The organism is Streptomyces sp. NPDC093071 (assembly GCF_044754545.1).
Lineage (GTDB): Bacteria > Actinomycetota > Actinomycetes > Streptomycetales > Streptomycetaceae > Streptomyces.
This window is the reverse complement of the sequence record NZ_JBIVPH010000004.1, coordinates 225404-339828: the sequence shown is the minus strand read 5'-3', so window position 1 is coordinate 339828 and position 114425 is coordinate 225404. Positions and strand designations below refer to the sequence as shown.

At 73.7% G+C, this 114425-nt stretch carries 97 protein-coding genes and 2 pseudogenes (2 of these 99 running past the window's edge); 62 read left to right on the top strand and 37 right to left on the bottom strand.

What is annotated here, in order from left to right; translation table 11 throughout:
* Positions 1–317, bottom strand: partial view of an SDR family NAD(P)-dependent oxidoreductase gene (locus tag ACIQD7_RS18405; protein WP_402442750.1) — the beginning only. The gene continues 457 nt to the left of window position 1, outside the view; only the first 317 of its 774 coding nucleotides appear in the window; the start codon lies at positions 315–317; the stop codon falls past the left edge of the window.
* Positions 318–357: 40 nt separating this feature from the next.
* A complete protein-coding gene (locus ACIQD7_RS18400) occupies positions 358–1032 on the bottom strand; it encodes an MOSC domain-containing protein (RefSeq protein WP_402442749.1) in 675 nt (224 codons plus the stop codon).
* Between the two features lie 80 nt (positions 1033–1112).
* Between ACIQD7_RS18400 and ACIQD7_RS18395 the strand changes: the two genes are divergently transcribed.
* A complete protein-coding gene (locus ACIQD7_RS18395; protein WP_121831468.1) occupies positions 1113–2006 on the top strand; it encodes a LysR family transcriptional regulator in 894 nt (297 codons plus the stop codon).
* Positions 2007–2306: 300 nt separating this feature from the next.
* Here the strand turns inward: ACIQD7_RS18395 and ACIQD7_RS18390 are convergent, their stop codons facing one another.
* Positions 2307–2639 (bottom strand): WhiB family transcriptional regulator, encoded by a 333-nt coding sequence (locus ACIQD7_RS18390; RefSeq protein ID WP_402442747.1) that lies wholly within the window; start codon positions 2637–2639, stop codon positions 2307–2309.
* 433 nt (positions 2640–3072) lie between these two features.
* Between ACIQD7_RS18390 and ACIQD7_RS18385 the strand changes: the two genes are divergently transcribed.
* The 4 genes from ACIQD7_RS18385 (at position 3073) to ACIQD7_RS18370 (ending at position 7461) form a co-directional block, all read left to right on the top strand.
* Positions 3073–3684, top strand: coding sequence for a response regulator transcription factor (locus ACIQD7_RS18385; RefSeq protein ID WP_003948568.1), 612 nt, complete (start codon positions 3073–3075; stop codon positions 3682–3684).
* A gap of 244 nt (positions 3685–3928) precedes the next feature.
* Positions 3929–4531, top strand: coding sequence for a sigma-70 family RNA polymerase sigma factor (locus ACIQD7_RS18380; RefSeq protein ID WP_030209129.1), 603 nt, complete (start codon positions 3929–3931; stop codon positions 4529–4531).
* A 197-nt stretch (positions 4532–4728) separates the two neighbouring features.
* Positions 4729–6231 carry an IMP dehydrogenase gene (guaB, locus tag ACIQD7_RS18375; protein WP_402442744.1) on the top strand — a complete coding sequence of 501 codons (1503 nt, stop codon included), beginning with the start codon at positions 4729–4731 and terminating at the stop codon, positions 6229–6231.
* 105 nt (positions 6232–6336) lie between these two features.
* Positions 6337–7461, top strand: coding sequence for a GuaB3 family IMP dehydrogenase-related protein (locus ACIQD7_RS18370; protein ID WP_402442742.1), 1125 nt, complete (start codon positions 6337–6339; stop codon positions 7459–7461).
* A 62-nt stretch (positions 7462–7523) separates the two neighbouring features.
* Here the strand turns inward: ACIQD7_RS18370 and ACIQD7_RS18365 are convergent, their stop codons facing one another.
* Positions 7524–8765 (bottom strand): nucleotide sugar dehydrogenase, encoded by a 1242-nt coding sequence (locus ACIQD7_RS18365; RefSeq protein ID WP_121831472.1) that lies wholly within the window; start codon positions 8763–8765, stop codon positions 7524–7526.
* 521 nt (positions 8766–9286) lie between these two features.
* Here ACIQD7_RS18365 and ACIQD7_RS18360 point away from each other — a divergent pair.
* The 6 genes from ACIQD7_RS18360 to ACIQD7_RS18335 all read left to right on the top strand — a co-directional run bounded on the left by ACIQD7_RS18360 (position 9287) and on the right by ACIQD7_RS18335 (position 23170).
* Positions 9287–10993 carry a glycerol-3-phosphate dehydrogenase/oxidase gene (locus ACIQD7_RS18360; protein WP_402442741.1) on the top strand — a complete coding sequence of 569 codons (1707 nt, stop codon included), beginning with the start codon at positions 9287–9289 and terminating at the stop codon, positions 10991–10993.
* A gap of 797 nt (positions 10994–11790) precedes the next feature.
* On the top strand, positions 11791–13866 hold the full coding sequence (locus tag ACIQD7_RS18355; RefSeq protein WP_402442739.1) for a protein kinase: 2076 nt from the start codon (positions 11791–11793) through the stop codon (positions 13864–13866).
* 174 nt (positions 13867–14040) lie between these two features.
* Positions 14041–17280: a serine/threonine protein kinase gene (locus tag ACIQD7_RS18350; protein WP_402442738.1), complete on the top strand. Its 3240-nt coding sequence runs from the start codon at positions 14041–14043 to the stop codon at positions 17278–17280.
* A gap of 114 nt (positions 17281–17394) precedes the next feature.
* Entirely contained in the window at positions 17395–19233 is a 1839-nt protein-coding gene (locus tag ACIQD7_RS18345) for a protein kinase (RefSeq protein WP_402442736.1), read from the top strand.
* A gap of 152 nt (positions 19234–19385) precedes the next feature.
* Positions 19386–21170 carry a succinic semialdehyde dehydrogenase gene (locus tag ACIQD7_RS18340; protein ID WP_402442734.1) on the top strand — a complete coding sequence of 595 codons (1785 nt, stop codon included), beginning with the start codon at positions 19386–19388 and terminating at the stop codon, positions 21168–21170.
* An 80-nt stretch (positions 21171–21250) separates the two neighbouring features.
* The gene (locus ACIQD7_RS18335; protein ID WP_402442732.1) at positions 21251–23170 is read left to right on the top strand and encodes a GMC oxidoreductase; all 1920 of its coding nucleotides are present in this window, start codon (positions 21251–21253) and stop codon (positions 23168–23170) included.
* A 663-nt stretch (positions 23171–23833) separates the two neighbouring features.
* Here ACIQD7_RS18335 and ACIQD7_RS18330 read toward each other — a convergent pair.
* Positions 23834–24163: a chorismate mutase gene (locus tag ACIQD7_RS18330; RefSeq protein ID WP_402442730.1), complete on the bottom strand. Its 330-nt coding sequence runs from the start codon at positions 24161–24163 to the stop codon at positions 23834–23836.
* A gap of 322 nt (positions 24164–24485) precedes the next feature.
* Between ACIQD7_RS18330 and guaA the strand changes: the two genes are divergently transcribed.
* The 4 genes and pseudogenes from guaA to ACIQD7_RS18310 form a co-directional block, all read left to right on the top strand.
* Positions 24486–26078, top strand: a complete 1593-nt coding sequence (gene guaA / locus ACIQD7_RS18325) for a glutamine-hydrolyzing GMP synthase (protein ID WP_402442728.1) — start codon at positions 24486–24488, stop codon at positions 26076–26078.
* Positions 26079–26243: 165 nt separating this feature from the next.
* Entirely contained in the window at positions 26244–27032 is a 789-nt protein-coding gene (locus tag ACIQD7_RS18320) for a class II aldolase/adducin family protein (RefSeq protein ID WP_402442726.1), read from the top strand.
* A gap of 199 nt (positions 27033–27231) precedes the next feature.
* Entirely contained in the window at positions 27232–28491 is a 1260-nt protein-coding gene (locus ACIQD7_RS18315; protein WP_402443278.1) for a hypothetical protein, read from the top strand.
* 351 nt (positions 28492–28842) lie between these two features.
* Positions 28843–29316, top strand: a pseudogene (locus ACIQD7_RS18310) (DoxX family protein); the annotation flags it as partial.
* A gap of 156 nt (positions 29317–29472) precedes the next feature.
* Here the strand turns inward: ACIQD7_RS18310 and ACIQD7_RS18305 are convergent.
* The gene (locus ACIQD7_RS18305; protein WP_402442725.1) at positions 29473–30816 is read right to left on the bottom strand and encodes a PspC domain-containing protein; all 1344 of its coding nucleotides are present in this window, start codon (positions 30814–30816) and stop codon (positions 29473–29475) included.
* 156 nt (positions 30817–30972) lie between these two features.
* Between ACIQD7_RS18305 and ACIQD7_RS18300 the strand changes: the two genes are divergently transcribed.
* Positions 30973–32235: a PspC domain-containing protein gene (locus ACIQD7_RS18300; RefSeq protein ID WP_402442723.1), complete on the top strand. Its 1263-nt coding sequence runs from the start codon at positions 30973–30975 to the stop codon at positions 32233–32235.
* Positions 32232–32978: a LuxR C-terminal-related transcriptional regulator gene (locus ACIQD7_RS18295; protein ID WP_402442721.1), complete on the top strand. Its 747-nt coding sequence runs from the start codon at positions 32232–32234 to the stop codon at positions 32976–32978. Before ACIQD7_RS18300 ends, ACIQD7_RS18295 begins: the two co-directional genes overlap by 4 nt.
* Positions 32979–33014: 36 nt before the next feature.
* Here ACIQD7_RS18295 and ACIQD7_RS18290 read toward each other — a convergent pair whose 3' ends face one another.
* A complete protein-coding gene (locus tag ACIQD7_RS18290) occupies positions 33015–34121 on the bottom strand; it encodes a C40 family peptidase (RefSeq protein ID WP_161374854.1) in 1107 nt (368 codons plus the stop codon).
* 528 nt (positions 34122–34649) lie between these two features.
* Here ACIQD7_RS18290 and ACIQD7_RS18285 point away from each other — a divergent pair.
* Complete coding sequence (locus tag ACIQD7_RS18285) at positions 34650–35003, top strand: hypothetical protein (protein ID WP_121832912.1); 354 nt, start codon at positions 34650–34652, stop codon at positions 35001–35003.
* A gap of 112 nt (positions 35004–35115) precedes the next feature.
* Complete coding sequence (pcrA, locus tag ACIQD7_RS18280; protein WP_121832911.1) at positions 35116–37560, top strand: DNA helicase PcrA; 2445 nt, start codon at positions 35116–35118, stop codon at positions 37558–37560.
* A 70-nt stretch (positions 37561–37630) separates the two neighbouring features.
* On the opposite strand, the gene ACIQD7_RS18275 is transcribed toward pcrA, so the two are convergent.
* Complete coding sequence (locus ACIQD7_RS18275) at positions 37631–39214, bottom strand: M23 family metallopeptidase (RefSeq protein WP_402442719.1); 1584 nt, start codon at positions 39212–39214, stop codon at positions 37631–37633.
* Between the two features lie 298 nt (positions 39215–39512).
* Entirely contained in the window at positions 39513–40349 is an 837-nt protein-coding gene (locus tag ACIQD7_RS18270) for an alpha/beta fold hydrolase (protein WP_391052170.1), read from the bottom strand.
* A 303-nt stretch (positions 40350–40652) separates the two neighbouring features.
* On the opposite strand from ACIQD7_RS18270, the gene ACIQD7_RS18265 reads away from it, so the two are divergent.
* Complete coding sequence (locus ACIQD7_RS18265) at positions 40653–41060, top strand: cobalamin B12-binding domain-containing protein (RefSeq protein WP_030209190.1); 408 nt, start codon at positions 40653–40655, stop codon at positions 41058–41060.
* A 337-nt stretch (positions 41061–41397) separates the two neighbouring features.
* Here the strand turns inward: ACIQD7_RS18265 and ACIQD7_RS18260 are convergent, their stop codons facing one another.
* Together ACIQD7_RS18260 and ACIQD7_RS18255 are read right to left on the bottom strand one after the other, a co-directional pair.
* Entirely contained in the window at positions 41398–43041 is a 1644-nt protein-coding gene (locus ACIQD7_RS18260) for a DUF5691 domain-containing protein (RefSeq protein ID WP_402442717.1), read from the bottom strand.
* Positions 43042–43144: 103 nt separating this feature from the next.
* Positions 43145–44632 (bottom strand): SWIM zinc finger family protein, encoded by a 1488-nt coding sequence (locus ACIQD7_RS18255; RefSeq protein WP_402442715.1) that lies wholly within the window; start codon positions 44630–44632, stop codon positions 43145–43147.
* Between the two features lie 204 nt (positions 44633–44836).
* On the opposite strand from ACIQD7_RS18255, the gene ACIQD7_RS18250 reads away from it, so the two are divergent.
* The 6 genes from ACIQD7_RS18250 (at position 44837) to sucD (ending at position 52821) form a co-directional block, all read left to right on the top strand.
* Entirely contained in the window at positions 44837–45259 is a 423-nt protein-coding gene (locus tag ACIQD7_RS18250) for an MmpS family transport accessory protein (protein WP_402442713.1), read from the top strand.
* Positions 45260–45384: 125 nt separating this feature from the next.
* A complete protein-coding gene (locus ACIQD7_RS18245) occupies positions 45385–46542 on the top strand; it encodes an AAA family ATPase (RefSeq protein ID WP_402442711.1) in 1158 nt (385 codons plus the stop codon).
* A gap of 368 nt (positions 46543–46910) precedes the next feature.
* The gene (locus tag ACIQD7_RS18240) at positions 46911–49112 is read left to right on the top strand and encodes a DUF5682 family protein (protein WP_402442709.1); all 2202 of its coding nucleotides are present in this window, start codon (positions 46911–46913) and stop codon (positions 49110–49112) included.
* A complete protein-coding gene (locus tag ACIQD7_RS18235) occupies positions 49109–50329 on the top strand; it encodes a VWA domain-containing protein (RefSeq protein WP_402442707.1) in 1221 nt (406 codons plus the stop codon). The genes ACIQD7_RS18240 and ACIQD7_RS18235 overlap by 4 nt, the downstream gene beginning before the upstream one ends.
* A 408-nt stretch (positions 50330–50737) precedes the next feature.
* Entirely contained in the window at positions 50738–51916 is a 1179-nt protein-coding gene (gene sucC / locus ACIQD7_RS18230; protein WP_402442705.1) for an ADP-forming succinate--CoA ligase subunit beta, read from the top strand.
* A gap of 20 nt (positions 51917–51936) precedes the next feature.
* Entirely contained in the window at positions 51937–52821 is an 885-nt protein-coding gene (sucD, locus tag ACIQD7_RS18225; RefSeq protein ID WP_121833822.1) for a succinate--CoA ligase subunit alpha, read from the top strand.
* 77 nt (positions 52822–52898) lie between these two features.
* On the opposite strand, the gene ACIQD7_RS18220 is transcribed toward sucD, so the two are convergent.
* Positions 52899–54239 carry a sigma factor-like helix-turn-helix DNA-binding protein gene (locus tag ACIQD7_RS18220; protein ID WP_402442703.1) on the bottom strand — a complete coding sequence of 447 codons (1341 nt, stop codon included), beginning with the start codon at positions 54237–54239 and terminating at the stop codon, positions 52899–52901.
* Between the two features lie 119 nt (positions 54240–54358).
* On the opposite strand from ACIQD7_RS18220, the gene ACIQD7_RS18215 reads away from it, so the two are divergent.
* On the top strand, positions 54359–55996 hold the full coding sequence (locus ACIQD7_RS18215) for a DUF6350 family protein (RefSeq protein ID WP_402442701.1): 1638 nt from the start codon (positions 54359–54361) through the stop codon (positions 55994–55996).
* A gap of 7 nt (positions 55997–56003) precedes the next feature.
* On the opposite strand, the gene ACIQD7_RS18210 is transcribed toward ACIQD7_RS18215, so the two are convergent.
* A complete protein-coding gene (locus ACIQD7_RS18210; protein WP_402442699.1) occupies positions 56004–56762 on the bottom strand; it encodes a hypothetical protein in 759 nt (252 codons plus the stop codon).
* Positions 56763–57037: 275 nt separating this feature from the next.
* Here ACIQD7_RS18210 and purN point away from each other — a divergent pair, with 275 nt between their 5' ends.
* The 3 genes from purN to ACIQD7_RS18195 all read left to right on the top strand — a co-directional run bounded on the left by purN (position 57038) and on the right by ACIQD7_RS18195 (position 60864).
* A complete protein-coding gene (gene purN / locus ACIQD7_RS18205; RefSeq protein WP_401292265.1) occupies positions 57038–57667 on the top strand; it encodes a phosphoribosylglycinamide formyltransferase in 630 nt (209 codons plus the stop codon).
* The gene (gene purH, locus ACIQD7_RS18200; RefSeq protein ID WP_402442698.1) at positions 57642–59207 is read left to right on the top strand and encodes a bifunctional phosphoribosylaminoimidazolecarboxamide formyltransferase/IMP cyclohydrolase; all 1566 of its coding nucleotides are present in this window, start codon (positions 57642–57644) and stop codon (positions 59205–59207) included. Before purN ends, purH begins: the two co-directional genes overlap by 26 nt.
* Positions 59208–59346: 139 nt before the next feature.
* Positions 59347–60864 carry a DUF2079 domain-containing protein gene (locus ACIQD7_RS18195; RefSeq protein ID WP_402442696.1) on the top strand — a complete coding sequence of 506 codons (1518 nt, stop codon included), beginning with the start codon at positions 59347–59349 and terminating at the stop codon, positions 60862–60864.
* A 75-nt stretch (positions 60865–60939) separates the two neighbouring features.
* Here ACIQD7_RS18195 and ACIQD7_RS18190 read toward each other — a convergent pair whose 3' ends face one another.
* A complete protein-coding gene (locus tag ACIQD7_RS18190) occupies positions 60940–61590 on the bottom strand; it encodes an RDD family protein (protein WP_402442694.1) in 651 nt (216 codons plus the stop codon).
* Between the two features lie 250 nt (positions 61591–61840).
* Between ACIQD7_RS18190 and ACIQD7_RS18185 the strand changes: the two genes are divergently transcribed.
* From ACIQD7_RS18185 to ACIQD7_RS18155, 7 genes and pseudogenes are all read left to right on the top strand, one after another.
* Positions 61841–62701: a bifunctional methylenetetrahydrofolate dehydrogenase/methenyltetrahydrofolate cyclohydrolase gene (locus tag ACIQD7_RS18185; protein ID WP_402442693.1), complete on the top strand. Its 861-nt coding sequence runs from the start codon at positions 61841–61843 to the stop codon at positions 62699–62701.
* Positions 62702–62759: 58 nt separating this feature from the next.
* Positions 62760–63131 (top strand): annotated as a pseudogene (locus ACIQD7_RS18180) (DUF3017 domain-containing protein); the annotation flags it as partial.
* A gap of 268 nt (positions 63132–63399) precedes the next feature.
* Positions 63400–64422 carry a DUF2690 domain-containing protein gene (locus tag ACIQD7_RS18175; RefSeq protein WP_402442691.1) on the top strand — a complete coding sequence of 341 codons (1023 nt, stop codon included), beginning with the start codon at positions 63400–63402 and terminating at the stop codon, positions 64420–64422.
* A 180-nt stretch (positions 64423–64602) separates the two neighbouring features.
* Positions 64603–65592, top strand: a complete 990-nt coding sequence (locus ACIQD7_RS18170) for a malate dehydrogenase (RefSeq protein WP_121832465.1) — start codon at positions 64603–64605, stop codon at positions 65590–65592.
* 168 nt (positions 65593–65760) lie between these two features.
* Complete coding sequence (locus tag ACIQD7_RS18165; protein WP_402442689.1) at positions 65761–67548, top strand: hypothetical protein; 1788 nt, start codon at positions 65761–65763, stop codon at positions 67546–67548.
* Positions 67541–67921: a hypothetical protein gene (locus ACIQD7_RS18160; RefSeq protein ID WP_161375001.1), complete on the top strand. Its 381-nt coding sequence runs from the start codon at positions 67541–67543 to the stop codon at positions 67919–67921. Before ACIQD7_RS18165 ends, ACIQD7_RS18160 begins: the two co-directional genes overlap by 8 nt.
* A gap of 1 nt (position 67922) precedes the next feature.
* The gene (locus tag ACIQD7_RS18155; RefSeq protein ID WP_402442687.1) at positions 67923–68906 is read left to right on the top strand and encodes a serine/arginine repetitive matrix protein 2; all 984 of its coding nucleotides are present in this window, start codon (positions 67923–67925) and stop codon (positions 68904–68906) included.
* 10 nt (positions 68907–68916) lie between these two features.
* Here the strand turns inward: ACIQD7_RS18155 and ACIQD7_RS18150 are convergent, their stop codons facing one another.
* Complete coding sequence (locus ACIQD7_RS18150) at positions 68917–69435, bottom strand: carboxymuconolactone decarboxylase family protein (RefSeq protein WP_402442686.1); 519 nt, start codon at positions 69433–69435, stop codon at positions 68917–68919.
* Between the two features lie 89 nt (positions 69436–69524).
* On the bottom strand, positions 69525–70193 hold the full coding sequence (catA, locus tag ACIQD7_RS18145) for a type A chloramphenicol O-acetyltransferase (protein WP_402442684.1): 669 nt from the start codon (positions 70191–70193) through the stop codon (positions 69525–69527).
* 69 nt (positions 70194–70262) lie between these two features.
* On the opposite strand from catA, the gene ACIQD7_RS18140 reads away from it, so the two are divergent.
* Together ACIQD7_RS18140 and ACIQD7_RS18135 are read left to right on the top strand one after the other, a co-directional pair.
* The gene (locus ACIQD7_RS18140) at positions 70263–71666 is read left to right on the top strand and encodes a PLP-dependent aminotransferase family protein (protein WP_402442682.1); all 1404 of its coding nucleotides are present in this window, start codon (positions 70263–70265) and stop codon (positions 71664–71666) included.
* Between the two features lie 139 nt (positions 71667–71805).
* The gene (locus ACIQD7_RS18135; protein ID WP_402442680.1) at positions 71806–72177 is read left to right on the top strand and encodes a ClpX C4-type zinc finger protein; all 372 of its coding nucleotides are present in this window, start codon (positions 71806–71808) and stop codon (positions 72175–72177) included.
* On the opposite strand, the gene ACIQD7_RS18130 is transcribed toward ACIQD7_RS18135, so the two are convergent.
* Together ACIQD7_RS18130 and ACIQD7_RS18125 are read right to left on the bottom strand one after the other, a co-directional pair.
* Positions 72134–72460: a hypothetical protein gene (locus ACIQD7_RS18130; protein WP_402442679.1), complete on the bottom strand. Its 327-nt coding sequence runs from the start codon at positions 72458–72460 to the stop codon at positions 72134–72136. The genes ACIQD7_RS18135 and ACIQD7_RS18130 overlap by 44 nt on opposite strands.
* Positions 72461–72489: 29 nt before the next feature.
* Positions 72490–73326 (bottom strand): hypothetical protein, encoded by an 837-nt coding sequence (locus ACIQD7_RS18125; protein WP_402442677.1) that lies wholly within the window; start codon positions 73324–73326, stop codon positions 72490–72492.
* 130 nt (positions 73327–73456) lie between these two features.
* Between ACIQD7_RS18125 and ACIQD7_RS18120 the strand changes: the two genes are divergently transcribed.
* Both ACIQD7_RS18120 and ACIQD7_RS18115 read left to right on the top strand, forming a co-directional pair.
* The gene (locus ACIQD7_RS18120) at positions 73457–73765 is read left to right on the top strand and encodes a hypothetical protein (RefSeq protein WP_121832457.1); all 309 of its coding nucleotides are present in this window, start codon (positions 73457–73459) and stop codon (positions 73763–73765) included.
* 14 nt (positions 73766–73779) lie between these two features.
* Positions 73780–74964, top strand: a complete 1185-nt coding sequence (locus tag ACIQD7_RS18115) for a glutathionylspermidine synthase family protein (protein ID WP_402442676.1) — start codon at positions 73780–73782, stop codon at positions 74962–74964.
* 78 nt (positions 74965–75042) lie between these two features.
* Here the strand turns inward: ACIQD7_RS18115 and ACIQD7_RS18110 are convergent, their stop codons facing one another.
* Positions 75043–75738 carry a polysaccharide deacetylase family protein gene (locus ACIQD7_RS18110; RefSeq protein ID WP_402442675.1) on the bottom strand — a complete coding sequence of 232 codons (696 nt, stop codon included), beginning with the start codon at positions 75736–75738 and terminating at the stop codon, positions 75043–75045.
* A 128-nt stretch (positions 75739–75866) separates the two neighbouring features.
* On the bottom strand, positions 75867–77072 hold the full coding sequence (rocD, locus tag ACIQD7_RS18105) for an ornithine--oxo-acid transaminase (protein WP_402442674.1): 1206 nt from the start codon (positions 77070–77072) through the stop codon (positions 75867–75869).
* A gap of 274 nt (positions 77073–77346) precedes the next feature.
* Between rocD and glyA the strand changes: the two genes are divergently transcribed.
* The 3 genes from glyA (at position 77347) to ACIQD7_RS18090 (ending at position 80596) form a co-directional block, all read left to right on the top strand.
* Entirely contained in the window at positions 77347–78639 is a 1293-nt protein-coding gene (gene glyA / locus ACIQD7_RS18100) for a serine hydroxymethyltransferase (RefSeq protein WP_402442673.1), read from the top strand.
* A gap of 225 nt (positions 78640–78864) precedes the next feature.
* Complete coding sequence (trpS, locus tag ACIQD7_RS18095; RefSeq protein WP_121832452.1) at positions 78865–79878, top strand: tryptophan--tRNA ligase; 1014 nt, start codon at positions 78865–78867, stop codon at positions 79876–79878.
* Positions 79879–80005: 127 nt separating this feature from the next.
* Positions 80006–80596, top strand: coding sequence for a 2'-5' RNA ligase family protein (locus ACIQD7_RS18090; RefSeq protein WP_121832451.1), 591 nt, complete (start codon positions 80006–80008; stop codon positions 80594–80596).
* Positions 80597–80612: 16 nt separating this feature from the next.
* Here the strand turns inward: ACIQD7_RS18090 and ACIQD7_RS18085 are convergent, their stop codons facing one another.
* Both ACIQD7_RS18085 and ACIQD7_RS18080 read right to left on the bottom strand, forming a co-directional pair.
* Positions 80613–81368, bottom strand: a complete 756-nt coding sequence (locus ACIQD7_RS18085) for a decaprenylphospho-beta-D-erythro-pentofuranosid-2-ulose 2-reductase (protein WP_402442671.1) — start codon at positions 81366–81368, stop codon at positions 80613–80615.
* Positions 81369–81387: 19 nt separating this feature from the next.
* Positions 81388–82773: an FAD-dependent oxidoreductase gene (locus tag ACIQD7_RS18080; RefSeq protein ID WP_402442670.1), complete on the bottom strand. Its 1386-nt coding sequence runs from the start codon at positions 82771–82773 to the stop codon at positions 81388–81390.
* Positions 82774–82986: 213 nt separating this feature from the next.
* Here ACIQD7_RS18080 and ACIQD7_RS18075 point away from each other — a divergent pair, with 213 nt between their 5' ends.
* Positions 82987–83943 carry a YihY/virulence factor BrkB family protein gene (locus ACIQD7_RS18075; protein WP_402442669.1) on the top strand — a complete coding sequence of 319 codons (957 nt, stop codon included), beginning with the start codon at positions 82987–82989 and terminating at the stop codon, positions 83941–83943.
* On the opposite strand, the gene ACIQD7_RS18070 is transcribed toward ACIQD7_RS18075, so the two are convergent.
* Positions 83876–85135 (bottom strand): D-alanyl-D-alanine carboxypeptidase family protein, encoded by a 1260-nt coding sequence (locus tag ACIQD7_RS18070; RefSeq protein WP_402442668.1) that lies wholly within the window; start codon positions 85133–85135, stop codon positions 83876–83878. The two genes, ACIQD7_RS18075 and ACIQD7_RS18070, sit on opposite strands and share 68 nt — an antisense overlap.
* Positions 85136–85244: 109 nt before the next feature.
* On the opposite strand from ACIQD7_RS18070, the gene ACIQD7_RS18065 reads away from it, so the two are divergent.
* The 3 genes from ACIQD7_RS18065 (at position 85245) to ACIQD7_RS18055 (ending at position 88621) form a co-directional block, all read left to right on the top strand.
* Positions 85245–85490 carry an SCO4848 family membrane protein gene (locus ACIQD7_RS18065; RefSeq protein WP_402442666.1) on the top strand — a complete coding sequence of 82 codons (246 nt, stop codon included), beginning with the start codon at positions 85245–85247 and terminating at the stop codon, positions 85488–85490.
* 21 nt (positions 85491–85511) lie between these two features.
* A complete protein-coding gene (locus ACIQD7_RS18060) occupies positions 85512–86873 on the top strand; it encodes a metallophosphoesterase (RefSeq protein WP_402442664.1) in 1362 nt (453 codons plus the stop codon).
* Positions 86874–87067: 194 nt separating this feature from the next.
* Positions 87068–88621, top strand: a complete 1554-nt coding sequence (locus ACIQD7_RS18055) for an ABC transporter substrate-binding protein (protein WP_402442662.1) — start codon at positions 87068–87070, stop codon at positions 88619–88621.
* A gap of 76 nt (positions 88622–88697) precedes the next feature.
* On the opposite strand, the gene ACIQD7_RS18050 is transcribed toward ACIQD7_RS18055, so the two are convergent.
* The 3 genes from ACIQD7_RS18050 to ACIQD7_RS18040 form a co-directional block, all read right to left on the bottom strand.
* Positions 88698–89435, bottom strand: coding sequence for a TetR/AcrR family transcriptional regulator (locus ACIQD7_RS18050; RefSeq protein WP_402442660.1), 738 nt, complete (start codon positions 89433–89435; stop codon positions 88698–88700).
* Between the two features lie 10 nt (positions 89436–89445).
* Entirely contained in the window at positions 89446–89859 is a 414-nt protein-coding gene (locus tag ACIQD7_RS18045; protein ID WP_402442659.1) for a thiol-disulfide oxidoreductase DCC family protein, read from the bottom strand.
* 135 nt (positions 89860–89994) lie between these two features.
* Positions 89995–90432 (bottom strand): hypothetical protein, encoded by a 438-nt coding sequence (locus tag ACIQD7_RS18040; RefSeq protein WP_121832346.1) that lies wholly within the window; start codon positions 90430–90432, stop codon positions 89995–89997.
* Positions 90433–90555: 123 nt separating this feature from the next.
* Here ACIQD7_RS18040 and ACIQD7_RS18035 point away from each other — a divergent pair, with 123 nt between their 5' ends.
* Positions 90556–91335 (top strand): alpha/beta fold hydrolase, encoded by a 780-nt coding sequence (locus tag ACIQD7_RS18035; RefSeq protein WP_402442656.1) that lies wholly within the window; start codon positions 90556–90558, stop codon positions 91333–91335.
* 72 nt (positions 91336–91407) lie between these two features.
* Here ACIQD7_RS18035 and ACIQD7_RS18030 read toward each other — a convergent pair whose 3' ends face one another.
* A complete protein-coding gene (locus ACIQD7_RS18030; RefSeq protein ID WP_402442654.1) occupies positions 91408–92628 on the bottom strand; it encodes an MFS transporter in 1221 nt (406 codons plus the stop codon).
* A 102-nt stretch (positions 92629–92730) separates the two neighbouring features.
* On the opposite strand from ACIQD7_RS18030, the gene ACIQD7_RS18025 reads away from it, so the two are divergent.
* The gene (locus ACIQD7_RS18025) at positions 92731–93276 is read left to right on the top strand and encodes a MarR family winged helix-turn-helix transcriptional regulator (protein WP_402442653.1); all 546 of its coding nucleotides are present in this window, start codon (positions 92731–92733) and stop codon (positions 93274–93276) included.
* Between the two features lie 18 nt (positions 93277–93294).
* Here the strand turns inward: ACIQD7_RS18025 and ACIQD7_RS18020 are convergent, their stop codons facing one another.
* The 6 genes from ACIQD7_RS18020 to ACIQD7_RS17995 all read right to left on the bottom strand — a co-directional run bounded on the left by ACIQD7_RS18020 (position 93295) and on the right by ACIQD7_RS17995 (position 98055).
* Positions 93295–93885, bottom strand: coding sequence for a hypothetical protein (locus tag ACIQD7_RS18020; protein WP_121832350.1), 591 nt, complete (start codon positions 93883–93885; stop codon positions 93295–93297).
* 101 nt (positions 93886–93986) lie between these two features.
* A complete protein-coding gene (locus tag ACIQD7_RS18015; RefSeq protein WP_015035718.1) occupies positions 93987–94745 on the bottom strand; it encodes a succinate dehydrogenase iron-sulfur subunit in 759 nt (252 codons plus the stop codon).
* Positions 94745–96499 carry a succinate dehydrogenase flavoprotein subunit gene (sdhA, locus tag ACIQD7_RS18010; RefSeq protein WP_121832351.1) on the bottom strand — a complete coding sequence of 585 codons (1755 nt, stop codon included), beginning with the start codon at positions 96497–96499 and terminating at the stop codon, positions 94745–94747. Before sdhA ends, ACIQD7_RS18015 begins: the two co-directional genes overlap by 1 nt.
* Before the next feature lie 24 nt (positions 96500–96523).
* Positions 96524–97000 carry a succinate dehydrogenase hydrophobic membrane anchor subunit gene (locus tag ACIQD7_RS18005; RefSeq protein ID WP_121832352.1) on the bottom strand — a complete coding sequence of 159 codons (477 nt, stop codon included), beginning with the start codon at positions 96998–97000 and terminating at the stop codon, positions 96524–96526.
* Positions 97001–97008: 8 nt separating this feature from the next.
* Positions 97009–97389 (bottom strand): succinate dehydrogenase, cytochrome b556 subunit, encoded by a 381-nt coding sequence (gene sdhC, locus ACIQD7_RS18000; protein WP_073809812.1) that lies wholly within the window; start codon positions 97387–97389, stop codon positions 97009–97011.
* A gap of 192 nt (positions 97390–97581) precedes the next feature.
* The gene (locus tag ACIQD7_RS17995; protein ID WP_121832353.1) at positions 97582–98055 is read right to left on the bottom strand and encodes a 2-oxo-4-hydroxy-4-carboxy-5-ureidoimidazoline decarboxylase; all 474 of its coding nucleotides are present in this window, start codon (positions 98053–98055) and stop codon (positions 97582–97584) included.
* A 431-nt stretch (positions 98056–98486) separates the two neighbouring features.
* Here ACIQD7_RS17995 and ACIQD7_RS17990 point away from each other — a divergent pair, with 431 nt between their 5' ends.
* From ACIQD7_RS17990 to ACIQD7_RS17975, 4 genes are all read left to right on the top strand, one after another.
* Positions 98487–100106 carry a glycoside hydrolase family 20 protein gene (locus ACIQD7_RS17990; RefSeq protein ID WP_402442649.1) on the top strand — a complete coding sequence of 540 codons (1620 nt, stop codon included), beginning with the start codon at positions 98487–98489 and terminating at the stop codon, positions 100104–100106.
* Positions 100107–100149: 43 nt separating this feature from the next.
* Positions 100150–100380, top strand: a complete 231-nt coding sequence (locus ACIQD7_RS17985) for a FitA-like ribbon-helix-helix domain-containing protein (RefSeq protein WP_402442648.1) — start codon at positions 100150–100152, stop codon at positions 100378–100380.
* A complete protein-coding gene (locus ACIQD7_RS17980; RefSeq protein ID WP_383316851.1) occupies positions 100377–100796 on the top strand; it encodes a type II toxin-antitoxin system VapC family toxin in 420 nt (139 codons plus the stop codon). Before ACIQD7_RS17985 ends, ACIQD7_RS17980 begins: the two co-directional genes overlap by 4 nt.
* Before the next feature lie 127 nt (positions 100797–100923).
* Complete coding sequence (locus tag ACIQD7_RS17975; protein ID WP_402442646.1) at positions 100924–101499, top strand: hypothetical protein; 576 nt, start codon at positions 100924–100926, stop codon at positions 101497–101499.
* 8 nt (positions 101500–101507) lie between these two features.
* On the opposite strand, the gene ACIQD7_RS17970 is transcribed toward ACIQD7_RS17975, so the two are convergent.
* Complete coding sequence (locus ACIQD7_RS17970; protein WP_402442644.1) at positions 101508–102257, bottom strand: Clp protease N-terminal domain-containing protein; 750 nt, start codon at positions 102255–102257, stop codon at positions 101508–101510.
* A gap of 382 nt (positions 102258–102639) precedes the next feature.
* On the opposite strand from ACIQD7_RS17970, the gene ACIQD7_RS17965 reads away from it, so the two are divergent.
* Both ACIQD7_RS17965 and ACIQD7_RS17960 read left to right on the top strand, forming a co-directional pair.
* A complete protein-coding gene (locus ACIQD7_RS17965) occupies positions 102640–103320 on the top strand; it encodes an RNA polymerase sigma factor (RefSeq protein ID WP_402442642.1) in 681 nt (226 codons plus the stop codon).
* Positions 103320–104480, top strand: a complete 1161-nt coding sequence (locus ACIQD7_RS17960) for a hypothetical protein (RefSeq protein ID WP_402442640.1) — start codon at positions 103320–103322, stop codon at positions 104478–104480. The genes ACIQD7_RS17965 and ACIQD7_RS17960 overlap by 1 nt, the downstream gene beginning before the upstream one ends.
* Positions 104481–104687: 207 nt before the next feature.
* On the opposite strand, the gene ACIQD7_RS17955 is transcribed toward ACIQD7_RS17960, so the two are convergent.
* Positions 104688–105572: a L,D-transpeptidase family protein gene (locus ACIQD7_RS17955; RefSeq protein WP_402443276.1), complete on the bottom strand. Its 885-nt coding sequence runs from the start codon at positions 105570–105572 to the stop codon at positions 104688–104690.
* A gap of 242 nt (positions 105573–105814) precedes the next feature.
* Here ACIQD7_RS17955 and leuE point away from each other — a divergent pair, with 242 nt between their 5' ends.
* Positions 105815–106471, top strand: coding sequence for a leucine efflux protein LeuE (leuE, locus tag ACIQD7_RS17950; protein WP_402442638.1), 657 nt, complete (start codon positions 105815–105817; stop codon positions 106469–106471).
* Positions 106472–106533: 62 nt separating this feature from the next.
* A complete protein-coding gene (locus ACIQD7_RS17945) occupies positions 106534–107355 on the top strand; it encodes a MerR family transcriptional regulator (RefSeq protein ID WP_121829491.1) in 822 nt (273 codons plus the stop codon).
* Between the two features lie 132 nt (positions 107356–107487).
* Here ACIQD7_RS17945 and ACIQD7_RS17940 read toward each other — a convergent pair whose 3' ends face one another.
* Together ACIQD7_RS17940 and ACIQD7_RS17935 are read right to left on the bottom strand one after the other, a co-directional pair.
* Positions 107488–108822 carry a polysialyltransferase family glycosyltransferase gene (locus tag ACIQD7_RS17940; RefSeq protein WP_402442636.1) on the bottom strand — a complete coding sequence of 445 codons (1335 nt, stop codon included), beginning with the start codon at positions 108820–108822 and terminating at the stop codon, positions 107488–107490.
* Positions 108819–109850, bottom strand: coding sequence for a glycosyltransferase family 2 protein (locus ACIQD7_RS17935; RefSeq protein ID WP_402442634.1), 1032 nt, complete (start codon positions 109848–109850; stop codon positions 108819–108821). Before ACIQD7_RS17935 ends, ACIQD7_RS17940 begins: the two co-directional genes overlap by 4 nt.
* Positions 109851–110069: 219 nt before the next feature.
* Here ACIQD7_RS17935 and ACIQD7_RS17930 point away from each other — a divergent pair, with 219 nt between their 5' ends.
* The 4 genes from ACIQD7_RS17930 to ACIQD7_RS17915 form a co-directional block, all read left to right on the top strand.
* On the top strand, positions 110070–111359 hold the full coding sequence (locus ACIQD7_RS17930) for a DUF6716 putative glycosyltransferase (protein ID WP_402442632.1): 1290 nt from the start codon (positions 110070–110072) through the stop codon (positions 111357–111359).
* Positions 111360–111484: 125 nt separating this feature from the next.
* Complete coding sequence (locus ACIQD7_RS17925) at positions 111485–112678, top strand: cytidylyltransferase domain-containing protein (RefSeq protein WP_402443274.1); 1194 nt, start codon at positions 111485–111487, stop codon at positions 112676–112678.
* Positions 112679–112689: 11 nt separating this feature from the next.
* Positions 112690–113583: an N-acetylneuraminate synthase family protein gene (locus ACIQD7_RS17920; protein ID WP_389663299.1), complete on the top strand. Its 894-nt coding sequence runs from the start codon at positions 112690–112692 to the stop codon at positions 113581–113583.
* Positions 113580–114425: the 5' portion of a hypothetical protein gene (locus ACIQD7_RS17915; protein ID WP_402442631.1), read on the top strand. Its footprint extends 285 nt past the window's final position; the window shows 846 of its 1131 coding nt (coding positions 1–846); its start codon is at positions 113580–113582; its stop codon lies beyond the right edge, outside the window. Before ACIQD7_RS17920 ends, ACIQD7_RS17915 begins: the two co-directional genes overlap by 4 nt.

Below are 114425 nucleotides of genomic sequence, written 5' to 3'. Positions count from 1 at the left end.
ATCTTCAGCTCGTCGGCCATGGAGACCTCCAGGAACCGGCCCTTGTTGCCGAAACCGGCGTTGTTCACCAGCAGGTCCACCGGCCGCCTCGGGTCCGAGAGCCGCGCCTCGACGGCGGCGATCCCCTTCTCCTCGGCGAGGTCCGCCGCGAGCACCTCGGCCTCCACCCCGTGCCGGTCGTGCAGCTCGGTCGCCTGCTCCCGGAGCCGCTTCACGTCCCGGGCCACGAGCACGACGTCATGGCCGTCGGCCGCGAGTCTCCGGGCGAAGGCGGCGCCGATGCCCGCGGTGGCCCCCGTAATCAGTGCAGTCGTCATACGGGCACGGTAACGCCACGGCCGGACCGGGGAACCGGCCCTATGCCCCGGCGTACTTCTCGGCGTACTGGCGGGCGAGGCCGAGCAGGCCCGACTCCATCCACTCGGCGGCGGCCAGGGTGCCGGGCAGCAGCTCCCGTTCGACGGTCGCGGCCCGGTGGAGCAGCGCGACGGTGACGTCGTGGTCGGGCCGGTGCACGACGGCGACCGGATCGCCCGCCCGCACCTCGCCCGGCACGATCACCCGCAGCAGCGCCCCGGGGCCCGCCTCCGCGCGCGTGAACCGCTTGACCCAGCCCTTCTCGCCCAGGAACCCGGCGAACGTACGGCACGGGATGCGGCCGCCGGTCACCTCCAGGACCACCTCGTCGCCGATCCGCCACCGCTCCCCGATCAGGGCGTTGTTGACGTCGACGCCCCGGGTGGTGAGGTTCTCGCCGAAGGAGCCGTTGGCGAGCTCGCGGCCCAGCTCCCGCTCCCACAGGTCCAGGTCCTCGCGGGCGAAGGCGTACGCGGCCCGGTCGGCGCCGCCGTGGAAGCGCAGGTCGCAGACGTCGTCCCCGGCGAGCCCGCTCGCCCCGACGCCGAGCGGCCCGGGCGCGTCGATCCGCACGGCCCCCTCGACGGGACGCTTGTCGATGCCCGTACGGCCGGCGGGGGAGTCGGTGTAGTCCACGGCCCTGGCCCGGCCCACGTTCACACTCAGCAAGGTCATGCGGGAACCTTACGGGCACCGGACTCAAAGCTTCTCGGTGATATTCGCGCTCTCTCCCAAGACTCGCTTATGCTGGTTCCATGATCGAGGCACGCCATCTCCGCGTCCTGCGGGCCGTCGCCGCCACCGGCTCCTTCTCGGCCGCCGCGCGCGAACTCGGCTGCACCCAGCCCGCCGTCAGCCAGCAGATGAAGGCGCTCGAAGCCTCCGCCGGCACGCCGCTGCTGATCCGCACGGGCCGCGAGATGCGCCTCACCCAGGCGGGCGAGGTCCTGGTGCGGCACGCCTCCGGCATCCTCGCCGGGCTCACCGCCGCCGAGGAGGAGGTCGCCGCCATCGCCGGGCTCCGCGCGGGCCGGGTCCGCCTGGTGTCCTTCCCCAGCGGCAGCTCCACCCTCGTCCCCACCGCCCTGGCCGCACTGCGGGCCGCGCACCCCGGCACCCGGGTCTCCCTCGTCGAGGCCGAGCCGCCCCGCTCGATCGAGATGCTCCGCGAGGGCGACTGCGACATCGCCCTCGCCTTCCGCTACGGGGCCGGGCGGGCCGAGTGGGACGACCTGGTGGTCCGCCCGCTGCTCGCCGACCGGCTCGTGGGCCTGGTCCCCGAGGGGCACCGGCTCGCCGGGGCCGGTGCGGTCGGCATCGCGGAGCTGGCGGACGAGTCCTGGATCGCGGGCTGCCCGCGCTGCCGCCGCCAGCTCGTGGACGTCTGCGAGGAGGCGGGCTTCACGCCCCGCATCGACTTCGCGACCGACGACTACCCGGCCGTGGTGGGCCTGGTGGGGGCGGGCCTGGGCGTGGCCGTCCTGCCGGCCCTCGCCATCGAGTCCGTACGGCCCAAGGGGGCGCGGACCGTGACCGTGGAGCCCGCCGTGGAGCGGGAGATCGTGGCCCTGACCCTGCCGGACCTCGCGCAGGTCCCGGCGGTCGCCGCCACGCTGGACGAGCTGACGCGCGCCGCCACGCGCGCGTAGGCACCTGTCCGGTGTCCTCACGCGCGTGGGCGCGGTGGGCGTCGCCGCTCTCGGCGGGTGGTGCTTGTGATGCTCGGAGTGCTCGGAGTGCTCGGAGTGCTTGTGATGCTCGGAGCGCTTGTGGTGCTCGGGGTGCTGGGAGTGCTTGTGGTGCTCGGGGTACTCGTGGTGCTGGGAGTGCTTGTGGTGCTCGGGGTACTCGTGGTGCCCATGGTGTTCGTCGGGCCTCGGGCCTCGGGACCGCTCGGGGCCGTCCTCAGTCGAAGAAACGTTCCTTCACACGCTCCTCCGCACGTTCCCTCACATGGGCGCCGACGCGGCCGTCGGCGGCGTGGGGGCCGTCGTGATCAGACGGTTGCGGGCGCGTCCCATGAGCTCTTCGCGTTCGTCCTCGGTGAGGCCGCCCCAGACGCCGTAGGGCTCCCGCACGGCGAGTGCGTGGGCCGCGCACTCCGCGCGCACCGGGCACCTCATGCAGACCTCTTTCGCCGAGTTCTCACGCGCACTCCGTGCCGCGCCGCGCTCTCCCTCGGGGTGGAAGAACAAGGAGCTGTCGACCCCGCGGCAGGCCGCGAGCAGTTGCCAGTCCCACAGATCGGCGTTGGGTCCGGGAAGGCGGGAGAAATCTGCCATTGCGCTTGTCCCCTTGAAACCGTGTCGAACGGATAGGTCGGCGGGTGGATGGCTGATGGCCGGGGCTCCTCCGGTCCCCGACAGCTCGGGTTGTTACACCTACTGTCTAAGTAGATGTAAATATGACTCATTGCGAATCTAGGCACAGACACCGCGAAAAGGGAAGAAATCCCGCTAAATGGGGCATACCTTTTGATCTCGGGACGGAAGGGCCGCGTCGCTCTTCTCCGCGCACGGTCCCTCACGTAGAGTGCCGAAGCCTGCCGTCCGACCCGTAACTCTTTCGGGTGACCGTCGTTGAGAGTGCGGAGGCGGTTGGAGGAACAAGCGATCGGGCAGGTGTCCGAGAGCGTCAACCGCACAGGTGACGATACGTACAGCCCTGGAGGCTCAAGGTGACGCGCAACAGCTGCGAGAGCCGCGGAGGTCAGGCATGACATCCGTCCTCGTCTGCGACGACTCCCCGCTTGCCCGAGAGGCGCTCCGCCGCGCGGTCGCGACCGTGCCCGGCGTCGAGCGCGTGACCACCGCGGCCAACGGCGAGGAAGTCCTCCGCCGCTGGGGCGCGGACCGCTCGGACCTGATTCTGATGGACGTGCGGATGCCCGGCCTGGGCGGTGTGGAAACCGTCCGCCGGCTGCTCTCCGCGGATCCCGGCGCCCGCATCATCATGCTCACGGTCGCCGAGGACCTCGACGGCGTCGCGCTCGCGGTCGCCGCGGGTGCCCGTGGCTATCTGCACAAGGACGCCTCGCGCGCCGAGCTGCGGGCCACGGTCACCCAGGCGCTCGCCGACCCGACCTGGCGGCTCGCCCCGCGCCGCCTCCGCTCGGCCGAGATGGGCGCCGCGCCCACCCTCACCGCGCGCGAGATCCAGGTCCTCGAAGGCATGAGCCACGGCCGGTCCAACGCGGAGATCGGGCGCGAGCTCTTCCTCTCCGAGGACACGGTCAAGACCCACGCCCGGCGCCTCTTCAAGAAGCTGGGCGCCTCGGACCGCGCCCACGCCGTTGCGCTCGGCTTCCGCTGGGGCCTGGTCCGCTGACGTCGCAGGTCACCTGCCGCACCCCCGTCCCCGTCCGCGTCCTTCGCGGAGCGGACGGGGTGGGCTTGTGTCACTTCCCCGCCGGATGACGCATCCTTGAGATGTGGAGTTCCTCGGGGACGAGTCGATCGAGCGGGAGGGGAGGGCGCGGGAGATGAGTTCCGGCGCACCTGCTCATAACGCTTCGGTGCACAACTACGGACGCGGTGCCACGAACGCGGAAGCGTCGGGGCACCATGGAGCGATGCGCGACGACGAGACCGCAGGGTCCCCCATGCCCGCCGGGCAGGGGGAGATCGGCGCGCTCGTCCACCGCGCGGTCGACGGCGACGCGCAGGCCACGCACGACCTCCTCGCGCGCGTGCACCCGCTCGCCCTGCGGTACTGCCGCACCCGCCTCAACCGGCTGCCCGGCGACGCCCGGCACTTCGTCGAGGACCTGGCCCAGGAGGTCTGCGTCGCCGTCCTGATGGCGCTGCCGCGCTACAAGGACACGGGCAGGCCCTTCGAGGCCTTCGTCTTCGCCATCGCCGGACACAAGGTCGCCGACCTCCAGCGGGCCGCCATGCGGCACCCCGGGTCCACGGCCGTGCCCTCCGACGAGATGCCGGAGCGGCCCGACGACTCCCTCGGCCCCGAGGAGCGGGCGCTGCTCAGCGACGACGCCGAGTGGGCCAAGAAGCTGCTCGCCAACCTCCCGGAGAACCAGCGCGAGCTGCTCGTGCTCCGGGTCGCCGTCGGGCTCACCGCCGAGGAGACCGGGCAGATGCTCGGCATGTCCCCCGGCGCCGTCCGGGTCGCCCAGCACCGCGCCCTCAGCCGGCTGCGCGCGCTGGCGGAGCAGTAACACCTCTCCGGCATCCGCTTCCGGCGCCTCCTTCCGGCGGTTCCGGTCGGACGGTAAGTCCCGACGGCTCCCGTCGTCCCTTTCGTCCACGTGGGAACGTCCAAAGCTGCCCGCTGATCTTGCTCGTGGAATGAGACACCGCTCCGGCCCGTTAGCATGGACATCCCGCACCGATCAAGGCCATTTGGGAAGGTGTCATGACTGCCAACGTCGACGGAGTGCCCGACAAATTCGCGACACTCGGGCTGACCTACGACGACGTGCTGCTGCTGCCGGGCGCGTCCGACATGGCGCCCGACCAGATCGATACCGCCTCGCACGTCTCGAAGAACGTGCGGGTGAACATCCCGCTCCTCTCCGCCGCGATGGACAAGGTCACCGAGTCCCGCATGGCGATCGCCATGGCGCGGCAGGGCGGCGTCGGTGTCCTGCACCGCAACCTCTCCATCGCCGACCAGGCCAACCAGGTCGACCTGGTGAAGCGGTCCGAGTCCGGCATGGTCTCCGACCCGATCACGGTCCACCCGGACGCGACGCTCGGCGAGGCCGACGCGATCTGTGCCAAGTTCCGCATCAGCGGCGTCCCCGTCACCACCCCCGACGGCAAGCTCCTCGGCATCGTCACCAACCGCGACATGGCCTTCGAGACGGACCGCAGCCGCCAGGTGCGCGAGGTCATGACCCCGATGCCGCTCGTCACCGGCAAGGTCGGCATCTCCGGCGTCGACGCCATGGAGCTGCTGCGCCGCCACAAGATCGAGAAGCTGCCGCTGGTCGACGACGCGGGCGTCCTCAAGGGCCTCATCACGGTCAAGGACTTCGTCAAAGCCGAGAAGTACCCGAACGCCGCCAAGGACAAGGAGGGCCGCCTGCTCGTCGGCGCGGCCGTCGGCGTCGCCGGCGACGCGTACGAGCGCGCCCAGGCCCTGGTCGAGGCGGGCGTCGACTTCATCGTCGTCGACACCGCCCACGGCCACTCCCGGCTGGTCGGGGACATGGTCGCCAAGATCAAGTCGAACGCCTCCGTCGACGTCATCGGCGGCAACATCGCCACCCGCGACGGCGCCCAGGCGCTGATCGACGCCGGTGTCGACGGCATCAAGGTCGGCGTCGGTCCGGGCTCCATCTGCACCACCCGCGTCGTCGCCGGCATCGGCGTCCCGCAGGTCACCGCGATCTACGAGGCCTCGCTCGCCGCCAAGGCGGCCGGCGTCCCGGTCATCGGCGACGGCGGCCTCCAGTACTCCGGCGACATCGCCAAGGCGCTCGTCGCCGGCGCCGACACGGTGATGCTCGGCTCGCTGCTCGCGGGCTGCGAGGAGTCCCCGGGCGAGCTGCTCTTCATCAACGGCAAGCAGTTCAAGTCGTACCGCGGCATGGGCTCGCTCGGCGCCATGCAGTCCCGTGGCGAGCAGCGCTCCTTCTCCAAGGACCGCTACTTCCAGGAGGGCGTCGCCTCCGACGAGAAGCTGGTGCCCGAGGGCATCGAGGGCCAGGTGCCCTACCGCGGCCCGCTCTCGGCCGTCGTCCACCAGTTGGTGGGCGGCCTGCGCCAGTCGATGTTCTACGTCGGCGGGCGCACGGTGCCGGAGCTCCAGGCGAACGGCCGCTTCGTCCGCATCACCGCGGCCGGCCTCAAGGAGAGCCACCCGCACGACATCCAGATGACGGTCGAGGCGCCGAACTACAGCAGGAAGTAACGGAGCGCGACGCGTGGGGCGGTTCCGGCATGTGGCCGGAGCCGCCCCACGCGCGCGTGTCGGGGATACTGGTAGGCGCAGACGTAGAGGGAAAGGCCACACATCGTGACTGAGATCGAGATCGGGCGCGGCAAGCGCGGCCGCAGGGCGTACGCGTTCGACGACATCGCCGTCGTGCCCAGCCGGCGCACCCGGGACCCGAAGGAGGTCTCGATCGCCTGGCAGATCGACGCCTACCGGTTCGAGCTGCCGTTCCTGGCCGCTCCGATGGACTCGGTCGTCTCGCCGCAGACCGCCATCCGCATCGGCGAGCTGGGCGGCCTGGGCGTCCTGAACCTCGAAGGCCTGTGGACCCGCTACGAGGACCCGCAGCCGCTCCTGGACGAGATCGCGGAGCTGGACGAGGCCACCGCGACCCGCCGCCTCCAGGAGATCTACTCCGCCCCCATCCAGGAGGAGCTGATCGGCAAGCGCATCAAGGAGGTGCGCGACTCCGGCGTCGTCACCGCCGCCGCGCTCTCCCCGCAGCGCACCGCGCAGTTCTCCAAGGCCGTCGTCGACGCCGGGGTGGACCTCTTCGTCATCCGCGGCACCACGGTCTCCGCCGAGCACGTCTCGGGCGCGGCCGAGCCGCTGAACCTGAAGCAGTTCATCTACGAGCTGGACGTCCCGGTCATCGTCGGCGGCTGCGCCACGTACACCGCGGCCCTGCACCTAATGCGCACCGGCGCGGCGGGCGTCCTGGTCGGCTTCGGCGGCGGCGCCGCGCACACCACGCGCAACGTCCTGGGCATCCAAGTCCCGATGGCGACCGCCGTCGCGGACGTGGCCGCCGCGCGCCGCGACTACATGGACGAGTCCGGCGGCCGGTACGTGCACGTCATCGCCGACGGCGGCGTGGGCTGGTCCGGCGACCTGCCGAAGGCGATCGCCTGCGGCGCCGACGCCGTGATGATCGGCTCCCCGCTGGCCCGTGCCACGGACGCACCCGGCAAGGGCCACCACTGGGGCATGGAGGCCGTCCACGAGGACGTGCCGCGCGGCAAGCTGGTCGACCTGGGCATCGTCGGCACCACCGAGGAGATCCTCGCGGGCCCGTCGCACATCCCGGACGGCTCGATGAACTTCTTCGGCGCCCTGCGCCGCGCGATGGCCACCACGGGCTACAGCGAGCTCAAGGAGTTCCAGCGGGTCGAGGTCACGGTCGCGGACGCGCAGCACAAGCGCTGACCTTCCGTACGCGCGCGAGGGGCCCCGCACCGGGTGGTGCGGGGCCCCTTCCGTACGTCCGGTCAGAGGCGGTGGGCCGCGCCCGCCGGGGTCGCGCCGCGCGTGTCGAGGAGGAGCTGGGCCTTCACCGACAGGCCCTGGAGGTCGTAGGTGCGGTGGTGCTGGAGGAGGACCGTCAGGTCGGCGTGGGCGGCGGCCTCGTAGAGGGAGTCCGCGCGGGGGACGGGCAGTTCGCGGACGCGCCAGTCGGGCACGTACGGGTCGTGGTAGCTGACGGCCGCGCCCAGGTCCATCAGGCGGCGGGCGATCTCGTCGGCGGGGGAGCCCTGCCGGTCGGGCAGGTCGGGCTTGTACGTGATGCCGAGCAGCAGGATCCTGGCTCCGCGCGCCGACTTCCCGTGGTCGTTGAGGAGGGCGGCGGCGCGCCGCACCACGTACGCGGGCATCCGTTCGTTGACCTGGCCCGCGAGTTCGACGAGGCGGAGCGGGCGGTGGGCGCCGACGGTGTCGACGGGGGCGCCGTGGCCGCCGACGCCGGGGCCGGGGCGGAAGGCCTGGAAGCCGAAGGGCTTGGTCTCGGCGCAGCGGATGACGTCCCACAGGTCGACGCCCAGTTCGTGGCAGAGGACCGCCATCTCGTTGACGAGGGCGATGTTGACGTGCCGGAAGTTGGTCTCCAGGAGCTTGACCGTCTCCGCCTCGCGGGGTCCACGCGCGCGTACCACCTTGTCGGTGAGGCGTCCGTAGAAGGCGGCGGCGGACTCGGTGCAGGCGGGGGTGAGGCCGCCGATGACCTTGGGGGTGCCGGCGTAGCCGTGGGTGCGGCTGCCGGGGTCGAGCCGGCCGGGCGAGTACGCGAGGTGGAAGTCGCGGCCCGCGCGCAGTCCGGAGCCCGTTTCGAGGACGTCGCGGAGCAGGCCCTCGGTGGTGCCCGGCGGGACGGGGGACTCCAGGACGACGGTGGTGTGGGGGCGCAGCCGGGCGGCGAGCGCGCGGGCGGCGTCGGTGACGGCGGTGAGGTCGAGGGCCCGGTCGGGGCCGAGGGGGGCCGGGGGGCAGAGGACGGCGGTGCGGACCCGGCCGAGTTCGGCGGGGTCGTGGGTCGGGCGGAAGCCCCCCGCGAGCATCCGGCGGACCTCCGGGACGGTGAGCGGGCCGTCGGCCGGGGAGCGGCCGGCGGCGAGTTCGGCGGCGGGCCGCGGGTCGGTGTCGTAGCCGACGGTGTCGATGCCCGCGGCGGTGGCGGCCTGTGCGAGGGGGAGTCCGTGGTGGCCGAGGCCGATGACGGCGAGATCAGCGGGCATGGGGGGTGGGCCGTCCTTCCCAGTAGCCGGAGGGGGCGCGACGCGCAAGCCCGGTGGGCGGAACGGGTCGCACGCAATGTCAGACTAGGCGTAAATATGACCGACATGTCGCATTGCGGGGCTCGGGTCGCCGAGTGTTGTCCACAGAGAGTTGTCCACAGGTCGGGTGCGAGGCGGTGGCTGAAGTCGCCGCGGCGGGACAGAATCGATCTGTGAGCCGGACCACACGGTCCCGGCTCGCTCGCGGGAAGGGCGCGCACCCGCCGGTGACCGGGGTTCGTGCCCGCCGCCGGGAAGGACCGCACCCGCCCCGCGGAAGCGGCCCGCACCCGCTCGCGGGAAAGGTCGTGTACGGGAGCCGGGCGCGGGAAGCCGTGTGCGGGAAGGCCCGTGCGCGGAAGGACGCGGACGGGAGGTCCCGTGCGCGGGAAGGTCGCGGACGGGAGGCCCCGTGCGCGGGAAGGTCGCGGACGGGACGGCCCGTGCGCGGGAAGGACCGGGGACGACGGGAGGCGGCAGACGTGAGGACAGCGACACTGGGACCGGCCGAGCGCACCGAGGCGCTCGCCGCCATGGCCGAGCGCGAGCTGGACGTGCTGGTCGTCGGCGCCGGAGTGGTCGGCGCGGGCACGGCCCTCGACGCCGTCACGAGAGGACTCTCCACCGGCATCGTCGAGGCCCGCGACTGGGCCTCGGGCACCTCCAGCCGCTCCAGCAAGCTCATCCACGGCGGCCTGCGCTACCTGGAGATGCTGGACTTCGCCCTGGTGCGGGAGGCGCTCAAGGAGCGCGGACTCCTCCTGGAGCGGCTCGCCCCCCACCTGGTGAAGCCGGTCCCCTTCCTGTACCCCCTCCAGCACAAGGGCTGGGAGCGGTTCTACGCGGGCTCGGGCGTCGCCCTGTACGACGCGATGTCGCTCTCCTCCGGGCACGGCCGGGGCCTCCCCGTCCACCGGCACCTCTCCCGGCAGGGCGCCCTGCGCGTCGCCCCCTGCCTCAAGAAGGACGCCCTCGTCGGCGCCCTCCAGTACTACGACGCCCAGATGGACGACGCCCGCTTCGTCACCACCCTCGTCCGTACGGCCGCCTCCTACGGCGCGCTCGCCGCGAGCCGGGCCCGGGTCGTCGGCTTCCTGCGCGAGGGCGAGCGGGTCGTCGGCGCGCGCGTCCAGGACGTCGAGGCCGGAGCGGAGTACGAGATCCGGGCCAAGCAGGTCGTCAACGCCACCGGGGTGTGGACCGACGACACCCAGGCCCTCATCGGGGAGCGCGGCCAGTTCCACGTCCGCGCCTCCAAGGGCATCCACCTCGTCGTGCCCAAGGACCGCATCCACTCCACCACCGGCCTGATCCTGCGCACTGAGAAGTCCGTCCTCTTCGTGATCCCCTGGGGACGCCACTGGATCGTCGGCACCACCGACACCGACTGGGACCTCGACAAGGCGCACCCGGCCGCCTCCAGCGCCGACATCGACTACCTCCTGGAGCACGTGAACACCGTGCTCGCCACCCCACTCACCCGCGACGACGTCGAGGGCGTCTACGCCGGCCTGCGCCCCCTGCTCGCCGGCGAGTCGGACGCCACCAGCAAGCTCTCGCGCGAGCACACCGTCGCCCACCCGGTCCCCGGCCTGGTCGTGGTGGCCGGCGGCAAGTACACGACGTACCGGGTGATGGCGAAGGACGCCGTCGACGAGGCGGTCCACGGCCTCGACCAGCGCGTCGCCCCCTGCGTCACCGAGGACACCCCGCTCCTCGGCGCCGAGGGCTACCGGGCCCTGTGGAACGCGCGGGCCGGGATCGCCGCCCGGCACGGGCTGCACGTCGTGCGGGTCGAGCACCTCCTCAACCGGTACGGCTCCCTGACGCAGCAGATCCTCGACCTGATCGCCGAGGACCCGGGACTCGGCGAACCCCTCCCGGCGGCCGACGACTACCTGCGCGCCGAGATCGTCTACGCCGCCTCCCACGAGGGCGCCCGCCACCTCGACGACGTCCTCACCCGGCGGACCCGGATCTCCATCGAGACCTTCGACCGGGGCACGCGCAGCGCCCGCGAGTGCGCGGAGCTGATGGCCCCGGTCCTCGGCTGGGACGCCCGCCAGATCGACAAGGAGGTCGAGCACTACGAGAAGCGGGTGGAGGCCGAGCGCGAGTCGCAGCGCCAGCCCGACGACCTGACGGCGGACGCCGCGCGGCTGGGGGCGCCGGACATCGTGCCCATCTGACCGCTCCGGCCGCCGGTCTCCGTACGGCCGTGGACAACTGACGGGACGTCCGGTCCGGCGGACGTCCGGGTCGTCCGCATACCGGCGGGAACCTCGGAGGCGCCCGGCGGCGTCGTCATCCCGGAGTACGGACCCGGGGGCGCCGCCGGTCCCGAGGTGAGGGACAATGGGCTCTCTTCCAGGGCGGGTTAACGCATCACGCGGGAAGCGGCAGACGCGGCGAAGACCAGGGATCGCAGAGGGGACGCATGTCGGAGGCGGAGCAGTCGCGGGACACGGCGAAGGACCCCGGGCGGGACGCCGCCGCGGGGGCCGCGACCGACAGCGACCGAGGAACGGTCCCGGCCGCGCGCGAGCCGGAGCGGGACGAGAAGGACGCGCAGGTCGGGCGGGGCGCGCAGACCCCGCAGGGCGACGCGGAACCGGAGCGGGGCGACGCGGCCGCCGGGCCCGGCGGGCCCAATGAGCCCGCCGGGGCGGTCGGTCCGGTCGGGGCGGTCTCGGACGCGGAGCCTTCGCCGGAGGGCGGGGCCGCTTCCGGCTCGGGCGCCGGGTCGGTTGCGGAGGCCGGGTCCGGTTCGGGCACGGGGGCGGTTGCGGAGGCGGGGCCCGCTTCGGGCACGAGCGCCGTTCCGGAGGCCGGGACCGCTGCGGGCTCCGGGGGCACTTCGGGCTCCGGGTCCGGTTCGAGGGACGGGGCCGCTGCCGGCTCCGGGTCCGTTTCGGGTGGTGCGGGCGGGAAGTCCGGTTCGGGCGTCTCGGTCGTGAAGGGCGCCGGGGATCCGCGGACTGACGGCGTGACGGGTTCCGGCGCGGCCGACGCCGCCGCCGGTGCCGCCGGGCGGCTGCGGGGGACCGAGCCGTCGACCGGCCGGGCCGGGTTCGGCGCCGGGGACGGCGACGGCGGCAGCGGCCGGGGACCGGCCACGACCGGCACGGCGCGCGGCGGCGACAGGTTCCGCAAGGCGCCCGCCGGTGAGGGACGGCTGCTCGCGGGCCGCTACCGGCTCGGCGCGGTCCTCGGACGCGGCGGCATGGGCACCGTGTGGCGCGCCGTCGACGAGACCCTCGGCCGTACCGTCGCCGTCAAGGAGCTCCGCTTCCCCACCAGCATCGACGAGGAAGAGAAGCGACGCCTCATCACCCGGACCCTGCGCGAGGCGAAGGCCATCGCCCGGATCCGCAACAACGGCGCCGTCACCGTGTACGACGTCGTCGACGAGGACGACCGCCCGTGGATCGTCATGGAGCTCATCGAGGGCAAGTCCCTCGCGGACGCCGTGCGCGAGGACGGCACCCTCACGCCCCGGCGCGCCGCCGAGGTCGGCCTCGCCATCCTCGACGTGCTGCGTTCGGCGCACCGCGAGGGCATCCTGCACCGCGACGTGAAGCCGTCCAACGTGCTGATCGCCGAGGACGGCCGGGTCGTCCTCACCGACTTCGGCATCGCCCAGGTGGAGGGCGACCCCTCGATCACCTCCACCGGAATGCTCGTCGGCGCCCCCTCGTACATCTCGCCGGAGCGCGCCCGCGGCCACAAGCCCGGCCCCGCCGCCGACATGTGGTCGCTGGGCGGCCTCATCTACGCGGCGGTCGAGGGCAGTCCGCCGTACGACAAGGGCTCCGCCATCGCCACCCTCACGGCGGTGATGACCGAGCCCGTCGACCCGCCGAAGAACGCGGGTCCCGACCTGGAGAAGGTCATCTACGGCCTCCTCGCCAAGGACCCGGCGCAGCGGCTCGACGACGCCGGCGCCCGGGTCCTGCTGCGGGCCGTGCTCGACGCCCCCGAGGTGCCGCCCGCGCCCTCCCCCGAGGTCACCAGGGTCGTACCGCTGCCGCCGCACCCCGAGCGGGCACCGGCCGCCCCGGCGGCCGACCGGGGCGCGGCCCCCGACGCGGCCGCCGACCGGGTGCGGGGTGCCCTGAAGTCCGTGCGCAACGCCGCGGCCTCCGCGAAGGCCGAGCCGAGGCCGAGGACTGCGCCGAAGCCGAGGACCGCCCCGGTCCAGGGCGGCGGCAGGCAGGCGTCGTCCCGCGCGTCGCTGACCGACGTCGTGCCGCGCCGCACCCTGGTCATCATCGCCGCCGTCGTGGTCGTCGCCCTGCTCGGGACGATCCTGGCGGTCTCCCTCGGTGGCGGGGGCGACGAGGGCAACCAGGGCAAGGGCAAGGAGGGCACCACGGCCTCGGCCGGTGCCTCCGCGGGCGGCGAGGGAACCGGCGGTTCGGGCGGGTCCGGCGGCAAGGGCGAGACCCCGGCCGACCCCGGCCAGCAGGGCGGCGCGCAGCCCGGCGGCGACGGCGCCGACGGCTCGACGGGCACGGACGGCGCGACGGGTTCGACCGGGACGACCGACGGCGGGACCGGCGCCACGCCGTCCGGCAAGCCCGGCGGCGGCACCGGCGGCCGACTGCCCGCCGGATACGCCCTCGTCACCAGCGACCGGTTCCACTTCTCCATGGCGATGCCCTCGGACTTCAGGCTGAGCACCATCCCGGGGTACTCCCTCGGCGGGATCTTCAGCGCGAACGGCGGCTTCCCGCGCGTCCAGGTCGACTACAACAACAGCCCGAAGGACAACGCCGCGAGCGCCTGGGAGCTGGCGAAGATCGGCGTGGCCGCCACTAGCAAGGACTACAAGCACCTCGGCATACGGCCCGTCTCCTACAAGGGCTACCCGACCGTCGCCGACTGGGAGTTCGAGCGCACCCAGAAGGGCGTCCGCGTCCACGTGCTCAACCGCGGCTTCAAGGTGGACTCCCGGCGCGGCTACTCCATCATGGTCAGCTGCGCGGCGGACGAGTGGAACGGCGAGGAGTGCCGGACGCTGCGGGAGACGGCGTTCGCCACGTTCAGCCCCAAGGACTGACCGGTGCCCCGTATCGTGGGGATCCGGGGGTCGTACGCAATCGAACAGAGCCGTTGACCGCACGGCCCCGGACCGGACCGACCGGACCGACCGGACCCGACGGACTCGCGTGATCCCGCACGATCCGGGGTACCCGCGGGTCCACGGGGGACAGCGCGGGCGTGGGGAGGCGTCGTGGACGACTACGCGGGAAGGGTGCTCGCGGACCGCTACCGCCTGCCGCTGCCGCCGGAGGACGGGTCCGGGGACGGGCACGACCTGACGGAGACGCGGGCCTTCGACACCTACAGCGGCCAGGAGGTCCTGGTCCGTCAGGTCCCGCTGCCGGAGTTCGTCGACGCCGAGGTGGTCGACGCCGCCGGACCCGGCGGGCCCGCCGGTCTCCACGGCGGCGCGGGCCGGGCCGTCCGCCGCCCCGCCGAACCCGTCGTGCGCCGGGCGATCGAGGCGGCCCAGGCCGCCGCGCAGATCCCCGACCACCCCTTACTGGACCAGGTCTTCGACGTCTTCGCGGAGGCCGGTTCGCTGTGGATAGTCAGCGAACGCGTGGTGGCGGCCCGGCCGCTGGCCGCCCTCCTCGCCGAGCGGCCGCTCAACCCGTACCGGGCGGCCGAGATCGGCGCCGACGTCCTCACCGCCCTGCGCGCGCTCCACGCCCACGGCTGGGTGCACCGGAACATCACCTCCCGGACCGTCCTCGTCTGCGACGACGGCCGGGTGGTCCTCTCCGGCCTCGCGGTCGGCGCCGCCGAGGAGGCCCTCTGCGGCTACGCGCCGGTACCGGAACAGGACCTTCCCGACGAGTTCGCGTATCCGGCGCCGGTGCCGGAGCAGGCCGCCGGGGAGCCGTACGCGTCGGAGCCGTACGGGCCCGAGACATACGGATCTGAGCCGTACGGGCCCGAGGGGTACGACCCCGACTCCCCCGAGCAGGAGACGTACGAGCCCGGGGTGTACGAGGCGGAGACGTACGAGCCGGAGGCGTACGAACCCGGGACGCACGAGCCGGACGCGTACCGGCCGGAGGCGTACGCGCCCGAGCGGTACGAGGCCGAAGGGCTCGCGCCCGCCGAGGAGTACGGGGTCGTCCCGTACGGGACCGGGGAGTACGGACCCGGAGCGTACGAGACCCGGGAGTACGGCTCGGAGACGTACCACCCCGAGATCCACAGCCCCGAGACCCACAACCCCGAGGCGTACCACCCCGAGACCCACCGTCCCGAGACCCACCGTCCCGAGATCCACCGTCCCGGCCCCTACCGCCCCGAAGACCGGGAGTCCGATCCGTACGCGTCCGAGGCTCCGGAGACCCCCGAGGTCCCGGCAGCCTCCGAGCGGGCCGGGCTCGACGCCGGAGCGGGGGACGGGCCGTCGGACGAGGGCTCCGGCGGCGGTTCCGCTCCGGGGGCCCGGCCCGTCCCCGATGCCTACGGTGCCGACCCCTACGGGAAGTCGACGCCGGCCCCCGCCGAGGCACGGCCCCCGGTCACGCCGCCGACCGCCGACGTGCGGGCCGCGCGGGCCGGGGCCATCGCCGCCTACCGGGCCGGTGCGCGGGCCGCCGCCCGGCTCGGCGAGACGGGGGCGCTGCCCGACCGGCGCCCCGTGCCCCCGGAGTCGCCGGGACCGCCCCCGCCGACGGCCCAGGCGGAGGGATCGCCCGAGCCGCAGTGGTGGGCGCGGGTGGCGGACGACGACGAGGACGACGAGGACGACGGCGACGAGCCGTACGGCGGCGGACCCCGGAACGGCCCGCCGCCGCGCGCGATGCTGACCGGCAGCTGGAGCGACGGCCCGCACGCCGCGCGGGACGGCTCCGGGCCGGTACCCGCGGGGGGCGGTTCGGTGCTGCCCGGTTCGGGGCGCCCGGCGCTGCCCGCCGGATACCGGGCGGCGGGCCCGGACCCCGAGCGCCTCCCGGTCCCCGCGGGCGTCCCGGAGCCCCGGCGGGAGGAGCCGGCGACGGTCCCGGCCGAGCCGTACCGGGGCCCGACCACGCGCCTCGCGGCGGAGCGGGCCCGGCAGACCCGGATCGCGGTCGTCGGCGCCGTCACCGAGCGCTGGGCGCCCGAACAGGCCGGCCCCGTCCACGAGAACTGGCGCCTCGCGGCACCCATCGGTCCCGCCACCGACCTGTGGGCGCTCGGCGCGCTCCTCTACCGCGCCGTCCAGGGCCACGCCCCCTACCCGGAGGACAGCGCGGCCGAACTCGTCCAGCTGGTCTGCGCCGAACCGCCCGCCTTCGCCGAGGAGAGCGGACCCCTGCGCCCAGTCGTGGAGTCGCTGCTCCGTCAGGACCCGACCGAGCGGCCCGACTTCGAGGAGCTGCGCGGCTGGCTGCGCTCCCTCGTCCGCTCGGCGCCCGAGCCGGACGCCGGGGTCGGCGTCGTACCGCTGCCGTCCTTCGACGAGACGCGGCTGCCGATCGTGCGCCGGCGCGGCGAGCTGGTGCGTCGGCGGCGCAAGGGGGAGGGCGCGGGCCGCCGCCGTCACAAGCGCGGCAAGGACCCGCGCGCCGAGACCCGGCACGAGCCCCTCCGCGCGTCCGTCCGCGAGCCGGTCCGCGAGCACGCGCGCGTACGGGACGATTTCCGGGACGAGTCCGACGGCGGGTACCACGAGCAACTCCCGCAGCGCGCCCCGCGCGCGCCCCGGTCCCCGCGCGCCCCGCGCACCTCCTCCGGGACCGCGGGCTCTCCGCGCGCCCTGGGCTGCCTGCTCCTGACCCTGGTCCTCCTCCTGCTCGTGGGGGCCGTCGGGTACGCCGTCCTCTTCATGCCCCGCGAGGGGGAGGAGCCCGCCGGGTCGGGCACGCCCACGGCCGGCGGCACCCCGGCCCCGACCGCGAGCGGCCCCGCCACGGGCGGGCCTTCCACCGGCGGCCCTTCCGCGAGCGGTTCGCCGAAGGCCACCCGGCCGGCCACGACCAAGCCCCCGGCGACCCCGTCGGGCCCCGCGCTCGCCGCCGGATATGCCCTGCGCCAGGACCCGGAGGGGTTCCGGATCGGGGTGCCGAACGGCTGGCGGCGCAGCCCGGTCAACGGCTCCGGGCAAGTGCGGTACACCGGCGGCGGCTTCACGATGATCGTGGTCCCCGGCCGGGACAGCGTGCGGGACAACGGCTCCGACCCGCTGGCGTACCAGAACGACAGGGAGCGCGAGCTGGAGCCGTGGCGTGCGTCCAGCTGGTCGGGCGCGGAGCGCACGCTCCGGGTCGACATCGGCAGCACGGCGACGGCCACGGGAAGTTACTGGTGGCTGGACGGCACGGGACGCGAGGTGTTCGTCCGCAACCTCGCCCTGATCGACGGCGGCCGCTACCACGTCGTCCAGGTCATCGGCCCGTACACCGAGCGGGACAAGGTCTCCGAGATCTACGACGAGGCCACGAAGGCGTTCCGGCCGGGCCGCTGAGCCCGTGCCGGTCCACCGGCCCCCGGTCACAGTGCTGTTCCTATGACCGCCCCGAGGTTTCGCGGTCCGTGCCCCCCTCCGTAACCTGGCGTCAGAAGGAACGGGCGGGGGCAAATGGAACATTCACAGGGCACAGGGGCGGGGCTGCTGCTCGCCGGTCGCTATCGGCTGGGCGAGTCCATCGGACGCGGCGGCATGGGCAAGGTCTGGCGCGCGCACGACGAGGTGCTGCACCGCGTGGTGGCGGTCAAGGAGCTGACGGCGGGCCGGTTCGTGGCCGAGGCCGACCGGCTCGTGCTGCACGCCCGTACGCAGAAGGAGGCGCGGGCGGCCGCGCGGATCACGCACCCGGGCGTGGTCACCGTCCACGACGTCCTCGAACACGACGCCCGCCCGTGGATCGTCATGCAGTACGTCGACGGGCCCTCGCTCGCCGACGCCGCCAAGGAGGCGGGCACCATCGAGCCCCGCGAGGCGGCCAGGATCGGGCTGCACGTCCTCGGCGCGCTGCGCGCCGCGCACGCGGCCGGGGTGCTGCACCGGGACGTCAAGCCGGGCAACATCCTGCTCGCGCGCGACGGACGCGTCCTCATCACCGACTTCGGGATCGCGGCGATCGAGGGGGACTCGACGATCACCCGGACCGGTGAAATCGTCGGCTCCATCGACTATCTGGCACCCGAGCGGGTGAAGGGCGGCGATCCCGGGCCCGCCTCCGACCTCTGGTCGCTCGGGGCCACGCTCTACACGGCGGTGGAGGGCACCTCGCCGTTCCGCCGCACCTCCCCGATCAGCACCATGCAGGCCGTGGTGACCGAGGAGCCGCCGCACCCGGAGAAGGCGGGGGCGCTGGCCTCCGTCATCGTGGCCCTGCTGCGCAAGGACCCGGCGCAGCGGCCGCGCGCGGACGAGGCCGAGCGGATGCTGATCGAGGCGATGGAGGGGCGCGCGCCGGCGGCGGCACAGGCGTACGTACCGACCCAGCGGGTGGCCCGGGAGGACATGGAGCCGACGGAGGGCACGGAGGGCACGGGCGGCCGGAACGCACCGGGTGGCGGGGCGGGTACGGCGGACCGGTCGGGCCGTACCGACCAGGAGGGGCAGGCCGATCAGGCGGGCCGGGCGAATCAGGCGGGCCAGGCGGGCCAGGCGGGCCGGTCCGCGTCGGGGACCGCGAGCCCCGCCCCACGCGGCTCCACCGCGCAGTGGCCCCAGCCGCCCCGGGAGCTCCCGCAGCCCCGGAAGCCCCAGCCGCCCCAGGGCTCCCCGCCCACCCTGGTGCCGGGCTCCGCCCACGCCCCGTCCGGCCGGGGCCGCTGGCGCACCGTCGTCCTGGCGGCCCTGCTCGCCGGACTCGTCGCGGGCGGCGCCGTCTTTGCCGCCATGAACTACGCGGGCGGCGACCGCGTCGCCGGCGGCACCGGGGGAACGGGCACGGTCACGGCCCCGGCCCCGCCCCCCTCCGCCGAGAACGAGGGGAAGGACGGAATCCCGGAGGGCTGGCACCGCGTCGACGACCCGGAGGGCTTCAGCCTCCTCGTCCCGGACGGCTGGAAGCGCCAGACGGAGGGCGACCAGATCGACTACACCCCGGACAACGGCAACCACCGCATCCGGATCAGCATCGACCGCAGCCCCGACTTCGAGAACCCGTACATGCACGCGCTCGACCTGGAGCGACTCCTGACGAAGCGGATGGACTACGCCCGGATCAAGCTCCTCCCGACCACCTACCGGGACCAGACCCTCTCCTGCCTGTGGGAGTTCACCTGGACCGAGAAGAAGAACTTCCCGGGACCCCGGCGCGCGATCGACCAGATGTACTACTCCGACGACGGCACCGAGTACGCCATCTACATGTCCTCGCCGGAGTCGAGCTGGGAGACCACCCGGGAGCAGTTCGACATCGTCCTCCGGCACTGGCGGGAATCGGGCGAGCAGGCGGGCGGGTAAAGGCCGGAAAAATCTGCGCGGGCGGCCTCCGGTGGCCGTAAGCCGCTGATCAGGGCTTATGTGCCAGTGATCGCTGGCGTGGTGTGCGCCCCTGGTGAAAACGCGTTACCGACGGGTACCCAAAGGGCGTGGGGCGCCTTACGCTCGCCCTCATGACGGACTCGCAGGCCCCCGCCGCCCCTTCGGCTCCCGACGCCCCCGCCACCGAGACGGAGGGCACCGCCCCCGCGCCCGCAGCCGCGACCGGAGCCGCCGCCCCCGCAGCGCAGACCGAGACCGCGCAGACCGAGACCACGCCGGCCGAGACCGCGCCGACTGGAACCGCGCAGACCGGAACCGCCGCCCCCGCCGGTGCCACCAACCCGGTCGCGCCCGCGCCCGCCGGCGCCCGGACCGCCGCCGACGTCGTGACGCCCGAGGTGGTCGCCCGGCTCGTCCGCGGCGTGGTCGGCTCCGGCCGGACCGCCAACCACACCCCCTTCACCGGGGAGAAGCTGGCGGACCTGCCCGAGTCCACCCCCGAGGACGTCGCCGAGGCCTTCGCCCGCGCCCGCGCCGCCCAGCCGGTCTGGGCCGCCACCCCGGTCCGGACCCGCGCCGCCGTGCTCCTGCGCTTCCACGACCTGGTCCTCCAGCGGCAGGCCGAGGTCCTCGACCTCATCCAGCTGGAGACGGGCAAGGCGCGCCTGCACGCCCACGAGGAGGTCCTGGCGGTCGCCGTCGCCGCCCGCCACTACGGCCGCAAGGCCCCCTCGTACCTGCGCCCCCGCCACCACACCGGCGTCGTGCCGACCCTCACCAAGGTCACCGAACTGCGCCAGCCGCGCGGAGTCGTCGGCCAGATCGCCCCCTGGAACTACCCGCTCGAACTCTCCGTCGGCGACGCGCTGCCCGCCTTCGTCTCGGGCAACGCCGTCGTCATGAAGCCCGACACCGAGACCGCGCTCACCGCCCTGTGGGCCCGTGACCTGCTGATCGAGGCCGGTCTGCCCGCCGAGGTCTTCCAGGTCGTCCTCGGCGAGGGCCCGGTCGTCGGCCCCGAGGTCGTCCGGCACGCCGACTACGTCTCCTTCACCGGCTCCACCCGCACCGGCCGCGAGGTCGCGCAGGGCGCCGCCGCCCGCCTGGTCGGTGTCTCCCTCGAACTCGGCGGCAAGAACGCCATGCTCGTCCTCGCGGACGCCGACGTCGAGAAGGCCGCCGCCGGCGCCGTCCGCGCCTGCTTCTCCTCCGCCGGACAGCTCTGCATCTCCATCGAGCGCCTGTACGTGCACGAGTCCGTCGCCGACGACTTCGTCGCCCGGTTCGCCGCCCGAACGAAGGCGATGCGGCTCGGCACCTCCCTCGCGTACGGGGCCGACATGGGCTCCCTCGTCGGCGAGCGGCAGCTGGAGACCGTCAAGCAGCACGTCGAGGAGGCCGTCGCCAAGGGCGCCAAGCTGGTCGCGGGCGGCGTCGCCCGCCCCGACGTCGGCCCCCTCTTCTACGAGCCGACCATCCTCGACGGCGTCGAGGCCCCGATGGCCGTCTGCCACGAGGAGACCTTCGGCCCGGTCGTCTCGATCTACCGCTTCACGGACGAGGACGAGGTCGTCGAGCTCGCCAACGCCACCCCGTACGGCCTCAACTCCTCGGTCTGGACGAAGGACTCGCGGCGCGGCCACGCCGTCGCGGCCCGGCTGCGCACCGGCACCGTCAACATCAACGAGGGGTACGCGCCCGCGTACGGCAGCGTGCAGTCCCCGATGGGCGGCATGAAGGACTCCGGGCTCGGCCGGCGCCACGGCTCCGAGGGCATCCTCAAGTACACCGAGGCCCAGACCGTCGCCCAGCAGCGGCTGATCCCGCTCGCGCCCTCCTTCGGGATGGACGACGAGAAGTACGCGGCGTTCATGAGCCTGTCCCTGAAGGCGATGAAGGCCCTGCGCCTGCGCTGAGGCCCCGGGCCCCCGTCGGTGGCGGGGGCCCGTCCCTTCCCTCTTCCACCCCTTTTTCCGTACTTCGTACGAGGAGAGCCATGACCGCGGTACCCCCTACCCAAAATCAGGAGCAGGTGGAGGACGGCGCGTACGACTACGACGTCCTCGTCGTCGGCTCCGGCTTCGGCGGTTCGGTCACGGCCCTCCGCCTCACCGAGAAGGGCTACCGGGTCGGCGTCCTGGAGGCCGGGCGCCGCTTCACCCGCGAGACCCTGCCGAAGAACTCCTGGGACCTGAAGAACTTCCTGTGGGCCCCCGCCCTCGGCCTCTACGGCCTCCAGCGCATCCACCTGCTCGGCAACGTCATGGTGCTCGCGGGCGCCGGCGTGGGCGGCGGCTCCCTCAACTACGCGAACACCCTCTACGTACCGCTCAAGGCGTTCTTCGACGACCCGCAGTGGAAGGACATCACGGACTGGGAGGACGAGCTGCGGCCGTACTACGACCAGGCCAAGCGGATGCTGGGCGTCCGGCTCAACCCGACGATGACCCCCTCCGACGTGCACCTGAAGTCGGCCGCCGAGGCGATGGGCATCGGCGACACCTTCCACATGGCACCGGTCGGCGTCTTCTTCGGGGACGGCGAGGACGCCGACGGGAAGGCCAGGGCGAAGCCCGGCGGCGAGGTCCCCGACCCGTACTTCGGCGGCGCGGGTCCCTCCCGGCGCGCCTGTGCCGAGTGCGGCGAGTGCATGACCGGCTGCCGCCACGGCGCCAAGAACACCCTCAACGAGAACTACCTCCACCTCGCCGAGAAGGCGGGCGCGACCGTCCACCCCATGACGACCGTCGTCACCGTCACCGAGGACTCGCGCGGCGGCTTCGCCGTGAAGACCCTGCCCACCGACAACCGCAAGAAGGGCAGGGGGCGGACGTTCACCGCCCGTCGGGTCGTGATCGCGGCCGGCACGTACGGCACGCAGACCCTGCTCCACCGGATGAAGGACACCGGGCTGCTGCCCCGGATCTCCGACCGGCTCGGCGAGCTGACCCGCACCAATTCCGAGGGCCTGGTCGGCGCGCAGACCACCGACCGCCGCTACCGGAAGAAGCACGGCGGGGGGAAGGCCGACTTCACCCGGGGCGTCGCCATCACCTCCTCGGTCCACCCGGACGAGAACACCCACATCGAGCCGGTCCGGTACGGCCGGGGCTCCAACTCGATGGGCAGCCTCACCGTCCTCCAGGTGCCCTACGGCGCCCACCGGGTGCGCAACTGGGTCCTCAACATGCTCCGGCACCCCGCGCTCGCCGCCCGCTCGCTCTCCAACCGGAAGTGGTCGGAGCGGACCATCATCGGCCTGGTCATGCAGTCCCTCGACAACTCCCTGACGACCTACCGCAAGCCCGGCGGCATCGGAAAGGGCCTGCTCACGGCCCGCCAGGGGCACGGGGCGCCGAACCCGGTCCAGATCCCGGCGGCCACCCGGGCCGCCAGCCTCCTCGCGGAGGAGATCAACGGCTTCGCCGGCTCGAACGTCGGCGAGCTGATGGGCACCCCGCTCACCGCCCACTTCCTGGGCGGCTGCCCGATCGGCGCGGACGCCGCGTCCGGCGTCATCGACCCGTACCACCGGCTCTACGGCCACCCGGGGATCTCCGTCGTCGACGGGGCGGCCGTCTCCGCCAACCTCGGCGTGAACCCGTCCCTGACGATCACCGCCCAGGCGGAGCGGGCCATGTCCTTCTGGCCGAACAAGGGCGAGGAGGACACGCGCCCGGCGCAGGGCGAGCGGTACGTACGGCTCGCGGCGATCGAGCCGAAGGCCCCCGCGGTCCCGGCCGAGGCCTTCGGCGCGCTGCGGCTGCCGTTCCTGGGGATGCCGAGGATGCCGGCCCCGGACCTGTCCGAGGTCTCGCCCGAGGCCATGGCCGACTCCTCGCCCGAGGCCCCGGCGAAAGCCCCGGCGAAGGCGTCGTCGAAGGGGTCATCGAAGGCGTCGTCGAAGCGGGAGTGACGCCCGTCCGGGCCGGAACGGCGGCCTCCGGGCCGGAACGACAGAAAGGGCGCTGCATCCCCCTCCGAATGCAGCGCCCTTCCGGCTTTTGGTGTTGCTGCATGGTTGACCCGCCACCCCCGCGATTGGTTGTAGCGGTTGCACAAGATCTTGATGTGACGCGCGTCACGTCGTGGGGGCGGGCGTACGCGCGAGGGCCCCGTGGCGCGATTCCGGTCGCGCGACGGGGCCCTCGGGGCCGACACCGGTGTCAGGGCAGCCACGGTGCCGAACGGAGCGGCGCCGGGGGGTCGCGCCGCTGGGGGAGGGGATGCGGTGTGTGGGGGGACGGGGGACGGGGTCTTCGCGGAGAGGCGGGGAGTACGGGATGGGGCCGCGGGAGCACGGCCGGAGGAGCCGGTTGCGGTCGGCCCCGGGCGTCCCCGGGACCGACCGCCCCTTCTGGGTGACCGGACCGCTGTCCCCTGCTGCCCGGTCACGAGCGCTGGTGCGAGGTCCCACGGCGCACCGGAGAGGTGCGCCACACGCCCCAGCGAAGCCACGCGTGGTTTCCTTCTGGCCCGCCCCTGGCTGGCACGGACAACCGGACCAACGAAGCCGGAGCGGGGCCGGTCACGCGCCGTACGGGTGAGAGCGGGTCCGAACTCGGGTGCGGGCACCCACTCAGATGCGTCCCCGGCACAGCTCCAGCATCGTCATCGCGAGCGCCGTGCCCGGCTTGCCGAGGGCGTCCCTGTAGTGGCCGAGGACCTCCATCTCGCGGTTCAGGTTCACCCGGCGGCCGCCGGAGGAGATCCGCGCCTCCTGGATGACGGCCGAGACGGCCATCCGTTCCTGGATGAGACCGATGATCCGGTCGTCGAGGGCGTCGATGCGCTCACGGGCGTCGCCGATCAGCGCCGCCGCCTCGTCGGTGCGGGCGCCGGTCTTCTCGGTGGTCTTTCCGGCAGTCTTCTCGGCGGTCTTCTCGGCGGTGGCGGTCTGCGTCGTCATGGTGGGGCTCCTGGGGTGTCGGATGCCCCGGGGCGGTCCGGCCCGGAAACGACAGAGCGCCCCGGGCCTTGTCGGCCCGGGGCGCCTGGGAAGTCGCTTGTCAGTTGCTCAAGCAGCACGACCATGGCAGCCGGTGGGCCGGTTGCCATAGGTAAAGACGAAGGTCGGGTGCTTGCGCATGGCGACAGTATGGACCCCGGCCCGGACCCGGGGCCAAACCGGGTTCGGATGGTGAGACGAAAAGTCCGACCGGCGCGCCGGTAGAATCGACAAATAGCACCCCTTTCGAGGGACCCTCTCCTACCGCCGGAAGGCCGCCGTAGTGTCATCAGCGACCCCCGCTGCCGCGCCCGACGTCTCCAACCCGGACGTAGTCCTCGTTGTCGACTTCGGCGCCCAGTACGCCCAGCTCATCGCCCGCCGCGTCCGTGAGGCCCGGGTCTACAGCGAGATCGTCCCGTCCACCATGCCGGTGGCCGAGATGCTGGCCAAGAACCCGAAGGCGATCATCCTCTCCGGCGGCCCGTCCTCCGTGTACGCGGAGAACGCCCCCCGTCTCGACCGCGCGCTCTTCGAGGCGGGCGTCCCCGTCTTCGGCATGTGCTACGGCTTCCAGCTGATGGCGACGACCCTCGGCGGCACCGTCGACAACACCGGCGCCCGCGAGTACGGCCGCACCCCGCTGCACGTCTCCAAGGCCGGCTCCACCCTCTTCGAGGGCACCCCGGTCGAGCAGTCGGTGTGGATGTCGCACGGCGACGCCTGCTCCGCCGCCCCCGAGGGCTTCTCCGTCACCGCCTCCACGGACGTCGTGCCGGTCGCCGCCTTCGAGAACGACGAGAAGAAGCTGTACGGCGTCCAGTACCACCCCGAGGTGCTGCACTCCACGCACGGCCAGCAGATCCTGGAGCACTTCCTCTACCGGGGCGCCGGCATCGAGCCGAGCTGGACCACCGGCAACGTGATCGAGGAGCAGGTCGCGGCCATCCGCGCCCAGGTCGGCACCAAGCGCGCGATCTGCGGCCTCTCCGGCGGCGTCGACTCCGCCGTGGCCGCCGCCCTCGTGCAGAAGGCCATCGGCTCGCAGCTCACCTGCGTGTACGTCGACCACGGCCTGATGCGCAAGAACGAGACCGAGCAGGTGGAGAAGGACTTCGTCGCCTCCACCGGCGTCAACCTCAAGGTCGTCGACGCGCAGGAGCGCTTCCTCACCGCCCTCGCCGGCGTCTCCGACCCGGAGACCAAGCGGAAGATCATCGGCCGCGAGTTCATCCGCGTCTTCGAGCAGGCGCAGCTGGAGATCCTCCAGGAGGACGGCCCCGAGGTCGCCTTCCTCGTCCAGGGCACGCTCTACCCGGACATCGTCGAGTCCGGCGGCGGCACCGGCACCGCCAACATCAAGTCCCACCACAACGTCGGCGGCCTGCCCGACGACATCGAGTTCGAGCTCGTCGAGCCGCTGCGCCAGCTCTTCAAGGACGAGGTCCGCATGGTCGGCCAGGAGCTCGGCCTGCCCGACGAGATCGTCCAGCGCCAGCCCTTCCCCGGCCCCGGCCTCGGCATCCGCATCGTCGGCGAGGTCACCAAGGAGCGCCTGGACCTGCTGCGCGAGGCCGACGCCATCGCCCGCGAGGAGCTGACGGCCGCCGGTCTCGACCGCGACATCTGGCAGTGCCCGGTCGTGCTGCTCGCCGACGTGCGCTCCGTGGGCGTCCAGGGCGACGGCCGCACCTACGGCCACCCGATCGTGCTGCGTCCCGTCTCCTCCGAGGACGCCATGACGGCCGACTGGTCGCGCCTGCCCTACGAGGTGCTCGCCAAGATCTCGACCCGCATCACCAACGAGGTCGCCGACGTGAACCGCGTCGTCCTCGACGTCACCAGCAAGCCGCCGGGCACCATCGAGTGGGAGTGACCGCTCCCGCACGCGCCTGAAACCGCCGCCCCGCACGACCGGGGCGGCGGTTTCGTCGCGTCGGGACGCCGGCCGGGCGGTTTCGTCGCGCCGGGGCGCCCGTTCGGCGGTTTCGTCGTGTCCGGGCTCTGGTGACCCGACCGGCCGGGCACTACCTTCCGGCGCATGAGCGTGATACCGGACCCCGTCCCCCTCGACCGGCTCCACTTCGCCATGCCGCCCGTCCACGCGACGGCCGAGGAGGAACGCGTCCACCGCAAACAGCGGCTCGCGGGCGCCCTCCGGCTCTTCGGACGGTTCGGGTACGAGGAGGGCGTCTCGGGCCACATCACCGCCCGCGACCCGGAGCTCCCCGACTGCTTCTGGGTGAACCCCTTCGGGGCGCCGTTCGCCGAGACGACCGCGAGCGACCTCATCCTGGTCAACGGCGACGGGCAGGTCCTCCACGGCGGCCGGCACGTCAACCAGGCCGCCTTCACCGTCCACGCCCAGGTCCACCGGGCCCGGCCCGACGCCGTCGCCGTCGTCCACACCCACTCCCTCCACGGCCGGGCGCTCGCCGCTCTCGGCGAACTCCTCGACCCGCTCACCCAGGAGGCCTGCGCCTTCTACCAGGACCACGTCCTCTACGACGCCTACACCGGCGTCACCGTGAACCCGGAGGAGGGACGCCGGATCGCCGTCGCCCTCGGCACCTCCAAGGCGATCGTGCTCCGCAACCACGGCCCGCTCACCGTCGGCACCTCCGTCGACGCGGCCGCCTGGTGGTTCATCGCCCTGGAACGCTGCGCCCGCATCCAGCTGACCGCCCGCGCGGCCGGAAAACCGGTCCTGATCGACCACCACGACGCCGTCGCCACCCGCGAACAGCTCGGCAACGACCTCGTCGCCTGGATCAACTACCAGCCCCTCTGGCGCAGGATCAGCCGAGCGGAGCCCGAACTCCTGTCGTAACACCATCGCTTCACCCTTCTGTACGTCAATCCGACGACACGGCAATCACTCCTGAGCGGGGCGCACGCGGCCTTCACGAGAACCCCCGGTACGGCACAATTCCGTGGAACCAACGGCACGTTGGCCCTCCACGGCACCCCGGGACGCACCCGAACGCACCGGCACACGCGTCGTGGAGCGAGCGCGGGAAGTGAGCACCGTGGCGGTTCAAGAGGCGAGACAGTACGGCGAGCACGCGACGGCACGCGCCGACTGCGCCCACTGCGGGCGGACCGGCCACCGGCGCGCGGTCGCCGCCTTCCTCGCCCGGCGCGACGAACTCGCCGCCGGACACGGCGTCCCCGCCGCCGTCGCCCACTCCCCGGTCGCCGCCCGCCAGTGGGTCTCCGACGAACTCGCCCAGTCCGCCCGCGCGGTCACCGCACACGGTCGGGAGGCCGGTCCCGCCCGGCTCGACCGGGTCCGGCGCGGCGCCCTCCGCGCCGTCTGGGGCGCCGTCCTCGCCCTCCTCCTCGGCCAGGCCCTCACCGCCGTCGGGGCCGGCTGGACCGCCGCCCGCACGGCCGGCCTCTGCACCGCCCTGGTCCTCGCCGCCCTCCTCAGCGCCGCCGCCCACACCCACCGGGAGCGCGGCGGCCTCCTCGCGCCCCTGACCGGCGAGGACAACCGGCTCTCCACCACCCGCGCCGTCGCCGCCGCCTGGCTCCTGCTCCTCTCCTTCTCCCTCCTCTTCCTGACCGTCCGGCTCCTCGTCCTCCGCCCACCCGCCACGGCCGGCCCCACGACCGCCTTCGGCCTGCCCCGGGCCGCCGGCCTGCTCACCGCCCTGGCCCTGGTGGCGGCCGTCACCGTCGTCGCCCGCCTCGTCGTCACCACCGGGATCGCGGCGGGCCGCCTCCAGAAGGTGCTCGCCGACCGCCCCCGCGCCGCCGACCTCCTCTGCGACGACGACGGCCGCGCCTGCCTCGCCGACGTCCAGTACCTCCTGGTCTCCGGCGCCGTCCTCGCCCTCGCGGCCGCCGGACTCGCCCACGACCCCGCCCGGCTCCCCGAGGTCCCCTGGTCCCTCGTGCTCCTCCTCGCCGTCTCGGCGGCCTGGCACCTCGCCGCGAAGCGCGCCGAGGGCGTCCGCCCCACGATCCACTCCGTGGTCCGGTCCCGGGAGGCGGGCGACCTCGACGCCCCGATCCGCACGGGCGACGACATCGAGATCCGCGGCCGCGGCTTCGTCCCGCCGGGCGCGGGCGCCCCCGACCCGCTGACCCGCCTCGTCGTCCGCATCGGCCCCGTCCACGCCCATGTCCCCCTGGTCCCGGTCCCGGGCGGCTTCGCCAACCCCACCGACACCGCCCTGACCGTCCCCCTCCCGGCCGACGTGGAACCGGGCCGGGCCGAGGTCTCGGTCGTGACGGCGGCGGGCGTGGAGACCAACCGGGTCACGATCGACGTCGTGGACTGACCGTCCGGCCCTCTCCTCGCGCCCCCGGGGCCCCACTCGGAGGAGAATCGTTCAGCGAGCAGCCGTACGGGGCGTGAGAGGTGACCGGCGATGACGGGACAGACGGACCGGGGCGACGACAGGGCCCCCGACGACGGCACCGGCAGCACGAGGAGCGGCCCCGGCGGCTCCGGGGGGTCCGGTGCTTCTGGTGGCCCCGGTAGCTACACAGACTCCGGCGGCTACACAGGCCCCGGGGGTCCCGGGGGCCCTGGTGGCAATGCGGGCTCCAGCGGCCCCGCAGACCCCGGTGGCTACGCGGCATCCAGCGGCTCCGGGCGCCCCGCCGGTTCCGGGGGCCCCGGCAGTGGTGACGGATCCGGTGCCTGGAAGGCCCTCGCCTCCCGTTACGCCCTCCTTCCTCTGCGGATCTTCCTCGGGGTCACGTTCGTCTACGCCGGGCTCGACAAGCTCACCGACTCCGCCTTCTTCGCCGACACCGGCAGCGGATCCATCGGCGAGACGATGCGTGGCGTCCGGGACAGTTCCGCGATCCCCGCCCTCGTCGACCTCGCCCTCGAGAACCCCGCCGGCTTCGGATACGCCATCGCCTTCGGAGAACTCGCCGTCGGGCTCGGGACCCTCTTCGGTCTCTTCGCCCGGGTGGCGGCGCTCGGCGGCGCGCTGATCTCGCTGAGCCTCTGGCTGACCGTGAGCTGGCAGGTGTCGCCGTACTACCTCGGCAACGACCTCGTCTATCTGATGGCCTGGCTGCCGCTGCTGCTCGCCGGGGCCCCGGTGCTCTCGCTGGACCGGCTCCTCGCCGAACGGCGCCGTATTCGATAGGCGACCCAGGTCACCAGGGCGGCCGTGGCCAGACCGCCGCAGAGGACCGGGACCATCGCGTACCAGGGGGTCGTCCAGGCCCCGGTGGCATCGCCCGTGTACAGGGCGGTCAGGGCGAGGGCGGTGAGGCCGACGAGCAGCCGGCCGGGACGGAACTCATGAAGCAGCACGGATGACCTCCACCTGTCCGAGTGCGACCTCCAGGGAGAGGTCAAGGGTGCCCGCCGGGACGGTCCCGGCCGACGGCGCGAGCGTGTGGGTCTCCTGACGGTCCGGCGCGATGTCGATGTCGTTGGGCGGCTGCCCCGGCAGTCGCAGATCGCCCAGCGACACCTTGGCGCGCAGCTTCACGACCGCGTCCTTCGGGACGATCACCTTGAGCTGCCCGGCGCCCACCTCCGCGCCGGTGGTGACCGTCGTGCCCGCGGGGACCGGGAGCCGCGACAGATCGAGCGTGCCGACCCCGGTGCCCAGCTCGTAGCGCGGCTGCACGACGGAGACCGACGCCGGCGCCCACGTCTCGCGGGCCCAGTCCGTGGTGATCCGGTCGGGCATCGCCGTCGCCAGGGCGAGCAGGCCCGCCGTGACCACGGTCATGAAGACCGTGCCGAACCCGGTCCGGCCGAGGAAGCTGCTGACGACGAGACCCAGGCCGAACACCCCGAGCGCGGCGGCCAGACCGATCTGCAGGCTGGTGCCGAGCGGCTCCGTCTCCCAGGTCAGGGCCGTGCCGAGGCCGGCCGCCACCATCGCGAGCAGTTGGACGAGACCGCTGATGGAGAGCGGACTCTTCCGGACCGAGGGCGTCGGACGCCCGGGCGTCGGGTCCGGGGGACCCCACTGGCTTCCGGGCTTCGGCACCTTGCCGTTCACCCTGCCGTCCTCGTCGAGGACGCCGTGCGGGCCCCACAGATAGCCGACGGCCACCTTGCCGGTCGAGCCGTCCTTCACGATCGGGTCCTTCCACCAGGAGGTGTACTCGATCAGCGGCGGGGCCTTCGTCTCGGGCGGGGCCTCGGCGACCGCGAGCGCCGCCGCCGTGTCCGTCCTGCCCTCGGTCTCGACCGCCCCGGACCGTCTCCGCCGGGACCAGACCGCCGCCCCGCAGGCCGCGAACGCCACCAGCAGGGAGGAGCCCAGCATCGATCCGCTGCGCAGCATCGACAGGAAGACCCCGCAGCCGATCAGCGCCATCAGCAGGGCCGCGAGGGAGGAGCCGGAGACACGGCCGGTCAGCAGCCTGCGCCCCTCGTTCTCCTCCTCGCCCGCGAGCGGGAGCAGCAGCCACGCGAAGCCGTAGAAGATCAGACCGAAGCCCCCCGTCACCGCCAGCACGCCGACCACGACGCGGAGGATCACCGGGTCGAGGTCGAAGTACCGGCCGAGGCCGCCGCAGACCCCGCCCACGACCTTGCTTCCGCGCGAGCGCCGCAACGGCGTGGCGGGAGCGGCCTCCGCCGCCGGCGGGGCCTCGTGCTGCGAAGGCGTCGAACTCGTCATGCCTCCATGGTGACGGCCCGTGACGCCGTGCGGCACCGGGGACGACCCTGGCCCGACCCTGATATTCGGAGGGCCCTTCTCCCCGATGCCTTACCGGGGAAGATCTCAGGGCCGACCCTGATGTCCCGGGCGGGCCGGACGTGTGACGATCGCTGCATGTCCGTATCCGCTCGTGTCACCGAGACCGACGAACCGCCCCTGCGCAGGCTCTACCGGAGCGCCGACGGGCGGTGGCTCGGCGGTGTCGCACGCGGTCTCGCGGGACACCTCGGACTGCCGGTCGTCTGGGTGCGCACGGCGTTCGCGGTCCTCGCCATGGCGGACGGCCTCGGTGCCGTGCTCTACGCGGTCTTCTGGATCGTCGTCCCGCTCGGCGTCGGCGGGCGGACCGCCCCGCGCCCCGTCTTCGAGACCACCCCGGACGGGCGCCGCAGGCTGCGCAAGCCCGACCGGGGCCAGGTCTTCGCCCTGGCCGCGCTCGCCGCGAGCCTCGCGGTCGTCGCCGGGAACGCCAGCTTCGACGGCGAGATGGGACGGTACGTCTGGCCCATCATCCTCACCGGCATCGGTCTCGCCGTCTTCTGGCGCCAGTCGGACAACGCCCGCCGGGCCAGCTGGACCGACCCCGGGCGGCACAGACGCGCCTTCCAGCTCGCCCGCGGTCTCGTCGGCGTCGCCCTGGTCGGCACGGGCCTCGCGGTCTTCGTGGTGGTCCGCGGCTCGGTCGCCCAGCTCGGCACGGCCCTCACCGCGGCCGTCGCCGTCCTCACCGGCATAGCACTGCTGGCCGGCCCCTGGCTGGTCCGCATGTCGCAGGACCTCACGGAGGAGCGGACCATGCGCATCCGCGCCCAGGAACGCGCCGAGGTCGCGGCCCACGTCCACGACTCCGTGCTGCACACCCTCACCCTGATCCAGCGCAACGCCGACGACCCGGGCGAGGTGCGCCGGCTCGCCCGCGCCCAGGAACGGGAGCTGCGGAACTGGCTGTACAAGCCGGAGGGCACCGGCAGGGACGAGGAGCCCGAGACCCTCGCGGAGGCGGTGAAGCGGGCCGCGGCCGAGGTCGAGGACAAGCACGGCGTCCCGCTGGAGGTGGTCGTCGTCGGCGACTGCCCCCTCGACGAGGGACTGGTCGCACAGATACAGGCCGCACGCGAGGCGATGGTCAACGCCGCCAAGTACGGTGGCGAGGGAGGGGCGGTGCAGGTGTTCGCGGAGGTGGACGGCCGCACGGTCTTCGTCTCGGTGCGGGACCGGGGGCCGGGCTTCGACCTGGACGACGTGCCCGAGGACCGGATGGGCGTACGAGAATCGATCATCGGCCGGATGCAGCGCAACGGCGGTACGGCCCGGCTGCGGTCACCCCAGGGCGGCGGCACCGAAGTGGAGCTCGAGATGGAGAGGGCGGACGGATGAGCGACGGGACCGGAGCAGGGACCGGGAGCGGGGCGGGCGCGGACGCGGGGACGGACCCGGGGGCGGCGACGCCGGGTGCCGGGCGCCGGGTGCGGGTGGTGCTCGTCGACGACCACCGCATGTTCCGCACCGGGGTGCAGGCCGAGATCGGCCGGACCGAGATCACCGGCGTCGAGGTGGTCGGCGAGGCCGCCGACGTCGACCAGGCGGTCACGGTCATCACCGCGACCCGCCCCGAGGTCGTCCTGCTCGACGTGCACCTTCCGGGCGGCGGCGGGGTCGAGGTGCTGCGGCGCTGCGCGAGCCTGCTCGGCGCGCCCGAGGACCCGGTGCGCTTCCTGGCGCTTTCGGTGTCGGACGCGGCCGAGGACGTGATCGGGGTGATCCGGGGCGGTGCCCGGGGCTACGTCACCAAGACGATCACCGGCACCGACCTGGTCGACTCGATCTTCCGGGTCCAGGAGGGCGACGCGGTCTTCTCCCCCCGGCTCGCCGGCTTCGTCCTGGACGCCTTCGCCTCGACGGACGCGCCCCCGGTGGACGAGGACCTGGACCGGCTCACCCAGCGGGAGCGGGAGGTGCTGCGGCTGATCGCCCGCGGCTACGCGTACAAGGAGATCGCCAAGCAGCTCTACATCTCGGTGAAGACGGTCGAGTCGCACGTCTCGGCGGTGCTGCGGAAGCTCCAGCTCTCCAACCGCCACGAGCTGACCCGCTGGGCCACCGCCCGCCGCCTGGTCTGAGTCCGCGACCCGGTGCGGTCCCGGCTGCCGGGTCCGTCAGGCCACGCGGGTCGCTCCGGCGAAGGGCATCTCGTCGATCGGGGCGATCCGGATCGGGGCGCCGGGGCGGGGGGCGTGGATCATCTGGCCGCCGCCGATGTAGAGCCCGACGTGGCTGATCCCGGAGTAGAAGAAGACCAGGTCACCGGGGGCGAGCTGGGAGCGGGAGACGCGCTTCCCGGCGTTGATCTGGGTGTACGTGGTGCGGGGCAGGGAGACGCCGGCCGCGCGCCAGGCCGCCTGGGTGAGGCCCGAGCAGTCGTATCCGGAAGGGCCCGTCGCGCCCCAGACGTACGGCTTGCCGAGCTGGGCGCGGGCGAAGGAGATGGCCTGGGCGGCCCGGGAGTTCGGGGCGCTCACCGGTCCGCGTGCGCCGCCCGAGGAGCGGTCGGCCCGTACGGGGGTGGTGGTGCCGGGCGTGTTCGGCCCGCCGGTCCGCGCCGGGACGGCGGAGGCGGTCCGGGCGGTGACGGCGGCCTCGTACCGGGCGCGTTCCTCCGCGGTCAGCCGGGCGAGCAGGGTCCTGGCCGCCTCCAGTTTGCCGAGGACGGTCGCCTTCTGCCGCCGCAGTTCGGCCTCGTGGCCGCGCAGGGCGGTCAGGCGGTTCGCGGATTCGCCGCGCAGCTGCCCGATCGCGCCGAGTTCGCGTCGTACGGCCCGGATCGCGGTCGCCTGCCGGTCGCCGGCCTGTTCGGCGAACGCGGCCCGTGCCAGGTACTGGTCCGGGTCGGAGGTGAGGACGAGCCGCACCGTCGGGTCGAGTCCTCCGGAGCGGTACTGGGCGGCGGCCGCCGCCCCGAGGGCGTCCCGCGCGTCGTTGAGGCGCTGGGTCCTGCGGGCGGCCTCGTCGCGCAGCCGGTCGAAGGCGGTGCGGGCCGCGTCCGCCTTCTCCTTCGCTCCGTTGTACCGCTCGGTCGCGGCCCCGGCCTCCTCGTACAGCCGGTCCACCTGGGCCCTGACCTGGGCGGCGGTGGGGCGGGGGTCCGCGTGTCCGGACCCTTCGAAGAGCGTCGTCGTCGCCGCGGAGGCGAGGGCGAGGGTGGCGGCGGTGCGAACCGCCTGGCCACCGAGGAGGGACGGCGCGGTCTTTCGGTGCGATGCCACGAGGGCGGGTCACATCCTCTTCCCTGGGGGACGGGGTCCGCCGGGCCGGCGGCGGCCCGCACAGGGGGACGGACCGCCGCCGGTTTTCTCGGCGGGGGTGACCGACGACCGCCGACCTGCCGGCGGTGGTGGGGAGCCGGTCACCTGGTGGAGGACGCTAGGCCCGGGGTCACGCCTGGATGACGGGATGACCGTTATTGGCGTCAGGTGACAGATGAGGGACCGAACTCTTTCGCCGGGTGACGGGGTGGGGACGTTCCGGCGGTCGGATGGACGTATGGACGCGCGGGCACGTGGACGTGCGGGCACGCGGACGCACTGGCACGCGGACGTACGGGTATGCGGACGCACGGGCACGCGGACGCGCGGACGTTTCGCGGGACGCTCCCGTGGACGGGCGACCGGCCGACCGAGCGAACGGCCGATCAACCGGCCGACCGGCCGACCGGCCGACCGGCCGACCGAAGCGTCGGGAGCCGGTGGACCCGCCCTCGGGGGGCCTCCGGAGGCCCGGTTAGGCTCCGCCCCATGGACGTCCTCATCAATGTCTTCGTCGCCCTGCACGTCATCGGGATCGCCTCCCTCCTCGGCGGCTTCCTCACCCAGATGAAGGCGATGGGAGCCGGTACGGCCCGCTTCAGCCCCGCGATGCTGCACGGCGCGCTGACCATGCTGGTCACGGGCGTCGCTCTCGTCGGCCTCAACCAGGCCGACGACCAGACCGTGAACAACCTCAAGATCGGCATCAAGCTGGCGATCCTCGTCGTGATCCTCGGCCTCGTCTACGTCAAGCGGGACGACGAGAAGGTCGACAAGGGCCTCTTCGCCGCCGTCGGCGGCCTGACCACGGCGAACATCTTCATCGCGACCCTCTGGACCTGAGCCGCCCCGGCGGTCCGCGACCCGGGTGTGACCCGTTCCGCACCCCGGCCGCACGGGCCGGTACCCGAAGGCGGACCCGGATGTCGGTGCGGCGTCCTAGACTCGTGAGGCGATGAGCAGCCTCTTTGACGACAGCTTCCTGGCCGGTCTCCAGAACTCCTCGGAGGAGCCCCCGCCCCATCCCGAGGACGACGAGCAGGGCTCCCCGGCCCCGGAGGAGGTCCCGCACGACCTCTTCGGGGAGCACTTCGACGCGCCCCCGCCCCGGGACGCGCACTACCGCGACGGCGCCCCGCGCCCCGTCGTGGACCCCGCCGCGCTCCTGGAGGGGCTGAACGAGCAGCAGCGCGCCGCCGTCGTGCACACCGGCACCCCGCTGCTCATCGTCGCGGGCGCCGGCTCCGGCAAGACCCGGGTGCTCACCCACCGCATCGCCCACCTCCTGGGCACGCGGTACGTCCACCCCGGCCAGATACTGGCGATCACCTTCACCAACAAGGCCGCCGGCGAGATGAAGGAGCGCGTCGAGCAGCTCGTCGGCCCGCGCGCCAACGCCATGTGGGTCATGACCTTCCACAGCGCGTGCGTCCGGATCCTGCGCCGCGAGTCGAAGAGGCTCGGCTTCACCTCCTCCTTCTCGATCTACGACGCCGCCGACTCCAAGCGCCTGATGGCCCTGGTCTGCCGCGACCTGGACCTCGACCCGAAGAAGTTCCCGCCGAAGTCGTTCAGCGCCAAGATCTCGAACCTCAAGAACGAGCTGATCGACGAGGAGACCTTCGCCGACCAGGCGCAGGACGGCTTCGAGAAGACGCTCGCCGAGGCGTACCGGATGTACCAGGCGCGGCTGCGCGAGGCCAACGCCCTGGACTTCGACGACATCATCATGACGACGGTCCACCTGCTCCAGGCGTTCCCGGACGTCGCCGAGCACTACCGCCGCCGCTTCCGCCACGTCCTCGTCGACGAGTACCAGGACACCAACCACGCCCAGTACACCCTGGTGCGCGAGCTGGTCGGCACCGGCTACGAGGACCTCGGCCCGGCCGAGCTGTGCGTGGTGGGCGACGCCGACCAGTCGATCTACGCCTTCCGGGGTGCCACCATCCGCAACATCCTCCAGTTCGAGGAGGACTACCCGGACGCGACCACGATCCTCCTGGAGCAGAACTACCGCTCCACGCAGACGATCCTCTCGGCCGCCAACGCCGTCATCGAGCGCAACGAGTCCCGCCGCCCCAAGAACCTGTGGACCAACGCGGGCGAGGGCGCGCGGATCACCGGCTACGTCGCGGACACCGAGCACGACGAGGCCCAGTTCGTCGCCGACGAGATCGACCGGCTCTCCGACGCGGGCGAGGCCAAGGCCGGGGACGTCGCCGTCTTCTACCGGACCAACGCCCAGTCCCGCGTCTTCGAGGAGATCTTCATCCGCGTCGGCCTGCCCTACAAGGTCGTCGGCGGCGTGCGCTTCTACGAGCGCAAGGAGGTCCGGGACGTCCTCGCGTACCTGCGCGTCCTCGCCAACCCCGAGGACAACGTCCCGCTGCGCCGCATCCTCAATGTCCCCAAGCGGGGCATCGGCGAGCGCGCCGAGGCGATGATCGACGCCCTCTCGCTCCGCGAGAGGATCACCTTCCCGCAGGCGCTCAAGCGGGTCGACGAGGCGTACGGCATGGCCGCGCGCTCCGCGAACGCCGTCAAGCGCTTCAACGCGCTCATGGACGAGCTGCGCACCGTCGTCGAGTCCGGCGCCGGACCCGCCGTCGTCCTGGAAGCGGTCCTGGAGCGGACCGGCTACCTGGCCGAGCTCCAGGCCTCGACCGACCCGCAGGACGAGACCCGGATCGAGAACCTCCAGGAACTCGCCGCCGTGGCCCTGGAGTTCGAGCAGGAGCGGGGCGAGGAGCCCGCGACCCTCGCCGAGTTCCTGGAGAAGGTCGCGCTCGTCGCCGACTCCGACCAGATCCCCGACGAGGACGAGGAGGGCCGGGGCGTCATCACCCTGATGACGCTGCACACCGCCAAGGGCCTCGAATTCCCCGTGGTGTTCCTGACGGGCATGGAGGACGGCGTCTTCCCGCACATGCGCGCCCTCGGCCAGGCGAAGGAGCTGGAGGAGGAGCGGCGCCTCGCGTACGTGGGCATCACGCGCGCGCGTGAGCGGCTCTACCTGACCCGCTCGGCGATGCGCAGCGCCTGGGGCCAGCCCTCGTACAACCCGGCCTCGCGCTTCCTGGAGGAGATCCCGGCCACGCACCTGGAGTGGAAGCGGACCGGTCCGATGGCGAAGCCCGCCGGTCCTACCTCGGGCATCACCTCCTCGCTCTCCTCCTCCCGCGCGCGCTCCGGCCCCTCGGGCTTCGCCACGCGGCGGGCCGGCGAGAAGCCGGTCATCTCGCTCCAGGTGGGCGACCGGGTCACGCACGACCAGTTCGGCCTCGGCACGGTCACGGCGGTGACCGGCACGGGCGCCGACGCCCAGGCGACGATCGACTTCGGCGACGACAAGCCGAAGCGGCTGCTGCTGCGGTACGCGCCGGTCGAGAAGCTGTAGGGGACGTACGCGGACACGGAAGAGGGCCCCGACTGGAGTCGGGGCCCTCTTTCCGTGCGTACGCGGCGGGTCAACTCGTCGGGTCCAGGCCGTGGCTGCGCAGCCACGCCAGCGGGTCGATCGCGTAGCCGCCGCCCGGCCGGACCTCGAAGTGGAGGTGCGGGCCGGTGGAGTTGCCGGAGTCGCCGGAGTACGCGATGACCTCGCCGGCCTTCACGGAACCGGAGCGGATCTTGGCGCTGCTGAGGTGGCAGTACCAGGTCTCGGTGCCGTCCGGGGCGGTCACGATCACCATGTTGCCGTACGCGCTGTTCAGCTGGGTGCGGACGGTGCCGTCCGTCGCGGCCATCACGGGCGTGCCGCTGAACACGGGGAAGTCGATGCCGGTGTGCACGGACATCCAGTTGACGCCCGACTGGCCGAAGCGCGCGCTGAGCCGGTGGAGCTTCACCGGCAGCGCGAACTTGGGGCGCATCGCCTCCTTGCGGATCGCCTCCTCCTCGCGCTTCTTCTTCTCGGCCGCCTGGCGGACCTTGAGGTCGATGCGCTCCTGGGTGCGGCTGACGCGGCTGCCGAAGTCGCGGGCGTCGGTGTCGAGCGCGTCGAGCTGGGTGTTGAAGGCGTTGTTGGCGACGACCGGCTTCACGGCGTCCGGGGCGGCGGCGAGCGCGGTCGTGTTGTCCTTCTTCTCGCCCCCGGTGCCGGCGCCGGGGAGCCCGCCGACGGACGCGGCGGCGATGCCGGCGACGCCCATGACGCAGGCGGAGGGGACGGCGACGGTCAGCAGCGCGGACCGCTTGGCGGGGGTACGGCGACGGCCGCGACCGCCGCCGGAGGAACGGCGTACGGGGCGGCCGGCGGGGGAGTCGGTACGGAGCTCGACGGCGGGCTCGCCGTGGGGTTCCTCGTCGGCCGCGTAGACCTCGTCGGTTCCGTAGGCCTCGTCGGCCGCGTAGGCCTCACCGGTCTCGTAGGCCTCACCGGTCCCGTAGGGCTCGTCGTCCTCGTGGACCGCGCCCGCCTCGGGGGTTTCGGCGTCCTCGTAGGAGAACTCGGCCGGGTGCTCGGCGAGTTGCTCGCTCTGCGGGGTGTACTGGTGGGGGACGACGGGCTCGGGCTCCGGAGCCGGGTGGTTCCACGCGGTCGCGTCGTAGGCGCCGGTCTCGGTCTCGGTCGCGAAGGCGGGTGCGGCCCACTGGCCGGTGGCGTCGTAGGCCTCGTAGCCGTACGCGCCCTGGGCGGCGTACGCGCCGGAGTGGGCGGTCTCGTACGGGCCGGTGTGCTGGGCCTCGGTCCAGGCGGAGGCGTCCCACTGGCAGGTCGTGTCGTACTGCGCCGCGCCGGTCTCGTAGGTCTCGTGGACCTCGTAGGAACCGGGGGTCCCGTAGGCGGGGGTCCCGACGTTCCACTGGCCCGTGGTGTCCCACTGACCGGTCGTGTCGTACTGCCGCCCCGCGGTGTCGTACTGCCCCGTGGTCCCGTACTGCCCGGTGGTGCCGTACTGCGCGTTGGTGTCGTACGTGCCGAGGTCCCACTGGCCGCTGTGTTCGGCCGGGTTCTCGGGGTACGTGCCGAAGAGCGGGTCTGCGGCGAAGCTGCCAGTGGTGTGGGCGTCGTCTCCGACGTACCCGGCGTGGGGGTGCTGGTCGTTCACCAACGTCTCTCTCGCCTCGGCAGCAGGACCAGTCCGGGGAGGGCCCGACGAGGGGTGTCCCGGGGGTAAGCAGTGGCGCGACTGTACCCGGCGGTATGCGCGGCGGACAATCTTCGGAGGGGGCGACGGCCGCAGGAAACGGGCAATCGGTCGCGTTTCACCAGCTCGCGGAGAGAGCTTTGGCCTTGTGTTCGAGAAAAGTTCGAACGGGGGTGTCGCGTGGTCGGGCGACATCTGTGTTGACGGCGGTGATGTCGTGTGATCGGGCGGTCGCGAGGCGTCGCGAGGCGTCGCGGGGTCAGGCCACGGAGGACGCGTCCGGCTCCTCTCCCCGTCCGGCCGGGAGGCCGGGCGCGTCGGCGTCGAGCGCCTCGCGGACCCCGGCGGCCACCGTCGGGTGCACGGGCAGCGCGAGATGGCCGATGCCGCTGACCCGCACGTTGTGCACGAGCAGGTCGGGGTGGTCGAGCCGGGCCGTCTCCACCGGCACCATCACCTGGTCGAGGTCGCTCCAGAAGCTCACGAACCGGGTCCGGCAGCCGGGCGCGGGCCCGGCCAGCTCCCGCAGCACCCCGGAACCGGGCCGCATCTGCCGCACCAGGGGGTGGGCGGCGGCGAGGCGGGCCACGGTCGTCCCCGCGTGCGGGGTGCCCAGCATGACCAGGGTCCGCACCCGCGCGTCACCCCCGAGGCACTGCACGTAATAACGGGCGATCAGGCCGCCGAGGCTGTGCCCGACGATGTCGACCTCGGCGTGTCCCGTACGGGCGCGGATCTCCTCCACCCGGCGGCCCAGGAGTTCGGCGGCGGCCCGCAGGTCGCAGGTGAGCGGTGAGTAGTTGAGCGATTCGATCCCGTCACGGCCGTGCCGGGCGAGGGAGCGGCGCAGCAGGACGAAGACGGAACGGTTGTCGACGAAACCGTGCAGGAGCAGCACGGGGCGCCTGCCCCGGGCGGGCCCCTTGCCCGGCCGCCCGTCCGGCCCTTCGTCCGGCCCTCCGTCCGGAGCGTCGGACGGGGCGGGGGCGAGGCGCTCGGCCACGATCCCGGTGGGGTAGAGGACGAGATGGCCGGTGAGGATCGCGAGCTCGAGGGCGGTGGCCTTCATCAGGGTGGTGACCTTGGCGAACTCCATGGCCGGCCTCCCGAACGGCATGGGGGGCCGGACGGCGTGGCCGGTGCGCCGCGCCTCCGCGCCGCACGGACGGCGGCACGGAGGCGCGGCGACCTCGTCGCGGCTCCCTTCGCGACCGGCCCCGCCTGCGGCTGGTGGGCCCAGGAGGAGGGCCCGGAAGCGGGGGACGGTGCGGAGCGAACATGTCCCACGTGTGATTTCCCCCTCGGTGGCTGCCGCGAAACAGCCGCTTGCGGGATGCTGGGGATAACGTTCGTTCACCTCCCCGGCAAAGAGGCGCGGGGGTCGCATGTGGAGGCAGTGATGGGTGTGACCGGTCCGATCCGCGTGGTGGTCGCCAAGCCGGGTCTCGACGGCCACGATCGCGGGGCCAAGGTGATCGCGCGAGCGCTCCGCGACGCCGGCATGGAGGTCATCTACACGGGGCTCCACCAGACGCCCGAGCAGATCGTCGACACCGCGATCCAGGAGGACGCCGACGCGATCGGGCTCTCGATCCTCTCGGGCGCGCACAACACGCTCTTCGTGAAGGTCCTGGAGCTCCTCAAGGACCGCGACGCGGAGGACATCAAGGTCTTCGGCGGCGGCATCATCCCGGAGGCGGACATCGCGCCGCTGAAGGAGAAGGGCGTGGCGGAGATCTTCACGCCGGGCGCGACGACGGCGTCCATCGTCGACTGGGTGAACGCGAACGTCCGCGTGGCCGCGTAGAACGCGGTCCGCGCGCGTGGGCGTGCCCGGTTCCGGTCCGTTCGCGTGACCGCGCGTGACCCCCGGTCCGTTCGCGTGACCGCGCGTGACCCCCGGTCCGTTCGCATGGCCGTGGAGCATTCGGTCCGCGCGCCTGGCCTTCGGGTCGTTCGTGCCTCCTGCTGCTACCCGGGCCGTTCGCGTGGCCGTGCCCGGCACTCGGGCCGTTCGCGTGGCGTGCCCGGTACCCGGGCCGTTCGCGTGAGCGCGCGCAGTATCCGGGCCGTGCGCGTCGCGTCCCCTCGCTGTCCAGGGCCCTCCCCCGTGGGAGGGCCCTTCGTCGTCTCCGTACGGATCCTCAGGCGGGCGGCGTGAGTTCAGCGCGGATCGACGCGCGCAGGCGGAGCGTGGAGACCAGGCGCTGGAAGGCCTCCGACCAGTAGCCGCCCGCGCCGGGGACGGTGTCCTCGCCCTCGTCCGGACGGGCCGTCAGGGGTTCGAGCCGCCCGGCCGCCTCCGGGGCGAGGCAGCGCTCCGCGAGGCCCATCACCCCGCTGAAGCTCCACGGGTAACCGCCCGCCTCCCGCGCGATGTCCAGCGCGTCGACCACCGCACCGCCGAGCGGTTCCGCCCACGGCACGGCGCAGACGCCGAGGAGCTGGAACGCCTCCGACAGGCCGTGGGCCGCGACGAACCGGGCGACCCACAGCGCCCGTTCCTCCGGATCCAGCATCGACAGGAGCTGGGCCCGCTCGGCGAGCGAGGAGGTGCCGGGTCCCGTAGCGGGCGGGGTCGCGGGCGAACCGAGCAGCGCGCGCGACCAGTCCGCGTCCCGCTGCCGCACGGCCGCCCGGCACCAGGCCGCGTGCAGCTCGTCCCGCCACCCGTCGGCGACCGGCAGGGCCACGACCTCCTCCGGGCCGCGCCCCCCGAACCTGGCCGGCCAGCAGGACAGCGGCGCGGACTCGACGATCCTGCCCAGCCACCAGGAGCGCTCGCCCCGGCCCGCCGGGGGGACCGCCACGACGCCGTCCCGCCGCATCGCCGCGTCGCACTCGTGCGGGGCCTCCACGCCGATCGTCGGCACGTCGGCCGTCCGGTCGAAGCCGACGCAGGTCAGGGCCCGGGCCGCCATCCGTTCCGCGAGGGCGGAGGAGGGCAGGGCGGAGAGCAGTTCGGCGGCGGTGGCGCGGACGTTGCGGCTGCGGTCGCCCAGGGCCTCCTCCAGGAACTTCTCGTCCGCGTCGGAGAGTCCGGCCCGCAGCGAGTCGAGGAACATCAGCCGGTCCTCCGCGCGCTCGGCGGACCAGGTGGAGGCGAGGAGGGCGAGCCCAGCGGCCGGGTCCGCCTTCCGTACGGCGGAGAGCAGGGCGACCCGTTCGGCGAACAGGCCCTCGTCCCACAGGGCCCGCACCCCCTCCGCGTCCCGGGGGGACGGGAGGGAGCCGGCCGCGCCCGCGCCCCGGAGGGCGAACCGCCACTCGGGGTTGAGCCGGGCCAGCCACAGGCCGCGCGGCCCCGCGAACCGGAGGACCGGGGCGCGCAGATCGGTGCGGGCCCGGGCCGCGTCGAGCAGGGCGGGCAGGGCGGCGGGCGGCGCCTTGTACCCGTTCCGGTCGGCGAGGGCCAGCCACTGGGGGAGCAGTTCGGTGAGGTCGGGCGCGGTTCCGCGCCGCCCGTCGGGCGCGGGCGCGGTCCGCCCGGCGAGCAGCTGGTCGAGGCGCCGCCGGGCCGCCTCGGGCAGCGGCGCGCGCGGGTCCTCGGGCGCGGGCTCCGGCGGGGGCGCGGCGGGCCCGGGGCGCAGCCCCGCCCTGCGCCGTACGGTGTGCAGCGCGGCGGCGTCGAGCAGCGCGACCGCCGCGTCGCCGTCCGTCGTGTCGTCACCCGGCGCCGTGTGGGCGAGTCCGGTGGGTGCCCGCCGGTCCGTTCCGAGCAGCGCCGAGGTGACGAGCTCCTCCCAGAGGCGGTCGGACGCGGGCTCGGCGGTCGTGGTGGTGTCCATCGGGCTCCTCCGGGCGGTCGGGTGGAGTGGTGCGAAGAGGCGTACGGGGGCGTGCGGTTACGCGGTCTGCGGTCATACGGTCGCGCGGTCTGCGGTCACGCGGTCACAGAAGAGGGACCGTCTCGGTCGGGGCGTCCGGCGACCAGGCGGCGAGCGGGGTGAACCCCCGGTGCCCGCACTCCCCGAAGACGGTCACCGGACCGCCGCCGGACAGGGCGACCAGCCGCCAGAGGCCCTGCCGGGTCTGGGCGGCGGGCGTCAGCGGCACCGCCTCGCGGCCGTCCGCGTCGGCGAGCTGCCAGCCGTACTCCGCCCGCGCCGGTACGACCCCGCTCAGCGTCACGGGCCACGCCTCCAGCCACGGGTCCCCGCCCAGCGCGCGTCCGTACGCGTCGAGGGCCTCGCCGACCGGGCCGCCCGGCGGCGGGGCCGCGGGTCCCGCGACCGGGACGAAGTGCTCGCCCGGCTCCGCCCGCACCTGCCCGGAGCCGGTGTGAGGGGTCAGCTCGCCGTCGAGCACCGCGCCCACCGGAAGCGACAGCCGGGGCGCCCGGCCCGCCGCCCCGTACGAGAGCACGAGCGCCGTGCGCCCGCCTGTCGTCCCGTACAGCCAGACGCGCCGGGTGGTCAGCCGGGTGTCGCCCGTGTCGTACTGCGCGAGGACGAGCCAGTGGTCCCGCACCGGGGCCCCGGCGACCGGCGAGGGGAGGCCGACCCGGGTCCGCACGGTCGTCGCGAAGGGGCCGGGCAGCCGGTCGGCGGCCAGCCAGGCCCGGTCGAGGAGGTGGGTCAGCGCGCACTCCTCCAGGAGCCGCACGGGCCAGCCGGGCCCCGATCCCGGTATCGCGCCCAACTCCCGCACCCGGCCCGCCAGTCCCGGCGCCTGGGCGTCGACCATGCGGGCCGCCGTCTCCTCCCACAGGCCGTATCCGGTCTGCCCGGCCGCCGCCAGGCCGCCGCGCAGCAGATCGGTGAGCCGCTGCTCCAACTCCCGTGTCCCCGAGGTGATCCGGGCCGCCCTCCGCTCGGCCCGCCGGCGGGCCGCGACGGGGTCTGCCGGGCCCCTGTCGGCCGACTCCCCGTCCGGCGTCTCCCCGTCCGCGGACCCCCCGTCCGCAGACTCCCCAGCGACCGGCCCCCCACCGGTCGACTCCCCATCGACCGACTCCCCGTCGACCGACCCTCCATCGACCGACTCCCCATCGGCCGGTCTCCCACCGGTCGTTCCCTCCCCGGCCCGTCCCTCCCCGACCCGTCCCTCCGCGAGCCGCCGTCCGGCCCAGTCGGGCACGGCGGACTCCCCGATCGCGGTCCCGTCCGACGCCCGGAGCAGCAGCAGGCCCAGCGCGTGCCCGCACGGGAGCGCGCGGCCGGGGCAGTCGCACGCGTACACGGGCGCCGTGGTGTCGACGACCGTCCGGTACGACGTGCCGTCGTCGTCCCGGCACAGCCCCCAGACGGCGCCGCCGCCGCACCCCGTGCCCGACCACGACCCGGCCGTGCCGAGCCTGCTCCCCGCTCTGCGCGAGGCCTCGTCAGGAGCCAGTGCCAGCACCTGCTCGACCGTCGAACGCACCCCCATGCCCTTCATGCCCACGACGTTAGAGGGCGCCACTGACAACGCCGCCGACCTGCGACTTCGCGCGGGCGCGGGAGAGCTGAGGGGGAGTCGGGGAGGGGCGGGGAGCGAGCCGCGCGGCGGCCGGGGGAGGGGCGGAGAGATTTGACTTTACTCTCCCTTTACGATTCTCTGCGCGGGATCCACGCTCGCATCCACACACCCGGGGGGACCCTCATGAAGCGCACCACCCGCACCGTCCGCACCGCCGTCTCGGCCCTCGCCGTCACCGGGCTCGCCCTCGGTCTCGGCGCCTGTTCGGAGGCCGCCGAGAAGGCCGCCGACCAGGTCGACAAGTCCGTGAACGAGACCTACGAGGTCACGTACGAGGTCAGCGGCAGCGCGGTCGAGTCCATCGACTTCCACGCCGGCGGCGGCACCGCGATGGAGCCGAAGATCGAGTCGGAGAAGAAGCCCGCCACCCCGTGGAAGAAGACGGTGACGCTGAAGGGGATCATGCCGCCGGCCGTCATGCCCGTCTCGCTCAACCCCTCCGACCTCACCTGCAAGATCACCTACAACGGCAAGGTCATCAAGGAGGCCAAGGCCGAGCAGGCGATGGCGGGCGGCTGCGTCGCCGTCTCCCCGGTCGTCGGCTGACCCCCGCCGGGACCGGAGGGCGCGTCAGCCCCTCCAACCGCCCCTGACCAGCGGTGACATCGGATTGTCAGTGGCATGGTGCACGGTGGATCGCACAGCAGGTCGAACGATCTGGAGGGGGATCCATGCCCGTGCCCGAAACCATCGCGAAGCCCGGTGGCGGTGCCGAGACGGACACCGCGCCGGGGCGGTCGCAGGCCTCCACCGAGGTCCTGCGACCGCACGCCGAGCACGCCTTCGCCGCCGAACTCGCGGCGCTCGCCGCGGCCGACGACCGGCCGCGGCCCGCCCGCTGGCGCCTCTCGCCCCGGGCCGTCGCCACCTACCTCCTCGGCGGCACGCTCCCCGACGGGACCGTGATCACGCCCAAGTACGTCGGCCCGCGCCGCATCGTGGAAGTCGCCGTCACCACCCTCGCCACCGACCGGGCGCTGCTCCTCCTCGGCGTCCCCGGCACCGCCAAGACCTGGGTCTCCGAGCACCTCGCCGCCGCCGTCAGCGGCGACTCCACCCTCCTCGTCCAGGGCACCGCCGGCACCCCCGAGGAGGCCGTCCGGTACGGCTGGAACTACGCCCGGCTCCTCGCCCACGGCCCTGACCGGGACGCGCTCGTGCCGAGCCCCGTCATGCGGGCCATGTCCCTGGGCATGACGGCCCGCGTCGAGGAGCTCACCCGCATCCCGGCCGACGTGCAGGACGGCCTCATCACGATCCTGTCCGAGAAGACCCTGCCCGTCCCCGAGCTGGGGGAGGAGGTGCAGGCCGTCCCCGGCTTCAACCTCATCGCCACGGCCAACGACCGCGACCGGGGGGTCAACGAGCTCTCCGGCGCGCTGCGCCGCCGCTTCAACACGGTCGTGCTGCCGCTGCCCGCGACCGCCGAGGACGAGGTCGACATCGTCGCCCGGCGCGTCGAGCAGCTCGGACGCTCCCTGGAGCTGCCGGCCCTGCCGGACGGGGCCGCCGAGATCCGGCGGATCGTCACCGTCTTCCGCGAACTGCGGGACGGGGTCACCGCCGACGGGCGCACGAAGGTCAAGTCCCCCTCGGGGACGCTCTCCACGGCCGAGGCCATCTCCGTCGTCACGGGCGGCCTCGCCCTCGCCGCCCACTTCGGCGACGGCGTCCTGCGCCCGGCGGACGTCGCCGCCGGCCTCCTCGGCGCCGTCGTCCGCGACCCGGCCGCCGACCGGGTCGTCTGGCAGGAGTACCTGGAGACGGTCGTCCGGGAGCGGGACGGCTGGAAGGACTTCTACCGCGCCTGCCGCGAGGTGAGCGCGTGACGCGGCCCGCCGCCACGACCTCGTCCGCCGCCGAGACCTCTCCCGCCGAGACCTCTCCCGCCGTGGCGAGCCCCGCTGCGGCTTCTCCTGCCACCGAGACCCCTCCGGCTGTCGCGGGACCCACCGAGACCCCTCCGGCTGTCGCGGGACCCACCGAGACCCCTCCGGCTGTCGCGGGACCCACCGAGACCCTTCCCGCTGTCGCGGGACCCACCGAGACCCTTCCCGCTGTCGCGGGACCCACCGAGATCCCTCCCGTTTCCGCGTCCTCCGCCGCGTCCCCGTCCCGAGTCCGCTCCCCGCGTACGGGGTCCGGTGGGCCCCTGTTGCTCGGGGTGCGGCATCACGGGCCCGGGTCCGCGCGGGGGGTGCGGGCCGTTCTGGAGGCGGAGCGGCCCGACGCGGTGCTGATCGAGGGGCCCGCCGAGGCCGACGCGCTGGTGGAGCTCGCGGGCGACCCGGACATGCGGCCGCCCGTCGCGCTGCTCGCCCACGCCGTGGACGACCCCGGACGGGCCGCGTTCTGGCCGATGGCCGAGTTCTCGCCCGAGTGGGTCGCGATCCGCTGGGCCCTGGACCGGGGCGCCGCCGTCCGGTTCGTCGACCTGCCCGCCGCGCGCACCCTCGCCGCCGACCCCACCTGGGGCGACGGCGAGGGCGACGAGGAGGCCGCCGGGGACGGGGTGCGGATCGACCCCGTCGCGGAACTGGCCGGGGCCGCCGGATACGAGGACGCCGAGCGCTGGTGGGAGGACGTCGTCGAGCTGCGCGGCGACGGCGACCCCGCCGCCCCCTTCCGGGCCCTCGCCGAGGCCATGGGCGCCCTGCGCGAGGCGTACGGACACGGCGGCCACCCCCGCGACCTCGTCCGCGAGGCGTACATGCGGCTCCGACTGCGCGCGGCGCGCAAGGAGTTCGGGGACTCCGTCGCCGTCGTCTGCGGCGCCTGGCACGTCCCCGCCCTCGCCCTGCGCACCACCGTCGCCGCCGACCGGGCCCTCCTCAAGGGCCTGCCCAAGGTCAAGACCGGGACGACCTGGGTCCCCTGGACCCACCGCAGGCTCGCCCGCCGCTCCGGCTACGGCGCCGGGATCGACGCCCCCGGCTGGTACGCCCACCTCTTCACCGCCCCCGACCGGCCCGTCGAGCGCTGGATGACCCGGGTCGCCGGGCTCCTCAGGGCCGAGGACCACCCCGTCTCCTCCGCCCACGTCATCGAGGCCGTCCGGCTCGCCGAGGCCCTCGCCGCCCTGCGCGGCCGCCCGCGCCCCGGCCTCGACGAGACGACCGACGCCGTCCGGGCCGTCCTCTGCGAGGGCTCCGACGTGCCGCTCGCCCTCGTCCGGGACCGCCTCGTCGTCGGGGACGTCCTCGGGGAGGTGCCCGAGGGCGCCCCCGCCGTCCCCCTCCAGCGCGACCTGACCCGCTGCCAGCGCACCCTGCGCCTCAAGCCCGAGGCGGAGGAGCGCGAGCTCGCGCTCGACCTGCGCAAGGAGACGGACGGCGACCGCAGCCGCCTGCTGCACCGGCTGCGGCTCCTCGGCGTCCCCTGGGGCGAGCCGGCCGCCGGCCGGACCGGCACCGGCACCTTCCGCGAGACCTGGCGGCTGCGCTGGGAGCCCGAGCTGCACGTCCGGGTCGCCGAGGCCGGCGTCTGGGGCACCACCGTCGAGGCCGCCGCCACCGCCCGCGCCGAGGCCCGCGCCCGGGACGCCACCGCCCTCGCCGACGTCACCGCCCTCGCCGAGGACTGCCTCCTCGCCGGGCTCACCGACGCGCTCCCCGTCGTCATGCGGGCCCTCGCGGACCGGGCCGCGCTCGACACCGACGTCACCCACCTCGCCCGGGCCCTCCCGGCCCTCGCCCGCTCCCTGCGCTACGGCGACGTCCGGGGCACCGACACCGCCGCCCTCGCCGAGGTCGCCGCCGGACTCGCCGAGCGGATCTGCGTCGGCCTGCCGCCCGCCTGCGCCGGACTCGACCCCGACGCCGCCGCCTCCCTGCGCGAGCGGATCGACGAGGTCCACCGGGCCCTCGGCCTGCTGCCCGGCGCCACCGGGACGCGCGAGCGCTGGACCGGCGTCCTGCACCGGATCGCCGCGCACGACCGGGTGCCCGGCCTCCTCCGGGGCCGGGCCGCCCGGCTCCTCCTCGACGAGGGGCGCATCCCCGACGACGGGGCCGCCCTCCTCATGAGCCGCGCCCTCTCGCCCGGCGCCCCGCCGCCCGACGCCGCCGCCTGGATCGAGGGCTTCGCCGGTGCCGCCTCCGGCGGCGGGCTGCTCCTCGTCCACGACGAGCGCCTCCGCGGCCTCGTCGACGCCTGGCTCGCCTCCGTACCGGCCGGGGCGTTCACCGACGTGCTGCCCCTGCTGCGCCGCACCTTCTCGGCGTACGAGCCGGGCGTGCGCCGCACCCTCGGCGAGCTGGCCGCCCGGGGGCCCGGAGCGGGCGGCCCCGGCGCCTCCGCGCCCGGCGCGCCCGGCTTCGACCCCGTCCCCGACCGGGAGCGCGCGGACGCCGTCCTCCCCCTCCTCCACCTCGTCCTCGGCACGGAGGCCCCCGCATGAACCCCACGACGCCCACGACGCCCGCGCTCCCCGACCCCGCCGACGAGCGGCTGCGCCGCTGGCGGCTCGTCCTCGGCGGGGACGACGCCGACGGCACCGGACGCGCGCTCACCGGGACCGACGCCGCCGTGGACAAGGCCCTCACCGCCCTCTACGGCCGCACCCCGGACGACCGCGGCCGAGACAGCGACCACGAGCGCGACCGCGACCGTTCCGCCGCCGGGCGGGGCCGCACGGCCGGGCTCGGCGCCTCCGCGCCCTCCGTCGCCCGCTGGCTCGGCGACATCCGCACGTACTTCCCCGTCTCCGTCGTCCAGGTCATGCAGCGCGACGCCATCGACCGGCTCGGCCTCGCCACCCTCCTCCTGGAGCCCGAGATGCTGGCGGCCGTCGAGCCCGACGTGCACCTCGTCGGCACCCTCCTCTCCCTCCGCGAGGCCATGCCCGAGACCACCCGGGAGACCGCCCGCGCCGTCGTGCGCAAGGTCGTCGACGACCTGGAGGCACGCCTCGCCGCCCGCACCCGCGCCGCCCTCACCGGCGCGCTCGACCGCTCCGCCCGGACCGCCCGGCCCCGCCACCGGGACATCGACTGGGACCGCACCATCCGCGCCAACCTCAAGAACCACCTGCCCGAGCACCGCACGGTCGTCCCCGAGCGGCTCGTCGGCCACGCCCGCGCCGCCCGGGGCGTGCGCAAGGAGGTCGTGCTCTGCGTCGACCAGTCCGGCTCCATGGCGGCCTCCGTCGTCCACGCCTCCGTCTTCGCCGCGGTGCTCGCCTCGATGCGGACGATCGCCACCCGGCTCGTCGTCTTCGACACCTCCGTCGTCGACCTGACCGACCGGCTCGACGACCCGGTCGACGTCCTCTTCGGCACCCGGCTCGGCGGCGGTACCGACATCAACCGCGCCCTCGCCCACTGCCAGGCGCGCGTCACCCGCCCCGCCGACACCGTCGTCGTCCTGATCAGCGACCTGTACGAGGGCGGCATCCGCGACGAGATGCTCGGGCGGGTCGCGGCCATGAAGGCCTCCGGCACGCAGTTCGTGGCCCTGCTCGCGCTCTCCGACGAGGGCACCCCCGCCTACGACCGCGACCACGCGGCGGCCCTCGCCGCGCTCGGCGTCCCCGCCTTCGCCTGCACCCCCGACCTCTTCCCGGAGATCATGGCGGCCGCCCTGGAGAAGCGCCCCCTGCCGATACCGGCCGCCTGATCCGGGGGCACCCGGGAGTGCGGAATCCGTCGCCGCGGACCACCCGCACGAGTGGACGGAGAGCGACTGAGTTCCATATCACAGCGGCCCCCGGACGCCCCTCACCCCGCCGCCCCGCGCGCCGTGAGCGGCCGGAACCCCAAGCCCCGCCTGCCACGACCGCCGCGGACGGCCCTCCCGCGCCCCCGGCGGACCGTCCCGCCGCCCCTACGGTCTGTGACCCGTATCACCGCTCTCCTGTGATCTGCGATTTAGGGACCCACGGCACACGGCGATAACCTGCGAGACGGACATGCCGCGTCCACGGACACCGTGTACGCCTCCCTTGTGACAGAGCAGTCACGTTGCCCTCCGCGGCACGCCCACGCAGACAACGAACCGCGATCATCAGAAAAGGGACGGACGCGCGTGGACCTGTTCGAGTACCAGGCGAGGGACCTCTTCGCCAAGCACGGTGTACCGGTGCTGGCCGGTGAAGTCATCGACACGCCTGAGGCGGCGCGCGAGGCCACCGAGCGTCTTGGCGGCAAGTCGGTCGTCAAGGCGCAGGTGAAGGTCGGCGGCCGCGGCAAGGCCGGCGGCGTCAAGCTGGCCGCCACCCCGGACGAGGCCGTCGCCCGCGCGACGGACATCCTCGGGATGGACATCAAGGGCCACACGGTCCACAAGGTGATGATCGCCGAGCTGTCCCCGGAGATCGAGGCCGAGTACTACGTCTCGTACCTCCTCGACCGCACCAACCGCACCTTCCTGGCCATGGCCTCGGTGCAGGGCGGCATGGACATCGAGGAGGTCGCGGAGAAGACCCCCGAGGCCCTCGCGAAGGTCCCCGTCAACGCCAACGACGGCGTCACCCTGGAGAAGGCCCGCGAGATCGTCGCCCAGGCGAAGTTCCCGGCCGACGTCGCCGAGGGCGTCGCCGAGGTCCTGGTCACCCTGTGGGACACCTTCGTCGCCGAGGACGCCCTCCTCGTCGAGGTCAACCCGCTGGTGAAGACCAAGGACGGCCGCATCCTGGCCCTCGACGGCAAGGTCTCGCTCGACGAGAACGCCGACTTCCGCCAGCCCGGGCACGAGGCCCTGGAGGACAAGGCGGCGGCCAACCCGCTCGAGGCCGCGGCCAAGGCCAAGGGCCTCAACTACGTCAAGCTCGACGGCGAGGTCGGCATCATCGGCAACGGCGCCGGCCTGGTCATGTCGACCCTGGACGTCGTCGCGTACGCCGGTGAGAACCACGGCGGCGTGAAGCCGGCCAACTTCCTCGACATCGGCGGCGGCGCCTCCGCCGAGGTCATGGCGAACGGCCTGGAGATCATCCTGGGCGACGCGGACGTCAAGTCCGTGTTCGTCAACGTCTTCGGCGGCATCACCGCCTGTGACGAGGTCGCCAACGGCATCGTCCAGGCCCTGGAGCTCCTCGCCTCCAAGGGCGAAGAGGTCACCAAGCCGCTGGTCGTGCGCCTCGACGGCAACAACGCCGAGCTGGGTCGCAAGATCCTGTCGGACGCCAACCACCCGCTGGTGCAGCGCGTGGACACCATGGACGGAGCGGCCGACAAGGCCGCCGAGCTCGCGGCTGCGAAGTAAGGGACGAGGGAACCAGAGCCATGGCTATCTTCCTCAACAAGGACAGCAAGGTCATCGTCCAGGGCATGACCGGTGCCACGGGCATGAAGCACACCAAGCTCATGCTGGGTGACGGCACCAACATCGTCGGCGGCGTGAACCCGCGCAAGGCCGGCACCAAGGTCGACTTCGACGGCACCGAGGTCCCGGTCTTCGGCACCGTCGCCGAGGCCATCAAGGAGACCGGCGCCAACGTCTCGGTCCTCTTCGTGCCGCCGGCCTTCGCGAAGGCCGCCGTCGTCGAGGCCATCGACGCCGAGATCCCCCTCGCGGTCGTCATCACCGAGGGCATCGCCGTCCACGACTCCGCCGCGTTCTACGCGTACGCCGTGGAGAAGGGCAACAAGACCCGCCTCATCGGCCCGAACTGCCCCGGTCTCATCACCCCGGGCCAGTCCAACGCCGGCATCATCCCGGGCGACATCACGAAGCCGGGCCGCATCGGTCTGGTCTCGAAGTCCGGCACGCTGACCTACCAGATGATGTACGAGCTCCGTGACATCGGCTTCTCGTCCGCCGTCGGCATCGGTGGCGACCCGGTCATCGGCACCACGCACATCGACGCCCTGGCGGCCTTCGAGGCCGACCCGGAGACCGACCTGATCGTGATGATCGGCGAGATCGGCGGCGACGCCGAGGAGCGTGCGGCCGACTTCATCAAGGCCAACGTCACCAAGCCGGTCGTCGGCTACGTCGCGGGCTTCACCGCGCCCGAGGGCAAGACCATGGGCCACGCCGGCGCCATCGTCTCCGGCTCCTCCGGCACCGCCCAGGCGAAGAAGGAGGCCCTGGAGGCCGCGGGCGTCAAGGTCGGCAAGACGCCGACCGAGACGGCCAAGCTGGCGCGCGCGATCCTCGCGGGCTGACGCCGCCACCGCACAGCGAGCGGGCCCCGCCCCCTCCCGGGAAACCGGGCGGAGGCGGGGCCCGCTCGCGTACGGGGTTATCCGGCCAGCGGGACCAGGCGCTCGGGGCCCGGGTTCGGCTCGGAGCGCAGGCGGTCGCGGAGCTCCACGTCCTCGGGCCTGAGCTTCTCCGGGCCGCCGCGCACCGGCACCCCGTTGACGGTCTCGCCCGGGGCGTTCACCGGGATGTACCGGGTCGGCGCGGTCACCGCCGTGACGCCGGTCATCACGACGAGGACGGCCGTCACGCCGACCACCGCCCGCGTCCAGGCGCGGATCCGGTGGTCGCTGCCGGTCCGGACCGCGCGGGCCGCCGGGAGCGTCGCCGTCGGCGGCTCCGTGACCAGCGCGTTCAGCCGCCGGTGCAGCTCCTCGGGCTCGGCCAGGTCGGGGTCCCGCTTTCCGAGGACCGTGCGCGCGTGCAGCAGCCGGTTGGCGGCGGCGGGGGTGCTCGCCTCCGTCTCGGCCGCCGTGTCCGGCAGGTCGAGGCCGAGCCCGTCGTAGAGCAGTACGGTGCGGCGGTACGCGGGCGGCAGTTCGAGCAGCGCGGAGAGCAGCTCCCGCTCCCCGCGGCCCGCCCCGGCGGGCGGGGCGTCGGGGTGCTTGTGGGCGCGGCGCAGCCGGTGCCAGGGCGAGAGGGCGTACTCGTACGCCGCCGCCCGCACCCAGCCCACCGGGTCCGCGTCGACCGCGACCTCGGGCCAGCGCTGCCACGCCTGCTGGAAGGCGCGCTCGACGGCCTCGCGGGAGAGCGCCCGGCGCCCGGTGAGCAGATACGTCTGGTGGACGAGGCCGGGCGCGGCGTGCGCGTAGAGCGCGTCGAACGCCTCCTCGGGGGTGAGCCCGCCGGACTCGGCGGGAGCCTTACCCGATGCCGATGCCGATGCCGATGCCGGTGCCTCCGGTGCCGATGCCGATGCCGCTGGTGCCGGTGCCTCCGGCGCGGTCGGCTCCACCGCCTCGGCCTTCTCCGGGGCTTCCGGCTTCTCCGGCTTCTCCCGCGTCTCCGGTTTCAGGCGTTCCGCCGGCAGGGAGACCCCGTCGCCCGCCCGGTCGGCGGGCGGCCGGGAGGAAACCGGGGAGGAGGGGGCCGAAGGAGTGAGGGCGGGCCCGGAGGCCGCCTCCGCCCGGGCGGTCGGGTCCGGGGACGGGCGCGACCCCTCGGGCCCGCCCGCGCCGAGCAGCCTCGCGTACGCCTCGCGCTTGCGGCCCCGGGGTGTCGAACGCCCGGTCTCCCACGCCTTGACCGTGGCTTTCGTGACGCCCATGGCCTCGGCGACCTGCTCCTCGCTCAGGGCGAGGGCCTCGCGCAACCTGCGCCGCTCCTTGGGGCCCGGCAGGGCGACGGAGGGAGTGGAATCCGCGGTGCTCCGGCTCATGGGCGTCGACCTCCCGCAGAGCTTCTCTGGGCGGAAAAGTACATAAACGTATCTTGAGCGACACAACGGATGTTTGCCTGTTACGCGGCGAAAGCGCGTGTCGTTGGGAGCATGACTCCGTGACCCACGTGACCGAGCAACCCCTGGTCCAGGGCGGGCGCTCCGCCGCCCTCGCCGCCGCCTGCGTCCGGGGCGGGGTCGCCGCCGGCCTCGGCCTCGGCGCCCTCGCGGTCCTGGTGATCGCGGCCTGGGTCAGCTCCCCGTTCCCCGACGGCGGCCCCGGCGACGTCCTCCACGCCGCCGCCGGGCTCTGGCTGCTCGCCCACGGCGTGGAGCTGATCCGTACGGACACCCTCTCCGGCCTGCCCGCGCCCCTCGGCGTCGTCCCGCTCCTGCTGACCGCCCTGCCCGTCTGGCTCGTCCACCGGGCCGCCCGCGACACCCTCGACCCGGGCGCCGGAGTCCGGGACCGGCCGCGCCCCTCGCCGAGCGGCGCGGTCGCCTCGGTGGCCGGGGGATACCTGCTGGTCACGGCGGCGGTCGTGCTCTACAGCGAGAGCGGTCCGCTGCCCGCGGAGCTGGTCACGGCCGGACTCTGGCCGCCCGCCGTCGTCGCCGGCGCGGCCGGGGCGGGGGTCTGGACGGCGCTCGGCCGCCCCTTCCCCGGACCGCGGTGGGCGGTCCTCGCGCGGGCGGCGGGGCTCGGGCTCGGGACGCTGCTCACCGGCGGCGCGGTGGCCGCCGCGGCCTCGACGGCCTGGCACGCGGGCCGGGCGCAGACCGTGTTCCTGGGCCTGGCGGGGGAGTGGTCGGGACGGGCGGTGGTCCTGCTGCTCGTCCTGGCGCTGCTGCCGAACGCGGCCGTGTGGGGAGCGGCGTACGGCCTCGGGCCCGGCTTCGCCCTCGGTACGGGCGCCCTCGCGACCCCGCTGGGCCTCGCCGGGGACCCGGCCGTGCCGCCCTTCCCGCTCCTGGCGGCGGTGCCCGCCGAGGGGCGCGGGACCTGGCTCCACTGGGCGGTCGCTGCGGTCCCACTGGTCGCGGCCGTGCTCCTGGGGCACCGGGTGGGCCGCTCGGCGCGGACCTGGACGGCCCGGGACACGGCGCTGACGGTCCTGGGCGCGGCGGGGGCGTGCGGGGCGGCCGTCGCGGTCCTCGCGGCGGCGGCGGGCGGCCCGCTGGGCTCCGGCCGCCTGGCCGCGTTCGGCCCGGTGGGCTGGCAGACGGGCGCGGCGGCGGTGCTGTGGGGGGCCTGCGCGGGCCTTCCGGCGGCGCTGGGGGTACGGGCCTGGGGCCGCCGTTCGCCGCGCTCGAAGCGCGTACCGGCTCCGGCGCCCGCGCCGGACCTCACGAAGACGAAGGTGGAAGCGGAGGCGGCGGCCTCCGGCGACCGGGAGCCCTCCCGGAAGGAGTGGTGGCGCCCGGCCCGGCGCCCGGCCCTGAAGTGGTGGGGCCGCCTCCGGCGGACCGGAGCGGCGGCCGGGGTCCCAGCCCCCGGCAGTACCCCGCAGGAGGACCCGTACGACGACGACCTGTACGGCGGCTCGTACGGGAACGCGTACGGGAACGCGTACGGAGGCCCGTACGGCGACCCCTTCGGCGACACCGGCTACGAGCCGTACGACTTCCTCCCGGCGGCCTGGGAGCCCTCCCCGGAGCCACGGCCGAAGCCGGACCCGGAGCCGGACCCGAAGCAGGACCAGGACCCCGAACCGGCCCCCGGCCCGGCTCCGGATTCCAAGGAACCGGGCGCCTAGGACCCGGCTACTCCCGGACCCCGAAGCCCGCCCGCAGCGGCTTCGGCAGGAGGTCGTTGCAGGCCAGCCTGCCCGCCTGGGTGAGGGCGTCGTCGCGGCACTCGTAGAAGTCGCGGTAGACGATCTGCATCGTGAAGCCGCCCGCCACGATCGCCAGGGCCACGCTCGACGCGACCAGACCGCTGATCGCGGCCGTCCGCATCGCCCGCAGCGGGGCGGCCGCCGGAGCGGCGCCCTGCCCAGGACCCTGTCCCGAGGGCTGGGACGCCGGCTGTGACGTCGGCGACACTCCGGCCGTCCCCGCGGCCCCGTCCGCCGCCCGCTGCCCGTCCTGCTTCGGCTTGGCGCGCAGCGAGCTGATCGCCCAGTAGAGGCCGAGGGCGCCGAGGAGCAGCGCCAGCTCCGGGATCTCGAAGAGGGCGAAGAAGAAGCCCCACATGCCGGCGAGGATCGCGTACCGCGCCCGCCGCTGCGCCGGGTCCTTCGGGTCCCAGCGGAGCCCCGGGCCGCGCCCGGACCCGCCCTGCCCCGGCCCGCCCTGGCCGCCCTGACCCCCCTGGCGCTCGGGTCCGCGCCCGAAGCCGTCCTGGGAGGGGCCCGGCTGGCGCGGGCTCCAGCGGCCGTCGGACGGGCCCGACGGGTCCGGGGCCCCGGACCCGTCGTCGTCCGGGCCCTCCGGTCGCCGCGGCTGCCACGGCTGGTCCGGCCGGCCCTCGGGCGGCGGCGCGAACGGGTTGTTGTCGTCCGTGGACTGGCGTTCCGGCATCTGCTGAACGTCTTCCCTCTGTCGTCTCGACCACGGCCGCACCCGTGGTCTCCGCTGCTGTCTCGTGCTGACTGGTGCCGTGCGTGCGCCGCCCGGTCCCCCGACCGGCTCCGGCCTCGGTCCCTGACGCTACCGCCCTGCTCCGCCCCCGTCCCGTGGGGGCCGTCCGGTGTGCCGGTATCGTTGCTGACGGTCGAGCCATTCGTAGGGTTCCCCGTATCGAGCGGCACGATTCGTTCGTACGACCGCACAAACACCACGGAAAGAGTGACCCAGTGGCTGCCGCCCGCCTCGTCGTCCTGGTCTCCGGTTCCGGTACCAACCTGCAGGCCCTCCTCGACGGCATCGCCGCCGACCCCGAGGGGTACGGCGCGGAGGTCGTCGCGGTCGGCGCGGACCGCGACGGGATCGCCGGTCTGGAGCGCGCCGAGCGCGCCGGGCTGCCGACCTTCGTGTGCCGGGTGAAGGACCACGCGAGCCGCGAGGAGTGGGACCGCGCCCTGACGGAGGCGACGGCCGCGCACGAGCCCGACCTCGTCGTCTCGGCCGGCTTCATGAAGATCGTCGGCAAGGAGTTCCTCGCCCGCTTCGACGGCCGGGTCGTCAACACCCACCCGGCCCTGCTGCCCAGTTTTCCCGGTGCCCACGGGGTGCGCGACGCCCTCGCCTACGGCGCGAAGGTCACCGGGTGCACCGTCCACTTCGTCGACGACGGCGTCGACACCGGCCCGATCATCGCCCAGGGCGTGGTCGAGGTGCGGGAGACGGACGATGAAGCCGCTCTGCACGAGCGCATCAAGGAAGTCGAGCGCTCGCTGCTCGTCGACGTCGTGGGGCGTCTCGCCCGGCACGGCTACCGCATTGAGGGACGAAAGGTTCATGTCGGTGAACACGGACACCGTTAAGCCCATCCGCCGCGCGCTGGTCAGCGTCTACGACAAGACGGGGCTCGAAGAGCTGGCCCGCGGTCTGCACGAGGCCGGTGTCGAGCTCGTCTCCACCGGCTCCACGGCCGGGAAGATCGCCGCCGCCGGGGTTCCCGTCACCAAGGTCGAGGAGCTGACCGGCTTCCCCGAGTGTCTGGACGGGCGCGTCAAGACCCTGCACCCGCGCGTGCACGCCGGCATCCTCGCCGACCTGCGCCTGGAGTCGCACCGCGAGCAGCTCGCGGAGCTCGGCGTGGAGCCGTTCGACCTGGTCGTCGTGAACCTCTACCCGTTCCGCGAGACGGTCGCCTCCGGCGCCACCCCGGACGAGTGCGTCGAGCAGATCGACATCGGCGGCCCGTCCATGGTCCGCGCCGCCGCGAAGAACCACCCGTCCGTGGCGATCGTCACCAGCCCGGAGCGGTACGGCGACGTGCTCGCCGCCGTCCGGTCCGGCGGCTTCGACCTGACCGCCCGCAAGCGGCTCGCGGGCGAGGCCTTCCGGCACACCGCCGCGTACGACGTGGCCGTGGCGTCCTGGTTCGCCGATGACTATGCCGCCGCCGACGACAGCGGCTTCCCGGGCTTCCTGGGCGCCACGTACGAGCGGAACAACGTCCTGCGGTACGGCGAGAACCCGCACCAGGGCGCCGCCCTCTACGTCGACGGCACCGGCGGCCTGGCCGAGGCGGAGCAGCTGCACGGCAAGGAGATGTCGTACAACAACTACACGGACACCGACGCCGCGCGCCGGGCCGCGTACGACCACGACGAGCCCTGCGTCGCGATCATCAAGCACGCCAACCCGTGCGGCATCGCGATCGGCGCCGACGTCGCCGAGGCCCACCGCAAGGCGCACGCCTGCGACCCGCTGTCCGCGTTCGGCGGCGTCATCGCCGTCAACCGCCCGGTGACGGTCGAGCTGGCCGAGCAGGTCGCGGAGATCTTCACCGAGGTCATCGTCGCCCCGGCCTACGAGGACGGCGCGGTCGAGGTCCTGGCCAGGAAGAAGAACATCCGCGTGCTGCGCGCCGAGGGCGCCCCGGCCAACCCGGTCGAGGTCAAGCCCATCGACGGCGGCGCCCTGCTCCAGGTCACCGACCGCCTCCAGGCCGACGGCGACGACCCGGCGAACTGGACCCTCGCCACCGGCGACGCCCTCTCCGGCGAGGAGCTGGCCGAGCTGTCCTTCGCCTGGAGGGCCTGCCGCGCGGTCAAGTCCAACGCGATCCTGCTCGCCAAGGACGGCGCCTCGGTCGGCGTCGGCATGGGCCAGGTCAACCGCGTCGACTCCGCGAAGCTGGCCGTCGAGCGGGCGGGCGAGGAGCGGGCGCGCGGCTCGTACGCCGCCTCCGACGCCTTCTTCCCCTTCCCCGACGGCCTGGAGATCCTCACCGCGGCCGGCGTGAAGGCGGTCGTGCAGCCCGGCGGCTCGGTCCGTGACGAGCTGGTCGTCGAGGCGGCGCGGAAGGCCGGCGTGACGATGTACTTCACCGGCACCCGGCACTTCTTCCACTGACGCGGATCCGCGCGACGCGAACGGCCCGCCGTCCCTTCCGGGGCGGCGGGCCGTCCACGTCGTGTCGGCGGATCATTCGATCGGGTGCTCTCTGTTCTAATGGATTGCTCTTCTGTCGACCGCCGGTAATGGGGACGTGATGTTGGACGTAGGGAACAAGTCCCCCGAGGAGGCCGTCGCGGGCACCCCCGCCGCCGGCGTCCCCGCTCCCGCCGTCTCTCCCGAAGCGGGCGACCCCGGAGCGGGCGACCACGAAGCGGGCGGCTCCGGAGCGCCGGAGGGCCTCGCCCCCGCGCCCCTCCGCCCGTACCTGATCGTCGCGGGCGTCCTGTGCGTCCTCTACTTCCTGTACTCCTGGGTGCAGTACGCGCACTTCCGGACCCCCTCCTGGGACCTCGGGATCTTCGGGCAGTCCGTCCGCGCGTACGCCGAGTTCCGGGCGCCGCTCGTCGACATAAAGGGACCCGGCTTCCCGATCCTCGGGGACCACTTCAGCCCGGTCACCGCCCTCCTCGCGCCGCTGTACTGGATCTGGCCCTCGCCGGTCGCCCTGCTCTTCGCGCAGGCCGCGCTCTTCGCCGCCTCGGCCGCCGTCGTCGGCCGCACCGCGCAGGAGGTGCTCGGCAGCCGGGCCGTGGGCCTCGGGCTCGCGATCGCGTACGGGCTCTCCTGGGGGCTCCAGGAGGCGGTGAAGTCCGACTTCCACGAGATCGCCTTCGCCGTCCCGCTGCTCGCCCTGGCCTGCCGGGCCCTGCTCCTCGGCCGCTGGTCCCTGGCCGCCTCCTGGGCGATCCCGCTGATCCTCGTCAAGGAGGACATGGGGCTCACCGTCGCCATGGTCGGCGCGGTCGTCTTCCTCAAGGGGAGCCGCCGGCTCGGCGCCGCCCTGGCCGCCTTCGGCGTCTCCGCCTTCGCCCTCACGGTCCTCGTCCTCATCCCGGCGGCGAGCAGCCTCGGCCAGTACGACTACTGGGCGAAGCTGGAGAAGACGGGCGAGGGGGCCGACGCCTCCTTCGGGCAGGTCGTCGTCGACGCCCTCGCCTCGGGCGAGCGCTGGGAGATGGTCCTCTACCTGCTCGCGATCACCGGCTTCCTCGCCCTGCGCTCCCCGCTGGTCCTGCTCGTCCTGCCGACCCTGGGCTGGCGCTTCCTCTCCCAGGACCCCAACCACTGGGGGATGCTCTGGCACTACAGCGCGATCCTCATGCCGGTCGTCTTCCTGGCCCTCGTGGACGGCGCCCGCGCGGTGCGCACCTCGCCGCGCCCCTGGCTCGTCTCGTACGGGAAGGTCGTCGTCCCGGTGGCGACGGCGGTCGCGCTCGTCCTCGCCGCGAACCTGCCGCTGAGCGAGCTGCTGAAGCCGGAGACGTACCGGGAGGACGCGCGGGTCGCGCAGGCGCGGGCCGCCGTGGCCGCGGTGCCGGAGGGGACGAGCGTGGAGACGGACGTCTCGCTGCTCGCCCACTTCACGGCGGACCACCGGGTCTACTGGGCGGGGACCTCCCGGGACGTCGACCCCGACTACCTCGTCTACGACCTGCGCGGCTGGTCGCAGCAGGCCTCGGACCCGGTGCGACTGGCTTCGCAACTGCACCCGAGGGCCCGGTACGAGCTCACGCACCGCTCGGACGGATTCGCGGTCCTGAAGCGCCGGTGACCTGCCGGTACGCGGGAGGCCCCGGACATCGATCGATGTCCGGGGCCTCCCGCGTGCGAAGGGGCCGGCTCGGTGTCAGCCGTTCTCCTTGATGACCAGCGTGCTGCAGACCTTGTCCGCGAAGGTCTGCTTCTTGGAGTCCCAGAGCGGCCACAGGTAGCCGATGTAGCAGGCGATGCCGTCGAGGAAGTGCGCCAGCTGGCGCAGGAACGCCTTGCCGAAGCCGAGCGGGCGGCCGTCCTCCTCGCGCAGCGTCCGGGTGCCGACGATCTTCTTGCCGAACGTCTGGCCCGTCGCGCCCTCCTTGTAGATCTGGAAGAAGAACATGAAGACCAGGTAGACGAAGCCCACCAGGGTGAGGATCACCGCGAGGCCGTCCTCGCCGCTGCTGCCGCTGTTGCTGCCCATCGCGGCGCCGACGCCGGCGAGGATGTAGTACGGCACCAGCATGATGGCGCTGTCGATCAGCCGGGACAGGACGCGCCAGCCCCAGTGCGCCAGCGGCGGAACGTTTCCGTAGCCGCCCGCGCCCGGGTAGCCGCCACCGGCGTACGGGGAGACCGGCGGGGCGGCCGGGTAGCCGTAACCCTGCTGCGGCGGCACGCCCTGCGGGGCCTGCTGGGGGTAGCCGTAACCGGGCTGCTGGCCCTGCGGGTAGCCGTACCCGGGCTGCTGGCCCTGGCCCTGGGGCTGGCCGTAGGGGTTGTTCGGGTCGCCGAAGCTCATCGCGGGATTCCTCCGTGAATTTCTCTGTGCGGGGACGACGCGGCCCGCGCGGAGGACTTTCACGGCGTTTGAGCGGATTTCCCCCCGGCACTTTCCGCGGTGCTGCGCGGATCATCGTCGTCGCAACGTCGACTTTTTGTCCAGTCGATACGTCACGGAGTTGTGCAAGTGCAACCTTCCGTTCCGGGTCCGGAGCCGCTCCGTACGAGCGAATTGGAACAAGGCGGGGGGCATCCGGGAAGATGGCTCCATGAGCGCCCAGATTCTCGATGGCAAGGCCACCGCAGCCGCGATCAAGTCCGATCTGACCGTCCGTGTGGCGGCCCTCAAGGAACAGGGCGTCACGCCCGGTCTCGGCACCCTCCTCGTCGGCGACGACCCGGCCAGCCAGAAGTACGTGGCCGGAAAGCACCGGGACTGCGCGGAGGTCGGCATCGCCTCCCTCCAGCGCACGCTGCCCGGCACCGCCACCCAGGAGGAGATCGAGGCGGTCGTACGGGAGTTCAACGAGGACCCGGAGTGCACCGGCTACATCGTCCAGCTCCCGCTGCCCAAGGGCATCGACGAGAACCGCGTCCTGGAGCTGATGGACCCGGAGAAGGACGCGGACGGGCTGCACCCCACCAACCTCGGCCGCCTGGTGCTCAACGAGCCGGCCCCGCTGCCCTGCACGCCCAACGGCGTCATCACCCTGCTGCGCCGCCACGGCGTCGAGATCAACGGCGCCGAGGTCGTGGTCGTCGGGCGCGGCGTCACCATCGGGCGCTCGATGCCGCTGCTGCTCACCCGCCGCTCCGAGAACGCGACCGTGACCCAGTGCCACACCGGCACCCGGGACCTCGCGGCGCACCTGCGGAACGCCGACATCGTCGTCGCGGCGGCCGGCGTGCCGCACCTGATCAAGCCGGAGGACGTGAAGCCGGGCGCGGCCGTCCTCGACGTCGGCGTCTCGCGCAACGCCGAGGGGAAGATCGTCGGCGACGTGCACCCGGGCGTCGCCGAGGTCGCCGGCTGGATCTCCCCGAACCCGGGCGGCGTGGGCCCGATGACCCGCGCGCAGCTCCTCGTCAACGTCGTCGAGGCCGCCGAGCGCGCGGCCGCGGCGCTCTGACGTGGCGTCCGGGAGCCTCCGGATGCGCCGCGGACCGCGCCGACGGCCGCCCACCGTCACCACCGACACCGCGCGCCCCGAGGGCGGCGGGCGCGCCGCGCCCGGCGCCGCCCCGGCGCCCGCGCGCCAGTGGCCGCTGCTCACGGTCCTCTGCGTCGCCGGGGCCGGACTGCTCGTGGTGGGCACGGACGCGTTCGCGCAGTCCTTCCGGGTGGGGACGATCCTGGTCGGGGCCGCGCTCCTGCTCGGCGCCGTGATGCGGCGGACGGTGCCGTCCGTGGGCATGTTGGCGGTCCGGTCCCGCTTCACGGACATGATCACGTACGGGGTGATGGGCGGCCTGATCGTGCTGCTCGCGCTCATGGTGCAGCCGAAGCCCTGGCTGCGGATCCCGTTCCTGGAGGACATCCTCCATCTGACGGTGACGTAGGCCCCCGGCTGACGCGGGCCCCCGGTGACGGGTGCCTCTCGTGACGGGTGCGGCGCCCGCCCTCTCCCCCGTGGGAGGGCGGGCGCCGACGTGATCAAGGGTCATGTACGTGCCAACGCGGGTTCAAGGCCCGTCAACGCGCTGTGGCACGGAAGTGACCATTCCGGTACCTCGTCCTCCTCATGGGGGCGCGCATCGCCCCCGGAGCTGCCATCCTTCGACGTGGCGGACGGGACAGGGGACGAGAGCAGGGACGAGGGGGCCGCACATGCCTGGCTGGAAGGCGCTTCCGGAGGAACTCGACCCGGAGGTGCGCGCGTTCACCGAGCGGATCCGCCGCCTCGTCGACCGCAGCGGCCTCGGCGTGGTGGCCGTCGCCGAACGCACCGGCCACGAACGCGCCCTGTGGGACGCCTATCTGAACGCCCGTCAGCCCGTTCCGCGCGGGGCCGTGACCGCCCTCGCGGAGGTCACCGGCGCCGACCCGGCCGACCTCACGGCCCGGTGGGAACGCGCCCGGAGCCGCTTCGCGCCCGGAGCGCCGGGCGGCACCCCCGAAGGCCCCCGCGCGGAAGGCTCCCGGGACGGGGAGCCGTACGGCGGCACTTCCGGCGGCCCGGAGGGCGACGGCCCCGACGATCCCGGTGGCGACGACCGGACCCTGCGGATCCGCCGCCTCGACCCGACCGGCCCGGTCGCCCCGGCACCCGTACCCCCGCCTGCCGACGGCGGAAACGAGCGCCGCGCCCCCCGGCGCCGCACCACCGTCCTCCTCTACGCCGCCGGGATCCTCGGCGCCCTGCTCGTCGTCACCGCCGCCCTGCTCCTCGTCGACCTGGGCGGCGGCGACGGGCCGGACGCCGGGGACGACGGCCGCGCCGCCGCGCCGTCCACCACCACCGCCACCCCCGGCCCCACGTCCCGTACCGACCTCCCCGCAGGGGTGAAGTGCTCCGGGGACGACTGCGCCGGACGGGACCCCGAGGCCATGGGGTGCGGCGGCCCCCTCGCCGTCACCGTCGACCGCGTCCGCGTCGGCACCGCCCGCGTCGAGGTCCGCCACAGCGCCGCCTGCGCGGCCTCCTGGGCCCGGATCACCGGCGCCGCCCCCGGCGACACCGTGTCCGTCGAGGTCGCGGGCGCGACCGAGCGCGCCACCGTCCCCGAGGGCGCCGACCCGGCGGCGGAGACCGACGCCTACACCCCGATGCTCGCCGTCGTCCCGCGGGCGGCCGCGCGGGCCTGCGGCACCCTCGCGGACGGCATCGAGGGCTGCACGGCGGGCCGCTGACGCCACCCGCGCGGACGGGTGGCAGTGAGCCGGACCACAAGGGGGTGGGGGTTCAGGGGTGCCCGGGTCGGATAGCCTGACCGCTGGATATCTCTTCACGTCGAGACACCGATCGATCAAGAGGGGTATCCCGCACCAGGGGCAGGGACCCCCACCGCCAGCTGTCTTACGGAGATCGCCATGACCCGCACTCCCGTGAATGTCACCGTGACCGGCGCGGCCGGCCAGATCGGCTACGCGCTGCTCTTCCGCATCGCCTCCGGCCACCTGCTCGGCGCGGACGTGCCGGTCAAGCTGCGCCTCCTCGAGATCCCGCAGGGCGTCAAGGCCGCCGAGGGCACCGCCATGGAGCTCGACGACTGCGCCTTCCCGCTGCTCAAGGGCATCGACATCTTCGACGACCCGAACCAGGGCTTCGAGGGCGCCAACGTCGCGCTGCTCGTCGGCGCCCGCCCCCGCACCAAGGGCATGGAGCGCGGCGACCTGCTCGCGGCCAACGGCGGCATCTTCAAGCCGCAGGGCAAGGCCATCAACGACCACGCCGCGGACGACATCAAGGTCCTCGTCGTCGGCAACCCGGCCAACACCAACGCCCTGATCGCCCAGGCCGCCGCCCCGGACGTGCCGGCCGAGCGCTTCACCGCGATGACCCGCCTGGACCACAACCGCGCGCTGTCGCAGCTCGCCGCCAAGACCGGCGCCTCCGTCGAGGACATCAAGCGCCTCACCATCTGGGGCAACCACTCCGCGACCCAGTACCCGGACGTCTTCCACGCGGAGATCGCCGGCAAGAACGCCGCCGAGGTCGTCGACGACCAGGCGTGGCTGGCCGACACCTTCATCCCGACCGTCGCCAAGCGCGGCGCCGCGATCATCGAGGCCCGTGGCGCGTCCTCCGCCGCCTCCGCCGCGAACGCCGCCATCGACCACGTCCACACCTGGGTCAACGGCACCGCCGAGGGCGACTGGACCTCCATGGGCATCCCGTCGGACGGCTCCTACGGCGTCCCCGAGGGCCTCATCTCCTCGTTCCCCGTCACCACCAAGAACGGCACGTACGAGATCGTCCAGGGCCTGGAGATCAACGACTTCTCCCGCGCCCGCATCGACGCCTCCGTGCAGGAGCTCGCCGAGGAGCGCGACGCGGTCCGCGAGCTCGGCCTCATCTGAGCCGTACCGCCCGACACCTCCGGCGCCCCCGGCCCGTACGACCGACCGTACGGACCGGGGGCGCCGTTTTTCCCGCCGACAGGGCACCCCCGCCTCGCCTATGCTGTGCCACCGGCTCCCGGTCAACTCCACGGGAGCGACGGACAGTTCCACACCATCGGGGGAGCCTTGGCGCAGTCGTTCGTACCCCAGCAGCCCGGAGAACCACCCGGCACGCCGCCGCATGGAACTCCGCCGCCCGGCACTCCACCGCACGGCACCCCGCCGCCGGGCGCCCACCCGGCCACCAGCGAGGCGACCCGGCTGCTCTGCGCCGGGACGTACCTCGACGACGGCTTCCGCGACGCGGTCATCGACGAGCTGTACGTCCACGAGGAGCGCTTCGCCGCCCCCTCCCTCGGCTACGACGCGAGCCGCGTCCTCGCCCACGCGCTGCGCGCCCGCCGCGTCGAACTCGGCTGGGCGGCAGGCGTCCTGGCGCTCTGGATCATCGCGTTCCCGCTCACCAAGGGCCTCGTGGTCCTCCTCGTCGTGCCCTTCCTGCTGCTCGGGATCGCCCGCTGGGTCCGCGGCCGGGCCGCCACCGCCGCCACCCCGGTCTACCGCCTCGTGCCCGCCTTCTTCCTGCGCTGGTACGGACGGATCCTGCTGTTCCAGGGCGCGCTGTTCCTCCTCTTCCTCGCCCTCGGCGACGACGAGGACCGCTGGGAGATCCTCGGCGACCTCTCCGAGGCGGGCGAGTTCCTCGGCGCCCTGTCCCTGCTCGCCGCCGAGGAGGTGTGGGGCGTCGGCAGGCTGGAGGCGTGGATCACCGTCGCCGTGCCGCTGCTCGTCGCCTGGGCGGTGGCCGTCCAGCGCGGCCAGTTCGCCCGCGCGCTCACCCAGGAGCTCTCCAAGGAGCGCTTCCCCGACCAGCGCGCCGACCCGGCCGAGCAGGCCGAGGGCGCCCGCTCCCGCCGGCTGCGCGAGCGCATCCGGATCGAGCAGCACGCGCGGCTCGTCATGTACGGCGCCGACGACCCGTTCTGCGGCGCCGGCGAACCGTACGAGCCCTGGTCGCTCTCCATCGAGCTGCGCCCCCGGAAGAACCTCGACGGCAAGGCGCCCGAACCGCTCGACAACAGCGCCATCATGCGGCACGTCGTCCCGCTGGTGGAGGCGCTCCGCGTGCCCTCCCCGCACGGCTCGCCGCAGATCCAGGCGGCCGTACGGGACCGGCTGCGCGAGCTGGAGATCGACGAGGTGGTCTTCCTGCCCGTCGACGGCCTCCCGGCCCGCACCGCCGCCCCGTACACCCCGGAGGGCTTCGAGGCGCACCGCTCGGGCTCCATCGAGGAGGGCGGCGAGACCCGCCGCCACTTCCTCCGGATCCGGGTCGGCGGCTGGGGCGAGGAGATCGTCACCACCGTCTTCGTCCGCGTCCACACGCAGGGCGGCATGTTGATGCTGGAGGTCGCCCCGCACGTCCTGCGGCCGGTGAAGCCGCTGTACCGGTACGCCGACCGGATCGCCCACCGCTACCGGCACAACCACCACTTCGGCAAGGCCGTCTGGGCCCTCGGCCAGACCCCGCGCTCCGCCGGGCAGGCCGTCGTCACCCTCTGGCGCGCGCTCGGCCACGCCTGGCGGCTGCTCACCGCGGGCCACGCCCACGCGCTGCCCGAGGGGCCCGCCGTCTCGGTCCGCGAGCTCGGCTCCGACGACGACGCCTCGCTGTTCCAGGAGATGGACGTCAGCCGCTATCTGAAGAGCGTCCAGGACCGGGTCGCGAACGGCGTGACGGTCGCGCTCCGCGAAGCCGGCTACGAGACCGCCGAGTTCGAGCAGAAGATCGTCCACGTCGCCGAGGGCGGCACCTTCATCGAGAACACCAAGGGCAACGTGACCCTCGGCAACCACAACACCGTCACCAACAAGTCCTTCACCACCTCGACGCCCGGAGGCACCCGTGGCTGACACCGACGACACCCCGCGCCGCGACGGCATCCGGGTCTCCAACACCGGCGGCAACGTCACCATCGGCGACCACAACACCGTCACCAACACCGTGACCGGGAACCAGCCGGCCCGCGACCCCCTCCAGGAGGAGCTGCTCCAGGCGATCCGCCGTCTGCGCACCGACCTGGGAGGCGTCGTCGCCTCCGAGCAGACGGCCGCCCTGGACGCCGAACTCTCCGACGCCGAGGACGAGATCGAGGGCACCGGCCGCGCGGACGCCGGCCGCCTCACCCGTCTGCGCCGCGCCCTCGCGGACGCGGGCGCCGTGACCGGCATCCTCGCCTCGGGCGTGGCCGTGGGGCAGGCCGTCGGCGCCCTCCTCGGAGGATGAGATGAGCGGGTACGGGGGAGGCGGGGGCGGCGGGGCCCGCTGGAACGACGCGACGCAGAGCTGGGAGACGGACGCCCCGGGGGCCGGGCCCGCGCCCGCTCCCGGACCGGTCGGCGGGAGCGGCCCGCTCCTCCCGCCGCTGCCGCCGCCCCCGCCACCGTCCGCGCCGGAGCACGCGCCGGAGTACGGGCCGGAGCACACCCTCGCGTACGAGACGCAGTACGGACTGGGGGCCGGAGCCCAGTACGGCCCGGAGCACGGTCCTCGCTACGTACCGGAGACCGGCGCATGGCAGTACGTGCCGCCCCCGCCGCCCCGCTCCTCCGCGCGGGCGGCGGTCGTGGCCGGGGTGGTCGCGGCCGCCGTGGCGGCGGGTTCCGTCGCGGGCTGGATGCTCTGGGGCGGGGACGACGGGAAGGCCCCGGCGGCGGGCCCGCCGGCCTCGGTGTCGGCGTCGGACCCGGCCCCGGAGGAGACCCCTCCCGACACCCCGACCCCGTCGCCCTCCACCACCGCCACCCCCACGGACGACGTACCTCCGCCCGGTTACCGGGCGGTGAAGGACCTCAAGAGCTTCACGATCGCGATCCCCGAGGACTGGCACCGCACCGAGTCCGACCAGGGCGTCTTCTACAACGCCCCGGACGGCCGGAGCCTCCTCCAGGTCTTCGTGGTCACCGAGGACGGCCTGACGCCGTACGACGCCCTGCGCGGAACCTCCCGGGACGGCAGGGCGAACAAGCCCGGCTACGAGGAGATCAGCCTCGAACGGATCACCGGCGAGCCGGACGCCCCGGCCGACACCGCCGAGCTGGTGTACGCGTACGACCGCGACGGGGGCCGCCGCAAGGTGGTCGACCGGGCGTTCACGGCGGCGGACGGCAACCACTACGCGATCCTGGCCGCCGGTCCTGAGGAGGACTGGCCGAAGCAGCGCGAAGTGCTCCGGGTGGCCCTGGAGTTCTTCGAGCCGGGACCGTACTGATCCCGGGGTCTCAGGAGGCGGGCGGGGTGTAGTGGCCGGGCGTCATCCGGGTGGTGACGCCGATCCGGTTCCAGGCGTTGATGGCGATGATCCCGGCGATGACCCGTGCCAGCTCGGTCTCGTCGAAGTGCGCGGCGGCGTGCGCGTACACCTCGTCGGGGACGAAGCCGTCGGTGAGGACGGTGACGGCCTCGGTCAGGGCGAGCGCCGCGAGCTCCCGCTCGGTGTAGAAGTGCCGGGACTCCTCCCAGGCGGAGAGCTGCACGATCCGCTCGACGCTCTCGCCCTCCGCGAGGGCGTCCTTGCTGTGCATGTCGACGCAGAACGCGCAGTGGTTGATCTGCGAGGCCCGGATCTTGATCAGGTGGTAGAGGACGGGGTCGACGTCCTTGGCGGCGGCCGTCTCCAGGCGGATCATCGCCCGGTAGAACTCGGGGACCCGCTCGGCGAAGGGCATCCGGGGGGCGTGCTCGTGGGCGCGCCCGGCGGGGTCGGCGGACCGGGGGACGGAGGTGCTCGTACTGGTCATGCCGTCCACCGTAGGAGCCGGGTGGCGCAGGGGCGTGGTCCATTTCCGTGTCGTACGACTGGGCCACTTCGGGACCCGGAACCCCGGGTTCAGGACGCCGGGCCTCCCTCCACCCAGGACGGGTCCGCGAGGAGCGCCCCCAGCTCGTTCACCAGCCGTGCCGTGTGGAACCCGTCGGCGGCGGCGTGGTGCACCTGGACGGCGAGGGGGAGCAGGACCCGGCCCTCCCGCTCGGCGTACCGGCCGAGCGTGAAGATCGGCGCGAGGTGGTCCCAGCCGCCGCGGATGTTCAGGTCGAACCCGGTGAAGGACGTCCACGGCAGGCTCGACACGTCGAACGCGTTGGGCGGCAGGTCCCCCTGCGGGAAGAGGTCGGTGGCGCGGGCGTGCTCCGCGAGCAGCGGGGCGGCCGCGTCGTGGAAGGCGCCGAAGTCGGGGTCGTGGGGCGTCCACACGCACGCGAACGTCTCGCGCTCCGGGTTGAGGACCGTGAAGGCCGGGTGCACGACGGGCCAGACGGCCGGCTCGCCCGACGCGGTGAGGCACATCCGGAACTCCTCGTGCCGGTTGACGACCGTGGAGAGCGCCCAGACCTGCGCGAGGTAGGTCTTGCGCGACGAGCGGCGCAGCGCGGCGGCGAACGCGGTGGCGTCGAGCTCCACCGTCATCGAGTACGTGCACGGGACGGCCCGGCGGTAGTGCGCGAAGTGCTGCCGGCGCGGCCAGGCGTCGAGGTCGATCGGGGCGGGGACGTCCATCGGCCCATCCTGGCAGCCGCCGGAGAACGGCGAAGGGGCTTTTCCGGCGCGGGGGTATGGTCCGTTCCCATGGCGAACGACTGGGCCGCTTTCGGGGCCGACCTCCATCTGGAACTGCGGGGGACGCGCCTGCGCGCGGGGCTCATGGACGCCCTGCGGGAGGCGGTGCGCAGCGGGCGCCTGGCGGCGGGGACCCGGCTGCCGTCCTCCCGCTCGCTCGCCGCCGACCTCGGCACGGCCCGCAACACGGTCGCCGACGCGTACGCCGAGCTGGTCGCCGAGGGCTGGCTGACCGCCCGGCAGGGCTCGGGCACGCGGGTCGCCGACCGGGCGGAGCCCCGGGACCGGCCGCGCCACCGGGCCCCCGCCACCCCTCCGGTCACGGCCACCCCCGTCCACAACCTCAAGGCGGGCACCCCCGACCTCGCCTCCTTCCCGCGCGCCGACTGGCTCAAGGCCTACCGGCGGGCGCTCACCGCCGCCCCCGACGAGGCCTTCGGGTACGGGGACCCGCGCGGCCGCCCCGAACTGCGCACCGCGCTCGCCGAGTACCTGGCCCGCGCCCGGGGTGTGCACGCCAGGCCCGGACGGATCGTGGTCTGCGCCGGGTTCGTGCACGGCCTGACGCTGATCGGCCGGGTGCTGCGGGACCGGGGGGCGCGGGCCGCGGCCGTGGAGTCGTACGGCCTGCGGGTCCACGCCGACGTCCTGGCCGGCGCGGGCCTGGACACCCCGCCGCTCCCCTTCGACGAACGGGGCACGCGGGTCGACGGGTTGACGTCCCTCACCGGCTGCGGGGCGGTCCTGATGACGGCGGCCCACCAGTTCCCGCTCGGCGGGGCGCTGCCCCCGGACCGGCGGGCGGCCGTGGTCGACTGGGCGCGGGCGTCGGGCGGGCTCGTCCTGGAGGACGACTACGACGGCGAGTTCCGCTACGACCGACAGCCCGTGGGGGCCCTCCAGGGCCTCGACCCCGAGCGGGTCGTCTACCTCGGCACCGCGAGCAAGTCCCTCGCCCCCGGCCTGCGCCTCGCCTGGATGGTCCTGCCGGAGGGCCTGGTGGACGAGGTGGCGGCGGCGAAGGGGGCCGTGGACTGGGTCTCCAGCGCGACGGACCAGCTGGCGTTCGCGGAGTTCCTGCGCTCGGGGGCGTACGACCGGCACGTCCGCGCGATGCGGCTGCGCTACCGGCGCCGCCGCGACCAGCTCGTGACGGCGGTGGCCGCGCACGCGCCGGAGACCCGCGTCGGCGGCATCGCGGCGGGCCTGCACGCCGTCCTCACCCTCCCCCCGGGCACCGAACGCCCGACCCTGCGAGCCGCCGCCCGCCACGGCATCGCCGTCCACACCGTCTCCCAGTACCGCCACCCCACCGCCCTCCCGGCCCCGCCCGCCCTGGTCGTCGGTTACGCCACTCCGTCGGACAGTGCGTGGCCGGGGGCGTTGGAGACGTTGTGCAGGGTGTTGCCCTGAGGCGTTTTTCGACCCGCCCCCGGAAGAACACCCACCGCACGCCCTCTCCTTGCTCTCCTTGTCAGGCTCCCCCTGACATCCCTACCCTGCGTGTCAGGGTCGACCTGACGGAAGGGTCGCCGGTGGAGGAGGGTTCGCGATGCTTCCCGAAACGACGGACCGCGACGGCCGGGCGTGCTCGTTCTGCGCCAAGCCCGAGGCCGAGGCGACCAAGCTGGTCGCCGGGCCCGGGGTGAACATCTGCACCGACTGCGTGGACCTGGCCGCCTCGATCGTCGCCGAGTACCGCCCGGGTCCGACCGAGCTGCGGATGCCGATGTGGGGCGAGCTGGCCGATGCCGAGATGCTGGAGCGGCTGCCCCGGGTCGCGGCACTCGCCGACCAGATCGAGGCCGACCTGCGCATGTGGGTCACGGAACTCCGGCGTCGCGGCGTGACCTGGACCAGGATCGGCCAGTCGCTGGGCATCACCCGCCAGTCGGCCTGGGAACGCTTCTCCGGGGAGGCGTGACCGGGAGGCCGCCCACGGCGGTGGCGGCCCCACGGTTCGGCGGATGGCCCCGCCGGGCGATGTCCAGGAGCAGGGGAGCGGCGAGCGCGGCCGCCGGGAACACCGTGCCGCTGTGGTCGTGGACGATCCCGCCGCAGCCGAGCAGCGACCCCGCCTCCGCCGCCCGCACCAGGTTCGACGCCCCGGAGAGGACCCGCAGCCCGGAGGCGACGCGCTCCGGCTCGTACCACCCGGGAGGGCCCGGCACCGCGCCCCAGGCCACCGCTTCGATCCGCTCCGGCACGGCCGGATCATCGCACGCGGCCGCGCTTCCTATTCCGGCCGGTGCGCGCGCCCGGTCTCCTGTTCCGGCGCCTCCCCGAACCGCGCCAGCGTCAGAGAGCCCGCCACCGCCACCGCGAAGCCGGTGACCGCGAGCCAGCCGAGGCCGGGGCGGGTCGTGTCGCCGAGCCACGCGACGCCGACCGCCGCCGGGCCGAGGGTCTCCCCGAGGACCATGCCGGCCGTCGCCGTCGTCACCGAGCCCCGCTGGAACGCCGAGGTCAGGAGCAGGAACGCGGCCCCGCCGCCCGCCAGGAGCGCGTACAGGGCCGGGTCCGCCGGGTCGAAGCCGTCGATCAGGCGGACCGCCACCTCCACCACCCCGAAGCCGAAGCCCGCACCCAGGCCGAGGGCGAGCGCGCGCGGGCGGTCCGGGAGCCGGCCGGCCGCCGCGCCGAGCAGCAGGATCCCGAACGCGACGGCCAGGAGCACCCAGTCCAGGGCCTCCGGGCCCGCCCGGTGGCCCTCCTTCCCCGAGGCGAGGGCCAGCATCGCGAGCCCCGCGCAGACCACCGCCACGGCCGTCCGCTCCACCCCGCTCAGCCGCACCCGGAGCACCCGCGAGGCGACGACCGCCGTCACCGCCAGGCTCGCCGCGAGGGCCGCGCCCACCACGTAGATGGGCAGCGTCCGCAGCGCCACGACCTGGAGGACGAACCCCAGCCCGTCCAGACAGAGACCGACGAGATATCGCCACTGCCGCGCCGCCCGCCACAGCAGCGCGACGTCGACGCCGCCGCCCGTGCCCGGCTCCGCGGAGCGGGCCGCCACCGCCTGGAGGACGGAGGCCGTGCCGTAACAGATGGCTGAAGCAAACGCACAAATCATCCCGAGGAGCACGAAACGACTGTAGGGCCTGCAGCCGGAAAGCACCGGACTGGACTGGCGGTCTCGGCATGTGTGACCGTGAGGGGCGCGGCCGTGAGGATCGCGACCGCGAAGGGGGAGGGTGACAGACATGCGGAGGCTGAGGTCGAGCACGGTGGTGCTCGGCGGGATGGGCGTGCTCGCGGCCACGATCACGGCGTGCGGCTCCGAACCGGACAAGCGGTGCGTGGACCGGCTGACCCGGGAGCAGCTGCCCCGTTACGAGTGCGAGAGCGGCAGCGGCGGCAGCGGGAGCAGCAGCGGCACCGCCGGCACCACGCCCCGGGGCTCCTACTACTACGGCGGCTCCGTCAGCGACCGGAAGGTGAGCGGCGGCAGCTTCGACAAGACCGCCGTCGACAGCGGCGGCTTCGGCTGCTCCCGCACCGGCGGCGGCTGAGGCGGGCCGGACGCGTGGAACGCCACACCATCGAACCCCGCCCGGACTGGCAGCGGACGGTCGAGGAGCAGGGGCTCGTCTATCCGCTGACCCGCCACCCCGACGGCTCGCTGCGCCCGTACTGGGACGAGAGCGCGTACTACTCCTTCTCGCTGCCCGAGGTCGAGGCGCTGGAGGAGGTCGTCGAGGAGCTGCACGCGATGTCCCTCGCCGCCGCCGCGCACATCGTCGAGAAGGAGCGCTTTGCGGAGCTCGGCCTCACCGACCCCCGGCTGGCCGGGCTCGTCGCCGAGTCCTGGCGCCGGCGCGACGAACTCCCCTCCCTCTACGGGCGGTTCGACCTCCGGTACGACGGCACCGGCCCGGCCAAGATGCTGGAGTACAACGCCGACACCCCGACCTCCCTCGTGGAGGCCGCGAGCCCGCAGTGGTTCTGGATGGAGGAGCGGTTCCCCGGCGCCGACCAGTGGAACTCCCTCCACGAGCGGCTCGTCGACGCCTGGAAGCGGCAGGCCCGCCTGCTGCCGCCCGGCCCCGTCCACTTCGCCCACTCGGACGGCGACGAGCTCGGCGAGGACCTGATGACGGTCGCGTACCTGCGCGAGACCGCCCAGCAGGCCGGTCTGGAGACCGAGGCGCTCTCCGTCGAGCAGATCGGCTGGGACCGGCTCTCGGGCCGCTTCGTCGACGACCGGCTCCGCTTCCTCCGCAGCTGCTTCAAGCTCTACCCGTGGGAGTGGCTGACCACCGACCGCTTCGGCCCGCACGTCCTGGACACCCTCGACAACGGCGGCGGCACCGGCACCACCTGCTGGATCGAGCCCGCCTGGAAGATGCTGCTCTCCAACAAGGCGCTGCTCGCGATCCTGTGGGAGCTGTACCCGGGCCACCCCAACCTGCTGCCCGCCTACCTCGACGGGCCGCGCGAACTCGCCACCACCACCGGCTGGGCCGCCAAACCGCTGCTCGGCCGCGAGGGCGAGGGCGTCACCCTGCACGAGGCCGGTACGGAGCCCCTCGTACGGGACGGGGAGCCCCACTGCTACCAGGGCCTCGCCCCGCTGCCCGACTTCGACGGCAACCGGGTCGTCCTCGGCGCGTGGGTCGTGGAGGACGAGGCGGCGGGCCTCGGCATCCGGGAGTCGGCGGGCCCCGTCACCGACGAGTACGCCCGCTTCCTCCCGCACGTGATCCTCTGACCGCAAGCGATCCTCTGACCGCACGCGATCCCGTGACCGTACGTGGTCCTCTGACCGTCCCGCCGGGGAGGGCCAGGGCTACTCGGGGACGTACTCCCTGAGCGGCGCGGGCCTCAGGCCCGCCTTCCCGGCCAGGGCCAGGGCCCGCTCCAGGTCCTGCTCCAGGGTCTCGTTGAAGTGCAGCAGGATGATGTCGCCGGCCTTGAGCTCCGGGGTCGGCGGGGTCCACTGGCCCCAGGTGGTGAGGTCGTGCGTCCAGGTCACCACGGCCTTCGCCCCGCAGGCGCGGGCGGCGGTCAGGGTGGTCGCGTCGTACGTGCCGTACGGCGGGCGCAGCAGCCGGGGCCCGTCCCCGAACCGGGCGAGGTGCTGGTCCCGGGCCCCGCAGAACTCCGCCTTCTGCCCGGCCGCGTCGAGCGTGGTCAGGTCCGGGTGGTTGACGGTGTGGTTCTCGACCCGGGACGGGCCGTGGTCGAGCAGGGCGCGGAAGTACTCGGCGTCGTACGAGTACGCGCCGGGCAGCAGGAAGAGCGAGGCGGGCACCCGCCGGTCGAGCAGCAGCTTCGCGGCGGCGGGGTCGTGGAACCAGCCGTCGTCGATGGTGATGAAGACGACCGGGTCGGTGGTCTCCACGTGCGAGAGCACGGGGACGGGGGCGGGCCAGGCCGTCTCCGGGACGGCGTGCGCGGGTCCCGTGACCGCGCCGACGAGTGCGAGCGGGACGAGGGCGGCGAGCGCGGCACGCACGGCGTGGCGCGAGCGGGGTCTCGGCATGGCCGCATCATTGGCCTAGACCAACTGCCGTGTCAATGGTCCGTGTTGGCTCAAACCGATGCCCCGCCCCCGCCGCCCCTTCCGGAACGGACCCGTCCTGAACCGGACCCGCCCCGTCCCGGACCCCCTCAGCCCGACAGCACCCCCCGCAACTGCTCGAGCCCCCAGTCCAGGTCCTCCTTCGAGATCACCAGCGGCGGGGCGATCCGGATCGTCGAGCCGTGGGTGTCCTTCACCAGGACCCCCCGGTCGAGCAGCCGCTCCGAGATCTCCCGGCCCGTGCCCTTCGACGGGGCGATGTCCACGCCCGCCCACAGCCCGCGCCCCCGCACCGCCTCCACCGCGCCGTCGCCCACCAGCAGCCCCAGCTCCGCGTGGAGGTGCTCGCCCAGCTCCGCCGCCCGCTCCTGGTATTCGCCTGTCCGCAGCATCGCGACCACCTCCAGGGCCACCGCGCAGGCCAGCGGGTTCCCGCCGAAGGTCGACCCGTGCTCGCCCGGCCGGAAGACCCCGAGCACGTCCCGGTCGGCCACCACCGCCGACACCGGCACCACCCCGCCGCCCAGCGCCTTCCCCAGCAGGTACACGTCCGGCACCACGCCCTCGTGGTCGCACGCGAACGTCTTCCCCGTACGGCCCAGGCCCGACTGGATCTCGTCCGCCACGAACAGCACGTTCCGCCGCCGGGTCAGCTCCCGCACCCCCGGCAGATAGCCGGCCGGCGGCACCAGGACCCCCGCCTCGCCCTGGATCGGCTCCAGGAGCACCGCCACCGTGTTCTCGGTGACCGCCGCCTCCAGGGCCGTCAGGTCCCCGTACGGCACGATCTCGAACCCCGGTGTGTACGGCCCGAAGTGGTCCCGGGCCTCGTGGTCTGTGGAGAAGCTCACGACCGTCGTCGTCCGGCCGTGGAAGTTGTTCGCCGCCACCACGATCTTCGCGTGCCCGTCCGGCACGCCCTTCACCTCGTACCCCCACTTCCGGGCCGTCTTCACGGCCGTCTCCACCGCCTCCGCCCCGGTGTTCATCGGCAGCACCGCCTCCTTGCCGCACAGCTCCGCGAGCCGCGCGCAGAAGTCGGCGAACCGGTCGTGGTGGAAGGCCCGCGAGGTCAGCGTCACCCGGTCCAGCTGGGCCTTCGCCGCGTCGATCAGACGCCGGTTGCCGTGCCCGAAGTTGAGCGCCGAGTACCCGGCGAGCAGATCGAGGTACCGGCGGCCCTCGACGTCGGTCATCCAGGCGCCGTCCGCCGAGGCGACGACGACCGGGAGGGGGTGGTAGTTGTGGGCGCTGTGCGCCTCCGCCGAAGCGATGGCGTCTTCTGTCCTCGACACGGGATCTCCGTTCGTCCTGCGGCCCGGGGCGGGTGCGGCCCCTTTTCCTATCGTCGCTCGCGCACCGGACGGGGAAACCTCCGACACGGCCCGCCGTCCGGCTAGGGTGGCGGCACGCACGGCGACTGGCGTACGGGGAAGCGACCCCGGGGGAGCCGTGCGCGGCAGACCACACGAGGCGCCGCCCGCCTGGGCGTCCCGGGACCGACGTCCCGCGTGGCGCCGCGCCCCACGCAGTGCCCCGGGACACCGACCACGCCCGGAGGACACCACCGTGACCACCACCGAAGCCACCCCTGCCGAAACCCCCGCCCGGCACCCCGCCCTCGCCGCCGCCGACCCCGAACTCGCCGCCCTCGTCGGCGCCGAGGAGCGGCTCCAGGCCGACACCCTGCGCCTCATCCCCAGCGAGAACTACGTCTCCGCCGCCGTCCTCGAAGCCTCCGGCACCGTCCTCCAGAACAAGTACAGCGAGGGCTACCCCGGCCGCCGCTACTACGAGGGCCAGCAGAACGTCGACCGGGTCGAGAGCCTCGCCGTCGAGCGCGCCAAGGCCCTCTTCGGCGTCGACCACGCCAACGTCCAGCCCTACTCCGGCTCCCCGGCCAACCTCGCCGTCTACCTCGCCTTCGCCGAGCCCGGCGACACCGTCATGGGCATGGCCCTGCCCATGGGCGGCCACCTCACCCACGGCTGGGGCGTCTCCGCCACCGGCTCGTGGTTCCGGGGCGTCCAATACGGCGTGCGCCGGGACACCGGGCTCGTCGACCTCGACGAGGTCCGCGACCTGGCCCTGAAGGAGCACCCGAAGGTGATCTTCTGCGGCGGCACCGCCGTGCCCCGGACCATCGACTTCGCCGCCTTCGAAGAGATCGCCCGGGAGGCCGGCGCCGTCCTCGTCGCCGACGTCGCCCACCTCGCGGGCCTGATCGCGGGCGGCGCCCACCCCTCCCCGGCCGGGCACGTCGACGTGATCTCCACGACCACCCACAAGACCCTGCGCGGCCCGCGCGGCGCCATGCTGCTGTCCCGCGCGGAGCACGCCAGGGCCCTCGACAAGGCCGTCTTCCCCGGCCTCCAGGGCGGCCCGCACAACCAGACCACCGCCGCCATCGCGGTCGCCCTGCGCGAGGCCGCCCAGCCCTCCTTCCGCACCTACGCCCACGCCGTCGTCGCCAACGCCAAGGCCCTCGCCGAAGCCCTCCTCGCCCGGGGCTTCGACCTGGTCTCCGGCGGCACCGACAACCACCTGATCCTGATCGACCTCACTCCGAAGCAGGTGCCGGGCAAGACCGCCGCCAAGGCCCTCGACCGGGCCGGGATCGTCGTCAACCACAACACCGTCCCCTACGACCCCCGGAAGCCCTTCGACCCCTCCGGCATCCGCATCGGCACCCCCGCCCTCACCTCCCGGGGCCTCGGCACCGCGCACATGCCGCTGGTCGCGGACTGGATCGACCGGGGCGTCACGGCCGCCGGCGCGGGCGACGAGGACGCCCTCGCCGCGATCCGCGCCGAGGTCGCCGGCCTGATGGCCGACTTCCCGGCCCCGGGCCTCCCCGTCTGACCCGTCTCACCCGTCCGATCCGACCGACCCGTCTGACCCGACCGTCACCGGAAGGGGGCGCGGACCGTCGCGCGCGCTGTGTTCCTGGTCTCATCCGCCACGGGGCACGGCCGCCGCGATCCGGCAACCGCGCCCCCGCGCGCGTACCACCGGCGCACCGGTCGGGAGGGACCCGTCCCCCCCGGTCGGGCGGGGACCGGTCCCGCACCTGAGAGAATGATGTGCATGGCCTTCGACAGTCCCCGTGTGCTCTCCGGAATCCAGCCCACCGCCGGCTCGTTCCACCTCGGCAACTACCTCGGCGCCGTCCGCCAGTGGGTCGCCCTCCAGGAGACCCACGACGCCTTCTACATGGTCGTGGACCTGCACGCGATCACCGTCCCGCAGGACCCGGCCGAGCTGCGCGCCAACACCCGGCTCGCCGCCGCCCAGCTGCTCGCCGCCGGCCTGGACCCGGAGCGCTGCACCCTCTTCGTCCAGAGCCACGTGCCCGAGCACGCCCAGCTCGGCTGGGTCATGAACTGCCTCACCGGCTTCGGCGAGGCCTCCCGCATGACCCAGTTCAAGGACAAGTCCGCCAAGCAGGGCGCCGACCGCGCCACCGTCGGCCTCTTCACGTACCCGATCCTCCAGGTCGCGGACATCCTGCTCTACCAGGCGAACGAGGTCCCGGTCGGCGAGGACCAGCGCCAGCACATCGAGCTGACCCGCGACCTCGCGGAGCGGTTCAACGGGCGCTTCGGCGACACCTTCACGATCCCCTCGCCGTACATCCTGAAGGAGACGGCGAAGATCTACGACCTCCAGGACCCGTCGGTCAAGATGAGCAAGTCGGCGTCCACGCCGAAGGGCCTCATCAACCTCCTGGACGACCCGAAGGTCACCGCGAAGAAGGTCAAGAGCGCCGTCACCGACACCGACACGGTGATCCGCTTCGACCCGGAGAACAAGGCCGGCGTCTCCAACCTCCTCGGCATCCTGTCCACCCTCACCGGGAAGAGCGTCCCGGAGCTGGAGAAGGACTACGAGGGCAAGATGTACGGCGCGCTCAAGACGGACCTCGCCGAGGTGATGGTGGACTTCGTCACGCCGTTCCGGACCCGCACCCAGGAATACCTGGACGACCCGGAGACGCTGGACTCCATCCTGGCCAAGGGCGCGGAGAAGGCCCGCGCGGTCGCCGCCGAGACCCTCGCGCAGACGTACGAGCGGATGGGCTTCCTGCCCGCCAAGCACTGAGTCCGAGGACCCTGGTCACGAGGGTGGTGCAGGCCGCACACTGGCGGCTGCACCACCCGCACGCCACCCGCGGGCGCGACGGCACGACACGCGCACCGATACGCACCGGACGACGGAGGAGAACGACGTGGGGACCGTAACGCTCGGCGTTTCGATCGCGGTCCCGGAGCCCTACGGCAGCCTGCTCCAGGAGCGGCGCGCCGGCTTCGGGGACCAGGCCGCGCACGGCATCCCCACCCACGTCACCCTCGTCCCGCCGACCGAGGTCCCCCGGGAGCGGCTGCCGGAGATCGAGGCGCACCTCGCGCGCGTGGCCGCCGGATGCCGACCCTTCCCGGTGCGCCTCAAGGGCACCGGGACCTTCCGGCCGCTCTCCCCGGTGGTCTACGTCATGCTGGCCGAGGGCGTCACCCCCTGCGACCGGCTCCAGCAGCGGATCAGGGACGCGGCGGGCCCGCTCGTGCGCGAGCTCCAGTTCCCGTACCACCCGCACGTCACCGTGGCGCACGGCATCTCCGAGGAGGGGATGGACCGGGCCTACGAGGAGCTCGCCGACTACGAGGCGGCCTGGACCTGCCGCTCCTTCGCGCTGTACGAGCAGGGCGCGGACCAGGTGTGGCGGAAGCTGTACGACTACGAGTTCGGCAGCGGCCGGCCGACCCCCGCCGTCCCGGCGCAGGGCGGCAGCCCGGTCGACACGCCGACGCCGAGCACCTGAGGCCGGGGCGGGCGCCTCACACCGGCAGCCGCCGGTACAGCGGCCTCGGCACGTGCCGTACGGCCGCCGTCACCATCCGCAGCGCCCCCGGCACCCACACCGTCTCCGAGCGGCGCCGCAGCCCGCGCTCGATCGCGGCCGCGACCTCCTCCGGGGTGGTCGCGAACGGCTCCTCCGGGCGCCCTTCCGTCGCCCGCGAGCGCACGAACCCGGGCCGCACCACCATCACGTGCACCCCGGTCCCGTACAGGGCGTCCCCGAGCCCCTGGGCGAAGGCGTCGAGGCCCGCCTTCGAGGAGCCGTAGATGAAGTCGGCGCGGCGGGCCCGCTCGGCCGCCACCGAGGAGAGCACCACGAGCGAGCCGTGCCCCTGCGCCTGGAGCGCGCCCGCGCACACCAGACCCGCCGAGACGGCGCCGGTGTAGTTGGTCCCGGCGACCCGGGCGGCGGCGACCGGGTCGGACTCGTCGCGCGCCTGGTCGCCAAGCACCCCGAAGGCGAGCAGCACCGTGTCGACGTCGCCCGCCGCGAAGACCGCGCCGAGCCGCTCCTCGTGCGACCCGGGGTCGAGCGCGTCGAAGGGGACGGTCCGCACCTCGGCCCCCAGCGCCCGCAGCGACGCGGCGGAGGCGTCGAGGGCGGGGGAGGGGCGGCCGGCCAGGTGGACGACGCGGGTGCGCCGGGCGATCATCCGGCGGGCCGTGGCGAGCCCGATCGCGGAGGTGCCGCCGAGGACGAGCAGGGACTGCGGTGCGCCGAAGGCGTCCTTCACGATCAGCTCCTGGAGGGTTCTAGAGACCGAGGCGGCGGGAGAGGTCGGAGACGAGCACGGACCGGGGGTCGAGCGCGGCCCGCAGCGCCCGGAACTCGCCGAGCCGCGGGTACGTCGCGGCCGCCACCTCCGGCCGCGTCCGCGCGTCCCCGGCCAGGCACACCCGGCCGCCCGCGTCCGCGACCTCCTCGTCGAGCGCGTCGAGGAAGGCGCCGAGCCCGGGGAGCCCGGTGGGCAGGTCGAGGGCCAGGGACCAGCCGGGGAGCGGGAAGGAGAGCAGGCCCGGACCGCCCGGACCGAACCGCTTGAGGACGGCGGGCGGGAGCGGCCAGCGCCGGTCCGCGATCCGCCGCACGATCCCCCGGAGCACCTCCTCCCGCCCGTACGGGAGGACGAACCGGTACGGGACGGAGCCCTCGGGCCCGTACAGCCGGTTCCAGTGCGGGACGGCGTCGAGGGGGTGGAAGACGCCCGACAGCGGCCGGAGCCGGCCGGTGGCGGCGCGGGACCCCGCCCGGTACCAGAGCGCGGGGAAGAGCACGGCGGAGGCGCCGAACAGCCCGCCGGGGACGTACGGCGGCGGGGCGGGCAGCCGGGCGGGCCGGAAGGCGAGCGGCGCGCGGCGGGCCGGGTGCCGGCGGGGCAGCGCGTCGTACGGGGTGGGGTTCCCGCGCGTGAGGACGGCGCGGCCGGTGGCGGCGCCCCGGGCGAGCAGGTCGACCCGGGCGGTGGAGTGCGCGTACCGGTGGTCGCCGTCGGCGAGCAGGGCGAGGAGCGCGTCGAGGTCGCGGGCGCGCTCGGTGTCCACGGTCATCAGGGAGGTCTCGACGGCCGGCAGCCGCAGGACGGCGGAGAGGATCACGCCGGTCAGGCCCAGGCCGCCGGTGGTGGCGTCGAAGAGCGGGGTGCCGGGCAGGACGGTCCTGACCTCCCCGTCGGCGGTGAGGAGTTCGAGGGAGACCACGTGCCGGCCGAAGGACCCGGCGACGTGCTGGTTCCCGCCGTGGACGTCGGCGGCGATCGCGCCGCCGACCGTCACGTACCGGGTGGCGGGCACGACCGGGACGAACCGGCCGAGCGGCAGCAGGACCTCCATCAGCCGGTGCAGGCTGACGCCCGCCTCGCAGACGACGGTCCCCGCGCGCGCGTCCACGGCCCGGATCCGGTCGAGGCCGGTCATGTCGAGGACGGCGCCGCCGGCGTTCCGGGCGGCGTCGCCGGGGGCGCGCCCGAGGCCGCGGGCGATCACGCCCCGGGCGCCGGGGGAGCGGAGGGCGGCGGCCACCCCGGCGGCCGCCTCGGCGGGGCCGCGCGGCCGGTGCACGCGCGCGAGGGTGGGGGCGGTGCGGCCCCAGCCGGTGAGGGCTTCGCAGTCGTCGTCCGGGACGCGGGTCTCGACAGCCATGGGCCGACCGTATAGGCGTCAATGTCGTTTATGCCGGTATTGCTCTATATGACGTGACGGTTCGTCGAAAGGGATGATGATCGGACAGGAGGCGGCCGGAGGAGAGAACCCGGCACCCGACGCCATGTCGATCGCGCATGGACCGCCCCGATGGGGGGATTCTCGTACTCCGGTCACCCGCGCAGCGCACGGATCGAGGGGTACACGCACGACATGGACTGGCTGACCAAGCTCCCCGTCATCGGCCCCTGGGTCGCCCGTTTCATGCGCACCCACGCCTGGCACGCGTACGAGACCCTGGACCGGGCCCACTGGACCCGGCTCGCCGCCGCCATCACCTTCCTCTCCTTCCTCGCCCTCTTCCCGCTGATCACCGTCGTCGCCGCGGTCGGCGCCGCGCTCCTCAGCGACGAGCAGCTCGACCGGATCGAGGACAAGATCGGCGAGCAGGTCCCCGGCATCTCCGACCAGCTGAACATCGGCGCGCTCGTCGACAACGCCGGCACCGTCGGCATCGTCGCCGGCGCCCTGCTCCTCTTCACCGGCATCAGCTGGATCGGCTCCATGCGGGAGTGCCTGCGCGCGGTGTGGGGCCTCGACGACATCGAGGGCAACCCGGTCCTGCTCAAGGGCAAGGACGCGCTGATCCTCATCGGCCTCGGCGGCGTCGCCCTCGCCTCGCTCGCCGCCTCCTGGCTCGGCTCCACCGCCGTCGGCTGGAGCGCCGAGCGGATCGGCGTCTCCGAGGGCGGGGCGGGCGGCGTCCTGCTCCAGACCGCCGCCGTCCTCGTCGGCGTCGTCGCCGACTTCCTGATCCTGCTGTACGTCCTGTCCCTGCTGCCCGGCGTCGAGCCGCCCCGCCGGGCGCTCGTGGTGGCCGCGCTCATGGGCGCGGTCGGCTTCGAACTCCTCAAGCTGCTGCTCGGCGGCTACATGAAGGGCGTCGCGGCGAAGTCGATGTACGGGGCGTTCGGCGTCCCCGTCGCCCTGCTGCTCTGGATCAACCTCACCGCGAAGCTGCTGCTGTTCTGCGCGGCCTGGACGGCCACGGCCGAACCCCGCAAGGAGCCGGACCCCGACTTCGGGGAGGCCGGCGACGGGACTAGCGGTCCCCGTCCCGGTCCCGGTCCCGGCGACGCGCCGCCGCGGCCAGCGGCCAGCGGCGGTTGACCAGGAACCCGGCGCCCGCCAGGAGCACCAGGACCCCGCCGGTCACGGCCAGCGCGGTCCCGACCCCGCCGGACCTGCCGGCCGCGACCGCCTGGACGGGCCGCGCCGCGGCGTTCCCGCCGGACGCGGGCTCCGTCGCGCCGACCGGCGCGGACGTCTCCGTACGGGCCGAGCGCGGCGGCACCAGCTCGCCCACCGGCCGCACCTTCCCGAGCGCGGCGAAGCCCCAGTCGAACAGCCGGGCGGTCTCCCGGTAGACCGCGTGCTGCTCCTTCGAGGACGGGTTCATGACGGTGACGAGCAGCACCCTGCCGTTCCGCTCCGCGACCCCCGTGAAGGTCGCGCCCGCGTGCGTGGTGTTGCCGTTCTTGACCCCGGCGATGCCCTGGTACGGCGGGACGCCGAAGTCGCCCGTGAGCAGCCGGTTGGTGTTCTGGATCTCGAAGGTCTCGCGCTTCTTGTCGCCCGGCTTCTTTATGCCGGGGAAGGCGGCGCGGGGGGTGGCGGCGTACTCGCGGAAGTCCGGCTTCGTCATGCCGTTGCGGGCGATGAGGGTGAGGTCGTACGCGGAGGAGACCTGGCCCGGGGCGTCGTAGCCGTCCGGGCTGACCACCTTGGTGTCGAGCGCCTGGAGCTCGGCGGCGTGCTCGTTCATGTCCCGCACGGTCCGCTCCAGGCCGTGGTTCATGTTCGTCAGGACGTGCACGGCGTCGTTGCCGGAGCGCAGGAAGACGCCGAGCCACAGGTCGTGGACGCTGTAGGTCTGCTTCTCCTTGACCCCGACCAGGCTGGAGCCCTCCCCTATGCCCGCCAGGTCCTGGGTGGTGACCAGGTGGTTCTGCGTCTTGGGGAACTTGGGCAGCAGGGTGTCCGCGAAGAGCATCTTCAGCGTGGAGGCGGGCGCGAGCGGCCAGTGCGCGTTGTGCGAGGCCAGGACCTCCCCGTTCTCCGCGTCCGCCACGATCCAGGACCGGGCCGACAGCTCCTTGGGCAGCACCGGCGCCCCGGCCCCGAGCCGCACCTGCGTACCGGGCACGCCGAGCAGCTCGCCGCCGACCTTGGACATGGAGAGGGGCGGCTTGGGCTGCGTGTCCTGGGCGTCCTTCCCGTCCGCGTGAGCGGGAGCGGCGAGGACGAACGGAAGCAACACAGCAGCGGCGACCGCCCAAGCGGTCTTCTTCGAAGCAGACACGGTCGTGAACGTACAGGTACGGAACAGAGATCCGAACTCCGGCAGGCGGTTCGAACCCGCCCGTCCACCCGGACGCGGGGGGCGGGAGGCCGGCGGCGATACTGGGAGCATGAAGCTCAGCCGTCGCGTCTCCTGGTTCCTGCTCGCGTTCGGGGTCTGGAGTTGGTTCATCTGGATCACCTTCGTCAAGAACCTATGGAACGACGGGAGCGGCCTCGCCTTCGACGACGCGGGCGACCCGACGGCCTACTTCTGGGTTCATCTGCTGCTTGCCGTCACGTCCTTTGTCCTGGGGACGGTGATCGGCGTCCTCGGGTTGCGCGGGGTGCGTGCCGCGCGCCGCGCGGGCGCCTAGAAGAAGAAGGAGTTCCGGGGCGTGGTCGTCTTCCTGCTGGTCCTGGTCGTGGTCCTCGCGCTGCTCGGGGGCGTCCACTGGTACGTGTGGCGGCGGCTCGTCCGCGATGTGACGGCGCCCGGCGGCCTGCCGCGCCGCCTGGGCACGGCCGCCGTCGTGGTCCTGCCGCTGCTCTCGCTCGCGGCCCTGGTCTCCGCCCGGGCGGGCGTGCCCTTCCCGGTCCAGCAGGTGATCGCCTGGCCGGGGCAGATGTGGCTCGCCGTGCTCCTGTACCTGGTCCTAGCCCTGGTGGCGGGCGAGGCGGTCCGGCCGCTCCTGCGCGCCTGGCTCGCCCGCCGGGCACCGGCCGCCGCGCCCGAGTCCGCGCCCGCTCCGGTGGTCCCCGAGTCCGAGCCCGTACCGGTCCCGGCCGCGCAGACCGCCCCGGACTCCGCGCCCGCCACGACCGGACCGGACTCCGCGCCCGCCACGACCGGCCCGACGGACCCGGCCCCCGCGACGGACGCCACACCCGCCCCGGCCCCCGCGAAGGACACCGCGCCCGCCCCCGCCGACCCCTCCCGCCGTCTCTTCGTCTCCCGGGTCGTCGGCGGCACCGCCGCCGCCGTCGCGCTCGGGACCGTCGGGTACGGCACGTACGGCGTGCTGCGCGGGCCCCGCGTCAAGCGGGTCACCGTGCCGCTCGCCAAGATCCCGCGCGCCGCGCACGGCTACCGGATCGCCGTCGTGTCCGACGTCCACCTGGGCCCGATCCTGGGCCGCGCCCACACCCAGCGCATCGTGGACGCGGTCAACTCCACCCAGCCCGACCTCATCGCGATCGTCGGCGACCTCGTCGACGGCACCGTCGAGGACCTCGGCCCCGCCGCCGAGCCGCTCGCCCGGCTCCGCGCCCGTCACGGCTCCTTCTTCGTGACCGGCAACCACGAGTACTTCTCGGGCGCCGACGCCTGGGTCGACCACGTCCGCGAGCTCGGCCTGCGCCCGCTGCGCAACGAGCGCCTGGAGATCGCCGCCGGCTTCGACCTCGCGGGCGTCGACGACGTCGCGGGCGAGAGCGAGGGGCAGGGGCCCGACTTCGGCCGGGCCCTCGGCGACCGCGACCGGGCCCGCGCCGCCGTCCTCCTCGCGCACCAGCCGATCGTCGTCCACGACGCCGTGCGCCACGGCGTGGACCTCCAGCTCTCCGGCCACACCCACGGCGGCCAGCTCTGGCCCGGCGAGTACCTCGCCGACCTGGCCAACCCGACCGTCGCCGGGCTCGAACGGTACGGCGACACCCAGCTCTACGTCTCGCGGGGCGCGGGCGCCTGGGGACCCCCCGTCCGGGTCGGCGCGCCCTCCGACATCACCGTCGTCGAACTCGCCTCGAAACAGGCGTAACCGGGGCCGGTCACTCCCCGCACCGAGAGTGATACGTGCTGCTCATCGGCTTAAATTCTCATATCCCGGACATATACCTGTCATGTGAAAGTTTCCTCTTCCACTTGTGAAAACCGTGTGATGGGATGACGCCATCGCGACGTTGCCGGGGGGTCGTCGCACCTGGGGTGGCACCAAAAAAAGGAAGCACGGCAATGCGGTCGACGGTCCGTCTGCGGATCCTCATCACTTGTGGAGTACTGGTGGCGGCCGGAGTGGGGGGCTGGCAACTCCTCCCCTCCGACGGCGACAGGACCGATCCGATCGCCGTCGGCACCACCGACGAGATCACCTCGCTCGACCCGGCCGGCGCGTACGACGCCGGCTCCTGGGCGATCTACAGCAACGTCTACCAGTCCCTCCTGACGTTCAAGCCGGGCTTCACCGAGCCGGTCCCGGACGCCGCCGAGAGCTGCGGCTTCGCGGGCACCGGCCTCACCACGTACCGCTGCACGCTCCGCGACGACCTCACCTTCTCCAACGGGCGGAAGATGACCGCCGAGGACGTCGAGTACTCCTTCGAGCGGATGCTGGGGATGAAGACGGACCTCGGTCCGCAGCCGCTCTTCCCGACCCTGAAGAGCGTCGACTCCGAGGGCCGCACCGTCACCTTCCACCTCAGCGCCAAGGACGTCACGTTCCCGCTGAAGCTGGCCACCGGCGCCGGTTCGATCGTGGACCGCGACCACTACCCGGAGAAGAAGCTCCGCGCCGACGCGGCGGTCGACGGCTCGGGGCCGTACGTCCTCAAGGAGTACAAGCCGGGCGAGTCCGCCCTCCTGGAGCCCAATCCGCGCTACAAGGGCGCCATCGCGAAGACCGGCCGCCCGGTCCTCGTGAAGTACTACGCCAAGTCCGAGGAGCTGGCCGGCGCCTGGAAGGCGAAGGACGTCCAGGTGACGCACCGGCAGCTCCCGCCGGACTTCGTCTCCACCCTGGAGACTTCGGACGGCACCCGGGTCACCGAGGCGGAGAGCGCCGAGATCCGCAACATCAACTTCAACGTCCGGCCCGGCACGCCCATGGCCGACAAGGCCGTGCGCCAGGCCGTCGCGGCGGTCCTCGACCGCCCGGCGATCACCACCGGCGCCTACAAGGGCACGGTCGAGCCGCTGTACTCCCTCATCCCGCAGGGCTTCGTCGGCCACAGCACCGCGTTCTACGACCTCTACCCGGAGCCGAGCGGCGCGAAGGCGAAGAAGATCCTGAAGGAGGCCGGGGTCGAGACCCCGGTGAAGTTCACCTTCGGCTTCCGCAAGGACGACACCTACGCCGCCGAGACCACCGAGATCAAGCGGCAGCTGGAGGAGACCGGCCTCTTCGAGGTCGAGACCGTCGAGGTCAAGTGGGAGGACTTCCAGAAGCAGTACGCGAAGGGCGCCTTCGACGCGTACACCGTCGGCTGGCTCCCCGACTTCCCCGACTCCGACAGCTTCACCGCGCCGCTCGTCGGCACCGGGAACACCCTGCACAACGGGTTCTCCAGCAAGCGGATCGACTCCCTGATCGCCTCGACGCAGCAGCTCAGCGACCGGTCGAGGGCGACCGGCGATTTCAAGGCGATCCAGAGCGAGGTCGCCGCCGACGTCCCGCTCGTGCCGCTGTGGCAGAAGAAGGACTACGTCCTGTCCACGGAGGCGGTCGCGGGCTCCCAGTACCTGACGGACGGCACCGGCATCTGGCGTCTGTGGGAACTCAGCTGGATCTAGCGGTGATTCGCCGTGGGGCCGTACTCGTGCGAGTACGGCCCCACGGCGTTTCCCACGGCACGTCCCGTGGCGTTCCCTACGCCTTCCCGCCCGTCCGCTTCGGCTTGCCCGAGGCCGCCATCCCGGCCGCCGTCGGCATGAAGTCGGAGAGCAGCTCGTGGGTCTCCTTGACCAGCGGGCGCAGGATCCGGAAGCGGGAGAGCGAGATCGCGCGGGCGGTGACCGGCGCGAGCCGCTCCACGAGCCGACGGCTGTTGACCGCCCCCTCCGACCGGTCGTACACCCAGAAGAGCACCAGGCCCATCTGCTGGAGCCACAGCAGCTGCGGCAGCGCCTCGGCCAGTTCCGGGTCGGGCTTCACCGAGGCGCCGGAGATGACGCGCCGGTGCACCTCGATCGCCGCCTCGCGCGGCCCCTCCGACTCGGGCGAGAACGGGCTGAGCGGGCTGTCCGGGTCGGCGGCGTTCTTGAAGAACTGGGCCGCGAACTCGTGGTACGGCTCCGCGATGTCCAGCCAGCCGAGGTAGACCCCGCGGATCCGGGTCGTCAGGTCCTTCTCGCCTCCGGCCAGGAGGGGCTCCACGGCCGCCTGGTGCTCCTCGGCGATCCGGTCGTAGAAGCCCTGGACCAGGTGTTCCTTGGAAGAGAAGTAGTAGTACGCGTTGCCGACGGAGACCCCGGCCTCCTGGGCGATGGCCCGCATCGTCGTCTTGTCGTAGCCGCGGTCCCTGAACAGCCGGAGCGCGGTCTCGAGGATGAGCGTGCGGGTCTGCTCGCTCTTGGGGGCCTTCTTCTCTTCCTTCACGTCCTTCACGGGCCCGAGCCTAACCGGGCGGGCCGGGCACCTCGCAGCGCCCGTCCGCGCAGCCGTCCGGTCCGGTGCCGTTCCCGGGTCCCTTGAGGGCCTCGCGCCACTTCGCGGCGGCCAGGACGGTCATCCGGGCGAAGGGCTGCCCGGCGGGGGTGGCCAGCCAGTGGGCCCTGGGCCGGTGCTCGGCCAGTGCCCAGAGGCAGACGATCCAGGCGGCGGTCTCGCGGTAGACCTGGCCCCGGTCCCCGATCACGGTGATCTCCCGCAGGGTGGCGGCGTGGTCGAGGGCCGGGAAGCGGCGCCGGGCCTCCTGGGACCCGGCCGGCACCAGGTCGAGCGGGACGAGCTGCCGCTGCCGCAGCAGCCAGTGCCGCAGGTGCACGCAGAGCGGGCAGTCGGCGTCGTACAGCACGGTCAGGCGCTTCACGGGCGTCCGTACGACGGGGGCCGGCGGTGCGGGAGCCGGTGCGGGGGCCGGGGGTGCGGGGGCCGGCGGTACGGGGTCCGGCGCCGGGGCGCTCCGCTCGGGAGCGCCCCCTCCGGGTGCGGTCGGCACGGCGGTTCAGCCCTGCTGCGGCGCGGGCGGGGCCCAGGGGCCGCCCTTGGGGGGCGCGGTCCAGCCCTGCGGGCCGACCGGCGGCACCTGCTCGCGCTCCATGACCCCGCGCCGGCGGATCTTGTTGAGCACGTAGACGTTCCCGAGGTGCATCACGCCGAGGACGAGCAGCACGACCCCGAGCTTGACGGAGAGGGCCTCGAAGAGGGCCCGGGCGTCGAGGACGGCGGCGTCCTGGCTCAGGTAGAGGGCGACGAAGCCGAAGTTGACGAGGTAGAAGCCGACCACCAGGAGGTGGTTGACGGCCTCCGCGAGCTTCTCGTTCCCGTGCAGGACGTCGGCCAGGAAGATCCTTCCGTTGCGGCTGAGGGTGCGGGCGACCCAGACGGTGAGGGCCACGCTGATCAGCAGGTAGACGATGTACGCGACGACAGTGAGGTCCATGCCCCACCCTCCCTTGAACGCGTTCAAAAGCTGGCGGTCATGACTGTAGACCCCTTCTTGAACGTGTTCAAGTCCTGAGGGGAAGGGATGGCCTTCCCCGCCCCGGACGTCTAGGGTCGCGAGGTGACGCTCTCTCATGACCTGGCCGGAACCGGCCCCTCGACCGTCGTCCTGCTGCACTCCGGGGTCTGCGACCGCCGGATGTGGGACGCGCAGTTCTCCGCGCTCGCCGAGGCGGGGCACCGTGTCGTCCGCTGCGACCTGCGCGGCTTCGGCGAGACCCCGATCGACGCCCCGCACACCCACGCGGAGGACGTCCGGGACCTCCTCGACCACCTCGGCGCCGACCGCGCCGTCGTCGTCGGCTCCTCCTTCGGCGGCGAGGTCGCCCTGGAGTTCGCCGCCCGCCACCCCGGGCGCGTCTCGGCCCTCGCCCTGCTCGGCTCCGGCATACCGGGCATGGAGCCGAGCGCGGAGCTGGAGGCCTGGGGCGACCGCGAGGACGCGCTCCTGGACGCGGGCGACGTCGACGCCGCTGTCGAGCTGAACGTCGACACCTGGCTCGGCCCCGAGGCCGGGGGCGGGGCCCGCGCCCTCGTCCGGGAGATGCAGCGCCGCGCCTTCGAGGTGCAGCTCGCCGCCCCCGAGGAGTACGACCCGGTCGACCCCGAGGTCACCCGGGACGAGATCGCCCGCATCCCGGCCCCCGCCCTGGTGGCCGTCGGCGCCCACGACCTGCCCGACTTCCGGGCCGTCGCCGACGAGCTGACCCGCCTGCTGCCCGCCGCCCGCCGCGTCGACCTCGACTGGGCCGGCCACCTCCCCGCCCTGGAGCGCCCGGAGGAGACCGCCCGCCTCCTCACCGCCTTCCTGGCGGAGGCCCTGGCACCGGCCGCGCCCTGAGCCGCGCCCCCGGGGCCCGTCCGCCGGGCGAGCCCTGAGCCGGACCCCGCGTCCTGAGCCGGACCCCGCGCCCTAGGTGAACTTCCGTACCCCCGGCACCAGCGCCGTCCCCAGGCAGCAGCCGCCCACCACCGCCGCGGCGGCGATCAGGGGCGCTTCGGGGCCCCAGGCCGAGGCGGCGAGTGGGGCCAGGGCGTAGCCGAGCGGCATCGCGGCCAGCGAGAGCAGCCAGTCGTACGAGGTGACGCGGGCGAGCGCGTGGGCGGGCACCGCGCGCTGGACGGCGGTCTGCCAGACCGGCGACAGGAAGCCGAGGCCCGCCTGCGCGAGCCCGTAGGCCGCGATCGTCACCGGCGCGGGCGCGGCCGCGGCGAGCAGGACCAGCGGCAGCGCGTACGTGGCGAGCCCGAGGTTCGCGGTCAGGACCGGGCGCCGGGGGGTGAAGCGGTCGGCGAGCAGCGCCCCGAGGAGGAAGCCGACGGCGCCGACCTGGAGGAGGACGACCCAGGTGGTGCCGCCGCCGAGCCGCTGCACGGCGATCGCGGGCCCGAGGGTCATCAGGACGGCCGCGGCGCCGTTCCAGGCGCTGTGGCCGATCAGGCTGGTCCAGTACCAGTCGCGGGAGCGGACCTCCCGCCAGCCCTCGACGAGGTCGGCGCGGAGCGAACGGCGGGGGATCGGCACCCGCTCCACCCGGACGGCGAGCAGGAGCAGGGCGCTGAGGCCGAAGGTCGCCGCGTCCAGGACGAACGCCCAGCCCGCGCCCACCGTCAGGACCAGCGTGCCCGCGAGCGCCGGGCCCGCGAGCCGGGTGGCGCTCTGGGCCACGCCCATCGCCGCGTTGGCCCGGTGCAGCGCCCCGGCCTCCACCGTGCCCTTCACCAGGGGCGCCACGGTCGGCATGGCGAAGGCCCCGGCGGCCCCGCCGAAGGCCTCCGCGACCGCGAGCACGGCGAGGCTGGGGGAGCCGCCGAGGAGCTGGACGCCGACGAGGAGCTGGGTGGCGCAGCGCACGAGATCGGTGGTCAGGGCGACCGTCCGCGCGTCGAACCGGTCGCCGACGACGCCGCCCAGCGGCAGCAGGAGCAGCTTGGGGACCATCGCGCAGCCCAGCACCAGGGCGAGCGCCGCGGTGGAGCCGGTGGCCTCCAGGACGGCGAGGGCCAGGGCGGCGGGGATGGCGGCGTCGCCGAGGAGGGAGAGGGCGCGGCCGGTGAAGAGGAGCCGGAAGGAGCGGGTGCGCAGGGGGTGGGGGACGGGTGCGGGCGCCGTGGCGGCGGGGGCGGCGGGCATGACCCGAAGAGTATTTCGGCACCGAATGATTCGTCAACGAAATATTAGGAACCGAAGCACCTGGAGGGGTGGACGTGCCCCGTCCCGACGTACGATCGCCCCATGGACCCCACCCCCGCGCCCCCCGCCCCCTCGGAACGGCGCGACTGGACCGACGGGCACGTCGCCCGCTGGCAGCCCGTCCTGCCCGGACTCGACCCCGTCGTCGAGGGCGCGATCACCCGGATGAAGAAGCTCTCGGTCCATCTGCGCCGGGTCAGGGAGCAGTCGCTCGTCGACTTCGACCTGGAGCGCCACGAGTTCGACACGCTCCACAAGCTGGCCGGGCGCGGCGGCAGCGCCGCCCCCTCCGAGCTGGCGCAGGACCTCGACCTGGCCCCCGCCTCCGTCTCGGGCCGCCTCGACGTCCTGGAGAAGCGCGGCTTCGTCCGCCGCACCCAGTCGACCACCGACCGGCGCCGGGTCGTCGTCGAGCTGACCGCCGCCGGCCGCGAGACCTGGCTCGGCGCGATGGACGTCCTCGGCCACGAGGAGTACCGGCTCCTGGGCGTCCTCGGCCCCGAGGAGCGCACCCTGCTCAACGACATGCTGCGCAGGGTCATGGTCGCGGCGGAGTCGGGGGACGCCCCCGACTCCTGGCGCGGCTGACGTCGGCGGAACGGCCCGTCAGACGCTCAGCGAGCGGGCGAAGTTGAGCTGCCCCATCACCCAGTGGATGGTGTCCGGGCCGGTCGCCGGGATCATCGTCGCGTGGTGGCGGCCCCCGCTGGTCACGGTGACCTGGATGAAGCCCGTGGTCTTCTTCTCCTTCATCAGGAGGAACAGCAGACCCACCAGGCACAGCAGCGCGAAGACGATCGCGAGCACGATCGCGGCCGTCGGGATCTTCTCCTCGGTCCGCGACATGTCCATCGCGTTCCACACCGCGCCCTTCAGCGGCATCGCCCCCGCCGGGGTGATGATCTGGTCTCCGACGACCGTGATGTCACCGAGCGCGAGCACCGGCGCGGCCCCGGCCGGCGCCTGCGGGAACGGGTGCGGCACGGGCGGCACGGCCACCCCCTCGGCCAGCGTCGGCTGGTAGCCCGGGGCCTGCGGATGCCCGTACGCCGGGGTCGCGCCGTGCGGATACCCGTAGCCGGGGGCCGCGCCCTGCGGGTATCCGTACCCCGGCGTCCCGGGCGCGCCGCCCTGCCCCGGAGGCTGCCCCGGGCCCCACTTGTACTCGCCCTCCGCGTAAGGGTTCGGCTCGCTCATCAGTCCCCGCTCTCCACAACGACACACGTGCGCGTGCGGACGGAAAAGCCCGCCTCCGCACGCCGAGCGTACAGAAGCGGGCTCAACCGCCGTACCGTGGTTCAGAAGCGACGCGTGATCAGCGCGCGCTTCACTTCCTGGATCGCCTTGGTGACCTCGATGCCACGCGGGCAGGCGTCCGTGCAGTTGAACGTGGTGCGGCAGCGCCACACGCCGTCCTTGTCGTTCAGGATCTCCAGGCGCTGCTCACCGGCCTCGTCGCGCGAGTCGAAGATGAAGCGGTGCGCGTTGACGATCGCGGCCGGACCGAAGTACTGGCCGTCGTTCCAGAAGACCGGGCAGGACGACGTGCACGCGGCGCACAGGATGCACTTGGTGGTGTCGTCGAAGCGCTCGCGGTCCTCGGCGGACTGCAGGCGCTCGCGGGTCGGCTCGTTCCCCTTGGTGACCAGGAACGGCATGACGTCCCGGTACGCCTGGAAGAACGGCTCCATGTCCACGACCAGGTCCTTCAGGACCGTCAGGCCCTTGATGGCCTCGACCGTGATCGGCTTCTCGGGGTTGATGTCCTTGATCAGCGTCTTGCAGGCGAGCCTGTTCTTGCCGTTGATCCGCATCGCGTCCGAGCCGCAGATGCCGTGCGCGCACGACCGGCGGAAGGTCAGCGTGCCGTCGACGTCCCACTTGATCTTGTGGAGGGCGTCGAGCACGCGCTCCTTGGGGTCGATCTCGATCTGGAAGTCCTCCCAGACCGACGCGTCCGACACCTCGGGGTTGAAGCGGCGGATCCGCATCGTGACCGTGATGTACGGGGAGGCGGCGGAGTCCTTCTCGACCTTGTCCAGTACGGGAGTAGCCATCAGTACTTACGCTCCATCGGCTGGTAGCGGGTCGTGACGACCGGCTTGTAGTCGAGACGCACGGTCTCGGAGCCGTCCTTGCCGACCTCGCGGTACGCCATCGTGTGACGCATGAAGTTGACGTCGTCGCGGTTCGGGTAGTCCTCGCGGTAGTGACCGCCGCGGGACTCCTTCCGCGCCAGGGCCGAGACGGCCATGACCTCGGCCAGTTCGAGCAGGTTGCCCAGCTCGATGGCCTCCAGGAGGTCGGTGTTGAAGCGCTTGCCCTTGTCCTGGATGGACACGTTCTCGTAGCGCTCGCGCAGCTCGGCGATCTTCTCGACGGCCGTCTTGATGGTCTGCTCCGTGCGGAACACCATCACGTTGGCGTCCATCGTCTCCTGGAGCTCGCGGCGCAGGTCGGCGACCCGCTCGCTGCCCGTGGAGTTGCGCAGCTTCTCGATCTGCGAGACGACGAGGGACTCCGGGTTCTCCGGCAGCTCGACGAAGTCGGCCTTGGCGGAGTACTCGGCCGCGGCGATGCCGGACCGCTTGCCGAAGACGTTGATGTCGAGCAGCGAGTTGGTGCCGAGGCGGTTGGCGCCGTGCACCGACACGCAGGCGACCTCGCCGGCCGCGTACAGGCCCGGGACGACGGTGGTGTTGTCCGAGAGGACCTCGCCCTCGACGTTGGTCGGGATGCCGCCCATGGCGTAGTGCGCGGTGGGCTGGATCGGGATCGGGTCCGTGTACGGCTCGATGCCGAGGTACGTACGGGCGAACTCGGTGATGTCCGGGAGCTTGGCGTCCAGCTGCTCCGGCGGGAGGTGCGTCAGGTCCAGGTAGACGTGGTCGCCCTCGGGACCGCAGCCGCGGCCCTCGCGGATCTCCGTGTAGATGGAGCGGGAGACGACGTCACGGGACGCGAGGTCCTTCATGACCGGCGCGTACTTCTCCATGAAGCGCTCGCCGTCCTTGTTGCGCAGGATGCCGCCCTCGCCGCGGGCGCCCTCCGTGAGCAGGATGCCCATGCGCCAGATGCCCGTCGGGTGGAACTGGAAGAACTCCATGTCCTCCAGGGGCAGGCCGCGGCGGTAGCAGGCGGCCTGGCCGTCACCGGTCAGGGTGTGCGCGTTGGAGGTCACCTTGAAGAACTTGCCGGTGCCGCCGGAGGCGTAGATCACGGCCTTCGCCTGGAAGATGTGGATCTCGCCGGTGGCCAGCTCGTAGGCGACGACGCCCGCGGAGTGCTTGACCCCGTCGACCTCGGTGATCAGCTGGTCCAGGACGTAGAACTCGTTGAAGAACTCCACGCCCTCCTTGACGCAGTTCTGGTACAGCGTCTGGAGGATCATGTGGCCGGTGCGGTCCGCGGCGTAGCAGGACCGGCGGACCGGGGCCTCGCCGTGGTTGCGGGAGTGGCCGCCGAAGCGGCGCTGGTCGATGGTGCCGTTCGGGGTGCGGTTGAACGGCAGGCCCATCTTCTCCAGGTCGAGGACGGCGTCGATGGCCTCCTTCGCCAGGATCTCGGCGGCGTCCTGGTCGACCAGGTAGTCACCGCCCTTGACCGTGTCGAAGGTGTGCCACTCCCAGTTGTCCTCCTCCACGTTCGCCAGCGCGGCGGCCATGCCGCCCTGCGCGGCGCCCGTGTGGGAGCGGGTGGGGTAGAGCTTCGTGAGCACGGCGGTGCGGCTGCGCTTCGTCGCCTCGATGGCGGCGCGCATACCGGCGCCGCCGGCGCCGACGATGACGGTGTCGTACTTGTGGATCTTCATGAGTGGATTACCTCAGCCCCGTGCCTAGCGGATGTTCGGGTCGAAGGTGAAGATCACCAGCGTGCCCAGAAGGATGGTGAACACCGTGGCGGTGTACAGCAGGCCCTTGAGCCACAGGCGCGTGTTGGCCCGCTCCGCGTAGTCGTTGATGACCGTACGGAGGCCGTTGGCGCCGTGCAGCATGGCGAGCCAGAGCATCAGCAGGTCCCAGACCTGCCAGAACGGGGACGCCCAGCGGCCGGCCACGAAGGCGAAGCCGATCTTGGAGACGCCGCCGTCCAGGAAGAGCTGGATCAGCAGGTGGCCGAGGACCAGCACGACCAGGACGACGCCCGAGAGGCGCATGAAGAGCCACGCGGCCATCTCGAAGTTGCCGCGGGTCGCGCGCGGGGTCTTGCCGGTGCGCTTGCGGGGGGCCTCGATGTACGGCGCGGGGTTGTCCACGTCGTAGTGGGGGGCGCCCTCGACGGGGCCGATCGCGGAGGTGGTGTCAGTCGACATGTCTGGCGTCAGCTCCCGAACAGTTCACGTGCGGCGTGCCCGAGGATGGGGTACAGCGAGCCCGCCATCAGCACGACCCAGATGCCCACGACGGTCCAGAGCATCTGCTTCTGGTAGCGCGGGCCCTTGGACCAGAAGTCCACGGCGATGACGCGGAGGCCGTTCAGCGCGTGGAAGAGGATGGCGGCGACGAGGCCGTACTCAAGGAGAGCGACGATCGGCGTCTTGTAGGTCGCGACGACCTCGTCGTAGGCCTCCGGGGAGACGCGGACGAGAGCGGTGTCAAGGACGTGTACGAACAGGAAGAAGAAGATGAGGACGCCGGTGACTCGATGAGCCACCCAGCTCCACATTCCTTCCCGGCCGCGGTACAGCGTTCCAGCCGGCACGGAAAAACCCTCCGGGAGCGGGGATCAGGGCCGGCCGGCTTCTCTGTCGGTCTGGCCCGGCCGGGTACGGTCCACCGGCCCCGGTCATCGTAGCGACGAGTTGTCGGTTCGCTCGCGCGGGGTCCATAGGTGTGATCAAACAGGCACGGACGGGCTATCGCACGAGCCGGAATCACCGCATTGCGGACGGAATCACGCACCGGAGCGTCGGGACGTGAGCCCCTCGGCCAGCCGGAAGGCGAGCCGGGCGCGGGCGAGCCGGCGCAGTTCCTCGGCCGCGATCACCCGCTCCTCCTCCGGTTCGTTGCCGAGACGTGACCGGATTCCGGCCAGAACCTGGTCGAGCCGCTCCCCGGGACGCACTCCGTCGAGGCTGATCACGAACGCGTGTCCGAAGCTGCTCTCGTACGCGGCGTGCGCGGCCCGCAGCGCGGTCCGGGCGGCCGGCGGGGCGCCGGGGTGCGGGGGCAGGGAGGACTCGGCGGCCAGGGCCCCGTCGAGATCGGCGCGGGACAGGTCGTAGCCGGCCTCGTCGGCGGCGGCGAGCAGCGCGTCGACCGTGGGATAGGGGCGGTGGGCCGCCACCCGTTCGGCCCAGCGGAGGCTGTGGCAGCAGGAGAGCAGCAGGGCCACGGCCTCGGCGGGGGCCGCCGCGTTGAAGCCCACGAGACCGCCGACGTGCCGGGGCGCGGAGTGCTGGACGGGTATGGCGGGGGTGTCCGTGGCGCCCGGCTTCCGGCAGGGGGTGTGGGTGTCGCTGGTCAGCGTGGGCTCCGGTTACTCCGGGACGGGTGGGGTGGGCGTGACGCAACGTTATCGACGGGACGGGGGAAGTGTCCGACGGATGCGCGATTTTCACCCGGAAGGGAGAGTTTCGGAACATCTGATGGACTCCGGGATTCCGGTCGCCCGACCGTGGGTGAACACGGCATGACGATCGTCCCCTTCGTTGCGGCTGCCGCCGTCCTGATGGACGGCATCGGGGGTTCCCGCGTTCCCCCGGCGGCGGATGCGGGGGTTCCGATCTCGCCATCCGGAACGGACCGCCCCGTCGCCCGATTGGCCGGACCCTCATCCGTAGGGGAGGATTCCGATTGATGCGGTACTCCATACGGGGGCCCCGGCGGGGCCCCGCACTCCTGGCGACCTCGGTGGCACTGGCCACGGTGGCGGCCTGCTCCGGCGGCTCCGCCTCGGGCCCGGCCTCCGCCCCGTCCCCCGGCCCGGCCACGAGCGCGTCGCCCACCGGCGCGCCGCCCCCGCCGAGCCCGACGCCGACGCCGACCCGTACGTACCCGCTCTCCAGCGCGCCCCTCACGGTCCCGGCCGTCCGCGCCCACGAGGCCGCCCGGGGTCCCGGCTGGAAGCCGGCGCCCACCGGCGGGGTCGTCATCGCCGCGAACAGCGGGGGCCTCGCGGACGAGGGCAAGCTGATCGCGGGCGAGCTGGGCATCCCCTACCGGGGCGCCGTCGCCGCCGGGCCCGGGGACGTCGAGCTGGCCCTGGGCGGGACGGGCGCCCCCGAGTCGTACACCCTGGCCGTCCAGGGCGGCCGGGTGCGGATCAGCGGGCCCGACGAGGCCGGGGTCTTCTACGGCACCCGCACCCTCAAGCAGTCGGTGAAGGCGACCGGCGCGATGCCCGAGGGGACGGTGAACGACCGGCCGGCCAAGCCGCAGCGCGGGCTGAACGTCGACACCGCCCGCAAGCACTTCACGGCCGCGTGGATCGAGGACCGCATCCGGGAGATGGGCGACCTCAAGCTCAACCAGCTCGGACTGCACTTCTCCGACGACCAGGGTTTCCGGATCGAGTCCGACAGCCACCCCGAGGTGGTCTCGGCCCAGCACCTCACCAAGGCCGAGGTGCGGCGGATCCTCGCCCTGGCCGCCGAGCGGCACGTCACCGTCGTCCCCGAGATCGACTCCCCGGGACACCTCGGCGCGGTCATCGCCGCCCACCCGGACCTCCAGCTCCGCAGCGCGAGCGGCCGGGCCCCGCGCGGCGCCGTCGACATCGCGAACCCGGCGTCGGCGAAGATCGTCGACGACCTGCTGCGCGAGTACGCCCAGCTCTTCCCCGGCGCGTACTGGCACCTCGGCGCCGACGAGTACGTGGCCCTCATGGCGAAGGACCCCGAGGCCACGTACCCGAAGCTGGCGCGGGCGGCGAAGGCGAAGTACGGGCCCTCGGCCCGGGTCCAGGACCTGGCCACCGGCTGGCTCAACGACCGCGCCGCCGTGGTCCGCCCCACCGGCAAGACCCTCAAGGCCTGGAACGACGGCTTCTTCACGGGCGGGGTCGTGAACGCGGCTGAGGACCTGGAGGTCGAGTACTGGACGGGCAAGGAGATCGGCGCCCGGCCGCCCGTCTCGTACCTGAGCCAGGGCCGGAAGATGGTCAACCTCAACGACGAGTACCTCTACTACGTCCTCGGCGAGCCCAACGACTTCGCGTACCCCACCGGCCGCCGGATCTACGAGCAGTGGACCCCGCTCGTGGTGCGGGGCACCACCCCCGTCCCGGCGAAGTACGACCCCCAGATCCTCGGCGCCCGCTTCGCCGTCTGGTGCGACCTGGCGAACTCCCAGACCCCGGCCCAGGTGGCGGCGGGCATCCGCCTCCCCCTGGCGGCCCTCTCCCAGAAGGTCTGGAACCCGACGAAGCCGACGGCGAGCTGGGAGCGGTTCAGGGCGCTGGCGGAGCGGGTCCGGTAAGCGGCTGCTATCGATCTGCTAGCAGTGCGACTAAAGTGGTCGCATGGCCACTCTCTATGTACGAGACCTGTCCGAGGAAGCGCTGACCGAGCTGAAGATAAGGGCCGCCCGCAACCGGCAGTCCCTCCAGGCGTACGCCCGCACCCTGCTGGAGCAGGAGGCCGCCACCCCCTCGCTCGACGACGTGGTCGCCCGCATCCGGGAGCGGGTCACGGCCCGGCTGTCGACGGACGACGTGCTCGACGAGCTCGACCGGGGAAGGCGACGCGAGTGATCGTCGTGGACGCCGGCGCGCTCGTCATGCTGCTGGCCGACGCGGGCCCGGTCGGCGCGGCGGTGCGGGAGCGGGTCAAGGGGGAGCGGCTGCTCGCCCCGCACCTCGTCGACATCGAGGTGACCTCGGCCCTGCTGGGCCGGCACCGGGGCGGCAAGCTGACCGACCGCGAGCTGGGCGACGCCTGCGCGGCCTTCGCGGAGCTGCCGCTGCGCAGGTCGGAGCACCTCCCGCTGCTGCCCAGGGTGCGCGAGCTGTACGCCAACCTCAGTGCTTACGACGCCCTGTACGTGGCGCTCGCGGAGGGGTACGACGTTCCGCTGGTGACCAGCGACGGCCGGATCCGGGACGGAGCCCGGGCCACCCGGGCCACGTGCCCGGTCGAGGTGTTCAACGAGAAGGCCCTCGGACTGTGATCGCCTCGTACCCCTAGGCAACGAGCCGACCCCACTGGCATGATTCCGGCCACACAGTGACGAAAAGGCGACTCCCCGCCACGTAAGGGGAACCGCCGCGTCCGCATCGGGTGGCGAGGAGGCGTCCATGACGTCGGGGAAGCCGGAGAACGACCGGAGTCTGCGGGAGCTGATCGACGGGGCCGACGAGCGGGGACTGGCCGCGGCCGGCCTCGCCTGTCTCGACCGCTGCCTCCCGCTGCTCGACGCCGACCGGAGCGACGCCCTGCGCCCCGCCTGGGCGGCCGTCGCGCGCGCCGACGGCGGGGCGTGGGGCGAGGCCGTCGCCAAGGCCCGCGTCGAGCTGGACGCCGGGGACGGCGAGGACGCGGCGGAGGCCGTGCGCGGGATGCTGGCGTCCGCCCCCGCGGAGTGGTCGGCGGAGTCCCTGCGCGCCTGGGTCGGCACCTGCTCCGGCACCGCCCTCGCCCTGCACGGACGGTACGACGCGGCCGGCGCCGACGAGGACCTCGTCGAGCGCTGCCGCGCCGGGGACGCCGACGGTGCGGGCCCGCTGCTCGCCGGGGAGCTCCGCCGCCAGCGGGCCGTCCTCGAATCGGTCGCCCACGGCCCGACCGGACTGCGCCGGGCCCGCGAGCTCTCCGTCGAGGGCGGTCGGGTGCTGCGCGCGGTCGTCTCGCGCCGGGCCCGCACCACCGCCTGAGGGGACGGTCAGGCCCCCGGCTCCGCCTCGGGGGCCCGGACCGCGATCGAGGCGACCGCCTCGGAGATCTCCCGCTCCGCCGTCGCCTTGTCCAGGCCGAGCCCGCTCAGCACGCCCTCGCCGTCCTCGTGCTCCAGGAGCGCGAGCAGGACGTGTTCGGTGCCGACGTAGTGGTGCCCGAGGCGCAGGGCCTCGCGGAACGTCAGCTCCAGGACCTTCTTCGCCGCCGCGTCGTACGGAACGAGCGTGGGCGGCTCGGCGACGGCCGGCGGCAGGGTCGCGGCCGCGGCCTCGCGCACCCGGTCGAGGGGCACGCCCCGCGAGGCGATCCAGTGCGCCGCGAGCCCCTCGGGCTCGGCGAGCAGGCCGAGCACCAGGTGGGAGGGGGTGATCTCGGCGTTGCCGACGGCGGTGGCCTCGTTCTGGGAGGCCATGACCACGTTCCGCGCGCGGGGCGTGAAGCGGTTGAACCCGGCGTTCGGGTCCATCTTCTCGGCGTCCGGGTCCTTGGGCACGAACCGCTTCTGCGCGGCCTGGCGCGTGACGCCCATGCTGCGGCCGATGTCGGTCCAGGAGGCGCCGGAGCGCCGGGCCTGGTCCACGAAGTGGCCGATGAGGTGGTCGGCGACGTCGCCGAGGTGGTCCGCCGCGATGACCGCGCCGGAGAGCTGCTCCAGGGCGTCCGGGTGGACCTTCTTGATGGCTTCGATGAGTTCGTCGAGACGGATGGGAACGGTCGGACCGACTGGATTCGTCATGAGGCAACCCTAGGTTGACACCTCAGGGATGTCAACCGTTGGTTGACATGCGGGAGGGCGCACCGCGCCCGGGAGGGTCCGGAGGCCGGAAAAAGGGGAAAGGGGAGGGGAAAAGGAGAGACGACCGGGGCCGCCACCCCCCACAGGAGAGGCCCCGGTCGTCCTCCACGGAGCCGCAGCACGGCTCCGTACTCCTTTCAGCGCCGGGAGTGCGCTTTCTGTCACACCGGATCCGGCCACCGGAAGGTTGCAAGTTGTACAAGGGGCGGGGACCGCGTGGACGAGGTGCCGGAGCACCACGTAGCGTGCGGGTGTGTTGGACGGTGTGGCGGCGGTGACCAGCCGCGACGAGACGACGCGACCGACGAACAGGGTTTGGGGAGTGCTGGGGGACGACGCGGAGCTGACGGCCGCGGTGCTCGCCGCACAGCACGGGGACGAGGACGCCTTCCGTGCTGTGTATCGCGCCGTGCATCCCCGCCTGCTCGGCTACCTGCGCACCCTGGTCGGCGACACCGACGCGGAGGACGTGGCCTCCGAGGCCTGGCTCCAGATCGCCCGCGACCTCGACCGCTTCGGCGGCGACGCGGACCGCTTCCGCGGCTGGGCCGCCCGGATCGCCCGCAACCGCGCCCTCGACCACATCAGGATGCGCGGCCGGCGCCCCGTCGTCGGCGCCGACGAGACCGAGCTCACCGACAAGCCCGCCGAGTCCGACACCGCGAGCGAGGCCCTGGAGGCCCTGGCCACCGGCCGCACCATGGACCTGATCGCCCAGCTCCCGCAGGACCAGGCCGAGGCCGTCGTGCTGCGCGTCGTCGTCGGCCTGGACGCCAAGAGCGCCGCCGACACCCTGGGCAAGCGCCCCGGCGCCGTGCGCACCGCCGCGCACCGCGGCCTCAAGAGGCTCGCCGAACTCCTCGGGGTCGAGGGCGCCCCGGACGGCACCGGAGGGACCGTCGTCCCCCTGGACGGCGTGCCCCCGCAGCGCGGCCGCGCACCGGGAGCGGTGGCGCCCGGCCGTGTGACGCAATCGCGTCCGCGTACGCAGAGGGACATGTGATGGCCGACGAGCGGTACCAGTGGCTCGACGAGGAGACCGCGGAGCGACTGCTCCGCGGCGAGCCCGTCGACCCCGCCGACGACCTCGCGCGCCTGCGGGCCCGACGCCTCGCGGCGGCCCTCGACGCGGTCCGCGCCCCGGCCGCCGGGGACGAACTCCCGGGCGAGGCCGCGGCCCTCGCCGCCTTCCGCGAGGCCGGAGCGGCCCGCGCCGCCGCCGTACCCGGACCGGCAAGCACCCCCGTGAGTGCCCCCGGAACCCCCGCCGACCTGGGCCGGGTCCGCCTCGCGCGCGTCTCCGCCGCGCCGCGCCGCTGGGGCCGTTCCGCCCGGTACGGCCTCGCCGCCGCGGTCGCCGCCGTCGCCGTCGGCGGGGTCGCCGTCGCCGCGGGCACCGGCGCCCTCCCGCTGGTGGGCCCCGCGCCCGCCAGCTCCGTCTCGGCCGGGGACACCGCCCGGCCGCTCCTGTCGCCGGAGCCCGACGGCATACGCGAGGACCTCGGGATACCCGGCCCCCCGCCGCCCGGTGAGGACCGCACGCCCCGCCCGTCCCCCTCCACCGGCACGGACGCCCCGGCACCGACCGACCCGGCCCCGGACGGCGGCGACGGCGCGGAGGGCGACGGGGAGGCGGAGGGCGACGGCCCGGACAGGCCGAAGCGGGACGTCCCGGAGCCCGGCCGCAGCACGGCGGGCACGGACGGCACCCCGGACCCGGACCGCACGGGCGGCCGGGACCGCGACCGGGACGGAGACGGGAACGGCGGCATGGAGTTCCGGGAGAAGGCCGTCGAGGCCTGCCGGGCGTACCGCTCGGGGAAGCTCGACGACGACGGCCGCCGCAAGCTCACGAACACCCTGCGCGACGGCGAGACCCTGCGCCGCTACTGCGACCGCCTCCTCTCCGGCGCCACCGGCGCACCCGGGGACGCCCCCAAGGGCGGCGCCAAGGACCGCCCCGGCACCGGCGGCTCCGGGAACCGCCCCGGCGACGGCTTCGGCGACGGCGCGAAGGGCGACGGCCGCCCCGGCGGCGGAGGCTCCTGGAGCAGGGGCGGAGGCGCCCGGCCCTCGGACCGGCCCCTCGCCGGACCGGCCGCCACGACCCCCGGGGGACTCGCGGAAACCGGCGCGACGACGCGCCTCCCGCTCGCGGTGTAACACTTTCCGGACCGTCGGCGCAGTACGTAATGCCGACTGGTCATCGGCCGCGCGATGAGCCGGGGTTCCCCCCGTACCTACGGCTCGGCGCACCCGGCGCGGGTGGGGCACGTTCCCCCGGTCCCACCCGCGCCCTTTCTCTTCCCCTCGCCTACCGTGGACTCCGTCCCTACCCGTGGACTCCGTGCCCACCGGCGGGCTCCGTCCCTACCAGTGGACGACGACCTTGTCCCCGACCTTCACCTGGTCGAAGAGGGTCGCGAGCTTGGCCCGGTCCCGGACGTTGACACAGCCGTGCGAGGCCCCCGCGTAGCCGCGGGCCGCGAAGTCCGACGAGTAGTGCACGGCCTGGCCGCCGCTGAAGAACATCGCGTACGGCATGGGCGTGTGGTAGATCGTCGACGTCCACTCGCGGGCCTTCCAGCCCACGCTGAACGTGCCCTCCCGGGTCGGGGTGTTCTCCGAGCCGAAGCGGACGTCCATCGACGAGACGACCTTGCCGTCGATCATCCAGGCGAGGGTCCGGCTCTCCTTGCTGATGCAGAGCACCCGGCCGGTCAGGCACGCCGGGGCCGGGGCGTCCAGGGCGTTGGTGGTCGACGGCTTCAGCTCGTCGGCGGTCGGCTTCCGGCTGGCGCCGAGCAGCCGCTGCCAGGTCGTCTCGTCGACCGTGCCGGTGCCGGGCAGCCCCTGCTTCTTCTGGAAGGCCTTGACCGCGCCCGCCGTCATCGTCCCGTAGAAGCCGGTGGGGGCGCGGTCGAAGACGCCGAGCTGCCGCAGCCGCGCCTGGAGCTCGCGCACCCGCTCGTTCTCGTCCCCGTCCTTCAGGACGGCCGGGGACGCCGGGGTGCCGGTGGAGGCGGAGGCGGAGGCGGAGTCCGAGGGCTCCGGCGTGGGGAAGGTGGGGGAGGAGGACGGCGCCTTGCCGTCGGCCGTGGGAGAGGCCCCGGGCGCGGACGGGTCCGACGCCGACGCGGACGGCTCCGCCGGAGAGCTGCTCGAAGGGCTCGCGGAACCGCCGCCCCCGGTGCTCCCCGTACCGGCCGCCTGGGCCGTACAGCCCGCGACGAGCGCCACCGAGGCCGCCGCCAGGACCACTCTCCGTACGACACCTCTCCGGACGACGTCTCTGCGTACGACACCTCTGCGCACGACGGCCGAAGACCGCTTCATCGTTGCCCCCCGGGAAACTCGTTCTGTACGGAGAGGGATGCTTCCCGGGCGCCCGTGGTTGCGCACCACGGCCGAAAAGAGCCCGCCCCCCGGCGAGTGATGCCCTTCCGTGATGCGAAACACCCGGGCGGAACGTCGTACGCACATGCGACACTCCGCCCATGCTGGGTGTCACCGATCTGCCGACCTACCTCGCCGGGCTCGTCCTCATCATCCTTCTGCCCGGACCGAACTCGCTCTACGTCCTCTCCGTCGCCGCCCGCAAGGGCACCCGGACCGGATACAAGGCCGCCGCCGGCGTCTTCACCGGCGACACGGTCCTCATGACCCTGGCCGCCCTCGGCGCGGCCTCCCTCCTCCAGACCACCCCGGTCCTCTTCATGATCGTGAAGTACGCGGGCGCCGGGTACCTGGCCTGGATGGCGTACGGAATGCTGCGGGCGGCCCGGTCGATGTGGCGCTCGCCCGCGCTGTCGGCCGAGGAGGAGCCCGTGGGCGCCCCGGCGGCCCCCGCCGAGCGCCCGTACCGGCGCGCGCTGATCATCAGCCTCTTCAACCCGAAGGCGATCCTCTTCCTGATCTCCTTCTTCGTGCAGTTCGTGGATCCCGGCTACGCCTACCCGGCGCTCTCCTTCCTGGTCCTCGGCACCCTGCTCCAGCTCGGCAGCTTCCTCTACCTCACGACCCTCATCTTCGGCGGCACCCGCCTCTCCGCCGCCTTCCGCCGCCGCAGGCGCCTCTCCGCCGGAGCGACCTCGGCGGCCGGCGCCCTCTTCCTCGGCTTCGCCGCGAAGCTCTCCCTCAGCAGCGCCGCCTGACCCCCCTCCCACGGACATCTGTTGACCCTCACACCGTGTGAGGCCGTTCCGTAGGGGGCGTCATGTTCACCATCGGAGACTTCGCCCGGCACGGGCGGGTGTCGGTCCGGATGCTGCGCCACTACGACGCCGTCGGACTGCTGCGCCCGGCCCGGGTCGACCCGCACACCGGCTACCGCTTCTACGCGGCGGAACAGCTGGCCCGGCTCAACCGCGTCATCGCGCTCAAGGACCTCGGCTTCACCCTCGAACAGGTGGGGGCCGTCCTCGACGAGCGGCTCGACGCGCACGAGCTGCGCGGGATGCTGCGCCTGCGCCAGGCCGAGCTGGAGACGGCCCTGGCGGAGGCGCGGGCCCGGCTCGACCGGGTCGGCGCGAGGCTCCGGGCCATCGAGGAGGAGGGACACATGTCCACCCAGGAAGTCGTCGTCAAGAAGATCCCCGCCGTCCGCATCGCCGAACTGAGCGCGGTCGCCGCGAGCTTCGGCCCGCAGGACATCACCCCCGTCATCGGCCCGCTGTACGACGAGCTGTGTGGCCGGCTCGCGGCGGCGGGCCTCACCGGCTTCGGCCCGGCCGTCGCCTACTACGAGGACGCGGGCCGGGGCGACGGCTCGGTCGTCGTCCACGCCGGGACGACCGTCCCCGAGGGGACGGTGGCGGAGGGCGTCCTCGTGCACGTCCTGCCCGGCGTCGAGGAGGCGGCGACCGTCGTCCACCGGGGCGCGATGGACGACCTGCTGCCGACCGCGCAGACCCTGGCGACCTGGATCGACGCCAACGGCTACGCCTCCGCCGGGTACGCCCGCGAGCTGTACCTGGAGTGCCCGGAGGACCCGGCGCGATGGGTGACCGAACTCCAGGAGCCGGTCGTCCGCGCCTGAGCACGCGGGCGCGTACGCGCGCGGAGCCCGGGCCCGAGGCGTATACCGCGGTATACACCCGACCCGCAGGCGCGTACGCGCGCGGAGCCCGGGGCCCCCGCACGGGTCCCGGGCTCCGGCGCTCCACGGTGGCTATCTCCTCAGCGCCGCGCGCAGCCGCAGCGCCCGGCGGGCGAGGCGGCGGACCTTCGGGTGCCGGGGGAGGGGCAGGCCGCCGGGCAGGCCCAGGGCGGTGAGGCGGCGGCGGGTGAAGTGGTGCCGGGTGCGCGCGGCGAGCGGCCCCGACAGGTGCCGTACCGCCGCCGTCCGCAGCTCCGGCCGGATCTTCGGCTGCATCGCGAAGCCGACCGCCGCGACCAGGTCGTTCAGCCCGTCCGCGCCGATCGCCGGGCCGCCGCCCTCCGGGTCCTCCAGGGGCGGGACGACCGCGTCCACGACCGTGAGCGGGATCCGGTTGCTGTTCTGGAACGGGGTGAGCCGCTCCAGGAGGGCGCGCGTGCCGACCCGGGCGACCGGCAGGCCGTAGAAGGTGCGGGCGGTGAGCAGCGCCGTCGAGAAGCAGCCGACGACCAGGGCGGGCCGCAGCTCGCGGTAGAGCACCTCCGCGAGGACCGGCCGGTCCTCGACCGTCAGCTCGGCGCCCAGCTCCTCCGCCGTGCGCACGAGGCTCCGCGACCAGGCGTCCGGGGCCGTCGGGTGCGGCTTGAAGACGAGCCGCCGGTGGCCCAGGGCGACCGCGCCCCGCACCATCCGCAGGTGCAGCTCCTCCTCCTCGGCGGCGGTCAGCAGGTTCAGGGCGGCCAGGTACTGGCCCAGGAGCAGCACCGGGCCCTCCCCGTCGGCCGTGCCCGGGTCCGGGCCCGCCAGCTCCTCGACGCACTTGGTGAACGCCTCGGCCGGTACGGCCTCCGGCACCGCGCCGAACTCCCCGAGCAGCAGCGGCGCGAGCCCGGGGACCAGGTCCAGGTGGAGCAGCCGGGACACCCGCCCGCCGATCAGCGGGTCGATCTTGTTGCGGGTCGGCCCGTAGCTCATCAGCCCGTCCGCGTACACCGTGATCGCCGCCTCGGGGAGGAGCTGGGCGACGGCGAGCGCGGGCGTCACCTGGATGGACTCCAGGGCCAGTTCGATCCGGTCGTCCCCGAGCCCCCAGAGCCTGCGCAGATGGCGCTGGAGGAGGGGGAGGTCGCTCGCGCGGGGGATCCAGCCGCCCGGGTGGAGCGGGGAGATCACCTCGTTCCAGGAGAGGACGGAGTCGAAGCGGCCGCGCAGCCGCGCGAAGCCCTCGGCCTCGTCGAGGGCGGGCGTCGTCTCCGGCACGGGCGCGTTGTTGGTGACCAGCAGGATCCGGCGGTCGGCGGAGCCGAAGCCGCCGCTGTCGATCGCGGCGGCGAGCGTCACCGCCCCGTAGAGGGTGGAGGCGCAGAAGACCTGGGTGGTGCGGCGGGAGCGCGTACGGGAGTTCACGCGGCCACCTCCGGTGCGGCGGGGGACGACGGGGAGGCGGGGGAGGTCCCGGGGCCGGACGGCGGCGGTGCCGGCCTCCGCCTGCGCAGTCTGCGCAGCAGCGCCGCGCGGTCGCCGCCCATCGCCGTCAGGGCCTCGTCGAGGACGTCCTGCGGCATCCGCCGCAGCGCCCCCGCGCTCATCGCCCGCAACTGCCGGGCCACCTCCGGCTCGAACCTGCCGATCGAACCGACGTGGTGGGAGATCACCGCGCAATAGGTGCGCACGGCTTTCGGGAGAAGGAGGTCCGCGTCCCGGTCCCGTGCCGTTTCCTCGATCACCTGGTCGAAAGCGCGGATGAAATCCAATTGCCGGACGTCGCCGATCTGCGTGAGGGACGTCGCCACTCCGCGCCGGTAGAAGATTCCCAGTTCCCCGACCGCCGCGAACGATTCCGCCTCGCGGTGCAGCCGCCAGATCCACGGCCGGTCCTCGGCCGTCCGCAGCCCGGGCGTGAAGTGCAGCAGCCCCCGCTCCAGGAGCCGCCGGTGGTAGATCCCGGCCCAGGCGTACGGGTAGTCGACGGAGGTCGTCCGGTGCGCCGGCAGGATCGCGTCCCTCGGGCGCAGCACCTCGCCGCGCCGGGGGACCGGCACCCGGCGCACCCCCCGGTCGCGGCCGGTCACGGAGACGTGGTCGGTGCGCAGGAAGTCGCAGCCCAGCTCCTCGGCGGCCGCGACGAGCCGGTCGTAGAAGCCGGGGGCGAGCCAGTCGTCCCCGTCGAGGAAGGCGACGTACGTGCCGCGGGCCGCGTCGAGCCCGGTGTTCCGGGCCGTGGCGAGGCCCTCGTTGCGCGCGTGCCGGAGCAGGACGGCGCCCGGGATCTCGCGCGCGGCCCGTTCGAGGAGCTCCGGGGTCCCGTCCGACGAGCAGTCGTCGACAAGCAGGAACTCGAAGTCCTCGCGGGCGTTGGCCCGCAGGCTCGTGAGGGTGTCGGGGGCGTATGTCTGCACGTTGAAGAACGGCACGACGACGGAGAGCTTGACCACGCGGCCGACGCTAGGCGCCGGCCCGGCCTTCCCTCCGACCGGCGGGGGGATGTCCGGTGAACACCAGGCGGCGGGCCGCTTAACCACCTTTTCCGGAGGGGGGAATCAGGCCGCGGACGACCGGACGACGGCCCGCTTCAGAATGCGGTGAGGCTCTGTTCACCGGCTGTTGCGGCCCAGTTGGGCCGGAAAGCGGAATGCCCTTCTAGCGTCCTCGACGTGCCATCACGTACCCGAGAAGCGATACGGGTCGCCGTACTCGCGGACTCCGACACCCGGTGGAAATGGGGCGCCCTCACCGCGCGCCGCATCACGGCGACGAGCGCCGAACCCACCGGCTTCGTCCTGCGCGGACGCGCCACCCCCACCGCCCGCCAGCTCGCCGAGACCGGGGTGCCCACGCATCCCCCGCGCGAGGTGACGGGCGCGGAGTTCCTGCGCGCCGTACGGGACGCGGAGGCGCGCGGCGAGGGGTACGACGTGCTCGTCCTCGCCCTCGTCGGCGGCACCGTCCGGGCCGTCCTCCAGGGCCTGGCCGACCTGGGCCTCGCCCGGCGCCCGGTGATCGTCACCGGCTACGTCGGCGTGGTCTACGAGAAGCTGACCGACGGACTCCTGCTGCGCCACGGCGCCGACGTCGTCCTCGCCAACTCCCGCCACGACGCGGAGCGCTTCCGCGCCGTGTACGAGGGGGTGGGCGCGGGCGCCGAGCCGGTCGTGGAGGCGGCGCTGCCCTTCCTCGGCGGCGCCCCGTACGCCCCCGTCGCGGGCCGCGACACCCTGGTCTTCGCCGCCCAGCCCTCCGTGCCCGCCACCCGCGCCGAACGCGCCTACGTGCTGCGCCGGCTGATCGGGCACGCCCGGCTCCACCCGGGCCGCGAGGTGCTCCTCAAGCTCCGCTCCAAGCCGGGCGAACACACCACGCACCTGGAGGAGTTCCCCTTCCAGAAGCTGGTCCGCGAGCTCGACCCGCCGGACAACTTCCGCCTGGTGTACGGGCACATGGGCGAGGTCCTGGACCGCACCGACCTGCTCGTCACCGTCTCCTCGACGGCCGCCCTCGAAGCCCTGCACCGGCGGATCCCCACCGCGGTCCTCACCGACCTCGGGGTCCGCGAGGCGCTCGGCAACCACCACTTCGTCGGCTCCGGCCTGCTGACCTGCTTCGACCGGCTCGACGAGGGGACCGTGCCGACGCCCGACGAGACCTGGCTCGCCCGCCAGGGGGTCGCCTCCGACGGCTCGTACGAGGAGGCCTTCGACGCGGCCCGCGACCGGGTCGCCGCCCTCCTGGCGCTGCCGGAACGGCCCCCGATCACCCCCTACTACACCGCGGAGACGGCCCCCGGCTACCTGCCCGGGATCCTCGCCCGCCACCGCCTGGACGTCACCGCGCCGGAGCCCCGCGAGAGCGGCCTGCGCCGGATCGTCCGGGAGGCCGCGCGGGGCGCGTACCGCCACGGCGTCCAGCGCGTCGCCCCCGTCGTCCGCCGCCTGGGAGAACTCTGATGACCACCGCACCGCCCCCCGAGCCCGGGGCCGTCGTACCCGCGCCCACGCCGGGGTCCGCCGCGACCACCCCCGGAACCGCCCCCGCCGCGACCGCTCCCGCCGCGACCGCCCCCGCAGGGCCCGTGCCCGTCGTGCTCGCCGTGATCCCCGCCCGGGGCGGCTCCAAGGGCGTGCCCGCCAAGAACCTCGCGCCGGTGGCCGGGGTCCCGCTGGTCGGCCGGGCCGTCCACGCCTGCCTCGGGGCCCGGTCCGTCACCCACGTCGTGGTCTCCACCGACGACCCCGCGATCGCGGCCGCCGCCCGCACGGCCGGCGCCGAGGCCGTGCACCGCCCCGCCGCCATCGCGGGCGACACCGCCACCAGCGAGGCCGCCGTCCTGCACGCCCTGGACGCCTTCGAGGCCACCCACGGCCGCGCCGTGGACGTGGTCCTCCTGGTCCAGTGCACCAGCCCCTTCCTCACCCCCGCCGAGATCGCGGAGACCGCCGACCGGGTCCTGACCGGCGCCGCCGATACCGCCTTCACGGCCGCGCCGTCGCACGGCTTCCTCTGGCGCGAGACGGCCGAGGGCGCCGAGGGCGTCAACCACGACAAGGCGCACCGCCCCCGCCGCCAGGACCGGGAGCCCGAGTACCTGGAGACCGGCGCCGTCTACGCCATGGCCGCGCCCGGCTTCCGCGCCCACCGGCACCGCTTCTTCGGCCGCACCGCGCTCGTCGCCACCGACCCCGCCCGGGTCCTGGAGATCGACGACCCGCACGACCTGGCCCGCGCCAAGGCCCTCGCCCCGCTCCTGGACGCGCCCGTCACCCCCGGCTTCGCCGACGTGGACGCGGTGGTCCTGGACTTCGACGGCACCCAGACCGACGACCGGGTCCACCTCGACGCCGAGGGGCGCGAGTTCGTCTCCGCGCACCGCGGCGACGGCCTCGGCATCGCCGCCCTGCGCCGCGCCGGACTCCCCGTCCTCATCCTCTCCACCGAACAGAACGCCGTCGTCGCCGCCCGCGCCCGCAAGCTCCGCATCCCCGTCCTGCACGGCATCGACCGCAAGGACCGGGCCCTCAAGGAGTGGTGCGAGGCCGAGGGCATCGACCCGCAGCGCGTCCTCTACGCCGGCAACGACGTCAACGACCTGCCCTGCTTCCACCTCGTCGGCTGGCCCGTCGCGGTGAGCAGCGCCCACGACTCCGTACGGGCCGCCGCCCGCGCGGTCACCGTCACCCCGGGCGGCGCCGGAGCGATCCGCGAGATCGCCGCCTGGCTCCTCGGACCCGAGCTCGACACCCCCGCACGCACGACCCCCGAATCCTAAGGAACAGCACCATGAGCACCCGTCTCCGCACCCTCGGCGCCAAGACCGCCGGCCCCGGGCAGCCCGTCTACGTCACCGGCGAGATCGGCATCAACCACAACGGCGAGCTGGAGAACGCCCTCGCCCTGATCGACGTCGCCGCCGAGGCCGGCTGCGACGCGGTCAAGTTCCAGAAGCGCACCCCAGAGATCTGCACCCCGCGCGACCAGTGGGACATCGAGCGGGACACCCCGTGGGGCCGCATGACGTACATCGACTACCGCCACCGCGTGGAGTTCGGCGAGGAGGAGTACCGGGCCATCGACGCGCACTGCAAGGAGCGCGGCATCGACTGGTTCGCCTCCCCGTGGGACACCGAGGCCGTCGCCTTCCTGGAGAAGTTCGACGTCCCCGCCCACAAGGTGGCCTCCGCCTCCCTCACCGACGACGAGCTGCTGCGCGAGCTGCGCGCCACCGGCCGTACGGTGATCCTCTCCACCGGCATGTCGACGCCGAAGCAGATCCGGCACGCCGTCGAGGTCCTCGGCAGCGACAACATCCTGCTCTGCCACGCCACCTCCACCTACCCGGCCAAGGCCGAGGAGCTGAACCTGCGCGTCATCGAGACGCTCCGGGAGGAGTACCCGAACGTCCCGATCGGCTACTCCGGCCACGAGACCGGCCTCCAGACCACCCTGGCCGCCGTCGCCCTCGGCGCCGTCTTCGTCGAGCGCCACATCACCCTCGACCGCGCCATGTGGGGCTCCGACCAGGCCGCCTCCGTCGAGCCCCAGGGCCTGACGCGCCTGGTCCGCGACATCCGCACCATCGAGACGGCCCTCGGCGACGGGGTCAAGAAGGTGTACGAGTCGGAGCTCGGCCCGATGAAGAAGCTCCGCCGGGTCCAGGGCGCCGTCGCCTCATGACCGGGCAGCTGGCGTTCGTCGAGAGCCCGGTCCAGCTCCTCAACGTCCTGGAATGGGCGCACACCCGGACCCCGTCCGGGCCCCCCGGCACGGCGGACGGCGGAACACCCGCGCCCGCGCCCGGCACGGCGTCCGACACCACGCCGGCGCCCCTCACGGTCGTCGTCCTCTCGCCGACCGACCCCATGTCGCGGGGCCAGCTGCGCCGGATGGCCCAGTTGGCCCGCGACGAGGGCCTCACCGTCCACTGGCAGGAGGCCCGGGGCGGCCGGGGCGCGCTCGTCCGCACCCTGCGCCGGCTCGCCGGGCCGCTGCGCTCGGCGGAGCGGGTGATCATCGGGGACCCGTTCTCCCGGTACGTCCAGCTGCTCCTGACCCTCTTCGGCCCCCGGCACCTGACCGTGGTCGACGACGGCACCGCGACCATGGAGTTCGCCGCCCAGCTCGGCCGGGGCGAGCGCCTGGTCCGCTGGCACCGCAAGGGCAGCCTGGGCCCGCGCGAGCTGGTCCTCGCCCCCGTGACCACCCTGGCCCGGCGCCGGCTCGCCCCGGCCCGGGGCCGTACCGTCGAGGTCTTCACCTCGCTGCCCGTGGAGGCGCCGGCGGGCGTCGAGGTCACGGCGAACGCCTACGCCTGGACCCGCGCCCGCTTCGGCCCGCCGCTGCTCACCGGAGGTGCCGACCTGGTCGGCACCTCCCTGGTGGAGACAGGGGTGGTCGACGCCGGCCACTACACCCGGGTGGTCGGCGAGCTCGCCCGGACCCACGGCGCCACCCGCTACTTCGCGCACCGCAGGGAGAGCGCCGAGAAGCTGCACCGGATCGCGGTCGAGACGGGCCTC

Coding starts and splice junctions, on each gene's coding strand:
- ACIQD7_RS18400 (WP_402442749.1), bottom strand. CDS start 1,032: ATGACCTTGCTGAGTGTGAACGTGGGCCGGGCCAGGGCCGTGGACTAC.
- ACIQD7_RS18395 (WP_121831468.1), top strand. CDS start 1,113: ATGATCGAGGCACGCCATCTCCGCGTCCTGCGGGCCGTCGCCGCCACC.
- ACIQD7_RS18390 (WP_402442747.1), bottom strand. CDS start 2,639: ATGGCAGATTTCTCCCGCCTTCCCGGACCCAACGCCGATCTGTGGGAC.
- ACIQD7_RS18385 (WP_003948568.1), top strand. CDS start 3,073: ATGACATCCGTCCTCGTCTGCGACGACTCCCCGCTTGCCCGAGAGGCG.
- ACIQD7_RS18380 (WP_030209129.1), top strand. CDS start 3,929: ATGCGCGACGACGAGACCGCAGGGTCCCCCATGCCCGCCGGGCAGGGG.
- guaB (WP_402442744.1), top strand. CDS start 4,729: ATGACTGCCAACGTCGACGGAGTGCCCGACAAATTCGCGACACTCGGG.
- ACIQD7_RS18365 (WP_121831472.1), bottom strand. CDS start 8,765: ATGCCCGCTGATCTCGCCGTCATCGGCCTCGGCCACCACGGACTCCCC.
- ACIQD7_RS18345 (WP_402442736.1), top strand. CDS start 17,395: ATGGAACATTCACAGGGCACAGGGGCGGGGCTGCTGCTCGCCGGTCGC.
- ACIQD7_RS18340 (WP_402442734.1), top strand. CDS start 19,386: ATGACGGACTCGCAGGCCCCCGCCGCCCCTTCGGCTCCCGACGCCCCC.
- ACIQD7_RS18335 (WP_402442732.1), top strand. CDS start 21,251: ATGACCGCGGTACCCCCTACCCAAAATCAGGAGCAGGTGGAGGACGGC.
- ACIQD7_RS18330 (WP_402442730.1), bottom strand. CDS start 24,163: ATGACGACGCAGACCGCCACCGCCGAGAAGACCGCCGAGAAGACTGCC.
- ACIQD7_RS18320 (WP_402442726.1), top strand. CDS start 26,244: ATGAGCGTGATACCGGACCCCGTCCCCCTCGACCGGCTCCACTTCGCC.
- ACIQD7_RS18305 (WP_402442725.1), bottom strand. CDS start 30,816: ATGACGAGTTCGACGCCTTCGCAGCACGAGGCCCCGCCGGCGGCGGAG.
- ACIQD7_RS18300 (WP_402442723.1), top strand. CDS start 30,973: ATGTCCGTATCCGCTCGTGTCACCGAGACCGACGAACCGCCCCTGCGC.
- ACIQD7_RS18295 (WP_402442721.1), top strand. CDS start 32,232: ATGAGCGACGGGACCGGAGCAGGGACCGGGAGCGGGGCGGGCGCGGAC.
- ACIQD7_RS18285 (WP_121832912.1), top strand. CDS start 34,650: ATGGACGTCCTCATCAATGTCTTCGTCGCCCTGCACGTCATCGGGATC.
- pcrA (WP_121832911.1), top strand. CDS start 35,116: ATGAGCAGCCTCTTTGACGACAGCTTCCTGGCCGGTCTCCAGAACTCC.
- ACIQD7_RS18270 (WP_391052170.1), bottom strand. CDS start 40,349: ATGGAGTTCGCCAAGGTCACCACCCTGATGAAGGCCACCGCCCTCGAG.
- ACIQD7_RS18265 (WP_030209190.1), top strand. CDS start 40,653: ATGGGTGTGACCGGTCCGATCCGCGTGGTGGTCGCCAAGCCGGGTCTC.
- ACIQD7_RS18260 (WP_402442717.1), bottom strand. CDS start 43,041: ATGGACACCACCACGACCGCCGAGCCCGCGTCCGACCGCCTCTGGGAG.
- ACIQD7_RS18255 (WP_402442715.1), bottom strand. CDS start 44,632: ATGAAGGGCATGGGGGTGCGTTCGACGGTCGAGCAGGTGCTGGCACTG.
- ACIQD7_RS18250 (WP_402442713.1), top strand. CDS start 44,837: ATGAAGCGCACCACCCGCACCGTCCGCACCGCCGTCTCGGCCCTCGCC.
- ACIQD7_RS18245 (WP_402442711.1), top strand. CDS start 45,385: ATGCCCGTGCCCGAAACCATCGCGAAGCCCGGTGGCGGTGCCGAGACG.
- ACIQD7_RS18235 (WP_402442707.1), top strand. CDS start 49,109: ATGAACCCCACGACGCCCACGACGCCCGCGCTCCCCGACCCCGCCGAC.
- sucD (WP_121833822.1), top strand. CDS start 51,937: ATGGCTATCTTCCTCAACAAGGACAGCAAGGTCATCGTCCAGGGCATG.
- ACIQD7_RS18220 (WP_402442703.1), bottom strand. CDS start 54,239: ATGAGCCGGAGCACCGCGGATTCCACTCCCTCCGTCGCCCTGCCGGGC.
- ACIQD7_RS18210 (WP_402442699.1), bottom strand. CDS start 56,762: ATGCCGGAACGCCAGTCCACGGACGACAACAACCCGTTCGCGCCGCCG.
- purH (WP_402442698.1), top strand. CDS start 57,642: ATGTCGGTGAACACGGACACCGTTAAGCCCATCCGCCGCGCGCTGGTC.
- ACIQD7_RS18195 (WP_402442696.1), top strand. CDS start 59,347: ATGTTGGACGTAGGGAACAAGTCCCCCGAGGAGGCCGTCGCGGGCACC.
- ACIQD7_RS18190 (WP_402442694.1), bottom strand. CDS start 61,590: ATGAGCTTCGGCGACCCGAACAACCCCTACGGCCAGCCCCAGGGCCAG.
- ACIQD7_RS18185 (WP_402442693.1), top strand. CDS start 61,841: ATGAGCGCCCAGATTCTCGATGGCAAGGCCACCGCAGCCGCGATCAAG.
- ACIQD7_RS18175 (WP_402442691.1), top strand. CDS start 63,400: ATGCCTGGCTGGAAGGCGCTTCCGGAGGAACTCGACCCGGAGGTGCGC.
- ACIQD7_RS18170 (WP_121832465.1), top strand. CDS start 64,603: ATGACCCGCACTCCCGTGAATGTCACCGTGACCGGCGCGGCCGGCCAG.
- ACIQD7_RS18155 (WP_402442687.1), top strand. CDS start 67,923: ATGAGCGGGTACGGGGGAGGCGGGGGCGGCGGGGCCCGCTGGAACGAC.
- ACIQD7_RS18150 (WP_402442686.1), bottom strand. CDS start 69,435: ATGACCAGTACGAGCACCTCCGTCCCCCGGTCCGCCGACCCCGCCGGG.
- catA (WP_402442684.1), bottom strand. CDS start 70,193: ATGGACGTCCCCGCCCCGATCGACCTCGACGCCTGGCCGCGCCGGCAG.
- ACIQD7_RS18140 (WP_402442682.1), top strand. CDS start 70,263: ATGGCGAACGACTGGGCCGCTTTCGGGGCCGACCTCCATCTGGAACTG.
- ACIQD7_RS18135 (WP_402442680.1), top strand. CDS start 71,806: ATGCTTCCCGAAACGACGGACCGCGACGGCCGGGCGTGCTCGTTCTGC.
- ACIQD7_RS18125 (WP_402442677.1), bottom strand. CDS start 73,326: ATGATTTGTGCGTTTGCTTCAGCCATCTGTTACGGCACGGCCTCCGTC.
- ACIQD7_RS18120 (WP_121832457.1), top strand. CDS start 73,457: ATGCGGAGGCTGAGGTCGAGCACGGTGGTGCTCGGCGGGATGGGCGTG.
- ACIQD7_RS18110 (WP_402442675.1), bottom strand. CDS start 75,738: ATGCCGAGACCCCGCTCGCGCCACGCCGTGCGTGCCGCGCTCGCCGCC.
- trpS (WP_121832452.1), top strand. CDS start 78,865: ATGGCCTTCGACAGTCCCCGTGTGCTCTCCGGAATCCAGCCCACCGCC.
- ACIQD7_RS18080 (WP_402442670.1), bottom strand. CDS start 82,773: ATGGCTGTCGAGACCCGCGTCCCGGACGACGACTGCGAAGCCCTCACC.
- ACIQD7_RS18075 (WP_402442669.1), top strand. CDS start 82,987: ATGGACTGGCTGACCAAGCTCCCCGTCATCGGCCCCTGGGTCGCCCGT.
- ACIQD7_RS18065 (WP_402442666.1), top strand. CDS start 85,245: ATGAAGCTCAGCCGTCGCGTCTCCTGGTTCCTGCTCGCGTTCGGGGTC.
- ACIQD7_RS18055 (WP_402442662.1), top strand. CDS start 87,068: ATGCGGTCGACGGTCCGTCTGCGGATCCTCATCACTTGTGGAGTACTG.
- ACIQD7_RS18040 (WP_121832346.1), bottom strand. CDS start 90,432: ATGGACCTCACTGTCGTCGCGTACATCGTCTACCTGCTGATCAGCGTG.
- ACIQD7_RS18030 (WP_402442654.1), bottom strand. CDS start 92,628: ATGCCCGCCGCCCCCGCCGCCACGGCGCCCGCACCCGTCCCCCACCCC.
- ACIQD7_RS18025 (WP_402442653.1), top strand. CDS start 92,731: ATGGACCCCACCCCCGCGCCCCCCGCCCCCTCGGAACGGCGCGACTGG.
- ACIQD7_RS18020 (WP_121832350.1), bottom strand. CDS start 93,885: ATGAGCGAGCCGAACCCTTACGCGGAGGGCGAGTACAAGTGGGGCCCG.
- ACIQD7_RS18015 (WP_015035718.1), bottom strand. CDS start 94,745: ATGGCTACTCCCGTACTGGACAAGGTCGAGAAGGACTCCGCCGCCTCC.
- sdhA (WP_121832351.1), bottom strand. CDS start 96,499: ATGAAGATCCACAAGTACGACACCGTCATCGTCGGCGCCGGCGGCGCC.
- ACIQD7_RS18005 (WP_121832352.1), bottom strand. CDS start 97,000: ATGTCGACTGACACCACCTCCGCGATCGGCCCCGTCGAGGGCGCCCCC.
- ACIQD7_RS17990 (WP_402442649.1), top strand. CDS start 98,487: ATGCGGTACTCCATACGGGGGCCCCGGCGGGGCCCCGCACTCCTGGCG.
- ACIQD7_RS17985 (WP_402442648.1), top strand. CDS start 100,150: ATGGCCACTCTCTATGTACGAGACCTGTCCGAGGAAGCGCTGACCGAG.
- ACIQD7_RS17975 (WP_402442646.1), top strand. CDS start 100,924: ATGACGTCGGGGAAGCCGGAGAACGACCGGAGTCTGCGGGAGCTGATC.
- ACIQD7_RS17970 (WP_402442644.1), bottom strand. CDS start 102,257: ATGACGAATCCAGTCGGTCCGACCGTTCCCATCCGTCTCGACGAACTC.
- ACIQD7_RS17960 (WP_402442640.1), top strand. CDS start 103,320: ATGGCCGACGAGCGGTACCAGTGGCTCGACGAGGAGACCGCGGAGCGA.
- leuE (WP_402442638.1), top strand. CDS start 105,815: ATGCTGGGTGTCACCGATCTGCCGACCTACCTCGCCGGGCTCGTCCTC.
- ACIQD7_RS17945 (WP_121829491.1), top strand. CDS start 106,534: ATGTTCACCATCGGAGACTTCGCCCGGCACGGGCGGGTGTCGGTCCGG.
- ACIQD7_RS17920 (WP_389663299.1), top strand. CDS start 112,690: ATGAGCACCCGTCTCCGCACCCTCGGCGCCAAGACCGCCGGCCCCGGG.